We start from the raw sequence: 85,754 nt of genomic DNA, 5'->3' as shown, positions 1-85,754 counted from the left end.
TTATTAGCTCAGTTGGTAGAGCAGTTGACTTTTAATCAATTGGTCGATGGTTCAAATCCATCATAACCCACCATTCTATGAAAGTTTTAATCGGCGGATTTACGTAGCTTTTTTCAAAGCAGATTTACATTAGAGCGGGTCATTAGCTCAGTTGGTAGAGCAGTTGACTTTTAATCAATTGGTCGATGGTTCAAATCCATCATGACCCACCACCCTCTAATACTTTCCTTTATATTCTTTTTTAAATTCCCATTCTATTTTTTATAAACAGCTTTACTAGTTTGCTGTTATTTGTGTTTATATTCTCGTATAATTCGCCCTAATTAATGCACTGTAGATAAGTGGTCGAGAACATGAGTCTAGCTCAAACTATTATGCCTGAAGGTTATATTTTCCCCCCTAAGCCAGCACCGTTAACAAATGACGAGCAAGGCGAATATAAAGCGCGTATAAAACAATTACTAAAAGATAAAAATGCAGTACTTGTTGCACATTATTATACCGATCCTGAAATTCAAGCACTTGCTGAAGAAACTGGCGGCTGCGTTGCCGACTCGCTAGAAATGGCGCGTTTTGGTGCACGTCATGATGCAGATATGATCATCGTCGCGGGCGTGAAATTTATGGGCGAAACAGCCAAAATTTTAACGCCAAATAAAACGGTTGTAATGCCAACACTTGAAGCGACGTGTTCGCTAGATATTGGTTGTCCGATAGACGAGTTCTCAGCGTTTTGTGATGAGCACCCTGACCGTAAAGTGGTTGTGTATGCAAACACCTCTACCGCAGTTAAGGCGCGTGCAGATTGGATTGTAACTTCATCATGTGCACTTGAAATAGTAGAGCACCTTGATGAGCAAGGCGAAAAAATCATTTGGGGCCCAGATAAGCACCTTGGTAGCTATATTCAAAAAAATACCGGTGCTGATATGCTTATGTGGAATGGTGCATGTATCGTACATGACGAATTTAAAACTAAAGCCTTAAAAGATATGAAGGCGCTACACCCAGATGCAGGCGTATTAGTTCATCCTGAGTCACCAGCAGAAATTGTTGCACTTGCCGATTCGGTTGGATCTACGAGCCAATTAATTAAAGCTGCGCAAACAATGGACAATAAAAAGTTTATTGTAGCAACCGATCGCGGCATCTTTTATAAAATGCAGCAACTATGTCCAGATAAAGAGTTTTTTGCGGCTCCAACGGCAGGTGAGGGCGCTTCATGTAAAAGTTGCGCTCATTGCCCTTGGATGGCGATGAATGGCTTAAAAGCGATTGAGGAAGCCCTCATAAGCCCTAAAGGTAAAGAAGTATTCGTTGATATGGATTTACGCGAAGGCGCACTTAAGTCACTTAATCGCATGCTTGAATTTACTGCGAGCATGGCTAAGTAATTTTAAAAGTATAAATTAAAAACGGTTAAGTCTTAGATTTAGCCTTTTTTTGTGCCTATAGATAAGCTATTGCTTGATAAGTAAGCATTTAAAGGCTCATATTTAAAAATGCCTTGCACCTTAAGGGTCTATTTCATACTATAGCGCGCTGTTGCATTACATAATAGCAGCACTGTGGAGGGATGGCTGAGTGGCTGAAGGCGCACGCCTGGAAAGTGTGTTTAGGTTTATCCCTAACGAGGGTTCGAATCCCTCTCCCTCCACCATTATTCTTAGAACCCAGTTACTAATATTGAAAGGTATTAGTAACTGGGTTTTTTAATGCCTAAATTAGGTATTAACTAAATAGAGTGTTGATAACATGCCTATAAGCTCATGTTTTTCAATTGGCTTTGAAACGTAACCATCAAATAACTGCCTGTATATTTCTTTTTGTTCCGTAAAAACATTAGCGGTTAACGCGATAATAATTTGCTCGCTATCAAGCGCCTTAATTTGTTTACATGCCTGAAGGCCATCCATTTTTGGCATTTGAATGTCCATAAAAATAATGTCTGGCTTGTGTGACTCATATAACGAAACTGCTTCCAACCCATTATTTGCAATAATAATGGTGGCTTTAGTTGGTTCAAGCATTGCAGAAGCCACCAGTTGATTTATTTTGTTGTCTTCTGCTAATAAAATGGTTTTGCCAGTTAAATCAGGAAACTCAACATTTTTTGCTGTTAATATATTTTCATCAATCTGTGCTTGATCTAGTGGTAAGTAAACATAAAACTGGCTGCCTGAACCTAATTGACTTGTTACTTTTATTTCACCATTCATTAAGCCTATTAATGATTTAGTGATAGGTAAGCCTAGCCCTGTACCACCGTATTCACGCGTAGTTGATTGCTCAGCTTGTTCAAAGCGCTCAAACAATCGCTCTATTGCCTTCTCAGAAATTCCAATTCCGGTGTCTGATATACTGCAACATATTTTGTTTTCATCAGTTAGTCTAAACGTTACTGTAACGCCACCTTTCGATGTAAACTTAATCGCATTAGATATTAAGTTTAAAAACACCTGTCTGAGCCTAACAGGGTCGCCCACCCAATGCTTATGCTTAATATTAATAACAAATTTAAGGTATATGTTTTTATCGCTAGCTTGCAGACCAAGATCAGATTCTAGGTGATGAATAAGTTCAAAAAGATCAAAAGGTTTATGCTCTAATGAAAGCTTGCCGGCCTCAATTTTAGAAAAATCTAGAATATCATTAATAATAGTGGTGAGTGAGCGGGTCGAATAAAGTGATTTTTTTAAATACTCTTTTGACTTTTCATTGAGGGGCTGCTCTTGCAATAACTGTAATGTGCCAAGTATGCCATTCATTGGGGTTCGTATTTCGTGGCTCATATTTGCTAAAAACTCAGATTTAGCCTGAGATGCTTGTTCAGCTAGTTCTTTAGCGTGTCCTAGAGCTTGTTCGTGATTAATTTGCTCTGTTAAATCATAAGCAATACCTAAATAGCCAACGATTTCATTTTCATTATTTAATAAAGAGGTGACACTTATATTAACTTGTATGTGCTCGCCTGTAGAAGAAATGTATGTCCACTGATTGATATCAGGCTCTGTAGCCGTTGCTTTTAAAATCAAAACTTCAAAACTAGGCGGTACAGCTTTATTTAATTCAGTACTAAGCTGGTTCGCTTTTTTTATTATTTCTTCTTTTAAATGAAAAATTGCTGGGTTTTCAATTCCAATAACATCTTGCGCTTTATAACCTAATAACTTTTCAGAGGCGGGGTTAAATAAAGTAATTAAGCCGTTTATGTCGGTTGCGATAATTGAATAACTGGCACTATTTAAAATACTTCGTTGAAGCATACTAATATCGGCAATTTCCTTAGTGCGTAGTTTTACTTCTTTTTCTAATTTTAAATTTGTTTGCTGAAGCATATGCTTATTTTGTTTAGCTTTGACAATTCTTCGCTGCGTTCGTTGTGCCCTACGGTAAAAAAATAGCTGTAGTAATAAAATTATAAACATGCAAATAAGAGTATAAAAAATACCATTGACAATAGCTTGATATTTACCCGGCAAATGCAATGTTTCAATAAATGCGTCTGAAGCACTAAGCGTGAGTTCCCATGTTCTTCCCATCACTTTAATTATTTTAGTTAACTGGTAATTAGCTGAATTGCTTTGAATACCGTAGCTAAAAAAGTCAGTTTTAGCGTTGTTAGCTATATCGCTAATGACTAGCTTATTCTCATCAACTAGCGAGAGAGAGTCTAAAATTTTATTTATTAATAATGGAGCGTATGCCCAGCCTAAGATCTCATTAATGCGTTGCTCTTTATTATCCGCAATCGTAATGCTTTTATAAATTGGCAGTAAAATTAAAAACCCTTGCAATGATTGCTCATTAGCCTGTACTAAAGTTATAGGGCCCGTGAGTTGAGCCTTATTGTGAGAAGCTGCATTTAATGCTGCTTTTTTACGCATGCTCTCTGAGCCAATATCTAAACCTATTGCTTGTAAATTTTTATGTTCAGGAAAAATATACTGAATAATAAAATGTTCATTATTATCATTATTAAGCTGATTAAAGTTAAATGTTTGAGTGGGTCTATCATATTTTGCAGTATGTAAAAACTGGGTTAGATTCTTAGATGTTACCTTTCGAATGAAACCAATCCCGTTTGCACCGGGGAATTCTTGGCCATAGTTACGACTATTAGAGTAATTAGAAAATGTTTGGTAGTTTAAATTATTAACGCCTATACCGTGTATAAACCCTTTTAAACCGAAGAGCCCATATTTATATAAGTCGATTCTATTCGTTACGCCTGTTGAGAGCGTAGAGAGACGGTTGTTAAGTGCTTCGTTTATTTTATAGTTAAGTGCATTTTGGTGTTTAATGTGAGCGAAGAAAGTTAAGACAATACCGCTGATAAGAAAAATGGCATGAGCAAGTATAGAGACTAAAAGCCCTTTCCTAACCAGTCGTCCTGAGAACATTAACTCATCCTTTATTATTAATATGCTGAGTGCGTATCTACCTCTATCATCAAAATAAATATAGCACTTATTATTCAGGATACAACTTTGTTCATAATTAGAATATATATATTTTATAGAGGTTTAGAGCTCGAGAGTAAAAGGAAATTTAATTCTGAGTTTTAGGAGTAAATAGAGAGTGTATATAAAGCTAATGATTTATATACACTCTATTATTTTAGAACTACCGAAAAAAGTATTGGTTTAAGGTGTTAAACCTTCCATACCTTTTGAGCTTTTACTGATAATTGCGCTCCACATAACAATGTCGGTTAGCTTTTTATTACAGTGCAATAATATTTGAAGATTACACTGCCGATATATTACGATATTTAAATGACTTAAGTATGTATCTAATAAATATAGCTTTCTTCAGGGCCATAATAAAACCATAAACCATATATTTCTGTATGCACGCTTCAACCTAATAGCTTAAGCAGTTCTTTATAATATAAATTTGGTAAGTGTAAGCTGAGTCAGATGAAATCGTAGTCATGATATTCTGAAAGTAAATTGGTTATACAACTAGTAGGAGTTGTATAACCAATTTCTCTGTCATTTTTGTATTCATCCGACACAAAAAAATATTTAATATTTTATAATATGAAAATTAAATCATTAAAAACTCATATTGTTCTATATTTAGTGGCATGAAAGAAAAGTCATTGCGTGAAATTTAATTACCTTATTACATGTTTGCCGTGTAGGTCGCAAAATATACACGCTGTTAAGCACTACACAGTCAAAATTTAAACAAAACAAGGTAACGGAGACAACTATGGCTCAACGGTTCTCTAAATCACTTGTGGCAACAAGCGCAGTATTAATATGTTTTTCTATTCCTTCGTATGCCGCTGTTAATGGACTGACAGAACAAGATGTGTTTAATATAAAACTCAGGTCAATTTATTTTGATCGTGACTACGATAACGATGCAAGCGACGATTCAACCTTCGCTCAAGGTATAGAACTCAATTACACCTCTGGTTATATAAACGACTTAGTTACTGTGGGTGTATCGACCTACACCGTGATAAATATTAATTCTACAGGTTCAGCCGCAGGTAATATTTTACCAGCAGGTAATGAGAGCGGTGGAGTTGACGATAGCTTTTCTAAATTTGGTCAATATTTTTTAGATTTTAAATTGGGTAACAACGGTCACGTTAAAGTGGGCGGGCAAAAAACTAAAAGTATGTTGCTTAAAAGCTCTGGGAGTCGGGCTATTCCCAATACCTTTAGAGGTGTTTTTGGCGACTATAAAATTGGCAACACTAAGGTATATGGTTATGTATATGATAAATGGAGCCGACGACACGATGATAGATGGGAAGACTTTTCTACCGACCAATCGGCAACTGGCGCTATTAGTGTAATTTGGGGCGTAGGTGCTACGCACAAAAAAGACGATCTAACATTAGAGGCTGAATATTTAAAGTCCCAGAATTATCTAAGTAAAATGGGATTAAAAATCAGTTATGATATTAAACTTAAACAAAGTAAGTTAACACTTTCAAGTGGTATATTTACCTCACAAGATGATGGTGATTTATTTGTAACAGGCGCAGAGGGCGGCGATTTAGATGATGAAGATACACCAGGAGCATTAACAGGCTTAACTAAAAGTGAAAACGATGGATTTGCTTATTACTTAGATGCTGATTGGAAAAAAGATATTTGGAGCGCAGGTGCTGCATTTACGAAAGTAAGTGATGCTTGGATTGAAGATAACTTTAGTGGCGATCATGGAACAAATCCATTCCCGACGCGCTCCCTGATTGGTGCCGATTTAACAAACCAAAATGAAACATCATGGCAGGCACGCTTGGGTATTAACTTAAAAGCTGTATCGCCAGGGCTCAGTACTAAGTTTTATTACACTAGCGGTACGGGCGCCGAAAATTCAGCTTTAGGTCAAATAGGCGGTGAAGCCGAAGAAAAGTACTGGGCTTTAGATACACGTTATAAAGTTGAGGCAATAAAAGGTTTAAGCTTACGCTGGTTGTTTTTAGATTATATAACCGATAAAACAGGCAGTGTTGACGGTGTTAAAGGTGACAGAGCAGACCATCGAGTATATATGGATTACACTATTAAATTTTAAATGACTTTTAAAAACCAATGCTATTTTTATACACTGGTTTTTTTTCTGATTACTATGATAAAACTGACAAATAAATAATAAAAATTAAGTTAATACATGTTTTCTCTACAGCAGTGGCGTTCTCAGGGTTCATTTACCAAAATTAATGGCCATCAAATTTTTACTAAAACAGCCGGGGATGTAACAAACCCCGTGCTGCTTTTAATACATGGCTTTCCTAGCGCCAGTTGGGACTGGGAAGGTATGTGGCAAACGCTTAGCGATCATTATTTTGTGATCACACTCGATATGCTAGGTTTTGGTTTATCAGATAAACCAAAAAATGCAGACTATAAAATTACAGAACAAGCTGATTTATACACACAATTTTTAAAGCGTTTAAATATTAATGATGTGCATATACTAGCCCATGATTATGGCGATACAGTCGCTCAAGAGTTATTAGCAAGGCAAGTAGCTTCGCAAAGTGAAATACAAATTAACAGCGTGTGCTTTTTAAACGGTGGGTTATTTCCTGAGGTGCATAAACCCTTATTTATACAAAAATTATTATTATCTAAGTTTGGTTGGCTAGTGCCAAAATTAATGAATAAACAAAAATTTGCCAATAATCTAGTGACTATTTTTGGTAAAAATACACCGCCTACAACACAGGTAATAGACACACTTTGGGAACTGCTGATTTACAAAGATGGCTTAGCCGTTATGTCTAAACTCATTAGTTATATAATGCAGAGGCAGCAAAACCGAGAACGCTGGGTTGGTGCTATTGTAAATAGCCATATACCACTTACGTTTATAGCAGGCGCAGTAGATCCGATTTCTGGTAAGCACATGATTGAGCATTACAAAAAGTTGATACCAAACGCGAGTGTTAAAGAGTTCTCAGAGCTTGGCCATTATCCACAAGTAGAAGATGCAAATGCTATAACGCAGGCGTATTTGAGTTTTAGAAACGGGTAATAAAAACGCGGCTACTAAATTAAGTGCCGCGCTTATAAATTAAAGAACTCTGAGTATTTAGGCTTTACACCTTAGTACTTTTTCTTTGGCGCTTTTAACTGTTTTTCAAATTCATCTGAAAACAATATTGTACCGTCGTCTTCCTCAGTAGGAAATGCGGCAATAAGTAAATCATCTTCTTCAAGACCTGGCGTCCAGCGACTAAACCAATCTGCAAGTGGTATTGCTTTAGCGCTACAGCCAGCCCATTCGCCAGTAGCCCACGCTTCTGCAAATTCACGAGTTGGCCAAACAGGCACGCAATCGTCGTCTTCATTGGCAAGCATAACGCAGCCATCATCGTCGTTTAAAATCCATACTTGCTTAAATTCTTGCACGGTTTCGAACATGTAAGCTAAGCGTTTTTTTGCTCCAAGGCCTAAAATTACTGCTTGTTGTTCGGTTGCATTTTCGCTCGTCATGATTGGCTCACTCTCGTTGCTGTCGATATTTAATATATAGCGTACAAGTATATCGAGTTATATGACAGAGTGTTGAAAAGTTATTATTTAATTTCATTAATGCAGATCTAATTTACATATTGAGCAGTATAATTCCTCACTAATTTGAGCGATCATTCAAAATAAGCTTGAATGTTTGTAAAAAGGCCACATTGTAGTAAGCATATACTTAATGAAGGATTGAAAAATGACTACTGATTTACTTGCTCCGTTTAAACTAAATAACACAATTGAGCTTAAAAACCGTGTACTTATGGCGCCACTAACTCGTTGCATGGCTGACGATAACTTAGTGCCAACACAAGATATGGTTGAATATTATGCTCGCCGTGCCGAAACCGGTTTAATTATTAGTGAAGCAACTATTATTCGCCCAGACGCGCAAGGTTACCCAAATACTCCGGGTTTATTTACCAGTGAGCAAATTCAAGGTTGGAAAAAAGTAACAGATGCAGTACACGCTAACGGCGGTAAAATGTTTGCACAGCTTTGGCATGTTGGTCGTGTTGCACATCCTCACTTTTTTGATGGCGATGTACTGGCACCATCTGCAATTGGTGTTGAAGGTTCTGTACCACGCATGCGTGAGCTTACCTACATCACACCTAAAGCAGCTACTACGGATGACATTAAATCTCTAGTAGCCGATTACGCAAAAGCGGCAGAAAACGCAATTGAAGCAGGTTTTGATGGTGTAGAAATTCATGGTGCTAACGGTTATTTAATTGACCAATTTTTACATTATGCGGCAAATACACGCAGCGACGAATACGGTCAAACGCCTGAAAATATGTCGCGCTTTGCATTAGAAGTAACAGATGCGGTTATTGCAGCTGTTGGCAACGAGCGTACTGCACTTAGATTAACACCAGGTGCTTACTTTAATATGAGTGAAGATAACCGTGATAAAGCGGTATTTGATTACTTACTACCAGAACTAGAAAAAAGAGATTTAGCGTACTTACACGGCGGTATTTTTGACGACAGTACAGCGTTTGAGTCACTTGAGGGTAAAACTACATCTGAATTTTTACGTGCAGGCTACAAAGGTACATTAGTAGGTGTAGGCAGTTATAGTTTTGAGACAGCAAAAGAGGCCATTAACGACGCTAAGTTTGATTTAATCGCGATTGGTCGTCCACTTATTGCGAATCCTGATTACGTTAACAAAATTGCAAACGGTGAAGAGCTAGTGCCGTACAGCGATGAAATGCTTGCCGAACTAAAATAAAGTACTATTTGTAAAAAGTTTAGAAAATAACTAAGACACTCAAGATAAAACCTTTGAGTGTCTTTTTTTGTACATATCCCCGCCATAAATCTCCCATATTTGTTTAACCTTTATGTAAATAAAGTTCATCCTCGTTGTCATATTTAAAATTCATACTGTGTCCGTTTTCATATTTCATAATTAAAATCAAACGGGACAACAATGTACGCTTTAAAAAACAAATCACTTTTGAGCATTGCTATTGCCATGGCTGTATCAACATCCGCTTACGCAAACGATAACGAAATTGAAGAAATTACAGTAACGGCAAAACCAACAAGTTACGCAAACAATGTTATTGAGCCTGCAATGCTTGAGCAACAAAGTTCGGTATCGAGCATATTATCGGTTATTGATAACTTACCGGGTATTAGTATTAACGAAGGTGATGCATTTGGTGGCGATGATTGGTCAACGACTATTACAATGCGTGGTTTTAGTATTGACTCAAACCAACAACAATTAGGTATGACTGTTGATGGTATTCCCAATGGTGGTTCTAATTATGGTGGCGGTGCTAAAGCTAATCGTTACTTGGAGAGCGAAAATTTAGCAACGGTAGAGGTTGGTCAAGGGACGTCTGACATTAAATCGGCTTCACTTGAAGCGCTTGGCGGTACATTTAATTTTGTAAGTAAAGCACCAAGTTTAGATAAAAGCACCACTTTTGCTTATACCTCAGGCAGTCACGATGCCACACGCTATTACGTTAAGCACGAAACAGGTACGATTTTTGATAATACACAAGCGTATGTAAGTTACTCGCAAACCGATACAAGCCGTTGGATTGGCTCAGGTAGTAATGGCGGGAAAGATAACCAACACGCTGAGCTTAAATTTGTAACTACGCTTACGGATTTAACCATTACTGGTCGTTTATCTTATGATGATGTAAGCGAGACAAACTACAATAGTGTAAGTATTGAGCAGTTTGAGCAAACACCAGATTGGGATCAGCTGACTTGGAATTGGACTGGGGTCCCACATTTTGACCAAATGTTCGCAGAAGGCTGGGGTACGCTTCGCGAAAACACTCTAGCGTATTTAAAATTGGAATATGCACTTTCTCCAACATCACTTATTACCGTTAGCCCGTATTATCATAAAAATTCAGGGCGTGGGGATTGGATCCCACCGTATTTAACAACCCCTGTTGATGAAAATGGTAATCCAACAACTGAGGGCGGAACAAATGCTGGCTCTTACGGATTTGCTGATAGTGAAGGGAATCCGCTTGCACCAAACGAAGAATGTACGGCAAGTTTAAGCTGGCCATGGGAATCGGGTCCTGGTTTAAACCCTGCGTGTTACGACGATACAGCAACACCTGTTATGTCGTATCGCCATACGCATTACAAAAAAGACCGCCTTGGTTTAACGGCAAACTACCAAGCCACTTTTGGTATGCATGATATAGAAGCAGGTTTATGGTATGAACAAAGTGACCGTGAAGAATCTCGTGATTGGCACAAGGTAATTGATGCGCGTATTTATCATCACTTTGATAGCACTCCATACTGGACACAATACAAAAACACTTTTGAAACTGACACTCTAAAATGGTATGCGCAAGATTCAATGGCGCTTGGTGATTTTACACTTAACTTAGGTGTTAAAAAGTACCTTGTTGATATTGAAAAGTATGATCATTATCAAAATGCAACCACAGCAAAAATAAATAGTGATTCAGACATACTGTTCAGTGGCGGTATTTTGTATCAGTTAAATGACTCTACAGAGTTATTTACCAGTTACAGCGAAAATTTTGCGGCTATTAAAGACGGTGTACTAGAACGTGATAGCTCGGATTTATCAGCCATCGAGCCTGAAACCGCTGAGAATATTGACCTTGGTGTGCGCTATCAAAATAATGCGTTAAAACTAACAGCAACAGCGTATTCAATAGAGTTTGATAACCGTATTACCTTTATTGCACCTGGTAGCGATACAGGCGGTATTGATTACACAATAGGCACTAATGGCTCTTACTTAAATGTAGGTGGTATTGAGTCTAAAGGTTTAGAGCTTTCTGCAAGTTATATGCTTAATTCAGAGTGGAATATATATAGCTCGTATACAAATAACGACTCAGAGTACAAGGGCGACGCGCCAGGCTTTGAAGCAGGTGACAAAGTAATTGACTCAGTCGATGACTTATTCGTGCTATCGACAGACTACTACAGTGGGGATTTTCGTTTTGGGTTGTCGGCTAAATACACCGGCGAACGTGGTGAGGTTGACGGCTACACTGTGCTGGATTTAAATGCAGGTTACTCAGCAGAAGTAAATGCAGGCCCATTTAAAGCACTAGATATTGCATTTGTAGTTTATAACGTGACAGATAAAAGCTATCTAGCTGGCGGTACAGGCAATGGTACCACTTACTTTATAGGTGCTCCGCGTACAGCGGCAGTGACTTTAAGTGCTACTTTTTAATACTCAAAGTACGCAACTTATTATTCAATTATGTTAGTAAACTCTTAACCAGAGTTCAGGTTAAATAGTAAATATTTTAAAGTCCATCACTGATGGGCTTTTTTTAAAAGGTACACACATATTATGAACTCAGTAATAAAAGTAGTGGTATTTAGCTTAACTGTATTATTAAGCAATGCGGTTAATGCGGCGCAAAATGTAGTGCTGATAACGCTTGATGGAGTACGCTGGCAAGAAGTATTTAATGGGGCTGATAATAGCTTAATTAATAACACTGACTTTGTTAAAAAGCCTGAGCAATTAAAGACTCAATTTTGGGCAAAAACAGCGAATGAGCGCCAGCAATTATTAATGCCTTTTTTAACTCAAGTAGTGGCTAAAAAAGGGATTATAATTGGCGATAGAGCTAACGGCTCTACTATGTCGGTAAGTAACCCGTGGTATTTTTCATATCCTGGTTATAACGAAATACTCACCGGTGAAGTAGACGAAAATATAAATAGTAACAACAAAGTGCTCAACCCAAATAAAACTATTTTAGAGCGTTTAGATAAGTTACCTGAGTTTAAAGGTAGCACAGCCTTATTTGGCAGTTGGGATGTATTTCCATACATTGTAAATACTAAGCGCAGTAACGTGTATGTAAATGCAGGTTTTATGTCAATTGAAGAGAATTTATTCACTGATGCGCCATTGTTAAATGCACTACAAAATGAAATCCCCAGCCCTTGGTATAACGTACGACTAGACAGTTTTACATATCGCTTTGCTAAAGCGTATATGTTGGCTAAAAAGCCTAAGTTGTTAGTGATAAGTTTAGGCGAAACCGATGACTTTGCGCATGATGGTCATTACGACCAATACCTTAAATCGGCAAGGCAAAGTGACGCGTTTATAAAAGACTTATGGGCAACCATTCAAACTACAGTGGGTTATAAAAATAACACCACACTAATTATTACCACTGATCACGGGCGTGGCAATAATGCCAACGATTGGCAACATCACAGCTCTAAACGTGCACTTGCTGAGCTAAAGTTAGGTGAAAATACCTACCCAGAAGGAATTATTGGCTCTGAACATATTTGGCTTGCTGCCATTGGTCCTGCAATAAAAGGCAGTGGCTTAATTAAAACTAAAAATGAGCTTAAACAAGCGCAAATAGCAGCGACCGTTTTAAAGGCTCTTGGGCAGAACCCAAATGAAATAAATTCAAATATGGCACCTGCTATTAGCGAGATTTTAAAATGAAGAACCTATTTAAACCATTGACCCTATCAGCCTTGGCGTTGAGTTTGGTTATTAGCGCGAATGTTACTGCCGCGCCATCTAAAATCCTGTTTGGTTCGTGTGGGCATCAAGATAAAAACATTCCCATATTTAATGCAATTAATAAAGAGCAAGGGGATTTGTTTATATTTCTGGGTGACAATATTTACGGCGATACCAACGATATGGATGTACTTGCCAATAAGTATCAACGTTTAGGGGCAAAGCCTGGTTTTAAAACGTTAAAAGCGCAAACGCCTATTATTGCTATGTGGGATGACCACGATTTTGGTCAAAACGATGCAGGTAAAGAGTATCCGCATAAAGAGCAATCACGCCAAATTATGCTTAATTTTTGGGATGAACCTGCAAACTCAGCGCGTCGCACTCGCCCTGATGGAATTTATACCTCGTACATGTATGGGGAAAATGAGCAAACCATACAAGTAATAATGCCTGATTTACGTTGGAACCGTGATGCGCTCAACCATGTAGGTGAGCTTGAGTATTACACTAAGCGTAAGTTTAATAACCAAGGTCCGTATAGTCCCAGTGAAGTGAAGGGCGCATCAATGATAGGTGAAGCCCAGTGGCAATGGCTTGAACAAGAGCTTAAAAAGCCCGCTGCAATAAAATTGATTGCCTCAAGCTTACAGCTTTTACCCGATTTTACAGGTTGGGAGTCATGGGCAAACTTTCCTGAAGATAGAAACCGTTTATTTGCATTGATTAAAAAGCACAAGGTAAATGGGGTAGTGATTATAAGTGGTGACACACACTGGGGCGAAATATCAAAGTATCAGCAAAACCTTGATTACCCATTAATTGAGATGACTAGCTCTGGCTTAACTGAAAAGTGGAAAGACGTCAGCCCTAACAAACACCGAGTAGGGGACTTTACTCATAACGTAAATTATGGTGATTTAAGCGTAGACTGGCAACAAACAGATCCCGCTATTTCACTTAAATTAAAAGGCATTGATGGCGAAGTAATAATGCAAAGTGACTTTAGTTTATCAAGTATTAGCCCTTATAAATAAACTCACTACTACGCACAGTATATAAAATAGATGCTGTGCGTTTAAATTACTTGCTAACTCTCTGATTTATTAATACCAATTACCTGTTTGCGCTACCCCTAATATTGAAAATATCTTACACTGGTTTTATCTCAAGCAAGGTCAGTGTTATATGCTAAATATTATTCAATCAAACCGCATGGAAGCCCTGCAAGCGCAGTTCCACCAGCTGTTAAAAGTAAACCCATTGCAAAGCCCGTTCGACAAAGAAGTAGTGCTAGTGCAATCGCCGGGTATGTCGCAGTGGTTAAAAATAGGTTTGAGCGAAAACTTAGGGGTCGCAGCGCAGGTGGATTTTCCGCTGCCATCGAGCTTTATTTGGCAGTTGTATCAGCAATTACTGCCAAATGTCCCTAAAGAGTCGGCATTTAACAAGCCCAACCTTGCTTGGAAACTATTTGCAATTTTACCAAACTGTATTGATGAGCCATTGTATTTGCCGCTAAAAACCTATTTAGAGGGCGATATTGACGGGCAAAAAACCTTTGCGCTATGCGAAAAAATAGCCGATGTGTACGACCAATATTTAATGTACCGACCGCACTGGATAGCCACATGGGATAGCGGCAAAGATGAGCTTGATGATGTAGATGTAGCCATTGCACCATGGCAACCTGACTTATGGCGACGCATTGTAAAATTAAGCCAAGACCTTGGGCAAAGTCAATTTCATCGCGCTAATATGCAAGGGCAGTTACTTGCAGCGCTTGAGACTATGGATAATAGCTTACTGCCACAACGCATTAGCTTATTTGGTATATCGGCGATTGCCAGCTCCCAGCTAGACGTATTTGAAGCGCTGAGTAAAAAAACCGAGGTTATATTATTCTTTTTTAACCCGAGTGAGCATTACTGGGGCGATATTATAGATGAAAAAACAGCAGCTAAAATAAGCGCTAAATACGCTAAAATGCCGCTGGTGGAAGCACAACAAAAAAAACAAACCAATCCAGATGAAGAATACTACTTTATTGGTAATCCGTTATTATCGTCGTGGGGTAAATTAGGTCGCGATTACTTTGAACAACTCGTACAGTTAGATGCCCGTTGGATTGACGGTTTTATTGATGTGTTTGACGACACCTTACTAGGGCAAGTACAAAGTGAGATTTATCAGCTTGCGTTTAAAGGCGAATCACTGACCGATAACAAAGAGTGGTTTATAAACGACGAAGGTAAATTACCAATCAGCGCAACCGACACCAGTATTACGCTCAGCGATTGCCATACACCGCTCAGAGAAGTTGAGCGCTTGCACGACTACTTACTTAACTTATTTAATCAAAACCCAACGCTTACCCCCAAAGACATAATTGTCATGATGCCCGATGTAGGCACTTACAGCCCTTATATTGAAGCTGTATTTGGTGGGGCGCAAGGCAACCGCTTTATTCCGTACGCATTGGCCGATCTAGCCATAGAGCAAGAAAAGCCTGTCCTTAGCTCATTTGCGAGTTTAGCTAACTTGCCGTTTTCGCGCTTTGGTGTGTCGGATATTCTTGATTTATTACAAGTGACGCAAATAGCCGAAAAGTTTGGGCTTGAAGCGCACGAATACGAGCAAATTCAATATTGGCTTGAACGTGTTGGGGTTAAATGGGGTATAAACGCAGCGCATAAAAGCAGCTTTGATTTACCCGCTATTGATTTAAATACCTGGCAACATGGGCTCAACCGTTTATTGCTTGGCATAGCGCAGCGCGACGAGCAATGCCCGTTTAATGGTATTTACAGCGCCGATGAAGTAGAAGGCATGGCGCTTGATACACTCAACAAGCTCGTGCACTTTATTGATGTACTGCAAAGCTTTAAAGAGCAGCTAACGCCCGACGATACGCTCACTAATAAAGCGCATATTTTAAGTGAGCTATTAAACGCTATATACGAAAGTGAAAGCGACGACAGCTGGGATTTATTAGTGCTGCAAAATGTGCTCGAAGAGTTACAAAAGCACCACGACAACGGCGATTACAGTAAAGCGGTTTCGCAGCGTATTGTTAGTTACTTAATTAAACAAGGCATTCAAGAAAAAGGCGTGGGGCAGCGGTTTTTAGTAGGCCAAGTAAACTTTTGTACGCTTATGCCCATGCGCGCCGTGCCATTTAAAGTGGTGTGTATGCTGGGCTTAAATGATGCCGACTACCCGCGTAACGTACAGCCTATTGGTTTTGACTTAGTGCCTTATTCTAAAAAGCAAAAAGGTGACCGATCACGTAAATTAGATGACCGCTACTTATTTTTAGAAGCACTACTGAGTGCCCGCGACAACTTATACATGAGTTACATTGGTCGCTCGTGTTTTGATAACCAACCGCGCATGCCATCAACCCTTGTAAGCGAGCTGTTAGAATATATTGGGCGTAGTTTTGTATTAAGCGAGGAAAGCGAAAAGAGTGAAAAAACGCTGCCCGCATGTCTAATTAATCAGCAGCATTTACAGCCCTTTAATAGCCATTATTATTTAGCCGATGAGCAAGCCAATACTGTGCTGAGTAACCACAGTTACAATCCAATTTGGCTGCCAAGTGAGTCAATTAAACCACAGCCAGTTACCGCGCTTGATGTTGTTGTGCCAGAACAGTTAGATCTCGATGTGTTTATTAAAAGTGTGTGCAGCGCACAAGAGAGCTTTTATCAACAAACATTAGGTTTACGCCTGCCACAATTTAACGAAGTAGCAAAAGACGAAGAACCATTTAGCCTAGATGCACTGCGCCGTTATTTTTATCTTGATGAAATACTTAAAGCCAATATAAACGAGCAGCCACTAAGTACCGAGCAAATACTGCAGCGGGGTGAGTTACCTCAAGCCAATGTAGGCAGCCTTATATTTGAGAGTATGGAGCACCGAGTTGACGCGCTTGCAGGGCAAGTTAAAGAGCACATTAAAGGCGGGAAAAGTGAGCCGATAGAGGTTTTGCTTACCATTGAAGGTACCAAAATAGAAGGCTGGCTCAATCATGTTTATTTGCAAAAACAAGTGTTTTACCGCAGTGCGAGTATTAAAGCGAAAGATTTAATTAAAGGCTTTATTTATCACCTTGCAGCGCAAAGTATGGATCATAACGTAGAAACATTGTTACTTGGGCTCGATAAGCAAATTACCTTTGCGCCCATAAACAAAGCCGATGCGGATGCACTATTGGCCGATTGGTTTGAGTTATACAAAGCACTGCGCGCAGAGCCTGTGCCATTTTTTCCGGTAAGTGGTTATGAGTACGTTAAAAGTGGCGGCGATATAACAAAAGCGATGAGCAAATTTAGCCCGCAATACATAGGGCGAGGAGAGGGCGAAAACCCGTATATCCGCTTAACGGTGCAATCGCTAAACGACTGCCAAGACGAATTTATAAAATGGAGTGATAAATTGCTCACGCCTTTATTTGAACACGCAAAGGAGAGTGACCATGCAAGCGCTTAATCCTCTTACTATGCCGCTCATTGGTCAAAGTTTAATAGAAGCCAGTGCGGGTACCGGCAAAACTTATACAATTACGGGGCTGTATTTACGCTACTTGTTAGGTATGCAAATAGAAGGTGAGTTAAATACGCCGCTCAGTGTTGAGCAAATTTTGGTTGTAACCTTTACCGATGCCGCCACCCAAGAAATTAAAGACCGCGTACGCAGCCGAATTATTGCTGCGCGCGATGCACTACTTGGGCAAGACCCAAACGACGAACTCATTGAAGGCGTAATTGCCAAAATTGATGATAAACACCGCGCCTTTGATTTACTCGATGCAGCTGCTAAATCAATGGACGAAGCCGCTATTTTTACTATTCATGGCTTTTGTCAGCGGATGCTAAAACAACATGCGTTTGAATCGGGTGTGGCGTTTAACCTCGAATTTATTTTAGATGAGCGCGACATACTGCTCGAAACTATTAAAGATTTTTGGCGTGCGTTTGTATACCCACTTAACAAAGAACGCACCGATGCTATTTTAGATGTATTTGCCGCACCTGAGGCTTTATTCGCTCAAGTGGCGAGCATTTTAAACAAAGCTAATGCGCACATTACACCACAAATAAATTTAGATGATGTATGGAAAGCCCGTGACGAGTACATAACCCGTGTACCTGCATTTAAAAAAGCAGTATTAGAGCAAGAGTTTATAGGTGCTATTAAAGGCTCGGGTTTAAGCGGGTCTAAAACGCCAGCACGAAAAGGCAGCCTTGGTGCGCTTGAAGCATTTTGTTTAGGCGGCGATTTGTTTTTTGAATTTGGCACTAACAAGTATTCGTTTGAAGTGTGGAGTACAGAAAACTTAAGCGATGTGGGCAATTATAAAAAAAATCAGCCATTATTTGTGCATCCATTACTGAGTCAGTTTGACGAGCTTACCGCACTTAATAACACCATAAACCAAGGGCTCAAAATAGCGGTTGTACAACATGCAGCGCGCTGGGTAAAAGCCGCAATAGTTAAGCGCAAGCAAGAGCAAAACGTGATCACCCCAGATGATTTACTGACCAATTTACACAGTGCGCTTAATAACGAGCAAGGCGACGTACTAGCGCAAAAAATTGCGCAGTTGTTTCCGGTTGCCATGATTGATGAATTCCAAGATACCGACCCGATTCAGTACGGTATTTTTAGTAAAATTTATGGGCAACAAAATACCACGCTTGCCATGATAGGCGACCCCAAACAGGCTATTTATGGCTTTAGGGGCGCGGATATTTTTACGTATATTGGCGCAAAAGAAGCTGTACAGACTGATCAGCAATTTACGCTAGGTACTAACTTTCGCTCAAGCACCGATATAGTAAATAGCGTTAATAGTTTATTTGGCAAACACGCTAACAGCTTTATTTATAACGACGCCATACCGTTTAACGCAGTAGCTGCTAAAGGTAAAAAAGCGGAAGACTCTTTTTTAATTGATGGCAAACCCGCGACCGCATTCGAATTTAACGTATTTGTAGATGAAGCCGCAGACGAAAAAAACAAACCAACCAACAAAGGTGTAGGGCAAGCACATTTAGCCACTCATTTTGCTAATAAAATAGTGACCCTGCTTGAAAAAGCAAAACAAGGTAATGCCTGTATTGGCAGTACTCCTGTAAGCGCTGCCGATATTTGTATATTAGTGCGCGACCGTGTTGAAGCACAAATAATGAAAAAAGCGCTTAGCGAAGCCAAAATAGCCAGCGTGTATTTATCGCGCGAAAGTGTTTTTAGCCAAGAGCTTAGCCATCACCTACTTAACTTTTTAACGGCGCTGCATGGGCAATATGACGAGTCACTGCTGCGCGGTGTATTAGCTGGCCCGTTATTTTGTTTAAGCTATAACGAAATACACGCACTCGCCGATGATGAAAATAAATGGCAAGAGCATTTAAACTTTTTTGCACAGCTTAGCCACATTTGGAACAAGCAAGGCGCTATGGCTATGCTTGAGCGCTTAATGAGTCACAACCAACTTAGCGCTAAATGGCAAGGTTTAGGGTATAACGTAGAGCGTTGGCTGACGGACTTTAGGCATTTGGGCGAAATACTTCAACAAAAACAAATAGAGCTTGAAGGCACGCTACGTTTACTGCGCTGGTTTGCACAAAAGGTAAGCCAACAAGACGGTGAAACAGTACAAGTACGCCTAGAAAGTGACGCCAACTTAGTTAAAATTGTCACTATGCATGCCTCAAAAGGGCTTGAATACCCACTGGTATTTATGCCGTTTGCCAGTGGCTATCGCGAAACAAAAGAAGCGCTTTATCACGATAACGGCAAGCTAATTTACGATTTAAGTAAAGACGAAGATGCACTTCAAAAAGCAGAGCAAGAGCGCCTAGCTGAAGATTTACGCCTGCTTTATGTAGCTCTCACGCGGGCTGTGCATTTTTGTGCACTGGGTGTTTATAACATTGGGCAAGGGCAAAGTAGTCGCTTAGCTATACAAAGTAGTGCACTAGGACACGTTTTATTTGCAGGGCTTGAGCTTGCCAGTAGCCAAACATGGCGCACGCATTTAAGTGAGTTTTGCGATGCTAATAGCGCGATGGGCTATCAGCAATTTACCTCACACACATTATTAGAGCAGGGAACACTTAGTTTTAATAATAGTGAAAGTGCGCAGCAAACATTAACTGTTAATAGTGTAACGGCAACTATTGAGCGTAATTGGCGAGCAACCAGCTTTAGTGCGTTGAGCTTTAAAAAGCATAGCGACCAATTAGCCCCAGGGCGAAGTGATGAAGATCACGAAAAAGACGAGTTCGCAGTGCAAGAGGACGAACTACCATCACCTTATAGTTTTCCTAAAGGGGCAAAGCCCGGTAGCTGTCTGCACGAAATATTTGAACAAATAGATTTTACTAGCCCAGTAGTTCATCCAACTAATACCGAGCAAAACTTATCTGAGGTAGTTAAGCGCAGCCTTGAAAAATACCACATAGGTGAGCAATGGCGAGAAGTGGCTGAAAAATGGGTGCTTGATGTTCTTGCGTGCCCCCTAGATAACAGCTCTCTAGAAAACAGCCTTCTTTCATTGGGTGTGCTTGCACCCAATGATTGCCTAGTCGAAATGGAATTTAATTTACCACTTGAGAGCTTAAGTGCACCTAAGCTAAACGAAATGTTGGTTAAACATTTTGGTTTTACGCAAAGTAAGCTTGAGTTTTCGCAAGTAAAAGGCTTGTTAAAAGGCTTTGTCGATTTAATATTTTGCTACCAAGGTAAGTATTATATTTTAGATTATAAGTCTAATTATTTAGGCAGTACGCCAGCTGATTACGAAGGCGATATGCTTGAGCAAGCAATGAGCAGCCATCAATATCATTTACAGTATTTAATTTACACCGTAGCGCTGCATCGTTTATTAAAACAACGTATAGCTAATTACTCAATAGAGACCCATTTAGGCGGCGTGTATTACACTTTTTTACGTGGAATGCCAGCAGGGCAAGGCGTGTACTTTAAAAAGCTAACTGTAGAACAAGTGATTATTTTAGATGGCTTATTTAGCCAAGGAGCCATGCTATGAGCGATTTAAATGAACAACCTGGCTTGTTTGACGATATTGATCAAGCGCCTAGCGATGAGCCTCTAAATATTCTTAAATCACAAAATGAGGTGGCTGTAAAATATTCAATTACCGAAGTGCCGTTACTTGAGTATTTATTAGTTGAAAAACGATTACGTGTAGTTGATGTTAAGCTCGCTGAATTACTGAGTACTAATGGCATAGAGCAAACACATAATGAACTATTTTATATTGTTTTATTACTGTGCTTATCGCAGCAAAGTCAGCACAGTTGTTTAACCTTAAATGAAGTTGATTGGAGCAATCCTTTTAACTTGCGCAAAGGTGACTTTAATAAACTCGATGGCAATGTTCCCAGTACGCTAAGCCCGTTTAGTGATGACTTTGATGTACACACAGCGGTTAGTTATTTACAAAACCATGAAAGCGTTGGCGAGAGTAAGCCATTGCAATTATTTAACGAGCGACTTTATTTTTCGCGCCTTGCAGGTTATGAGCAAACACTTGCTGATAGACTATTAAGCATGAGCGAGCGAAAGCTCAATATAAATGATGAAGTATTAGCAGGGCTTTTAAATACTTATTTTCCTGCTGATTCAACAATTGAAACTGATTGGCAAAAAGTGGCGTGCGCGATTGCGGCCACCAAAGGCTTTAGTGTGATCACGGGTGGCCCAGGTACAGGTAAAACTACCACCGTGACTAAGTTACTGGCTATTTTGCAGTCACTTTATGAAACAGCACCCCTTAGTATTAAGCTGGTGGCCCCTACAGGTAAAGCAGCTGCACGTTTAAGTGAGTCTACTTTGGGCGCCAAAAATAAGCTCACAACGATTCCTGATGATATAAAAACGCTGATCCCGCAAAGCGCTCAAACGATTCATCGCTTACTGGGCGTAAAACCGTTTACTAATAAATTTAGACATAACAAAAGCAATCCGCTGCATTTAGATGTGCTGATTATTGACGAAGCCAGCATGGTCGATTTATCGCTGATGGCTAAATTAATAGAAGCACTGCCCGCGCACGCGCGGTTAATACTCTTAGGTGATAAAGATCAACTTGCCTCAGTAGATACCGGCAGCGTAATGAGCGATTTATGCCAAGGTTTAACACTTGGACAAACGCCACGCTATTCGCAAGCACGTTGTGATGAGTTAAATAATTTATGCTTTAATAACGAGGCTAAACTTGCAGCGCAAAGTGCGAGTGAATTTAAACTCGCAGATTGCATTGCCTTTTTACAACACAGTTATCGATTTGACGCACAAAGCGGTATTGGTCAACTTGCACTTGCGGTAAACACCAATAACACCGGTATTTTAAATTACGTAGAACAAGAAAGTACTGAAGGGCGCTTTAACGATGTAATTTTAGATTACGACTTTGTAGCAAAACCGATTGAAAAACTCGTTAAAAGTGCAGCAAGTCATTATGCAAAATACCTTAACTTAATTGCCCAAGGTGCAGGTGTTGCACAAGTGCATGCTGCTTTTGCTAGTTATCAGCTTTTAGCTGCGGTACGAGAGGGCGATTACGGCGTGCATAGCTTAAATCAACGAATAGAGCGCGTGTTGCAACAGCAAGGTTTAATTACCGTTAGTCCTAATACTCACCACTATACGGGTATGCCTATTATGGTGAGCCAAAACGATTATCAACTTAAGTTATTTAACGGTGATATTGGTATTTTAATGCCAGATGAAAGTAATCAACTCAAAGCCATATTTATTGACGAGCAAGGTAATCAACGAGCATTTTCGCCTGCACGACTCCCTGCACACGATAAAGTATACGTAATGACCATTCATAAATCACAAGGCTCAGAGTTTAACTACACCGCTATGGTATTGCCACCGCTAAAACAAGCGCGCATGGGTATAAACAGGCAATTAGTTTATACGGGTATAACCCGCGCTAAAAATACCTTTGAGCTGGTGGCTGATAAAAAAGTACTGCAATTAGCAATGAATAAAAGCGTATCAAGAGCATCTGGTTTATATGAAAGGCTAACTTTTTAAGCTGTTAGTAATAGCATAGCACCGAGACGGTTAGATAAATACATTCTCATTCATGTAGAAATTAATACGCGAAAGTGGTTAAAGTTCTTATTATTTATCGCGTTATGATAAATGTCTTCTATACTAAAATTAATTTTATATTGAATGTATTAGTAAGGATATTAATGTTTTTTTCTAAAAATAAACAAAATGAAATAGCCTCTTTAAAAGCAGAGCTCTATCCATTACAACAAGTGTGGGAAGGGCTTTACCGAGAGATGTTAGTACTGAACATTCTTTATGATGGCAGGATTTCGCACGCCAACGATAAATTTTTAGAAAACCTAGGCTATAGCGAAGATGAGCTAACTAATAACTCTTTTGATAATTTTATTACAGATTCGTCTCGACAATCTGTCGAATTTAAAAGCTTGCAACAAGCTATTAAAAAAGAAGGGCATTGGGGCGGTGCATTACAGGTTATGCGCAGCGATGGCAAAGCTGAATGGTTACGTTTAATAGTACATCCTGTAAAAGGTGAGCAAGATCAGTTGCTCTATTTTTCTATATTCGGGAGTGTACTTACAAAAACAATTACAGCTTCTCGCGAGCAAAGCGATACTATTAAAGCTATATATCGCTCTATGGCGGTAATTGAATTTGATTTAGAGGGCCATGTTTTAAAAGCAAATGAACAGTTTTTAGCTGCAATGGGTTATCAAGAAAGTGAATTAATAGGAAAACACCATCGTACATTTTGTGAGGCTTCAGAGTACAACTCCCAAGAATACCTGCAATTTTGGGATAAATTAAGAGATGGTCAATTTATTGCTGAGCGCTTTAAACGCGTAGATAAATACGGCAATATTGTTTGGCTAGAAGCGTCATATAACCCAATCTCAAATGACGCAGATGAGCTTTATAAAGTGATGAAATTTGCCACAGTTATTACTGAACAAGTAAATCAAGAAATCGCAATCTCACAAGCGGCCGAGATTGCTTATAGCACCTCAACCCAAACGGATAAAAAAGCAGAACAGGGCGCGAGCGTTATACAAGACACTGTTGCAGTAATGACTGAGCTGGCTATTAACATGGAGCAAGCTGCGAATGAGATTTCAGCGCTTGATCAGCAGTCGCAGCAAATATCAAGTATTGTACAAAGCATTAGTAGCATTGCTGAACAAACAAATTTATTAGCATTAAATGCCGCAATTGAAGCGGCTAGAGCTGGCGAGCAAGGTCGAGGCTTTGCCGTTGTTGCAGATGAAGTTAGGCTGCTTGCATCGCGTACATCAAAAGCAACAGAAGAAATTGTAGAAGTTGTGCAACGTAATCAATCACAAACACAAAATACGGTTGCTGTAATAGAAAAAGGTAAAGAAAAAGCAGAGCAAGGCTTGGCGTTATCTAAAGAATCTGGTGAAGTGATGCAAGAGATCCAACAAGGCGCGCAAGAAGTTGTAAATGCGATTGGGCAATTTACCAGTGAGCTTAAAGCCAACGGTTAGATTAGCTTTGTCCTTATTCTATAGCGGGCACTTTAATGGTGCTCGTTTTAATATTATACCTCAATATCCCCCTGAAACTCATTTAATAATTTCATATTTAACAACTATACCTTTGTTAACTCATTAATCAGTATGAAATAAATTCCCACCCTTCCTAAATGATAATAAGTTGTTGCATTTTTGTTCGTTGTTCCTAATACTAGTGAGCGCTTAGGCTGACAAGCTTACGCAGACCAACATGAATACCTTAAATGATAATAAAATATTAAGTACACAACATTAAGGAATTGTATGAACAACAAATACACACACAAATTAATTAAGCCAAGCCACCTAATCGTTGCGGGACTTGCTATGTTAATGAGCTTTTCTGCAGCGAGTAAAGACTACAAAATTATATTAATTCATGGTTTACAAACCTCGCAAATAACCAATAAATTGGGAAGTGATGTAATTAATGATGGTGAAACATATTGGCAATCGTACTGGAATAATCGTGCGGATGAGCGAATTGACTGGCCTGCTTATGAACGCGTTGAAGGTAAGATTGCTACCGATTGGGTATGGCCTAAATTAAAGCAAATTTCACGCTCTAATTTATGCAGTGATGGCTGTGTATTTGTAACACATTCAACAGGTGACTTAGTTGCACGCCATATTATTGATAATCAAGAAAACTGGTTAGAAAACGAAGGATTACAGCCGCTTAATATCGTGGCTACGTTTGATTTAGCAGGCGCGGGCGGTGGAAGTGAGCTTGCTGACGTCGCTGTTAGTGCTTTAACTGGCGCATCATGGAACTTTGCGGTCGATGCTGCACTCAAATGGTGGCTAGGAAGTGATGTAACCGAGGCCGTTGGCGTATTACACGATTTAAAAGTGAATAACGCCCGTAAAATATCACCATTTCCTGATGCACGTACACCTCGTTTACGCTTTGTGGCAGATGGTAATGCATACTTAGGATTAACAGGTGGATTTTTAAAAGGCAATGATGACTCGGTTGTTGCATCGCACTCTTCATGTGGTGCAAGTTCAGCTCGTTCATTTGGAAGTTGTAGCCAAAGTATTGATACTGATGGCCGTTTAAAATCGCAAGGTGATGCGGTAAATAGCTTTATGCCTAACCATTATCCAATGATGATGAGTGACAGTTATAGCCATAACGAAATACATAATGCCCAGCGCAAAGGTAATGTAACAATCGCCATGAATAACGTAAATGTTGAAGGTGACACGGTAGGGTTTAATACGTTTGATAAAACTACAGGTAGTTGGTTTTGGAAAAAACAATATCGTTATATTAAGGATTCAAATAATTTAAGCGCATCAGCACTTATTTATAATGTGATCCCATAACATGCAAGGCGTGTAGCTCAAAGCTATACGCCTTATAAAGGATTAAATTAACTAATGAAAAAATTTTATGTCGTTGCTTTAATTATTAGCGCTATTTTATTTTCGCTATGGTTTACAAGTAAAAATGACACTCATAAAGTTGTAGAGCCAGTGACAACGCAGGTTAAACAAGCCGCTAGCGTAGTTGATTTATCACCTGTAAAAGTGATTCCCATAGATGTACCTAAAAAAAACAAAACACAATCAAAAAAGCAAGTCGCGTTTAATGAAGACTTAACAAAAGCGGCGCAGCAAGTGGTTATGCAATACCAAAGCGCACTCAAATTTCCTCCTTATTCTCAACCATTAAGCCCACTAGATGAAGACCGATTAAAACCAAACCAGTTTTACCCTGTGTCGAGCCCTATTGACGAAAGTGGTGATGCTTTAACGTTAAGTATTAAGCAGTATCGTTTTGTATACCCAGAAGAAATAATAATAAGAGTAAGTGCTCAAGGACTTGGTAAAGTAGTCGTTGAGCTTGCAAATACAGATACAAAAGAAGTATTAAATACTCATATAGGTAATGCACGTGAAGGTGAGGCAACTATCACCTTTAAAGGAGAGGATGATTACCCTCGTAGTTTGCAAGTGTTTGTAGAGGGTGATGTTGCTGGTAAAAAAGTCCCTGTAGTTGCACAAATTCAATATATGGCGCCGAGTGCGACTTTAACAGGTTTTGAAACTGCATATGCACAAGATGAAAACATGGTCGTGCCAGCTAATTTAACAGTGATAAAAAGCGGTTTGTATCGAGTTAGGGCTAACTTATACAGTGGCGATACACCACTTGCTCATTTAGTATCTAAAGAGCGGTTAGCACAGGGAAGACAAACACTTAATTTGAAAGCTCACTGGTCGGTATTACCACAAGGTATTACAGATATGCGTTTAAGTGATTTTGTAATTGAGAAAATGTCCCCAAGCCCCGGTGAGCGTAACAGCTTTGGGAGTAGTGAAATAAGTCACTTTGATATTAACGATTTTTCGTACGATAGCTTGCAACAGTTGCCATACCAGGCTAATGCACAAGAAAAGTTAAGTTTAGAGTTTTTACAAGGTTTAGCTGAGAGTTAAAGTAAAGCTTAAGATTAAATTGGTAAATTAAAGGGTTTGTATATAAATACAAACCCTTAATTCTTTACTCTTAGCTAACTAAAAGTTAGCTAAGATTTATAGTAACTACACTTGGCACTTCTTGTTCATCAATTTCACTACTTACTGGTACTTTAGGTATGTCAGGTTTATCAAGGGCGATATCGCCACCATCAATTACTTCACCTGTTTGTAAGTTTTTAAAATCAAATAAGTCGGCATCAGCTAAATGTGAAGGCACTATGTTTTGCATTGCTGTAAAAATACTTTCAATACGGCCCGGGTGCTCCGCATCCCATTTTGCAAGCATTGCTTTTGTATGTTTACGCTGTAGGTTTTCTTGTGAGCCACAAAGATTACAAGGGATTATAGGGTAGCCTTGTGCAAATGCGTATTGGGCTATATCGGTTTCTTTGCAGTATGCAAGTGGGCGAATAACCATGTGCTCGCCATTATCACTCATTAATTTAGCCGGCATACTTTTTAGTTTACCGCCATAAAACATGTTCAAAAATAAGGTTTCAATCATGTCATCACGGTGATGCCCAAGGGCTATTTTAGTAGCGCCTATCTCATTTGCTGTGCGGTATAAAATACCACGACGTAAGCGTGAGCAAAGTGAACACGTTGTTTTACCTTCAGGGATAATATCGGTAACAATGCTGTAGGTATCTTCTTCTACAATTTTGTACTCAACATTTAGTTTATCAAGGTACTGGGGTAGTACATGTTCAGGGAAACCTGGTTGTTTTTGATCAAGATTTACAACAACTAGGTCAAACTTTATAGGTGCTACACGTTTTAAATGTTGAAGCATTTCAAGCATTGTGTAGCTATCTTTGCCGCCTGATAAACACACCATAATACGGTCGCCTTCTTCAATCATATTGAAGTCCATAACAGCTTGACCAGTTTGGCGACGTAAACGCTTTTGCAGCTTATTTAAGTTAAATTGAGCTTTAGCTTGATCTGAGTGTGACAATTACGCCCCCTAGTAAAACAATACAGCAAAGTTATTTGCTAAAAATAAAGGGGCGTATTATACCCAAACCACCTGAATATGCGAGTTTAGGATGTAATTAAAAGCAATTTAAACACGGTATTTTTAGCAAGTAGTATATGAGCTGTTACTTGCTAAAAATCTTTTGGTTAATCTAGTTTTTTTGCAAGTGGGCTCACGTAACCATCGGGTTTGAGTGCCAGTACATCACAGTCTAGGCTATCAATTACATGCTCTGCTGTATTACCTACAAGAGCAGCACTTAAGCCGGTACGCCCAACGGTACCAATAACAACTAATTCGCTATTTAACCGCTTCGCTACATCAGGGATTACATCCTCTGGCAGGCCTTCTTCAATAAAACATTGCTCTGGGTTTAAATTAAACTCTGCAGCAAGTGCATTGGTTGATTCATGATGATGTTTTTTAACTGATTCGTTATAAAGCCCCGGATTAAACTCAGGAATTTCGATTGCGATATTTATGGGCGTTGCAGGATAAGCATTAACTAAATTAAGTTTTGCGTTGGCAAGTTCACATAAAAATTGTGCGTCTTTAATAACGCGTTTATTAAGTGCTACATGCTCTTCATTTTCGCTAACTGCATTTACAGCAGCTAAAATATTACCGTTAGCAGGCCATGCCATTTCTTTTACAAATAAAACCGGAGCGGGGCATTTGCGTACTAAGTGCCAATCGGTCGGGGTAAAAATAACGGATTTAAGTGCACCATGTTGATGTGTGCCTTTAATTACTAAATCGTACTTTTCATCAATTACAGTATCGATTATGGCTTCGTAAGGGCGATTATGCCAAACCACTTGGGTTTCAATATTTATATCTTTGTAAGGAGAGACTAAATCGTTTAGCCATAGCTCACGATCTTTTAGTACAGCGTCACGCATTGCTTCGCGTTCATCACCTGATAGCATGGTTGTCATTTCGTAAGAGAAGTCGTAAACCGTCATAAAAGCGGTAATACTTGCGCCAGACTTTTTAGCTAAATCTATTGAACGTGCTAAGCCGTGTTGATCGTCTTTGGTAGGGTCAATAACCGCAATAATGCGTTTAATAGTGTTCATATGCTACTCCATTTACATAACGGGTGTACATTTAGTGTAACGTAAATATAAAACAGTTAAAGGGGTAGCATATAAATTGTTGTTCTAAATCAAACTATTTAATTTGACGAGGCTTAACAATCGCCGCTGTTTTAGCCAAGGCATCATTATCTAAAATTGTAATAAATTTACCTTCTACTTTAATTAAGCCTGCTTTTTGAAAACGACTTAATAAACGACTAATAGTTTCTACAGTTAGGCCTAGGTAGTTGCCTATTTCACCGCGAGTCATCGTAAATCTAAATTCCTTACGCGAAAAGCCACGCTCACCAAAGCGCTCAGATAAGTTATAAATAAAACTAGCTAGGCGCTCTTCTGCTGATTTTTTATTGAGTAGTAACAGCATTTCTTGGTCGTATGTAATTTCACTGCTCATTAAGCGCATTATTTGTTGGCGAAGTTTAGGTAATTTCCCTGATAGTTCGTCAAGAGTATCGAATGGGATTTCGCAAACCATTGACGTTTCAAGTGCTTGTGAAAAACTGGGATGAGTCATTTTATTTATCGCATCAAAACCAACTAGATCGCCAGCTAAATGAAAACCAGTAATTTGCTCATCACCTCGCTCTGATAATGTGTACGATTTAAATGAGCCTGAACGTACCGCATAAATAGCCTGTAAAGGTGCGCCTGATTCAAATAAGTAGTCGCCTTTATGGAGAGGTTTTTTTCGCTCAATAATTTCGTCTAGCTTGTCCATTTCTTGGCCATTAAGTGAAAATGGCAAACACAATTGACTAATACTGCAGTTATTACAGCTAATAGCACAATTACCTTTAGTACGGCTTTGAGAGAAATCCATAATTTAATCCGTTTAAATTTTTATTCACGACATTGTGTAGATTAATGTACCAACTTGTCGGTTGCAATAATCAATAAGTAGATACCATACCAAATTATAACACTGCCTAATACAATTCGGGTCCATGGATGGTTAATAATAGTATTTAGTTTTTGCGCTGCAACGCCTAACGTGATCATCGCGGGAAAAGTACCCAGAGCAAAGCAAAGCATAACTAAAGCACCATCTAAAGCACTAGGACTAGTCATCGCCCATGTAAGCGCTGAATATACTAAACCACAAGGCAGCCAGCCCCACAAAGCACCGTAACCTAAGGCTTTAAAAGGAGAGTTGATAGGCATTAAATATTTATTTAGTTTAACAATGTGTTGCCACACTAAAGTTTTGCCAATTCTTTCTAACCACTGCAAAGTAGGGCCCAAGCGCATTATATACACGCCAACGAGGAGCATAAAAATAGCAGCAATGAATGAAAGGGCTAAAGACAAGGACGTATTTTGCCTTGCAAATTGGCTACTAATTCCTGCAACAAGTGCGCCTGCTGCCATGTAGCTCAGGGCACGTCCAACATTATAGGCAAATGAATAGGTAAATGTTTTGCGTTTGTCACTAGCCAATTGTAATGAGCTTGCAATACCGCCACACATAGCAATGCAATGACCGCTACCGATTAGGCCCATTAAAAATGCGCTGGTATAAAGAGGGTCAATCATTACTTTTATTATGTTGCTCTTTGTCGTCTTCAAACAAAATACTATGACCTTGCTTGTTTAAATCCGAAAACTGCTCACTTTTTACGGCCCAAAAAAATACGCCAATAGCAATAATGACAAATAAAATGGCAATAGGGATCAAAATGTAAATTATGCTCATAACTTTAATAGCCTTAGTGAATTACTAATCACAATAATTGAGCTGGCAGACATGCCAATAACAGCCATCCATGGGGCTACTAAGCCCAGCGCTGCCAATGGTAATATGGAAGCATTATACAATAAAGACAGCGCAAGATTTTGTTTAATAATACGTCTGGTTTGTTTGGCAACATTAAGTAAATGACCAATGGAGGCTAAATCGCTATTAAGAAGCACTACATCAGCGCTATTTTTTGATATGTCAGCACCGGTTTCCATAGCAATTGATAAATGCGCGCTGGCAAATACTGGGCTGTCGTTTATGCCATCACCGACCATAGCAACCACTTCGCTTTGTGAAGACCATTGCTCAACTGCGGTTTGTTTATCCTGTGGGGAACATCCTGATTGTACGCTTTCAAGTTTAAGCTGTTTAGCTACTTTTTGCCCTGCATCTGACGCGTCACCGGTCAACATATGACACGTTAAGTTTTGCGATTGAAGAGACTCTATAAGCTTTTTCGCATCGCTTTTTACTTTATCAACAAAGTAAAAACGTGCAACAACTTGTTTATTTATATATAAGCTTGCTTGTGCATTCGATTTTTTGCTATCAAACCAGCCACTTTTACCAATTGCGTAATGATGAGTTGCATCTTGTGCGCTAATTCCTAGCCCTGGATGTACTTCAACGTTATCAAGAGTATTATGAACGGGCGTGATTTCATCAAAAGCGCTGGCAATAGGATGCTCAGAATAACGCTCTAGCATGGCTGCCATATCTAGCACTTGCGTTTTTGTATATTTTTTATCGATTATATCTACTTCATCAAGGCTAAATTTACCTTGCGTAAGTGTGCCTGTTTTATCAAATGCAAATAAAGTGATTTGTGAGAGTGTTTCGAGCACATGTGCTTGTTTTATTAATACGCCTTTTCGAGTAAGTGTTGCCACTGCACATGTAAGCGCGGTGGGTATCGCTAAACTCAGCGCACACGGGCAGGTAGCAACTAAAACCGAAATGGTGATCCAAAATGCGTGCTCAGGATCAATTTGGTACCAGCCGATCGCTGTAAGTGAAGCAAATACAAGCAAACAAGCTATGAACCACTGCGCAACTTTATCAGTAATTTCAACTAGTTTAGGGCGCTTGGTTAATGCGTTATGTTGCAGGCGTATTATTTGATTCAAAAGTGTATTTTGGCCAATTTTATTAATTTTTATTTCAATAACGCCGTCGTGGTTAACGCAACCAGCATAAACATTGTGTCCAATAAATTTAGTTACAGGTTGATGCTCCCCCGTCATCATTGACTCATCAACGGTGGTTTTACCTTTAATTAGTTCGCCATCGGCAGGAATCGTTTCACCCGCTTTAATAAGTACTACGTCATTAAGTTTTAGTTTTTTGGCTGCAATTATAAGCTCTTCGCCACTTTCGTTAATGGTGCGGGCTGTTAATGGCAATAGTTTTTGTAAGTTGGCAGTAAACTCACTCGCTTTTAAACGCGCTCTAAATTCAAGATATTTACCTAACAACAGTAAAAAGGTAAACATGCACACAGATTCAAAATACACTTCGCCGACTTGCATAAATGTGGCGTAACAACTTGCACCAAATGCGCCAAAAATGGCCAGTGATACAGGTAAATCCATATTGAGCTGTTTTGCTTTTAAGCCATTTATAGCATTGGTTAAAAAGGGCAGTGCACTATATAAAATAACTGGTGAGGCCAGTACTAAGCTGATCCATCTAAAATACTGCTCAAAATTACTGTCCATGCCTGAAAACATGCCAAAGTACATGGCAAATGCAAACATCATTACTTGCATGGTCATTAAACCGGCAACACCTAAACGGCGAATATAGGCTTTTGCTGTTTGTTGCTTTTGTTGGGATTCAGTATCGGCTTGAAACGGGTAGGCTTTATAACCAATCTTAGCAAGCGCAGTAATTATTTCGCTTAATGGGGTGCTGGTTTTATCCCATTGGATCATAGCGCGGTTAGTGGATGTGTTTACATCAACACGTTTTACTGAGGTTAAATTTAATAGTTGTTTTTCGATAAGCCACGCACAAGCGGCGCAGGTTATACCTTCGACACTCAGTAATACTTCTGAGATATTATCGTTAGTGGCTATAAATTCGTCTTGAATGTCTTCGTTGTCATAACTTTTTATAAATGCGAGTTGCTCGGGTACCAATTGTTCAACTTTACCTGCACGTACGGTCCGATATTTGTAGTAATCGGTCATACCTTGGTCAACGATGTTTTGTGCAACAGCTTGGCAGCCAATGCAACACATTGGCTGGGCTTTATCGTCAATTATAACGCTTGCACTAAATCCGTTTGGCACATTTTCAAGGCAATGAAAACAAGAGTTAGACATAGTTATACTACTTATAATTAGGAGTAACTAAAACAGTTTGTACAGTTGGTAACGTTATATTTTCTTTCATTTTCCAACTGCCATCTATAGGCTCAATAAATACTGAGTAGGCACCTGGTGTGTACATATCAAGTAGTGCTGTAAACTCTTGATTGGCATTAGGGGTTAGAGTAGCGGTAAAGTCATGTGCTTTAATTGTGCGGTGGTAAAAAGAGAGTTTTAATACATGCACATTGCTGCTGTCGCCTTTTGTAAATTTAAAGCTTACGCGCTCATTGGTTACATTTAATCCGCCATGCAGATAAAGCGCTTTTGCTTTTTCAAACTTAGTAAGTTCTAAGTTGATTGCTTTACCTTTTTTGTAGTAGTCGTCAACAACCATATCTGGACCGTTACCTATTGCCGTAATAAATAGGCTAATACAGCCAATAATGGCCACTAACGGAAAAAAGATTAAAAACCAAGGCCAAAAATTCTTATACCACGGAGTAGGTTGCATAGTTGCTCTAAATTAGTTTAGGGAGGTTTATTTTATAGGATTTATACGTAAAAGACTAAAAAAAAGCCTCACAGTGGAGGCTTTTTTGATCTGGATTAATCTATTGAATTAAATAAATTAATTTATAAACATTTTATTAACCGCATGCTTATTTATCTTGCGATAAACTGTAAACATAGGCTGTTAATAAGTGAATTTTTTCTTCACCTAAAATGTCTTTCCATGCAGGCATTACACCAGCACGACCATGGTTAAGTGTTTCTTCAACTGCACGTTGAGAACCACCATATAACCAAATGTTATCTGTCAGGTTAGGCGCGCCAAATGGTAGGTTATGTGCAACCGACCCTTTACCGTCAGCACCGTGACATGCGGCACACATTGCAAACTTAGCTGAACCTGCTGCTGCATCTTTTTGGTTAACAGTACGGCCAGAAAGGCTTAGCACATGTGCTGTCATTTCTTTAACGCCTTGCTCACCAAGAGCATCGCCCCAAGCTGGCATTGCAGCTATACGACCATTAAGGAGTGTTTCTCTAATTTTGTCTGGTGTTCCGCCATATAACCAATCTTTATCAGTTAGGTTAGGAAAGCCGGTACCACCACGCGCATCAGAGCCATGACATTGCGCACAGTTTTGTGAGAACAAACGCTGACCAATTTCGATGGCTAATTGACCATCTGTTTGCTCGTGTTTGTCGCCATTTTCTAGAGCAACTTGCTGCGCTGCATCACCTTCAAACTTAGAATTAACTAAATCTAAAACCGGTACCTGTGCCAACTTATTAAAAATAGGACCGAAGCGTTCTTCTGCAGCTTCATACTCTTTATCAAGTTTAACAAAGCGACCTTCTGCTTTGGCCTCTGCAACTGCTTTTTTAGATTCAGCTAAAGACGTAATACCTTGGTTAGAACTAGTCCATTTACCAAAACCTTCCCAGTTACCTAAACCTGGGAAAGCTGCAAGGTAATATACTGACCAAATAAAAGTTGCGAAAAACATGTAAGTCCACCATTTTGGTAGTGGATTATTTAGCTCTTCAATGCCGTCAAATTCATGTCCACAGCTTTCACCTTCTTTTACGCCAGCATAGTTTTTTAAGTTCCAAACTAATAGGCCAAAGATGATGCATAAGCATGCAAGGGTTAATACAATAACCCAAATACTCCAAAAGCTAGTCATTTTTCAGACTCCTTTTCCTCGTTAGAGAGTGTGTTGTTATGTTTTTTTTCATCTTCAAAAATGGCATTAGCAGCGCTATCAAAACGATTTTTGCTACGCTTGCTGTATGCCCATACAACAATCACAATAAACAATACTAAAATTACCAGAGTCAAAATGCCTCTGTATGTTCCGTAATCCATAATAATTTACTTCAAGTGGGTACCAAGTTGCTGTAAATACGCGATTAGAGCTTGGATTTCTGTTGCGCCTTCGCCGTTATTCATAGCGTTAACTTTTTCAACATCAGCTTTAAGTTCTTCGTCGCTGCCATAACCTAGGCCCGGGTGTTTAGGGTTTTCTGGATTAATAGCAAAAGTATCACGGAAAATTTGTAGTTTTTTCAGAGTCAGGCTTGTATCTACCTTATCCTCTGCTAACCAAGGAAAACCTGGCATATTCGACTCAGGAACCACAGCACGTGGGTCAACTAAGTGAGCATAATGCCAATCGTCCGAGTAACGTTTACCAACGCGAGCAAGGTCAGGACCAGTACGTTTAGAACCCCATTGGAAAGGGTGATCCCATACTGATTCGCCCGCTACAGAGTAATGACCGTAACGCTCAACTTCATCACGAAAAGGGCGGATCATTTGTGAGTGACAGTTATAACAACCTTCACGTACATATATGTCACGGCCTTCCATTTCTAAAGCATTAAGAGGGCGTAGGCCTTCTACTGGTTTAGTTGTGTCGTCTTGGAACATTAGCGGAGTAATTTCCACTAATGCACCAAAGCTGATAGCAAAAACAGTCAGAATAGCCATAAGGCCAACGTTCTTTTCTACTATTTCATGTTTGTTTTGTGAATTTTTATTGCTCATCATCTCACTCCGTTATGCTAATTGTGCTTGCGCGTCTAACTTCAGAGATTCTTTCTCAGCTGAAATTGTACGGAAAACGTTATAAGCCATAACTAACATGCCTGTTACGATGAATACACCGCCTACAAAACGCATAATGTAGAAAGGATGCGACGCTTCTAAAGACTGCACAAAGCTGTACATTAATGTACCGTCGGCATTTACCGCACGCCACATTAGACCTTGCATTACACCAGAGATCCACATTGCAACAATGTATAAAACAACACCTACAGTGTGTAACCAGAAGTGGGTGTTAACCAATTTAACGCTATACATACGACCTTGCGCAAATAACGCAGGAATTAAGTGGTAAATAGCACCAATTGAAATCATAGCAACCCAACCTAGTGCACCTGAGTGTACGTGGCCGATTGTCCAATCTGTGTAGTGAGATAACGCATTTACAGATTTAATTGCCATCATAGGACCTTCAAACGTAGACATACCGTAGAAAGATAATGAAACAACTAAGAAACGAAGTACTGGATCGGTACGTAGTTTATGCCACGCGCCAGATAGCGTCATAATACCGTTGATCATACCACCCCAAGACGGTACGAATAGGATAATAGACATAACCATACCTAAACTTTGCGTCCAATCAGGAAGCGCTGTGTAGTGAAGGTGATGAGGACCAGCCCAGATATATAATGAAATTAGAGCCCAAAAGTGAACTACCGATAGACGGTATGAGTAAACTGGGCGACCTGCTTGTTTTGGCACAAAGTAATACATCATACCCAAGAAACCAGCAGTTAATAGGAAACCTACAGCGTTATGACCGTACCACCACTGAACCATAGCATCTACCGCACCCGCATAGATTGAATATGATTTAGTTAACGACACAGGCACTGCCATACTGTTTACAATATGAAGCACTGCAACAGTGATAATAAAGCCAGCGTAGAACCAGTTAGCAACATAAATATGCGACACTTTACGCTTGATTAAAGTACCAAAGAATACAATAGCGTAAACAATCCAAACCACAGCGATTAAAATATCGATTGGCCATTCAAGTTCTGCGTATTCTTTTGAGCTAGTAATACCAAGTGGTAATGTAATTACTGCTAATACAATAACTAGCTGCCAGCCCCAAAATGAAAAGGCGGCGAGTTTGTCTGAGAAAAGACGCGTTTGACAAGTACGTTGTACGACGTAATAAGACGTCGCAAAAAGTGCACTGGTACCAAATGCGAAAATTACTGCGTTCGTGTGTAACGGACGTAGTCGAGAGTAAGTTAACCATGGTGTATCAAAGTTAAGTGCTGGCCAAGCTAATTGGGCAGCAATCAGAACCCCAATACTCATGCCAACGATGCCCCAAATCACTGTCATAATAGCGAATTGGCGTACAACCTTATAGTTATACTCAGTTTGTGATGCTACTGTTTGGCTCATTTTCTGGCTTCCGCTGCAATAAATGCGTTTAGAAATGAATTACCCACCTTTAAAAGTGGGGCCTACTATTTTCTCAAGCGTGTTATCTAAAACTTTCAATACATGAAAGCTTCAGAAAAAAAACTTGAGAAACCCTTATTTTTTGCGGGTGAAATGATAAATTTTTTGGCCTAAAAAAGATAGGTCAATTACATAAAATTATGACATCAATCAATGTTTGTGAGCTTGTTGTTTATTTTTTGATACAGTTTGTGCCTAATTTGGCTTAATAGTAACACTCACACTTGTTATTTGCAGTCGAGATTATTAGTATTTGCTTTTCTTTAGTGCGAAATTGTTATGCTTATATATAGGTTAAGTTTATTCACCGCGGTATTTTTTTTATTAACAGCGTGTGATTTTTCCAAAAATACAGATGAAAAATTTCTAAAAAATGCCACATGCACAGCCAATTTGCCTTGTACTTTTTCAAATGATGTTAAAGTATGGTTAAGCGAGAAAACTCTTTCTCCCGAAACCCCATTTACTATTTTTAGTGATTTACCAACAAATATTACAATTGAAGATGCCAAGCTCAAAGGCATTACTATGTATATGGGTTACATTCCTCAGCAATTTAAAAAACATAATGGACTGTGGCAGAGCAATACCATGGTTGGCATTTGTTCTGAGCAAAATATGCTCTGGAATTTAGAGCTAACAGTCAAAGATAATACAACCTCTTTAATACAAACACTTAATTACTCTTTTTATGTAACGTATTGAAGTAGCGACTGCAAGCTTCTGCATACAATGTACATTTTTGGTGTGAATTTGCTTTCTCATACATACGATTATTTGAGTGACTAGATCAATTAAATTATTTTTTTAGATTTTGAGACTTATAAACTTCAATGATAAATAAGTGCTCTCAAAAAGTTCAACTTTAATTGCGACTGAATAAAAAACCTAATCAAAAAACTTTCCAAAGTGGCTAAATAAGACTATTTAAGCACCAAGTATGCATAAATATGGTTATTAATTAACATTTAGTTTTGCGGTTTTAATAATGTGCTGTGATTAAGTTGTTAATTTGTCTGTTTTTGGTACACAGCTCAGTTAATTACATTTGATTACAAAGTGAATCACTTTGGTTTCAGATGTATTTCTAATGTTTCTGTATTTTCTCATGCTTTTGTTTTTAAAGTATATTTATTAATTAACACTGAAACATAATGTAACCTATGTACCTAAAATGGTTTATCCACATTATTGCTTGATATAAATTGAGCTGTCGTTAAGTTTTCGTTCAGTTAAGAGCGCCTAAGTTGCTCACCTGACTCACTATTCTAATAAAAAGTGAGCATTACCAATAAAGGTAAATTTCCAACAAGTAGGGTTCTTTCATGAAAAAATCAACTCTTGGCTTAGCTGTAATTACAGCAATCCCAATGTTTTCAAGTGTGCAAGTTTTAGCGGCTGACGAAGCAGTAAAATCAATCGAAAAAATTCAAGTAACGGGTTCTCGTATTAAGCGTTCTGACATGGAAACCGCTAGCCCAGTTACACTTATTGGGGCTGATGAGATCAGAGCTTCTGGCGCTACATCAGTTGATAGTGTGCTTCAGCAAATGACTGCTACTGGCGGCGCTATGACTAACCCAGGCGTAAATAACGGTTCTGGTGGTAATGCATCAATCGATCTACGTGGTTTAGGCTCGCAACGTACATTAGTACTTGTAAACGGTCGTCGTATGATTAATTCAGGTACTGGTGCAGCTTCTACAGTTGATTTAAACACTATCCCAGTTTCTATGATTAAACAGATTGAAGTACTTAAAGATGGTGCGTCTGCTGTATATGGTACCGATGCTGTTGCCGGTGTTGTGAATATCATTCTAAAAAATGATTTTGAAGGTTTAGATTTAAACGTTAACTCAGCAATGACATCAAAACATGATGCATCTGAGACATCTATCGACTTTACAGTTGGTACTTCATTTGATAAAGGTAATATTGTATTTGGCGCCCAGTACACGAATCGTGGCGAAGCTAGCCAAGGCGATCGTGGATTTTCAAATTGTCCTTTATTTGAAGGTGAAAACGGCCTTTTCTGTGGTGGTTCATCTTTTAGTGAAGGCGGCCATATCTATAATGTAAACACCGCAGGTATTACTAATAGTGATGGTGAAGTTGAACAACAAGGTGTAGCAAATGACAGCGGTTTAAGTAACCGTGGTGGTAGTTTACATCGTTTTACTGATGAAGCTGATGCTTATAACTACGCAGAACAAAGCTATTTATACACGCCAATGGAACGTTTGAACCTTACTGGTATGGGTACTTATGAGTTAAGCGACGATACTAGTCTTTTCAGTGAGTTTACTTACACTAAACGTTGGTCAGAGCAGCAATTAGCACCGCAACCAATTAACTTTGGTTTTAACTATAATGAAAGCATGGGCAATAGCTTATTAAGCCAAACTTATGATAAACGCCAAGTTGTCGATGGTGCATTTGTAGAAGATGCTAATGGTAATTATGTTACAACACCAACTAACTATGGTTACGGTGATGAAATTAGTTACCGTCGTCGAATGACAGAAAGTGGTGCACGTGGTTTATCTCAGACAGTAGATACAGTCCGTATTGTTGTTGGTGCAGAAGGTGTGATCAGTGATTACTCTTGGGATTTCTCTGCTAACTTTGGTCGTAATGACTCAGTAGATAAACTAAGTAACCTTCATAATGTTTCTGCTATTAATACAGCAATTGCAGCGGGAACATTTAACCCATTGGATGAAGCTGATTGGGCTTTATCTAATGTACAAGATTACATTTACACAGAGCAAAACTCAGGTGGTAGTCAGTTATTCATTTTAGCAGCATCACTTTCAGGTGAAATGTTTGAGATGCCAGCTGGCTATGCTGCGTTTGCGGCAGGTGTTGAGCACCGTCAAGAAAAAGCATGGTACACACCAGATTCAATAGCAGCACAAGGTTTAGGTAATGATCCTCGCGTTGATGCTACTAGCGGTGGATTTGATGTAAATGAAGCCTATGTTGAATTTGCAATCCCATTACTTGCCGATGCACCCTTTGCAGATGCAGTTGAGCTAAGTGCAGCTGTTCGTGCATTCGATTACAGTACGTTCGGTTCAGACGAAACTTGGAAGCTAGGTCTAACTTGGCGTGTAAATGACGAACTAATGCTACGTGGTGTTCGTTCAACAGCATTTCGTGCTCCAACAGTTGATGAGCTTTACTCTGGTAATGCGCCATCGTACGAGCAAGTTAGTTACCCAGGTGCAGACAGCCAAGCTGAAGTAACAGTTGGTGGTAACAGCAACTTAACTCCAGAAGAAGCAGATACGCTTACTGTTGGTGTCGTTTACGAGCCAGAATGGTTTGAAGGCTTTTCAATGACGTTAGATTACTACGACATTGAAATTGAAAATGCTATTTCTACTTACAACAACCAATATGTAGTTGACCAATGTATTGGTAATGCAAATAGCAGCACTAATGCAATTTGTACAAGTACTTCAGCTGTATTCCAAGCTGATGGTCGTATAGTGTTTAACAACCAATTACGTAACATTGGTTCTGAGAAAACATCAGGTATCGATTTAAACCTTACTTATGCATTTGAAGCATTAGGTTTAAGTTGGAAAACAGGCTTAGATACAACTTATTTAGATGAGTATGTTGTTGATACTGGTGCAGTAGTAGATTACTCAGGCTTTATTACTGGTGGTGCTGGCGGTTACGCAGATATTAAATCTAACTTTAACTTAAATGTTAAAGGTGACAACTGGGATGCTACATACGAAGCTCGCTATATTGCTGGGATGGATAGCTTTGCATGTATCGGCGATGACACGTGTTTAGCTCCTACAACACCTTCTATCGTATATCATGATATTAGTGCTTCTTACATGATCAATGACGTGTTAACTGTTTCTGCAGGCGTTAATAACATGTTTGATAAAGAGCCACCGTACTACTCAGGTAATAACGATTCAAATACTGACCCGTACACTTATGACACATTAGGTCGTCGTTTATTTGCTGGTATTAATATTAAACTTTAACTAGCACATTAATCCTATTAAGGCTCAGTATTTACTGAGCCTTTTTTATTGAACAAAACAAAGGAGACAAGTACACTAAAACGATATTTTAGAAGGAGAACTGATTGTTAAAACAAGATGAAAACTTATCTTTTGTCATTGAACCAGAGCTTACTCCTCGTTCTGAACAGCGCATAGATCTGTATTTTTCTATCCCTAATGAAATGGGGATTAATCCGCAAACGCTCACCGAAGAATCTTACTTTAATAACCACTTTAAATCACATTTAGCCTACAACGCTAACAACATACACTTGCCTTTAGTACGAAGCCGTTTTGTGAGTAAAAACAAAGGTGAGCAGCAAGATTATCGTCAAAACCTTAATTTATTTTGTTACCAAGTACGTTTAGCCCTTGATGCCGATATTAAAGATGCGTTAAAAATTGATGAAGCAGAAGACTTTTATAAACGCGCTAACGAAGTATATGAACAAAGTGAAGGACTTCTAAAAAAGCTGCGTCGCTATACGCCAGATGATGAAAAACTACTGCCATTTTTTACCAATGCTGATAACTATTTAAGTTGGCATGTTGAGCAATCATTTTTAAAGCTTTTAGATGAAGGCCCACGTAGTAGCGATTATGCAAAAGAGCGTAACGATTTAATGCAGTTTTGTAAAAACGAAAATGCGTACCGGGCTGACAAAAACTATAATTCTGAAACCACAATGCAAGACGCTAATCGAATAACAAATAAAATGCGCTTGCTGCAACGCTTGATTGAGCATGGCGTTATATTACAGCGCCAAACACGGTTTCTTAATAGCTACCTTAAGCGATTAGTTAAGGGTACTGTAACGGCAGTTATCATGGCATTCGTGATGGTTGTTATACTTAATGCCCGCTCAACGTTTACTGAAGTCACCGCGACGCTTATTTTAATTTTAGGGGTTATTTACGGGCTACGTGAAATATTTAAAGAAGATATTACGCGTATGATTTGGCGAGCTATTGTACAAGGGCGACCTAAGTGGAGATTTAGTTTTAAAAATAGTATTACTAAAGACAAAATAGCGAGTCAGCTAATTTGGCTTGAATACACACGCTTTAAAAAAATCCCTAAAGAAGTAAAATCTATATTTTCAAAACGTCGTCAACAAAATAAACAAGCTGCGCAGTGGTTACACTTTGCAAGTGAGACACGGGTAAGCGCGAAAGAATTTTTACCTGGGTACGATACACTTCAGCAAACGCTACAATTTAGTCTTGCGCCATTTGCGCGTTATTTAAAACGTGGTGAAGGGAAGTTATATCATTTAGACAGTAATAAAATATCTAAACAGGCGGTTGAACGGCGCTACCAACTTAACATGGTGCTTGTGCTAACTGAGGAAGATAGAACACTTTATCAACGCTATAAAATAACGTTAAATCGAAGTAAAATCGTTAATATTGAACTTATCTACTCCAAAAAGTGAATTTTAGTAATTAAAAAAGGGACTGATAAAATCAGTCCCTTTTTTAAATTTATTTATTAGCTAAACCATGTTTGCTATATAAAGTTACTTTGTTTGATACTAGCGTGATCTCGATATTTTTTGCTTCGTCGCCCCATACACAATTAGTATGCAGTGTTTTTTCAACACAGTTATCCGCAGAGCCTAAGATGGTTTCAACTTCAGTCTTATCCATACCTACTTTGATTTTCTCGTAACTCTCAAGACTTACCTTAGAACAAGCCGCAAGGCTTAATGTAGCTGCGATGATAAGGAGTTTTTTCATTGTTATATCCTACTTAGTATTAATGTTTGAATTTTCTGATTTGGACAATCATGCCCATTCGTGGGTGGTCAAAGTAATGTACTTCACCACTTATTACACGTCTAAACTGAGAAAAGCGGGCTGACTCTATATCGCCATTTTCTAGCTTTTGGCTAATATCAAAATTAGCTGTAATGTATAAATAATGTCGTAAGTGTATTTTAAATAAACCGTCTAGTTCCCATTCTGCCTTTGATTGCTCCGGGTCGTTAAATAGTTCAGGTTGTGAATTTAATAAACTTACAAAATCAGGGTTTGAATAGCTAGGGGTTACGTTAGAGTCACTTTTAAGGTGTTTACCTGCGATTAAATGCATGCTTGGTGCACGCGACTTACTTGCGCCTTCAAAGCGCCAGCCTGTATGTAGAATAGGTGTTAATCCTTTGCGATCTAGCTGTCGGTACTGCGCTTTAAATTGCAGCTGTTCTGGCGCTAATAAATAAGTTTGCTGCATATCATCTTTAGCGGGCGCTAGAGGTGTAACAGGTAGCTCATCATAGCTTTGTAGGTAGTTTGTACTGTCACCACATACACCCGATTGCGGGTTTGAATTAACTAATGAATCTGTAAAAGAGCGTTTTTGAAAACGCTCATCACCATCTATACAGGCTTGCATTGCTTGCTCTGTATAAAGAGGGGTCATTAAATCTAGAGAGTTTTTATCCTCAATAGCTTTGTGCTTAAGTGTAAAATCTTCTTGCAAATACGGAGCTGGGCGCTGTTTAAATACAAGCACCTCAACCTCAAACCAGCGTTCTGCAAATGCAGTGCTGCTAAACAAGCAGCATAAAATAACCAGCGATTTTTTTAGCAACATTAATGGCTAACCTTTTTTTCGAAATCTGCAATCATTGCAGTGACCATTTTTAAGCGTTCGCGAGCGTTAGCTTCACTAATTGCAAAGCGCAATTTATTTGCGCCATCCATTTTGTACACCTTAGGCGCACTTTGTATCAAACCAATGATGAAGCTAGGGTTAACCTTGGTATCTTGGCTAAATTCAAAATAACCACCTTTTGGGTTTGCCTCAATTTTTGTTATACCCAAATTACTGGCCTGCATTTTAAGCTGCTGCAAGCTGAACAAGTTTTTGGCTGCATCTGGCAGTAAACCAAAACGGTCTATAAGTTCTACCTGTAATTCGTCCATGTCGTCAAGGTTAGCACAACTTGCAACGCGCTTGTACATGCCTAAACGTGCATTTACATCGTGTATGTAGTCATCAGGTAATAGGGCAGCTAGTTTTAAATCTACTTCGGTTTGTTTTTGAAGTAGGTTTTCAAGCGTTGGCTCTTTACCTTCACGTAGTGCATTTACGGCCTGCTCGAGCATTTCCATATACAAACTAAAGCCTATAGTTTGCATTTGACCTGATTGATCGTCGCCAAGTAACTCACCGGCGCCACGAATTTCTAAATCGTGTGTAGCGAGGGCAAAACCCGCGCCTAAATCTTCCAATGATTCGATTGCTTGTAAGCGTTTACTCGCATCTTTAGAAAGTGCTTTGGGGTCACCTGTGAGTAAATAGGCATACGCTTGGTGATGGCTTCGGCCAACTCGCCCACGTAATTGGTGTAATTGCGCAAGGCCAAGTTTATCAGCTCTATCCATAATAATGGTGTTGGCTGTAGGTACATCGATACCGGTCTCGATAATCGTAGTACATACAAGCACGTTGTATTTTTGATGATAAAAGTCAGTCATTATTTGCTCAAGCTCTTGCTCGCGCATTTGGCCATGGGCTGAGGTTACGCTTGCTTCCGGCACCCATTCACTAATTTCTTGTGCAACACGCTCAATAGTTTCTACATTGTTATGCAAAAAGTACACTTGGCCACCGCGTTTAATTTCTCGCAGTACGGCTTCGCGTATTAGTTCTACATCGCGTTGCCGTACAAAGGTTTTAACCGCTAAACGTTTAGCCGGTGGCGTTGCAATAATTGATAAATCGCGCATGCCGCTCATGGCCATGTTAAGTGTACGCGGTATTGGCGTTGCAGTTAGTGTGAGTATGTCTACATCTGCACGCAGAGCTTTAATTTTCTCTTTTTGGCGAACACCAAAGCGATGCTCTTCATCAACAATGAGTAAGCCTAAATCGTTAAACTTAATATCTTGCTGAATAAGTTTATGTGTACCAATAACTATATCGAGCTTACCGTTTGCCATTTTTTCAAGCGTATCTTTTTGCTCTTTAGTGGAGTTAAAGCGCGAAAGTACACCTACTTCAATAGGAAAATCAGCAAAGCGGTCTTTAAAGTTTTCATAGTGCTGCTGAGCCAGCAAAGTGGTAGGCACTAAAATTGCCACTTGTTTATCATCGTTAACCGCTACAAAAGCAGCGCGCATGGCCACTTCTGTTTTACCAAAGCCTACATCACCACATACTAAGCGGTCCATGGCTTGCTTTGATTGCATATCACCTAATACCGCTTCTATGGCGTTGCGCTGATCGTCAGTTTCTTCAAACGGGAAGCTATCGCTAAATTGGCGATATGCAGGGGCGTCTAGCGTAAACTTATTACCGGGTTTTGCTTGGCGCTGTGCATAAATGTCGAGTAATTCTGCTGCTACGTCGCGAACTTTTTCAGCCGCACGTTTTTTTGCTTTTTCCCATGCATCTGAGCCAAGCTTATGCAGCGGGGCGCTAGCTTCTTCACCACCAGAGTAACGACTCAGCATATGCAATGCAGACACTGGCACGTATAGTTTAGCTTCACTTGCGTAAGTAATCGTAACAAACTCAGTAATTACACCTGCAGCATCAATTGTTTGCAAACCTTGGTAACGCCCAACACCGTGATCGAGATGCACAACAGGTTGGCCCTCTTTAAGCTCGGCTAAGTTACGTATTAGTGCATCTTGGCTGGCTTCGTACTTGTGCTTACGGCGTCTGCGCTGAGATACTTTTATACCAAGCAGTTCTTGCTCGGTAATAATAGAAAGGCTGGGCTTAGTGCCAAGTACGACACTTTGTTCAAGCGGGCTTACTATTAAACCTACATCACTCGCGCTTTTTGTAAATTGTTCGAGTGTTTCAAATTCTTTAAATTTTAAACCGCTTGGTTTTAGAATGCTCAGTAATGATTCGCGACGACCATCGGATTCAACACTGAGTAATATGCGGCCTTTTTTCTTTTTTTGTTCTGCTACATAATCTATAAACGCGCCATAAGGTTCATGCTGTTTATGGTCAATTCGAATAGCAGGCAGCTCGCTAACGCTTAAGTTTTTATTGCCCGCTTTAGTACCAAGCTTTGCAAGAGATAAACGAATACGTGCAAAATTGCCTAAATTAGAAAACAGCTCTTCAATAGGCTGATAAAGCGCATTGGGTTCAAGTAATGGACGAAGTGGGTCAACTCTGCGGTTCTCATAGCGTACATTTACATCGTGCCAAAAGTTATCTGCCGCGTGCTCTAAATCGCCCAGTTGCATAACGGTAGTTGTTTCTGGCAGGTAGTCAAAAATAGTCGCGAGCTTTTCAAAAAACAACGGCATGTAGTATTCAATACCCGCAGGCCAATTACCTTTGCTTACTTGCATGTATACAGAGTCTTGCTGCGAGCTTGCACCAAATTTTTCACGGTAGCTTATTCTAAAACGTTCAATATCAGCGTCGTTAGTAGGAAATTCATGCGCTGGAAGTAACTCAATTTTATCTACTTTTTCATCAGAACGCTGCGTTTCTACATCAAATAAGCGAATTGTATCGAGTTCGTCATCAAAAAAATCGAGTCTAAATGGATGCGGGCTGCCCATTGGATATAAGTCAACGATAGAGCCGCGTATAGCGTATTCGCCGTGCTCCATTACTTGTTGAACATTTAAATAACCAGCTTGTTCTAAGTTGTCACGAAAGTTATGTGTGTCTAGCTTGTCGCCCACTTTAAAGTTTATTGTTGAACCGTAAATAAATGAGGCCGGGGCTGTGCGCAACATTAAGGTAGATACAGGCACAATTAACACACTTTGTTGTTCTTTTTTTAAGGTGTTTAAAGTGGCTAAACGGGCTGAAATAATATCTTGATGGGGAGAAAAGTGATCGTATGGCAGAGTTTCCCAGTCAGGAAATACCATTACTGGGTTATCGGGTAATAAATATTCTAGCTCTGTTTCAAGGCGCAGTGCACTTGGTGTATCAGGCGTAACAATCAAGACTAAGTTGTCTTGTTGCTTAACGCCTTCAGCGATGGCAATACTTAAACCACTTCCGCTTAGCTGGCCCCATTGAATTTTATCTTTATGAGATTTTACCCAAGGCAAGGCTGCCCATTGCTCAAACGCCATTTATTACTCCATTTATAGTTGGCTCTTAGCAAGTAAGAGCCATCTTGAGTTAAGGTTACTTAGTCTCGGTATATTTTTGTTAGGTCTTTATAGTGATCAATTCGTCGATCACGCAAGAACGGCCAAATACGTCTTACGTTTTCTGAGCGTTTTTGATCAATTTCAACCACTAAAATTTGCTCATCAGTATTATTAGCCTCTGCTAATAATTCACCTTGTGGGCCTGCAATGAACGAATTACCCCAAAACGCAATACCATCGCTTTGCGCACTTGGGTCACTTTCATGGCCGACACGGTTACAGCTAATTACCGGTACACCATTGGCAACAGCATGGGCACGTTGGCTAATAACCCACGCGTCTTTTTGACGAGTTTGCTCAGCAATGTCGTCGTTAGGATCCCAACCGATAGCGGTAGGGTAAATTAATATCTCAGCGCCAGCCATTGCCATTAAGCGAGCAGCTTCAGGAAACCATTGATCCCAACATACTAGCACGCCTAACTTACCCACAGAGGTTTGAATAGGCTCAAACCCGATATCACCTGGGGTAAAGTAAAATTTTTCGTAAAAACCAGGATCATCAGGAATATGCATTTTGCGGTATTTACCCGCAATACTGCCATCTTGTTCTAATACAACCGCGGTGTTGTGATAAAGGCCCGTAGCGCGTTTTTCAAATAAAGAAGCGACAATTACAATACTTAGCTCTTTAGCAAGTTCACCTAAGGCATTACTGCTAGGGCCTGGAATGGTTTCGGCTAAATCAAATACGTCAACATCTTCGGTTTGACAAAAATAGAGGCTTCGGTGTAGCTCTTGAAGTACGACCAGTTTTGCACCTTTTTGAACGGCTTCACGAATGGCACTTATTGATTTTGCCATATTGTGCTGAGCGTTATCGGTATTGCTTTGTTGCACTAATGCAACGGTTAATTTTGCAGGGCTTGTCATTGTGTTGCTCCAGCTAAAAATCCACGAGGTAATTGCATTGTAATACAGTGCAGGCTGCCAAATTGTTCAATTATTGGTTGGCAATTAACGCCAATAATAGTGTGTTGTGGGTATGCTTTTTGAACTTGAGCAAGAGCACGTTCATCATTGGCATCATTATACGTTGGCACAAGCACAGCATTATTAATAATTAAGTAGTTAGCGTAGGTAGCCGGTAGGCGTGTTTGCTCATCGTCATAAGCGGCTTTTGGCCACGGTAACTCAATTAGGGTATATGGGGTGTTATCGGCAGTTTTAAAGGTTTTTAGTTGTTTTTCCATTGCATCAAGTGCGCTAAAGTGCTCATCAGTTTTATCGTCACACTGCACATATACAAGGGTATTATTTGGAGCAAAGCGCACTAAAGTATCAATGTGGCTATCGGTGTCATCGCCCGCTAAATAGCCATGTTCAACCCATAAAAAACGTGTTGCGCCCAAGTGCTCTTTTAAAAGTACTTCTATGTCAGCAGGGTTTAAATCAGGGTTACGGTTTTTATTAAGCAAACACTCACTGGTTGTTAGCAACACACCGTGCTCGTTTATTTCAATACCGCCACCTTCAAGTACCATATCGAGCGCTTGATAGTGGTTGTTTGTACTACTTAGTTCTTTTACCAAAGTACGATTAATTTGATTGTCTAATGCGCTTTCAAATTTATTGCCCCAACCATTAAAAGTAAAATCATATACTTTTAGTTGATCTGGTGAATCAATAGCGGCGCAAGTAAGCGGACCATGATCGCGAGCCCAGGTATCGTTGGTAGGTGTTACTACAAAATGAACACGATAAAGAGAGACGTTAGCGCTATTTAGCAATGCTGTAATATGCATTTTTAGGGCACTGTTGTGCGCCACAATAACAAGCTGCTGTTGCGCTGTTATATGCTTAGCAAGCTCAATATATACAGGTTCTACACGTGCTAAATTATCAGCCCAATCGGTGTCTTTGTGAGGCCATGTAAGCATAACAGCGTCTTGCTCGGCCCATTCTGGTAAAAGTCTAAAGTTCATGAATTTTATATACTAATTAAGATGACGCTAGTTTAGCATTTTACATAAAGATGTCAGCTAATTATCACTGTTTAGGTCGGCCTGGTTTTGATCAAGTTCTTGACGTTTTTTAAGTTGGCGGGTTTGAGCATGTAAACTCGCTCTAACAATCAGTTCTTGGTCAGTGGTTCTAATTGCGGTAAAGAGCATGGTGTATTGATAATGTTCGCTATCTTGTTTTTCTACTGCCACAACTTCGGTGTAACAATAAACCGCAGAGGCTTCGTGGTGCAAAAATAGTTTTGTTCTAAACGCTTGGCCAATTGAGTGTACTTCGGGTGATGTAAAGCGAATACCGCCACCGCCGTAGCTATCACATTGAATTGCATTATCTTGCGCTTGTTCTGAGGCCAAAATATGGCTCATTATTAAATCTATTTTACGTGACTGGGCTTGTAAAAATGTAGCAAGCTCTTGTGCTATATCGCCCAAGTTACGCAGTGGGCGTAACGAGCTTTGCTCAAGTTCACTTACTTCATTTGCTAATCTAAATAGTGGGGGAATGTCGTCTTCTAGCTCAAGCTGCGATTTAGGCACTTGTCCGTTCGATACAGCGAATAAATTCACTCTTATACTTTCATTAATTTGAAAGTACTGCTCAAACTCACCTAATCTTTCACTATTCATTATGTTCTCCACCACGTATTTATTCAATAGTAGCGTTGTGAGTACTAAATTGCTAGCAGATAAAATAACTCATACTGGGCTAAATGCTTTGTTTACATTCAATTTCTAACATACTGATTATGAAAATAATTACACTAAGACATATTTAGGGGTAGTTATAAAAAAGCGGCCAATGTCATCCTAACATTGGCCGCTTGGGTATTGATTCATCAGCGCATACTTATTTAAGTAGAGCGGCTAATTCATGTAAATCTTTCACAACGTGATCTGGTTTTTTAGCTAATGGGTAAAGTGCTTTACCTGGGCGTGCAATGAAAGTGGTTTGTAAGCCTGCTTCTTTTGCGCCAGCAACATCCCAGCCATGGGCTGCAACCATCATTGCTTCATTTGGTGCTACGTTTAGCTTTTTAAGTACCCATTCATAAGCACGTAAGTCTGGTTTGTAAATTTTAATATCTTCAATGCTGTAACGAGCATCAAAGTAAGACATTAAACCAGCGCTTTCAAACTGTGCCTTTACACCTTTGTTTGAAGAATTTGTAAGGCTTACTAATTTATAGCCCTGAGCTCTAAGTTTTGCCAGTCCTTCTTTAACATCGCTGTGTGGAGGAAGCGTTAAAAGAGGCGTAACAATAGCTGTTTTAGCTTGTTCACTAGTAATATCAATATTGTTATTTTGAGCAACCATAAGAAGTGACGCCACCCCAATTTGCCCAAAGTCGTGATAGCTACCGCTTACTGTATCTACTAATGAATGGTGCAGCATAGTCGAAAACCAAAGTGGTAATAAATCTTCACGTCCGCCTAGTGCTTTACCAATAGAGGTACGCATTGACGTTAAATCAAGTAGGGTTTCGTTTACATCAAAAATAAGCACTTTGGGCTTTGCTTGTTCTTTTGGTTCATCAGCGACTGCATAACCAGATACAAGGCTTGTGCCTACAAGTAGTGAAAGAGTAAGTGTTTTTAACGATTTTAAAATAGACATTAGTTATTCTCCGATTCAAGTGCTGCCATAATATCAGTAGGTTCTGCGCGTAGGGTGTAGTCTTCGTTTAAAAATGCATATGTAATAACACCTTCTTGGTTTATCACATAGGTAGCCGGTAGCGGCAATTTAAAGCTTTTATCGCCGTAGTAGTGTTCAAAATCAATACCAAATTGTGTGTATAACGCTTGAATACGTTCATCAAGTGTAAACAATAGACCAAATTGATCAGCTACTTTATTACTAACATCTGACAGCACATCAAATTCAAGATCGTTTTTTTGTGCAGTTGAGAGAGTTTCATCGGGCAGTTGTGGTGATATTGCCACTAACTGAGCACTTTGAGTTTTAAATTGCGGTAAGTAGTCATTAAGTGCTTTTAGCTCTAAATTACAATATGGACACCAGCCACCACGATAAAAGCTAATAATTACCGGACCTTTTTTTAATAAATCCGCAAGCTCAATTTTTTCGCCGTTATGGTTGGCTAGGCTGAAGTTTTCTACCTTTTGACCAATTTGCAACGCATTGTCTTTAATATGCTGTGCAATAAGCTCTTCGTTTGTAGTGTTCATTAATGCTAAAACGTCAGCCGGTAACTTGGCATCTTTTTGTACGTTATAGGCATCTATTTGCGCTTTTAAACTCATGATTGAACCTCAATAATTAGACTATTTGCAATTATAGTGTTTTACATATTTAAATAAACATTGCAAAACTGAAAGCTTCATTCGAAAATGTTAAACATTGAAAAGTGCACAATGGCATCTTTATGTATAATTTAAGCGACCTAGAAACATTTATAGCAGTAGTTGAAAATAAAGGAGTGCTTGCTGCTGCTCGCGAGCAGCGTTTATCGCCTGCAACGGTAAGCCATCGCTTAAGTAAATTGGAGCGTGAGCTTGCAACAGTACTTGTTTTTAGAGATAGCCGACGAGTACGGTTATCTCCCGCAGGTGAAATATTTTATACGCGAGTTGGCGCTATAATTGAGGCATTGCACGACGCTGAGCATAGTATTGGTGCACGTAGCTCATCGGTAAGTGGTTTATTACGCGTGACTATGCCCCCTTGGATTTTTTCGAAATACGTAATGCCAAGGCTTAACGAGTTAGAGCAGGCCTATCCTGAACTAAAACTTGATTTTTTAATTACGGATCATTTTGTAAATGTGGTTGATGACGCACAAGATGTGGCAATTCGTGTAGGGCAATTAAATGATTCCGGTTTACTGTCGCGAAAAATAGTAAACAACAAACGTATACTTTGCGCAGCTCCTAGCTACATAAAAAAATATGGTATGCCTAAAAGCTTAGCTCAATTAAGCGAACACTATTGGGTTTGCCTGCCGTGGCAGCGCCAATTAAAGCTTTTTGATGAGCAGGGTAAAATACATACTTTTAATGCGAGAACACGCTTTACCATTTCTAATTCCGATAATATGACTCAAGCAGCTATTGCGGGTCGTGGCATTGCAATTAAATCAATGATAGCTATTCATGAAGATATTAAAAATGGCATTTTAGTTGAAGTTATGCCCGGTGTAATGGCACAAGATGATGCTCCAGTTTGGTTTTTGCGTCCGCAAAATAGCTTAACTACCCGTAAAACCGATGTATTTTATGATTTTATGAAATCACTATTTTTGAGCTGCGAATAAGCGCTTGAATGAGCGTTTTACTCCAGTTAACAACAAATAACCAGTAAGCTCGGCAAGCAAGGCAATTATAATGGCTGCAATAATAGCGGCTATTATAGAGTCTTTTTTTAAAATGATTTGACCTTCAAAGCGTTGCCACACTTGTTGCTTTACATCGCTCATGCCACTGATCAATGTAAAAATATATGGAGATTGCGCAAACCTGTTTACAGCGATTTGTAAATCTTGTTGTCGCGTGTAAAGTGTACTAATATTGCTTGCACCTTTATTCACAATCCCATCATCAATATTTTTATAGTGTTTTATTAGCTTATCTAAATCATTATTAAAATACTTAGCGGCATCGTTTTTAAATGGTGCAATGGCATTTTTAGCTTCAATTAATTGGGCTGATAATGCTTGGCCAAAATCGCTTACAAATGCAGGAATTTGCACTCCAAGTAGTAAACCGAATGCAAAGAAGCTAAGTCGGATGTAATCTAAAAATTTACTCATTTATCTTCCTATCCATTTAAATAACCCAGAATTAACATTTGAGCTTGTTTTTATATCAAAAACTCGTAACCTGTCGGTAATAAAAATAACAACAGGTGTATGTTAAGGATGACGAAAAAAGTAAAGTTCACGTCAACATTTGTTGATATTTCTAAACAGCTCAAACGTTTTGTATCGCGCATAGTTCAACCCGACGATGTAGAAGATATTGTGCAAGAAACCTTTGTAAAAAGCTATGAAGCTGATTTAAAGCAAGACATTCAGTTTACCCGCAGTTATATGCTTAAAACAGCAAAACACCTAGCACTAAACCATATAGCAAAGTGGGACAACAAATTTAATGATTCGTTAGAAAATGATAACGAATTACCCGTACTACTCAAATCAATGAAGCTTGAAGATGAATACACATCTAAAGAGCGCTTCTTACTTTTTTGTAGAGCTACTGAGCAACTAAACTCATCAATTCGTAAATGCTTTATATTAAAAAAAGTTTATGGCATGAGCCAAAAAGAGATCGCAGATCAAATGCAGTTAAGCCAAAGCACTGTTGAAAAACACATTGCAAAAGGATTATTACAAACCATGTTGTACATGCGTGAACATGAGCAAAGCTCTCAAATACATCCTAAAGCTCAAGCACACCCTATATCAGTTAAGAGGGTCGCAGAATGAGTAATGTTCATCAATTTAATTCAAAAGATTTAATTTTAGAAAAGTCATGTGAATGGATAAGCGCAATTGATCGTGGTTTAACTGATGATGAAAAAGAGCAATTTAAATTATGGATGATGCAAAGCACCGCCCATCAAGACTCTATATATGAGCTTGCTCAGCTTTGGGATGAACTTTCGGTATTAAATGAATTAAGTCATTTATTTCCTCAGCGTAACAATACTAAAGCATCAAAAAATAAGTGGATGTTTTCTTACTCAATTGCAGCGAGTTTGTTTGCAGCGTTAATGGTGTGCAGCTACTTATTAATTAATTTAGAAAATGGCTATAACCAAGAGCTTGCAAAAGTTAATTACACTAAAATTTACAAAACAAAAGTAGGCGAGCAAGCAACGTATGTGTTGCCAGATGGCACCATAGTGCAGCTTAATACTAATAGCTTGCTAGAAGTTGCTTATAGCAAAGGCCGCAGGCAGTTATTACTTAGTCGTGGAGAAGGGCGCTTTAATGTAGCAAAAGATGCCACGCGTCCGTTTAGTGTTATGGCTGGCGACAAAAGCTTTACCGCACTCGGTACCGTATTCAATGTACAGCGTAATACCTCATCAGATTTAGAGCTTGTTGTTACCGAAGGCAAAGTGATGATCACCGACCCTAGTGTAGCGGTTGATGCAAATGACTTTAAAGATTATCAACTTGCAGATAACAGCACGCAAAAAATTCGTCAAATTAATGCCAACATTGTTACCTCAGGCGAAAAGGTAGTTATAGAGCAGAGTGTTACAAAGCCAATTACCCAACTATCAATGAACGACGTACAACGCGATTTGGCATGGCAAAATGGCATGCTTATTTTTAACGGAGAAGAGCTCAGCGATGCTTTAAATGAAGTAAGTCGTTATACCGCGACACGTTTTGAGCTTTCTTCAGCCGAGCTTGCCAGTATTAAAGTAGCTGGGGTATTTAAAGCGGGTGACGTTGAAGGTTTACTAGAAAGTTTACAAACTAATTTTTCGATTGATCATGAGCGTTTAGGTGAGCATGTAGTAACGCTAAAACACCATACAGAATCATAAGTAGACGTTATGCAAATCAGACTAATGTTAGATAAAGTTGCATCAATAAAGATTGAACGTAAAAAAAACATTAAAAAAAAGAGACAAAGCCATAGAGGATTTTTGTTTGTCAGCTGTTTATATAAGTTGCGCAGTAACCAAACGCATTTATTGAGTGGATTTAGTGTGCTTGCACCGGCTATTTTTAGCTTGAGTGTACAAGCAGCAACTCAAACCACTGGGCAAATGGTGCAATTTGATATAAAAGCGCAGCGAGCAGACAAAGCCTTAATTGAATATGCTAAACAAACAGAGCAAACCGTGGTGTTTTCTTATGAGTTGGCAAAGCAGTATGACGCAAATTCAGTTTATGGATTTTACACTCAACTAGATGCCCTAGAGGCATTACTAGGTGGGACAGAGCTCGATGCGGTTGTTGATCAAAATGGTTTACTGAGTATAAAACTCAAACAAATCAACAGGAATGATAACAACATGATGAAGCTTTCAGCGGTCAGTGCAGCAGTATTACCAGCCTTACTTGCAGTTAATTCGCAAGGTGTAAACGCAGCAGAAGAAGTCGCTCAAGAAAAAATTGAAAAAATTGCTATTGTCGGTAGCCGTGTAGCAGGACGTTCAGTTGAAGATTTACCCGTTCCAGTAGATATCTTAAGTGCAGAAGCGCTTGAAAATACAGGCCAAACAGAAGTTGGTCGTATGCTACAGTCTATCGCTCCTTCATTTAACTTTTCAAGCTCTGCAATTAGTGACGGTACTGATGCTTTAAGACCTGCAACACTTCGCGGTTTAGGCCCCGACCAAACATTGGTGTTAATTAACGGCAAACGTCGTCACCAAGCAAGTATTATTCATATTAATGGCTCTGTTGGGCGTGGTACTGCAGGTACTGATATGAATGCAATTCCAGCCTCTGCAATTAAACGCATTGAAGTATTACGTGATGGCGCTGCTGCTCAGTATGGTTCTGATGCGATTGCTGGTGTTATTAATATTGTACTTAAAGATGGTAGCGAAGGCGGTAAAGCGGCTATTAACTACGGCCAATATTCAGAAGGTGATGGCGAAACCATCAACCTTGATTTTAATAAAGGCTTTGCGCTAGGCGATGACGGTTATTTAAATACAACTATCAATTACCGTGACCGTGCACCGACTAACCGTGCAGGTTTACATGGCTCTTGTCAGTTTTATGGTTGTACAGAGTTAAGTGACGGTACTTTACTTGCTGGCGATCCGCGTGAACTGACAGCCGATCGTGATACTTTTAGAATTGGTGATGCTGATTCTCAGCAGTTTGGTTTAACAATTAATACCGGTTACGAGTTAGGTGATGGCGAGCTTTACGGCTTTATTACTTACTCAACACGTGAAAACGAGTCGGCTGCATTTTTCCGTCATAATGCAAATGCAGGTGGTAACCCAGTACTGCAAGATAACGATGCGACAATTCCGCTAGGTTTCTTACCAAAAATTAATACAACTATCGACGATATCTCATACAACTTTGGTTATAAAACTGAGTTTGATAACGATGCAAGTCTTGATTTGTCTTACACCTACGGTGAAAACAGCATTGATTACACGACAAGTGACACTATTAATGCCTCATACGCTAACTTTTTACGTTATGACCAAGGTTTAAGTGCAGCTGATATTCGAACAACTATCCCACGTGAAGCGTACGCTTACGGCATGGAATTATCACTGCAAACGATCAACATTGATTTTACGCAAAACTTTGATGATTATTCGTTAGCGATGGGTGCTGAAATTCGTACTGATGAATACCGTATCTTAGAAGGTAGTGAATATGCATACCGCGATTACGATACGACCAACGGTGTAAGTATTTATAACGGCTTAAGTGGTGGTGTTGGCTCTGAAGATGCATCAGGTGGTTCACAAGGTTTTGGTGGTTCGTCTCCTGCGTCATCAGTTGATGAATCGCGTGATGTAATCTCATTTTATGTAGATGCAGAAGCTTATGTGATTGAAGATGTAATTTTATCGGGTGCACTTCGCTACGATAACTACAAAGGCTTTGGTGATACAGTAAACTTTAAGCTTGCTGGTAACTGGTCTGTAACCGACGATATTTCACTACGTGGTGCATTAAGCTCAGGTTTTAGAGCACCTTCAATGCAACAGCTTTACTTTAATAATGTAAGTACGCAATTTGTTGTTGATACTAATGGTAACTTAGTTGCAGAAGAGGTTGGTACATTTAGAAATGATTCAACACTTGCGCAAAGCTTAGGTATTCCAAAGCTTAAAGAAGAAAAATCACAAAACCGTAGTTTAGGTATTGTGTATAACGTTACAGATAATATTAATGTAACCGTTGATTACTATTCAATTGATATTGACGACCGTATTGTAATTAGTGACCGCTTAGGTAAAGGTTTATCTACAAGCCTTGATGCTGCATTAAATAGTGCGGGGGCTGGCGTAGGGCAGTTTTTCTTAAATGGTGCTGATACTGAAACTCGTGGTGTTGATTTTGTAGCAACGTGGAACACTGAAGGTTTAGGCGGTACGCTTGATTTTACACTTGCAGCTAACTTCACTAAAACAGATGTTGTATCGTTATTTTCTCCTGCTGGCTCAAGCCTTGAGACAGTAAGTGTAGACGATATATTTTCAGCGGAAGATATCTCTATTATAGAAGAGTGGCAACCTGAGGATCGCATTAACTTAAGTGCACTTTATCAACGTGATGATTGGACAGTTAACCTGTCACTTAATCGCTTTGGTGAGTACACAGTAGAAGATGGTGGTCGTCAAACGTATGGCGCAGAAATTTTAACTGACGTTAAAGTTAACTACTTCGTTACTGAAGATTTGTCGGTAAACATTGGTGCAAATAACTTATTTGACGTTTACCCAGATAAAAACGAAATAGGTAACTCTCGCTCAGGTACTATTGTGGATGCTAGTGGCAACACAGTAATAAGTAGCTCAGGTGTGTTTGACTACTCACGTCGCTCGGCTCCATTTGGATTTAACGGTGCTTACTACTACGTAGGTGCAGAATACCGTTTTTAATTAATAACCTCCCTTTCGTTATTTAACTCAAAGGGCCGTAAGGCCCTTTTTTTGTTTTAGCTTGGGCTGATTTTATTTAGAAATCAAACTTATTGAATAATCATCGTATTGCTTAATATTATTCATTACACTCATTAAAGTATTATGTGTACTGTTTTCGTCTGCGGTTATAAGTACCGAACTTATTTCATATTTAGCCGCGAACATCGCTAAATTAGACGTAACTTGCTCTAAACCAATTAACCTCCCTGAAAAATATACTCCGTTACTTTCATCAATTCTAAATAAAGCATTTTTAACAGGCTTATCTATTTGAGGGCTGTCGAGTGGTCGGTTTAATTCAATAGCCACAGGTTTTACAAAAGATGTAGTTACAATAAAGAAAATTAGTAATATGAACACTATGTCTAACATCGGGGTCATATCTACATCAGCATTATTTTGCAGTTTACTTAGTTTACTTTTCATATTGGACCTTATTTTTAATTAAATGCTGCGGCGCCACAGCAAGGTTTTAGGTACCTAATAACAAAATTAGCACAGCAAAAATAAAGCGTGGTTAAATAAACATTCTAATAACATTAAATTTTTGTATTTATTATGTATTTAAAATGTGGAGAAATAAGGTGGTGTTTATAGCAATCTGCTTATATATGGGGTCTATTTAGCATCGTTATAGAGTAATTTAATTCGTTAAATTGCTTAAGGATTTATACAGATTGGTATTAGAGGTAATAAAAAACCCAGCGCTAGGCTGGGTTGTATTTATGCGTTATGTAAGCTTACTGCTTTTGCATACGGCTCATTTCTGCATGGCAGCTTTGCATCGTTAATAATGTTTTAGCCAGTGCTGCTTCGCAATCAGCTGGTTGCGGTTTATCCATAGCGGCTTTAATTTCTTCAAGCGTTTTATCTTCTACTTCTTCAAGCTCTTTAACATACGTGCTGTCGTTATGTGAAGTGAAAGTAGTCAATAGGGCTGTATATGCACGTCGTGCTTCAACTGCGAAAGATGAACCATCTTCGCGTTCGCCTTTTTCATTAATTGCATATGGCTGCAGACGCTCGACACTCACTTTTCGGGCATCTATCATACGCTGAAAAAGTGCGCCAATAGCAGGGTCTTCAACTTTTTCCTGTGCTTTTTGATAAAAATCGATGCCGCTGTTCATAACTTGAATGATGTCAGTAATATGATTTACTTCTGATCCTTGATGGGTGTTCATAATGACCTCTTTTATTAAATGAATGTATAGTTCAATTTAATAAAAGCAATGTACGTTCCACGTTTTTATTTTTATGTAGTCATTTGATTTTATTGATTTAATTTTATTACAGGAAGGGGCTAAGTTAATGAGGAAAGTATTAACCTAGCAATTTTTACATTATATTGTGTAATAAAGTTATTTTAGCTCTTCAGCTACCTCAGCTACTTTTTGGCGTAACCAGATGTGGCTCGCATCGCGATGCAGCAGTGGGCTCCAAATCATATCAAGTTCAAAAGGTGGAATCGGAAACGGTGGCTCTAAAATTTTAAGCCCCGGATCATCTAAGTATATATTTGCGGCTTTTGAAGGAAGGGTCGCAATCAAGTTTTTCTCTTTAGCTAAATGAATCGCTACATGATAGTTACGCGTGAAAGTGGCAATGTTACGATGTTTACCAAAGTGGGCAAGTGCTTCGTCAACCCAGCCGAGTTTTTGCACATCTTTAGGGTCCATGCCCACACCTACACCAAAACCTGTTTTACTCACCCATATATGGCGTGCTTTTAAGTAGCTGTCGAGGCTAAAGCTTTCAATAATAGGGTTGTCGGCCTTAACTAAGCAGCAAAAACTGTCTTTCCAAATACGTTTATGATGAAAAGACTGAGGTAAGTTTTCAAAGCGGTTGATTGCCATATCTACTTTACCGTTTTCTACGTCATGAAAGGTTACGTCACTTGGTGTGAGTATATCTAAAGTAGTATCGGGGGCTTCTTCGTGTAGTTTACTTAAAAGCTTTGGCGCTAACGTACTTGCAGCGTAATCACTGGCCATTATTCTAAATACACGTTTACTCTGGCTTGCCTCAAATTCTCTATTAGGTGCTAGAGTTTCTTCAAGCGTCATTAATATGCCACGAATAACAGGTTGTAACTCTAAAGCGCGCTCTGTCGGGACCATACCATCGCTGGTACGAACTAAAATAGGGTCGTTAAATAGGTTACGAAGTCGTTTAAGGCCATTACTCATTGCGGGTTGCGTAATACTCAATTGATTAGCAGCTCGTGTTACGTTGCATTCTCGAAGCAATGTATCGAGATAAACGAGTAAATTTAAATCTATTTTACTTATATTCATTGTGTGTCCTTTAGCGCTTACCAGTGGTGAATAAATCGCTGTGCTGTCGGGTATGGGTAAATATGACTTACCTGACCATTTTTTATATTTTGTTGTGCCTGCTTCCAAAAGCTAACATCTATTAGCTCTGGATGAGTGCTGAGGAAAAACTTTTTATACATAGGATTAGGCATTACAAAGGTACATAACTGCTCTGGAAATACGTCTTGTGGTGCAACAGAGTAACTTTGCTCATCCATTAAATAATCATCGTAACTCTTTGCTTTTGGTAATGCTCTAAAGTTCATATCGGTTAGGTATTGAACTTCATCGTAATCGTAAAAAATAATACGTTTGTGCTTACTTACACCAAAGTTTTTTAAGAGCATATCGCCAGGAAATATATTAACGGCAATCATTTCTTTTAGGGCTTGCCCGTACTCTTCAATTGCGTCAGCGGCACTTTCTTCATCAGCATTCTCTAAAAATAAATTGAGTGGTGTCATGCGCCGTTCAATATACAAATGCTTGATGATCAACCATTCGCCTTCAATTACCATTGATGAGCCAATTGTTTTATGCAATTGCGCAAGTAAATTACTATCAAAACGTGCCAAAGGAAATACGACGTTAGAATACTCTATGGTGTCGGCCATTCTGCCAACGCGATCATGGTTTTTTACTAGTTGATAGCGCTTTAATACGGTATCACGGCCAAAGGGCTTACTTTCACCAAATTTGTCTTTTATTATTTTAAAAACATAACCAAATGAGGGGAGGGTAAATACCATCATCACCATACCTGGTGTACCCGGAGCAATTGTAAACTCATCACTTGAGTGAGATAAGTGATTTAAAAACTCTCGATAAAACTCAGTTTTCCCCTGCTTATGAAAACCCACTGCATTATAGAGCTCAGCAAGTGTTTTGTTTGGCATAAGCTGATTCAAAAACCGGACAAGTGCTGAAGGCGCATGAGTCTCTACCATAAAGTAGGCACGGGCAAAGCCAAAAATAACACGCATTTGAGATGACTTAGTTAAAAGTGCATCTAAATACAATCCGTTATCTTCATCGTGTAATACGGCGATTATAAAAGGCTGAACACCACTTTTTGAAACAACACGACCTACTATATAAGCTGCTTTATTACGATAAAAAGGCGTGTGCAAAATATCAAAGCGCATTTGCCAAGGCTGGTGATGTGTATCGGGTGCTTGTTTATAAAATGCTTTAACAAGAAGGCGAATATCACGCTCTAAATTTACAAATGGGGCTTTAAAATCAAAATGATTAATAATGCGCTTTATTGTTGGCTTTAGGCCATCAACTACTGGAAAGTATGTCCTATATTCGGCCTCAACAGGTACTGAAGGAGCATCTTTCAAAGTTGCTTCTACAAATATAAAGTCATTATGAAAATAGCGCCTATGGTACAGCCGGCAAAATACAGAGTTATAAAAGGTTTCGGCTAGTTCAGCTTGGGGATGAAAACATAAAAAATGCTGGTATATCTTTTTAACTTCAAGCCATAGGCTTTCATCAAGTTGCTCTGTTGGGGTTTCTTTTTTTAGCGCTTGCGTAGTTTCGTTAACACGATCATCATAATAGCTGATACGCAAACGGCTTATATCATTAATTGCTTGCCAATCTTTTTTTGCAAAGGCGAGGGGAGCTTTGGCCGTTGTTTTTTGAAATAGTTGATAGTGCCTTTTAAAACCCGTTAAAATTAATTCAGCAATATGGCGAGGCTGCATTTGCACTCCTTAATAGTCCCTAGAGCTTATACTCTATTGTGTTAAGGGTATGTTATTTTAAGTTTAAAACCAAGATAAATATTGCTCATTAATTTGGAGTGATTTATTGGTATTGATCTATCTTTTTTTCGAGTATTTTAATTTGTTTAGTAATAACAGATACATCTTTTTTATACTCTTTATTAATTACTTTTAGTTTTTTAGTAATGTCTTTGGTAATACGGTTTTTGTCTTCAACGGCTAGAATATGATTTAACCGTTCTTGTTGTTTATATTCAGCACGCTGCTTATTACGATCAAGTATAGTTAGTTTGTGGTTATTACTACGTAACTCAGCCTGTAAACCTGACAGGAGTTTTTCACGCTCAAGTTCGTTTAGTTGTTTAGTGTAATCAACTTTGGGGCCTGAATACTGATTACCTGTTGTGTTAACTTTATAAGCTGTTGCTTCGTCGTCACAGGGCAGTTGAGAAAAGATTGTGCCTTTCTCTGTTACACATTTATAGTAAGTGGTATCGCTAAAGCTAAAAAAACTAATAAGTAAAAAGCTAGAGTGGAGAATATAACGAGAAGTTTTAAACATACATGTCATCCTTGATTTTTATATCTAACAACAATATAAAACTATAACCTAGCTTGGTGGTATAGCAAGCTAGGTTAGGATAACGGCTATTGGGTGAAGGTTTTAAGCTTTTTAATACTCTGCACTAAAAATGGTATATCTAAACCTTGTTCAATAGAAAACCCCTCAGCGGCAGAGATATTTTTAAAGTTACCATCTGAATCTATTAAGGTAATCCTATCTTTTTTATAGGCTATAACGACACCTTGAGAGTAGTTAACGCCCATATCATCTTTTTTCTTGTATAAATTAACGCCCAGCATTGTTTGCTTGGCAATGGCTTTACAATTTAAATATTGGCCAACACTTGTGGCAATTAAATCGCTAGGTTGAATAAGTCCATCTACTTTAGAAATACGTTTGTCGGAGCTATATAAAGTTGATGTTGTTACTACTTCTTGCTTGTTATTGGCAAGACTAAAAGCAAAAACCTGGGTTTTATCATCTCGTACAACGGCGTTAACGTTACTTTTAATAACTCTAATTGCGCTAGAGCTGTGGGCTTGATCATTTATAAAACTAAGTTCTTCCACACCCGTTACTTCAATGCTGCGGCGCTGACTTTGCCAAGCAGGAAGAGTTTGCTCTCTTAAAATTGCTGCTTTATAAAAAGCTGGCAAACCATACACTAAGCTAAATAGCATATCGTCATGATTAGTTGGCTGTAAAAACTGCTCTGTTTTGTGCAAATTTTTATTATCGGCAACAAATTTAGCGAGTTGTTGCTGGGTTTCAAATACAAAAATATCTACATTGGCTTGTGTGTAGTCTTCACACTTATCAAGCGGGCTTGGCATTTGATAACTAATATTTTGGTTATTAATTTTTACGTTATGTGCCTGCTTATAGCTTTCTATATCAAGCAAGTCATTTTTAGCTAATAAACTTTTAGCGGTAGTAGGGTATGAAAGTGGTAGTACATTATCTTGCTTCGTTACATCAAAGTTTAAATTTGCGTCAGCCCAGATATGAATGCTGTGGCTAAGTGAAAAACACACTATTAAAAATGAAATTGCGTAACGTGCAAATTTATATTGTTTTAAGCGCTCAAGGTGTTGCCATGTGTAATTACTCACAAGTAGCTGAAAGCCTAAAATAAGTAATACAATCCCACTAGCTAAAATGGTTGTTAAAGCAGGTGAACTGGTTAAACGATGCCACAGTAGAGAAATAATCTCAGGTAAGGCAGATATACTTAGGTGATAACCCAAATTAACGTAAACATAAGCATCAAGGGTAAGCAGTGATGCGCCTAGTGTGGCTATTACAGCCGCCATGCCTCGTATATGTCGTGGGTAGGGGAATATTAAACTAAGCGGAAATACCGTCAGCACAAACGCTAAAAAGGCGATAAAACTAGTGTGGCTTAACCACGTTACTAGCATATAAGTAATGCCCATAAAGCTTGTTGGTGGCGAGTCGGCAAATAAGTAGCTTAAGCTAATAAATAGCGCCAAGCCAATATTGGCAAAAGTAAACCAATGGCCCCAGCTTAATAGCTGACTCGCTTTTGATGAAAACTGATTGTGCTGCGATAAATTCATAGAGTTTATTTAACCGACTGTGATAGAGCTTTTGCAAAGTTCTCAGTTACGGCTTGTCTTTTCCCTGTTGGTACATGCTCTTTTAAGATATGCGTGATAGAATTTCCTAAACACATAAGGCTTAAATCTACTGGCGCATTGTGTTTAGTTAGCACATCAATAAGCTGATCGACGATTTGTTCTACTTCTTCATTAGAGTATTTTGATAAGATTGGCATCAGTTGGTTCAATAAAATAGTTATATTCTCGTATTTTAACACTAGAGGCGTGAAAAACAAAGATGACAACAGACGTTAAAAAATTAGTCGTTCATTATGTAGACAAAAAAGACGACGATACGCAAATTCACCTTCGAAATGATGAGATGGTAATTAACGATAAAGTAGCCGTTTTTATCGAACAATTACATCATGCATATAATGGTAAACCTGGTAAAGGTTACTGTGCTTTCAGTGGTGATAAAAACAGTGTTGTAGCCTCTGCAATGCAAAGCTACCGTAACGATGAGCTAGGCTTTTGGCATATGACAGAGCAAGCTTCAACGGTTTTAAAAGAAGAACTTGATAAGTACGCTTTTAGTGAAACAGGTTATTTAGTATTTTGTCATTATCAGTATGTTGCTACCGATTACATGTTAATTGCGATGATTAACATTAAAGAGCATTACTCTATGACCTCAGAGCTTGATTTAGCGGCTTCTCGCCATTTAGACATATCTCGTATGCAACTCGCTGCTCGTATCGATTTAACAGCGTGGGATACGCAAGCAGAAGATAATCGTTATATTTCATTTATTAAAGGACGTGCGGGTCGTAAAGTTGCTGACTTTTTCTTAGACTTTTTAGGCTGTGAAGAAGGTATTGATTCAAAACAGCAAAGCCAAGTAATGCTTAGCGCAGTAGAGGATTATTTATCAGAGCAACAGTTTGATAAATCAGAAAAAGACGATTTACGTAAGCAAGTATTTGATTACTGTAATGATTGCGTAACCACAGGCGAAGATGCAAGTGTGAGCGATCTATCTGCAACGCTTACAAAAGGCGATGACAGCCCGTTTGATAGTTTTTGCAAAGAGCAAAGCTATGACTTGGAAGAAACTTTCCCCGTTGATAAAAAAACAGTAACCAGTATGGTTAAGTTTTCAGGTCTTGGCGGTGGAGTTAGTGTAAGCTTTGAACGTAAGCATTTAGGTGAGCGTGTTACCTATAACGAAGCAACCGATACGTTAGTTATTAAAGGTATTCCGCCAAACTTAAAAGATCAGTTACAACGTTTTATGGAAAGTGAAAGCGAGTCGTAAAGCATTTTAAATATGCGACACGTTGAAATGAGTTTGAAAGCTATAAAAGCGCAGTAATTAAAACTGCGCTTTTTTGAATTTTGTTAGCAGGATGAATATTTTTGAAATTGATTATAATTAAATTATAAGGAGCATAATTTTAACTCAAAGTTATCCTACGTTTAAAAAGAATCGTTTGTGAAAGTGATTAGCTTTTAGTTGATCCAGGAAATCTATTTTTTAGATTATCAGAAAGAACAAATTTAATATTTGAAGAGACTATTAACAGAGAATATACCTTTTTGATATTGAAAGTGATTGTATTGATAGTTCACTTCTTTTGAATATACCACTTCCAACTAATTCATTATTTGAATTGTTTATAAACAATGAATCTAAAGTTTCAATTTAGATTAATAATAGGGTCAGATGGCAGTTGAACATTACAAACCTAAGTATAACTATTATAAAAAATTACTTTTTTAAAATGTTTATTTTAATATAGGGAAATTATTATGGAAATAAATAATATATTACTTCCTAAAGAGATTAGTGAGTTAATAAATGCATTTAGTAAATTCACGATTGAAGATCCTAAATGCACGGATAAAAAATTTAAACTATCACTAAATGATCCTCATGCGATGGTTCCAATTAAAAATATGTTATTGGAGGTTTTATCGCAAGATTATATAACCACGACTTGTGGCAAAGATGTGTTTTTATTAAAAAGACTGGATGATGTTATCGTTATTTCTCAACAGGATGGTGATCTATTATTTATAGATCCAGAAGATGCTTTTTCAGTTTGGTTATGGTGGCACGATGGTGGAGATTGCCAGAGATTATCGAATAATATTTTTGATTGGCTTGATAGCTGTAAACAGTATAAAGAAATAAAACCTATTGCAACAGCCGATGAATATTTACATATTCAACATGAAATGAGCGGTAATTGGATTGGTGATTACAATACATACTATTGCTTAGAGAATGATGGCACAGTTACTAAGTATTTTAGTGATGGGATCATCTCAGATGGTCATTGGCGAATAATTGAAGAAAATAAGATTAGCTTCTTAATGAAGCATGAGCTGGTTTTTTCAATTGTAAGAAGAGAAAAAAATGAGATCCTGATCGAATTAGACCAGAGTGTCAGAAAACACCAGATCGTGCTTAAACGAATTGATGAAGATAAAGATTTTAGCTTATATCATTTTTTATACGAATTTTTGAAAGAAGAGATGAATCGTTCATCTATGGTATTAACAAGGCACCGCATTATTGAAACTAAAAAAATGGAAAATGGCGATACACAAATAACCTTATGGCGTTTTGCTGAAAAAGCAAAGGGGCAATATTCTAACCCTCATGATGTATATCGTTATGTATTCAGAAAGAAAGAAAATCTTTGGGAAGTTATAAGTAAGCTAGAAATCGAACCGATGAGTGCCTAGCGGTTCATATTATATAGATATAGTTGATACATTTAAATAATACTTAAATCTCGTAATCTAAGCTTTGTTCGGCAATAAACACAAAAAAGCCCCGCTATTTATTAAATAGCGGGGCTTTTTAATGAATGTTAGTTATTAATCAACACTCATTGTTTTAGTCATTGCAGAGCTTGCACGACCAGCAGGTTTGATTGAACCTGCACGTAAACCACTGTCTGGAACTAGTTCACGTTTATCGTGAGCCATTGCTACAGACGTATGTTTCACTTCGCTATCAGCTACAGGAGTAGGTTGTGCCATTGGCGCACTTGCTGACCCTTGAGTAACCGCTGTTTTAACATGCGGTGCTGATTTTTCAGTTTTCACTTTTGCTTCAACTTTAGCTGGCTCTTCAGTGGCTACTCGTGTTTCAACTTTAGCTGGCTCTTCAGTTGCTACTGGCGTTTCAACTTTAGCAGGTTCTTCAGTTACTACTGGCGTTTCAGCTTTAGCAGGCTCTTCAGTTACTACTGGCGCTTCAACTTTAGCTGGCTCTTCAGTTGCTACTGGAGTTTCAACTTTAGCTTGCTCTTCAGTTACTACTGGAGTTTCAACTTTAGCTGGCTCTTCAGTTACTACTGGAGTTTCAACTTTAGCTGGCTCTTCAGTTGCTACTGGAGTTTCAACTTTAGCAGGCTCTTCTACAGCTTCAACTTTTGCTAAGTCTTCAACCGCGACGGCTTGTTCAATTTGCTGCGCTGCATCCACAGGTGTTTCTTCAGATTTAGCTTTAAGCTCTGCTTCATATTCTGCAGCAGCTTGATCAGCAACTGGAACAAATGCAGGGGCTTCGTCAGATTTAACTTCTGCTTCACCTTCAGGACGACGACGACGTTGACCTGATGCACGAAGATGACGAGGAGAACGGCGTGAACGTGTACGTGTTTGCTCTTGCTCGTCTTCAGTAGTTGCTGTTTCATCGTTAGAATCAACAGTGTCAACTTTCTCTTCTTTAATGTGCGCTGTTTTTTCTGCCGGAGCTTGTGTTTGCTTTTCTGCAACAGGTGCTTGCTCTTGAACTTGTGGAGTGTCAGTCACTACCGCTTGTTCAGGTGTTTGCTCTGTTGAGTTAGCTTGCTCAGCGTTTTCATCTTGCAGACGTACTTTTTTACGTATGTTACGACGTTGACGGCGAACTTTAGGCTTTTGCTCTTTAGGCTCTGCAGCTTGAGCTGGCTTAGAATCAGTTTCTACTTCTACTGTTGCTTTTGCAGGAGCTTCAGTTTTAACTTGATCTTTTTCTTCGCTTTTATGCTCTGGGCGCTTACGAGAGTTAGGGTTACGACGACGCTTATTACGGTTCTCGTTTCTCTCTTGAGTCTCGGTGCTTGCTGCTGGTGAGTCTGTTTTAACTTCCTCTTCAGCTGCAGGGCGTTCGTTGCGTGGTTTATTAGTGCGCGGGTTATTATTACGACGACGTTGATTGTTATTACGACGACGATTATCGTTACCACGACGAGCGTTATTACGCGCTTCTTGCTGCTCTTTTTCTACAGCTTCTTTTTTATCTTCTTCAGATTCACTTGCAAATAACGACTTAAACCAATTACCAATAGCAGCTAGTAAGCCACCTTCAGTTTTAGTTTGTACAACAGCCGCTGGTGCTACTGCTTTAGCTGGAGCTGCTTGTGGAGCTGGAGTAGAAGGCATTACCACGCCTTTTAACATTGGCTCTTCACGTACTGGAGTACTTGGTGATTTTGACATCTCAAATACTTCAGGCTCTGGTGCAACAACTTGTCCGTAGCTTACTGTTTCAAGTGTTTCGTCTTTACGTAAACGCATAACTTCGTAATGTGGTGTTTCCATATGTTGATTTGGAATAATCACTACGTCACATTTGTGATGCTTTTCAATACGGTGAACACTACGACGTTGCTCATTTAACAAATAAGCGGCAACGGCAACAGGCACTTGTGCATTTACTTGTGCTGTGTTGTCTTTAATTGCTTCTTCTTCAATTAAACGAAGAATAGAAAGAGCAATTGATTCGTTTGAACGAATAGTACCTTGACCACTACAACGTGGGCATGGACCTTGGCTTGCTTCACCTAATGAAGGACGCAAACGCTGACGCGACATTTCAAGTAAACCAAAGCGTGAAATTTTACCAATTTGAACACGAGCACGATCTGGGCGAGCAGCATCTTTTAAACGATTTTCTACTTCACGCTGATGGCGTGGAGGCGTCATATCGATAAAGTCGATTACAATTAAACCGCCTAAGTCACGCAGACGTAATTGACGTGCAATCTCATCGGCCGCTTCTAAGTTAGTATTAAGTGCAGTCTCTTCAATATCGCCGCCTTTAGTTGCTTTAGACGAGTTGATATCGATAGATGTAAGTGCTTCAGTTGGGTCAATTACAATTGAACCACCAGAAGGAAGACGTACTTCACGCTGGAACGCAGACTCAATTTGGCTTTCAATTTGGTAATGCGTAAATAAAGGAGTGTCGCCTTGATAAAGCTTAACACGGCTCATAAAGTCAGGACGAAAACGCTCAATGTGCGCTTTAGCTTCTTCAAAAACACGTGGTTTATCAATTAAAATTTCGCCAATATCGCGACGTAAATAATCGCGTATTGCGCGGAAAATCACGTTGCTTTCTTGGTGAATTAAAAACGGTGCTTTAGCACTGTCAGCTGCTTGTTTAATTGCATCCCAATGTACTAATAATGCTTTTAAGTCGTAGTTAAGTTCTTCAAATGACTTACCAACACCCGCTGTACGAACAATTAAGCCCATACCTTTAGGAAGTTCTAAACGACCTAATGCTTCTTTTAGTTCAGTACGCTCATCACCTTCAATACGACGAGAAATACCGCCAGCACGAGGATTGTTAGGCATAAGAACTAAATAGCTACCAGCAACACTGATAAAAGTAGTTAACGCTGCGCCTTTTTGGCCACGTTCTTCTTTATCAACTTGTACTATAACTTCTTGACCTTCTTTTATTACGTCGCGGATGTTTGGGCGACCATGAAAAGTGTAACCTGCAGGGAAGTAAGTACGTGCAATTTCTTTTAAAGGAAGGAAACCATGACGGTCAGCACCGTAATCAACAAATGCTGCTTCAAGAGATGGTTCAATGCGAGTGATTTTGCCTTTATAAATATTGGCTTTTTTCTGTTCGTGACCTGGGCTTTCGATATCTAAATCATAAAGGCGCTGGCCATCAACCAGTGCTACGCGCATTTCTTCTTGCTGCGTTGCATTGATTAGCATACGTTTCATATTGTTACTCTACTTATTTATGTCGCTGACATGACGATGTTTTTCTCGCCTGTTCAGTTGTCCCTATTTTTAGAATGTGCAGCCTCACGACTGGGTCTTTAACGGAACGGCTCTGTTTCCCGTATGCAGTATTTTAAATGCTGGCAAACAATAGCGATTATTATCGCTATTAAATTCTTAATGGTGCTAAAACTGTCGGCTTTTCAGCTACGTTTACAAGTTTTACCCAGAAGTCGGCCTGTCATATTAATCTTACTAAATATCATTCATATTAGGCGCGTAGGGCTCATTAAGTTGGTGAGCAATACATACTGATGTATCGCTAATATCCGTTTTAAGAGCAAAAATCGCTGCCGATGTTAATGAACGCTTATTTATTAGATTTTTTTAGTTCTAAATAAGCTGCTATACGGTACTACAATAATTGAGCTAGTGCTGAACGACGTTTTTTACGTCGTCACTATCAGACAAATTATCTGTTCATTGCTTTCTCTAGCACGTTAAAAATCGCTTCATGTTCAAACTTAACCAGCAATATATTACGCGCATTGCCGTTAATTGATCGCACGTGTTAACTGAGGAGGCATAAAAGCTTTGGAAAACTTAACTCGGATCTGTATGATCGGCTACCCAGAATGTGCATCACGAATGTTTTAATGTGTTAAAAAGCACCGTTGTTATTTGCAAATACTAAATATTTGCGCTGCTGATTATCCCACTATTATTACAGTGTTAGCAACTAAATTATTTTACTTAAATTAGTGATTAGGCAATGTCAGAAAAAAACGACTTACAAGTAACTTATGTCACGATCAACGAAGACCATTTAGGTCAGCGTATTGATAACTTTCTTATTACCCATTTAAAAGGGGTGCCTAAAAGCGCTATTTATAAACTTTTGCGCAAAGGTGAGGTACGCGTTAATAAAAAGCGTATTAAGCCTGTATATAAACTGCAGCTTGACGATGTACTGCGTATTGCACCTATCAGAGTTGCTGAGCGTGAAGAGTTTGTACCATCAAAGTTAGACAAAGTAACTCGCCTAGAAAACGATATTTTATTTGAAGATAAATACCTTATCGTCATAAATAAACCTTCAGGTATGGCTGTTCATGGTGGCAGTGGTTTAAGTTATGGTTTAATTGAAGCACTACGCGCACTTCGCCCAGAAGAGCGCAGCCTTGAGCTAGTTCATAGGCTTGACCGTGATACATCGGGTTGTTTACTTATAGCGAAGCGCCGTTCGGTGTTAACAGCATTGCATGAACAACTTCGTGAAAAAACAATGGAAAAAAATTACTGGGCACTTGTAGAAGGGCAGTGGGACTCTAAAACTAAAAACGTAACCGAAGGGCTACGTAAAAATACACTTAAGTCGGGCGAGCGCGTAGTACGTGTAGATAACACTGAGGGAAAACCTTCACATACTCGTTTTAAAGTACTTGAACGTTTTAACGATTGCTCACTTGTACAAGCATCGCCTGTTACAGGGCGCACGCACCAAATTCGTGTGCATACGCAGTGTAAAGGTCACCCAATAGCATGCGATGATAAATACGGCGATCAGGGTTTTGATGAATCTATGCGTAAAGTTGGTTTAAATCGATTATTTTTACACGCACACGATTTAACTTTCTATCACCCTAAAAACGAAACAACCATGCGTATTGAAGCACCGCTAGATAAAACGCTTAAAAATACACTACTAAAACTACGAGATGCGAAACTGTGATAAAAGTAGCCCCAATTAAAAAATATAAGCTCGTCATTTTTGATTGGGACGGCACTGTTATGGATTCAGTGACTAAAATAGTTAACTGTATTCGTAGTAGCGCAGAGTCACTTAATATAGTGCCACCTAGTGATGAAGCCATTAAAAACATTATTGGTATGTCGCTTGAAAAAGCAATTGACGTTTTATTTCCTGATAATGTAGCGCAGCACCAAGCGTTAATTTCAGGTTATAAATATCAATACAGTGTGGATACTACTCCCACGCCTGTATTTGCTAATGTTATCGGCGTTTTAAATGCCTTAAAAGAGCAGGGCATTGTTTTAGCGGTTGCAACAGGTAAAGGTAGAGGTGGGTTAGAGCGTTTGCTTGATCAAAGCCAACTTAGACATTTTTTTAGTGCAACACGTACAAGCGATGAGGCACTGTCTAAACCGTCTCCAGATATGTTGTATCAATTGCTTGAAGAACTTGGCATAAGCGCTCAAGACGCTGTAATGATTGGTGACACTCAAATAGACATGACCATGGCAAAAGCTGCTGGCATGGATAGAATTGGTGTAACAATGGGTGTACATAACGCACAGCAGCTAAATAAGCTTAGCCCTGTTGTAACAGTAGATAACTATCTGCAGCTGCAACAGGTTTTGCTTGGCTAATTTATTTAACTAAAACTTGTTTTGAGCAGTAAGTACATCAATACCAAACTCAGTCAGTAGCTGGCTGAGTTTAATTAATGGTAATCCAATTAAGCTATTAGGATCGTCTCCGCTTAGTTTTTCAAATAAACAGATGCCTAACCCTTCACTTTTAAAGCTGCCAGCACAATTATAAGGCTGCTCAGCATCGCAATAAGCACTAATTTGTACATCACTAAGGATTTTAAAAGTAACATCAAAGGGTTCAACACACGTTTTTTTAGTGCCAGTTACAATATCGTAAACACAAAGCCCAGTTAAAAATGTTACAGTATTACCGCTAAATAAATTTAGTTGTTTTACGGCATTTTGTTTATTATGTGGTTTACCTAAAATTTGATTATTAAACACAGCGACTTGGTCTGATCCAATAGCTAACCCTTTGTTAAAGTGTTTATTAGCCGCTGAGGCTTTTAATTCACTTAAACGCTTAACCAGTTCGGTAGGTGTTTCGCATTCAAGTGCTGATTCGTCAATGTCTGGTGAAAACGTATCAAATGGTAAATTAAATTTTTGTAATAAAGACTGCCTAAAAGGCGAGCTTGACGCTAAAATGAGTGGATGCTTCACGGACTGTTTTCCTACGATAATTCAGATTGAGTTAGGATAAATCAGATCCGAGAGTAAAACACGTTAAAAACAAAGTAAAAATGGTTTTTTACTTTGACTAACAAACTAACTATCTATATGATGCAGCCCCTATGCAAAAGGTGAAAATTCCCATCACTCTTCATCCAGGCAAAGCAGCGCAGCACCGTTTAAAGTATGACGGAATTGTACCGCTTGAAAAACTTACTCGTTTAGAGAAAGTTGTGCAGGAAGAAGTAGGTGAAATAGCGGTAAAAATACATTGCAAAAACGATGATCAAGGTTTCGCTGTGATTAGAGGCAATTTGTCCACACACGTTACTGTCATTTGTCAACGTTGTAATGGTGATTTAGGGTTGGATTTGGTTCAAGACTTTGCATACTCACCAGTAGGTGAAGATACAGAGTTAGATATTTTTCCAGAAGACTACGATGAAGTAGCGCTTGATGAAAATGGTGAAGTTAACGTTTTTGATTTAATTGAAGACGAGCTAATTTTAGCAATTCCATTAGTGGCTACCCACAACGAAGCTTCATGCAGTTATTCAGCAAAGCCTGCCAGCTTTGGTGTATTAAAGGCGGAAGATGATAAACCTAATCCATTTGATATTTTGAAACAACTTAAGAAAGATTCTTAGGAGAAGACTATGGCTGTACAAAAAAGCAAAAAGTCTCGTGCAAGACGCGGCATGCGCCGTTCACACGATGCGATCAGTGGTCCAACTTTAACTGTAGATCAAACATCTGGTGAGACTCATCGTCGTCACCATGTGACTGCAGATGGTTACTACAAAGGCGTTCAAGTAATTTCTAAATAAGAGATTACTTATATGCTGAAAGATCTAACCATAGCGTTAGATATGATGGGGGGCGATTACGGCCCCCGTTCATCTATTCCTGCTGCCGTTTGTGCGGTAAATGCTCATGCCAATTTAACTCTCATTTTGTGTGGCAATGAACACGTTATATCTAAAGAACTCGAATCCCTCGATTCTCTACCTCATCCTAGACTCATAATTCGTCACTGTAGTGAAATAGTCACTAATGCCTGCGAACCTGCAATTGCTGTGCGTTCAAAAAAAGACTCATCTATGCGTGTTGCCCTAGATTTAGTCAAATCGGGCGAGGCTCAAGCATGTGTTAGCTCAGGCAATACCGGTGCTCTATTTTTTATGGCTCACTATGTATTAAAAATGCTGCCAGGTGTTAAACGTGCCGCACTTATTTCAGCTGTTCCTACAGAAAGCCAAAACCCAGTATATTTACTCGACTTAGGTGCCAATGTGCATTGTGATGCGCAAATGCTCTATCAGTTTGGCATTATGGGCTCTATTGTTGCCGGACAAGCACTTGGTTTGGACAATCCTCGCGTTAGTTTATTAAACATTGGTGCTGAGGACATTAAAGGCCACGACGACATTAAACAAGCTGCACAACTAATGCAGCAAAGCCCACATATAAATTATATTGGTTACAGCGAAGGTAGTGATATTTTTTCGGGTAAAGCTGATGTTATTGTATGCGAAGGATTTGTTGGCAACGTGGCACTTAAAACATGCGAAGGCATTGCCAAGCTTATTATGAATAAGTTTACAACCGCACTCGAAAAGCATCTTTTATATAAATGTATGGCGTTTATGTTGCGTCCAATAATAAAAAAACTCTATAAAAGGGTGAACCCCGACCAGTATAACGGTGCTTCTCTGGTAGGATTGCGCGGTATTGTCGTTAAAAGTCATGGAAATGCGTCAGCTAAAGCATTTCAAGCAGCTATTGATGAAGCGGTAAAAGAGGTTGAACGTCAACTTCCTGATAAAATAGCCGCTATTTTCGAAAACACACATTCTAAAGACACGGCGGTTAATCAATAATTGATGTGCCGTGTATTTCATTATTTATTTGTTTAATTAAAAAGAGCAAAGTATGGCACAAAAAATTGCACTTCTATTCCCAGGTCAAGGTTCGCAAAGCGTTGGTATGTTACAAGAACTACTAGAGAGTTCTGACATTGTTAAAGCAACATTTGCAGAAGCGTCAAATGCACTGGGTTACGACTTAGCAGAGCTAGTTCTTAATGGCCCAGAAGAAAAATTAAATCAAACCCACCGCACACAACCTGCATTACTAACTGCAAGTGTTGCTATTTACCGTGATTGGTTAGCAGCTAACCCAGATGCCGACGTTGTTATGGCGGGTCACAGCTTAGGTGAATACTCAGCGCTAGTATGTAGCGACGTATTAAGCTTGAGCGAAGCCGTAAAGCTTGTTGAAAACCGTGGTTTATACATGCAAGAAGCCGTGCCAGCAGGCGTAGGTTCAATGGCCGCTATTATTGGCCTAGGCGATGAAGAAATTAAAGCGGCTTGTGCTGCCTCAGCGCAAGGTGAGGTTGTATCGCCAGTTAACTACAACTCTCCTGGTCAAGTTGTTATTGCAGGGCATAAAGCGGCAGTAGATAGAGCATCGCAAGCATGTAAAGATGCCGGTGCTAAACGTGCATTACCACTTTCGGTTAGCGTACCTTCACATTGTGAGTTAATGAAGCCAGCAGCTGAAAAGCTTGCAGCAGATTTAGCCGCTTTAACATTTAATACACCTAAATGTGATGTAATTAATAATGTTGATGTAAAAGCTGAAACGTCAGCTGATACAATTAAAGATGCATTAGTGCGCCAGCTTTACAGCCCAGTTCGCTGGACAGAAACAGTACAAGCCCTGGTTGCGCAAGATGTAACACAAAGCTACGAATTTGGTCCTGGTAAAGTATTAACAGGACTTGCTAAACGAATTGATAAAGCAATGATCTGTGGCTCAGTAAACGACGCCGCTTCAATTGATGCAGCTAAATAAGAGTATATAAAATGTCTAATTTATTTTCATTAGAGGGCAAAGTTGTCCTAATTACTGGCGCCAGCCGTGGTATTGGTAAAGCAATTGCAACAACATTAGTTGCACAAGGTGCAAAAGTTGCAGGTACTGCGACAAGTGAGTCAGGCGCTGCTAAAATCAGTGAGTACCTAGGTGACAGTGGTAAAGGTTATGCATTAAACGTAACCGATCCTGCATCTATTGAAGCAACACTTGCTGCAATAAAAGCTGATTTAGGCGATATTGACGTACTTGTAAATAACGCAGGTATTACACGTGATAACTTATTAATGCGTATGAAAGAGACTGAGTGGGACGATATTATCGACACTAATTTAAGCTCAGTTTTCCGTTTATCTAAAGCGGTACTTCGTCCAATGATGAAGAAAAAGAAAGGCCGTATTATTAACATTGGCTCAGTAGTGGGTACTATGGGTAATGCAGGTCAGGCTAATTATGCAGCGGCTAAAGCGGGTGTAATTGGTTTTTCTAAGTCACTAGCGCGCGAAGTTGCATCACGTGGTATTACCGTTAACGTAATTGCACCTGGTTTTATTCAAACAGACATGACTGATAATTTAACTGACGAGCAAAAAGCAGCAACACTTGCAAATGTTCCAGCAGGGCGTTTAGGTCAACCTGACGAAATTGCGGCTGCAGTATGTTATTTAGCATCTGACGCGGCTGCGTATGTATCAGGCGAAACTTTGCATGTAAATGGCGCGATGTACATGGTTTAATAACCATAGTACCTAAATTACTGCTTGATAAAGTTAAGTAAGTTACCTCAAAAACATTGAATTATTTGTGAACTTGCTTTAAACATACTTGAAATCGCTGCGAAAATAAGCGATAAAAGACAAAACACACACTCAGAGGTTTGACCAGACAATTATTTATGGTCAAATCATTGAATCAGAGAATTATGCCGCGTAAACTACGCGGCAATCTGAAAATAACGCATCGGCGTTTTTAATAAAGGAAAGAAGAATGAGCGATATCCAAGAACGCGTAAAGAAAATTATCATTGAACAACTAGGTGTTAAAGAAGAAGAAGTTAAAAATGAATCTTCTTTCGTAGATGACCTAGGTGCAGATTCTCTTGATACTGTTGAACTAGTAATGGCTCTTGAAGAAGAGTTTGATACTGAGATCCCAGATGAAGAAGCTGAGAAGATCACTACAGTACAAACTGCTATCGATTACGTTACAGCACACGCTGAGTAATTAATCGCACGTTAAAGGCAGCATCCGCTGCCTTTAATTTTTTATATCCAAACCACCTCAAAGTTCATGATTCAAAACTTAAATCTCGATGCTCAATTTTAGCTAAAAATTAATTTTGATTGTGTTATGCGTTTTTAATCTATTTTGGGACTAGCACTTTGAGGTAGCTTGGGTATGATCACCCCCTTGTAAAATATCCCTTATTGGAGGCAAACCGTGGCTAAACGTCGAGTCGTCGTAACTGGCTTAGGAATGTTGACGCCGCTAGGTAATGATGTTCAATCAACCTGGCAAGGCTTATTAGATGGTAAAAGTGGCATTCAAACAATAACGCACTTTGATACATCAAAATTTGGTACTAAGTTCGCGGGTTTAATAAATGACTTTGATGCAACTGCATACATGTCAGCGAAAGATACTAAAAAAATGGACTTGTTTATTCAGTACGGCATTGCAGCGGGTGTTCAAGCCTTTAAAGATTCAGGCCTTGAAATCACCGAGCAAAATGCAGCACGCATTGGTGTAGCTGTAGGTTCAGGTATTGGTGGGCTTACGTTAATTGAAGAAAACCACATTAAGCTATTAAATAGTGGTCCGCGCAAGTTATCGCCATTTTATGTGCCGTCTACCATTATTAATATGATCTCAGGTCATTTATCAATGATGCATGGGCTTCGTGGTCCAAATATTTCAATTGTAACTGCCTGTACTACTGGTTTGCATAATATTGGCCATGCAGCGCGCATGATTGCCTACGGTGATGCAGATGCAATGGTTGCTGGCGGTGCAGAAAAAGCGTGTACCCCAATTGGTATGGGTGGCTTTAATGCTGCACGTGCACTTTCAACACGTAACGACGATCCACAAGCGGCTTCTCGCCCTTGGGATAAAGACCGCGATGGCTTTGTGCTTTCTGACGGTGCTGGTGTTGTTGTAGTTGAAGAGTACGAACATGCTAAAGCACGTGGAGCTAAGATTTATGCTGAGCTTGTAGGCTTTGGTATGAGCGGCGATGCGTACCACATGACATCCCCTCCAGAAGATGGTGCGGGCGCTGCACTTGCAATGCAAAACGCACTAAACGATGCGCAAGTGAACGCTGAGCAAATTGGTTACATTAACGCACACGGCACATCTACAAATGCAGGCGATAAAGCAGAAACAGCCGCTGTTAAGTCTATATTTGGTAATTCAGCTAAAGATGTAATGGTAGGCTCGTCTAAATCTATGATGGGTCACTTGTTAGGTGCTGCCGGTTCGGTTGAATCTATTATTTCGATTTTATCACTGACAGATCAAAAAGTGTCGCCAACTATCAACCTTGATAACCCAGACGAAGGGTGTGATTTAGATTATATTGCGCACACTGCACGTGATGCAAAGTTAGACTTTGCACTGTGTAACTCGTTCGGTTTTGGTGGTACTAATGGCTCGTTGCTATTTAAAAAGGTATAATCTTTTTTAACAACGAATCAAATTATAAGAGCTCAGTTGTTTAACTGGGCTTTTTTTATATGCCAAACAAAATGCAAACAATAATAGCAGTAGATCAAAACAGCACTTTAAGCACGCGTGACAGGGGCTTAAATTACGGTGACGGCTTTTTTACAACGGCTAAGGTTGTTAATGGGGAAGTACAGTATTGGGCTCATCATAAAGCACGTTTGATTGAATGCGCACAGCGCTTGGGGTTTCCTGAGCTAGACTTTAATAGCCTTGAAAATCAAATTGCTTGGCATATTAAAGCTGCACCACTGAATGTGCTTAAAATACTTGTAACGCGAGGCGAAGGCGGACGTGGTTATGGGTTGCCAAGTGAGTGCAATGTTACTATTTTATTGAGTGTATTAGATTACCCTAGTAATTACGAAGCGCTTGCTAAAAAGGGTGTAACTCTCGAAATAAGCCCCATTAAATTAGCAGCACAGCCATATTTAGCGGGTCTTAAAACATTAAACCGACTTGAACAAGTGCTAATTAAAAAAGCGATGCAAACGCAAAACTGCGACGATGTGTTAGTGCTTGATTACAGTAACAATGTAATTGAAGCTTCAGCAGCTAATATTTTTGCGATTAAAAATAAGTGTGTGTATACGCCATTGCTTGATGAGTGCGGAATAAAGGGCGTTTATCTACAATCGTTATGTGATAAATTGCCTGTTGAATTTAAACGCGTAAAAGTAGAAGATTTAACCCAAGCAGACGCCGTATTTGTGTGTAATAGCTTAATGGGAGCAGTACCTGTTAAAAGTATTGAGCAACAGGTATTTAATACAGATAACAGCCACGCATTATTAACTAAATTATTAGCCAAGGAGGCTGAGTGTTAAAAGTTATTTTATCGGTACTTTTTTTAGCTGTTATAACCACTGCTATTGGTTACCAGCAATTACAAGCAACAATAAATAGCCCGCTAAAAGTAGCCCAAAACACACAATTTGAAGTTAAGCATGGCACTGGCTTTAATAAGTTATGTCAGCAATGGCAAGCTAATAACTGGGTAGAAAGTTGCTGGCGTTATCAAGTCATTGCAAAATTAGATCCTACACTTACCGACTTAAAAGCGGGGCTTTACGAGCTAACGGCCGATAGCGTTATTAATAACGTAAAAAAAATTAACCAAGGCCAGCAAATCAATTTTAGTTTTACAATAATTGAAGGGCAAAACTTACGTGAAGTACTAAGTGCTATTAATAAAGCCGATAAGTTACAAAACGATTTAAAAACTGATGAACTAAGTACACAAATACTGGGTAATAATACGCACCTAGAGGGCTGGTTATTCCCCGACACTTACCATTACCATAATAACGATACTGCGAGCAGTTTATTAAAACGTGCAGCGCAAAAAATGCAGCAAACGTTAGACGACGCTTGGCAGCAGCGCGCTGTTAATTTGCCCTACAAAACAGCATACGAAGCACTTATAATGGCTTCAATCATTGAAAAAGAAACAGGCCTTGCCAGCGAGCGTCCGTTAATTGCATCGGCGTTTGTTAACCGATTAAACACCAATATGCGCCTGCAAACCGATCCTACCGTAATATACGGGCTAGGCGCCGATTTTGATGGCGATATTAAATACAAAGATTTACGCGATTATACGCCTTACAATACGTATCGTATTAATGGCTTACCGCCAACACCGATTGCTATGCCATCTAAAGCCGCTATTTTAGCTGCAGTTAATCCGCCGCAAAGTGAATACGTTTACTTTGTATCAAAAGGCGATGGTAGCCACCAATTTTCAACCACGTTAAAGCAGCATAACGCGGCAGTTAAAACGTATATATTAAATAAAAAGAATTAAGTTTTTATGAAATCAAAATTTATAGTAATAGAAGGGCTAGAAGGCGCGGGTAAATCAACCGCTATTTCATTATGCCAAGACTTTTTAAACAAACAAAAAATAGACTTTATTAATGTCCGCGAACCTGGCGGCACGCCACTGGCTGAATCGCTTCGTACGCTTGTAAAAGCAGAGCATGAAGAAGAAATTGCCTTTGAAACCGAGTTGCTTATTATGTACGCAGCTCGCTCGCAGCTAATGCACAATGTTATTACCCCAGCGCTTGATAAAGGCCAATGGGTACTTGCCGATCGTCATGACTTATCGTCCCAGGCGTATCAAGGTGGCGGGCGTGGTATTAGCTCAAATACATTAGCTTCACTTTCGTCAATGGTATTAAAGGGCTTAAAGCCTGATTTAACTATTTACCTTGATATTGACCCAGTGATAGGCCTTGAACGTGCAAAAGGGCGTGGTGAGCTAGACCGTATTGAGCAAGAAGCCATTGAATTTTTTCAACGTACACGTATGCGTTATGTTGAACTAGCTAATGACGACAACACCATTAAAACGGTCGATGCAAACCAAAGTATTGATAAAGTACATCGCGATATAACCAATGTACTGCATTCATTTTTTGAAGGCCTAAAATAATATGCCATTGCCTTGGCTACATGATACTCAAGCACGTTTAGCGCAAAGTTATCGTGCAGAGCGTTTTCATCATGCGCAATTATTTTGTGGGCCTGTTGGCGTAGGTAAATTTGAGTTAAGTGATGAGCTTGGCAATGCTTTGTTATGCCAAAATATAGCTAAGCAAGTAGCTGCGAAAAACAGTATGCTAACACCTTGCGGACAGTGTAAAAGCTGCTTACTTACTCTTGCGGGTACTCATCCCGACAAGCGCTTAACGCAAGTTGATGGACAAAGTATTGGTGTAGACGATATACGTGGTATTAGTGATTTTATGAATCACTCTGCAGCGCAAAATGGCAATAAAGTAGCAATAATCGAAAATTGCGAAAAAATGACCACAGCAGCAGCTAACGCATTATTAAAAACACTTGAAGAGCCAACTAATAGCCGCTTTTTAATATTAACTACAAGCCAACCAGAACAGCTCCCTGCAACTATTTTAAGTAGATGCGCTAAAAGTGACGTAAAAATAACTAATACAGCACTTGCCCAGCAATGGTTAGAAACATTAGATATACCTAACTATAGTTGGCTGGCACTTTTTTATAACCAACCGCTGCAAGTAAAGCATTGGCAACAGCAAGACCAGCTAAAAAATATTGATACACTTTATAAGTTTGCAACTGAGTTTAAACAAAGCCATAATTTCAAAGCGTTAGTCGATATAATAAATAAACAGCCTGAGCTTGTTCGTATATTTACTTTGTTTTTAAGCGTGCAACTAAAGCAGCAATTACTGCAAGGTATGAGTTTTGACGCTTATCAAAGTGCGCAAAATGCATTAGGCGAATTTTTACAAAATAACACACAAGTACTTGGCCTTAATTTACCGCTTGCTGTATCACGATTAGCATACACATTGCGAAATTCTTAAAAGGATTAATCATGCAAGAATTACTAGTAGACATAGACGATTTAGACGAGTTATACCGTTGTTATATGCCTTACTTAAAAAAAGGTGGCTTATTTGTACGTACTAATATGCGTTACGAAGCAGGGCATTCATTAGCACTTAGAGTTACCTTGCCCGATGCCTTAGAAGATGATGTAGTAACAGGTAAAGTGTCGTGGATCACGCCACAAGGGGCACAAAGCTCTAACCCTCCAGGTATTGGTATTAGCTTTTTAGACGATAAAACAAACCTAAACGCTAAAATCGAAAAGCTACTTGGGACTATGTTAAACTCAGGCGATCAAACATATACCATGTAGTTATAGGGTCGGTTTTTCATTGAGATTAACACCGCCCTATATTGGGTTCTTTTAATTGCTAACATAATAAATTAAACGAACAAATTTAAACCCTGAACATAATACAGGCCTTATAGTGATTGTAGATTCTCATTGCCATTTAGACCGTCTTGATTTTGATAAACTAGACTTAAACCTTGACCAAGTTCTTGATAAAGCGCGTGCAAAGCAAATAGAGCACTTTTTATGTGTAAGCGTAACGCTTGATCAGTTCCCAAGCATGCTTGATAAAATTAAGCATTACGACGATGTATCAGCCTCATGCGGTGTACATCCACTTGATCAAAAAGACGCCCTTAATAAACAGCAACTAATCGACTTAGCCTCACACGAAAAAGTTGTTGCCATTGGCGAAACGGGTCTTGATTACTATTATTCAAAAGATACTCACGCAGTGCAGCAAGCCAGCTTTGTTGGGCATATTGAAGTGGCTAACGAATTACAAAAACCGTTAATTATTCATACTCGTGATGCCCGCGCCGACACAATTAACTTAATGCGTGAGCACAAGGCCGAAAACTGCGGTGGTGTATTACATTGCTTTACCGAAGACTGGGATATGGCAAAAAAAGCCATAGACATGGGCTTTTATATATCTATATCGGGTATTGTTACCTTTAAAAATGCTATTGAATTAAAAGAAGTAGTAAAACAAATACCGCTAGATAGATTATTAATAGAAACCGACTCGCCTTATTTAGCGCCGGTACCGCATCGTGGGCAAACAAATCAGCCAGCGTACGTAGAAGATGTTGCTTATTACATTAGCGAACTTAAAGGCATTAGCTTTAATGAACTTGCTAAAGCGACTACCGAGAACTTTTATTCTTTATTTAAATTAGCAGCTAAAGGCTAAATACATGATTACTTACACGGCAAACCTTCCTATTTTACTAATGGGGCCAATGGTGCGCCGTGCAGAGCAAACTGGAGTCTGCATTCAGTTTGCTACCTCCAAGCCTGCAAACTGCCAAATAAACTTATTAAATGTTGAGTGTTATAGCGATCAACACACTGTTTCTTTAGGGGAACATTTGTACCTGCATTTCGTGATTATAAAGCCAGTAGATAATAAACTTCCTGTAGATAGCTTATTAAGCTATGAACTCATAATTGACGATACAGCAATCGATTTATCGCCGTGGTGCTATAGCAATCAAACAACGCCTGCATTTGTAATTCCCAATAAACTCAGTGATATTTTGCATGGCTCGTGCCGTAATGCACATCATCCAGCAAAAGACAGCTTAGTGTCTGCAAGCCATTGGCAAAATACTCAGCGTGGTAATAATAATCAAGGCGCGCAATTGCTATTACTCAGTGGTGATCAGGTTTATGCCGACGACGTAGCTGGCCCCATGTTATTAGCTGTTCATCAGTTAATTAAAGCCCTAGGTATTTATAAAGAGCAACCACTTGCCATTGAGCTACCCGACGATATAAATGAGCAACTTTATAATCGCCATTTGTTTTTACCAAAAACGCCGTGGCAAAAACGCTCAAAGTTAGGTGTAGGTTATTGGCTAAAAAAAGACGAACCTCACTTTTCAAGTGTAAAAGCGTATAACCACCTTATCCACTTTGAAGAATATATAGCGCTTTATTTATTAAACTTTAGCGCCGCTGCTTGGCAATGCGTTGATATACAAAACGCAACGTATTTAGGTCAAAGCGAGCAAAACAAAACTATTTTTAACGCTGAAAAAACAGCATTAATTGATTATGCAAAAGGCTTGAGTGAAGTAGAGCGGTTGTTTGCCAATGTATCGACATTAATGATGTTTGACGATCACGATGTCACCGACGATTGGAACCTAACCGCTGGGTGGGAGCAAGCTATAAATGAAAACCCAAGTAGTAAACGAATCATTAATAACGGCTTAATTAGTTATTGGCTATTCCAAGGAATGGGGAACGATGCACTAAATAAAACGGGCGAGCTACTAACACCTTTTAAGCAAAGCCGTACTGCTAATAATTTATGGCAGTTTAAAGCATTTGATAAACCACTAAACGATTTTAGCTTTTGGCATTACGAACTTACTACAATACCCAAAGTAGTGGTGCTAGATACACGTACGCACCGCTGGCGAAATGAGCAAAACTTTAATGAGCCTTCAGGTCTACTTGATTGGGAACGCCTCACAGAGCTTGAAGAAAGCCTATTAAGCCACGACCAGGTTATTATTGTATCGCCAGCCCCCGTGTTTGGTGTTAAATCAATAGAAGCCATTCAAGCCATGTTTAACATATGTGGCCAACCACTCATGGTAGACGTAGAAAACTGGATGGCGCACGAAGGCTCAGCCAAAAAGCTACTCGATACTTTTAGACGAACCGACACCCCAAACGAAACGCTTATTTTATCGGGAGACGTGCACTACTCATTTTGCTTTTCGGTGCAAAAGCGTTTTGGCGATCATCCCAATCGAATTTGGCAACTTACCGCCAGTGGTATTAAAAACGAGTTCCCGCGTAAGTTAATAAACATACTCGATAAGCTCGACTCAATTTTATACGGCCCAAAAAGTCCCTTAAACTTTTTTACCAAACGTTGGCATATGGAAGTAGATAAGCACCAAACCATAGGTAAAGGGCAAAAATACTTAGTGAGCGACTCAGCTATTAGTTTAATAACACTAGAGCAAGGAAATTTAGCCCGCTATCAACTTATACATGGTGAAGGTCATTTAACTGAGTTTGATTTAGAAGAACCGTAATTCTTAATCAATAATTAAATAAATTAAAGGCCTATTTGCACAAAGAGAAGCGAAAGAGGAGTAAATGAGAAGACACAATGCCAATCAGAATACAGTTTCGGTGTTTATTTTCTTCTCTAAAAGCGCAGCGCCTCATACTCTCTTAGTGAATAAATTACTAATTACGGAGTAAGGTTGTTACGAAAGCAATGCTTGAAATTATTTAATCTATTCACCAATAAATCAATTAAAGATCTATTTGCACAAAGAGAAGCTAAAGAGGAGTAAATGAGAAAACATAATACTAATAAAAAACGCGTTTGGTGTTTATTTCCTTCTCTAAAAGCGCAGCGCCTCTTAAGCTCTTAGTGCATAAATCACTTATAACGGTACGCTTGTTACGAAAGTCACGCTTAAATTATTTAATCCATTCACCAATAAATCAATTAAAGATCTATTTGCACA

The 85,754-nt window shown here is 39.1% G+C and carries 69 protein-coding genes and 2 tRNA genes; 40 read left to right on the top strand and 31 right to left on the bottom strand.

All coding sequences use genetic code 11. The features are described 5' to 3' along the window. The first annotated feature begins 136 nt into the window (after nt 1–136). From WNY79_RS16815 to WNY79_RS16805, 3 genes are all read left to right on the top strand, one after another. A tRNA-Lys gene (locus WNY79_RS16815) sits at nt 137–212 on the top strand. Nucleotides 213–353: 141 nt separating this feature from the next. Further along, nucleotides 354–1,394, top strand: coding sequence for a quinolinate synthase NadA (nadA, locus tag WNY79_RS16810; RefSeq protein ID WP_007580396.1), 1,041 nt, complete (start codon nt 354–356; stop codon nt 1,392–1,394). 176 nt (nt 1,395–1,570) lie between these two features. After that, nucleotides 1,571–1,660 (top strand) — tRNA-Ser (locus WNY79_RS16805). A gap of 64 nt (nt 1,661–1,724) precedes the next feature. Here WNY79_RS16805 and WNY79_RS16800 read toward each other — a convergent pair. Beyond that, nucleotides 1,725–4,403 carry a CHASE domain-containing protein gene (locus tag WNY79_RS16800; RefSeq protein WP_342876442.1) on the bottom strand — a complete coding sequence of 893 codons (2,679 nt, stop codon included), beginning with the start codon at nt 4,401–4,403 and terminating at the stop codon, nt 1,725–1,727. Nucleotides 4,404–5,220: 817 nt separating this feature from the next. Between WNY79_RS16800 and WNY79_RS16795 the strand changes: the two genes are divergently transcribed. Next, nucleotides 5,221–6,546, top strand: coding sequence for an OprD family outer membrane porin (locus WNY79_RS16795; protein ID WP_342876441.1), 1,326 nt, complete (start codon nt 5,221–5,223; stop codon nt 6,544–6,546). A gap of 96 nt (nt 6,547–6,642) precedes the next feature. Next, complete coding sequence (locus tag WNY79_RS16790) at nt 6,643–7,509, top strand: alpha/beta hydrolase (RefSeq protein WP_342876440.1); 867 nt, start codon at nt 6,643–6,645, stop codon at nt 7,507–7,509. A 71-nt stretch (nt 7,510–7,580) separates the two neighbouring features. On the opposite strand, the gene WNY79_RS16785 is transcribed toward WNY79_RS16790, so the two are convergent. Continuing rightward, a complete protein-coding gene (locus WNY79_RS16785) occupies nt 7,581–7,970 on the bottom strand; it encodes a DUF2750 domain-containing protein (RefSeq protein WP_024599157.1) in 390 nt (129 codons plus the stop codon). Between the two features lie 226 nt (nt 7,971–8,196). On the opposite strand from WNY79_RS16785, the gene WNY79_RS16780 reads away from it, so the two are divergent. From WNY79_RS16780 to WNY79_RS16735, 10 genes are all read left to right on the top strand, one after another. Beyond that, the gene (locus tag WNY79_RS16780; RefSeq protein WP_076923808.1) at nt 8,197–9,240 is read left to right on the top strand and encodes an alkene reductase; all 1,044 of its coding nucleotides are present in this window, start codon (nt 8,197–8,199) and stop codon (nt 9,238–9,240) included. 201 nt (nt 9,241–9,441) lie between these two features. Continuing rightward, on the top strand, nt 9,442–11,715 hold the full coding sequence (locus tag WNY79_RS16775) for a TonB-dependent receptor (RefSeq protein ID WP_076923809.1): 2,274 nt from the start codon (nt 9,442–9,444) through the stop codon (nt 11,713–11,715). A 123-nt stretch (nt 11,716–11,838) separates the two neighbouring features. Next, complete coding sequence (locus tag WNY79_RS16770; RefSeq protein ID WP_342876439.1) at nt 11,839–12,966, top strand: alkaline phosphatase family protein; 1,128 nt, start codon at nt 11,839–11,841, stop codon at nt 12,964–12,966. Beyond that, a complete protein-coding gene (locus tag WNY79_RS16765) occupies nt 12,963–14,024 on the top strand; it encodes an alkaline phosphatase D family protein (RefSeq protein WP_342876438.1) in 1,062 nt (353 codons plus the stop codon). The genes WNY79_RS16770 and WNY79_RS16765 overlap by 4 nt, the downstream gene beginning before the upstream one ends. Nucleotides 14,025–14,175: 151 nt before the next feature. Beyond that, complete coding sequence (gene recC, locus WNY79_RS16760) at nt 14,176–17,484, top strand: exodeoxyribonuclease V subunit gamma (RefSeq protein WP_342876437.1); 3,309 nt, start codon at nt 14,176–14,178, stop codon at nt 17,482–17,484. Continuing rightward, nucleotides 17,471–21,049 carry an exodeoxyribonuclease V subunit beta gene (gene recB, locus WNY79_RS16755; RefSeq protein ID WP_342876436.1) on the top strand — a complete coding sequence of 1,193 codons (3,579 nt, stop codon included), beginning with the start codon at nt 17,471–17,473 and terminating at the stop codon, nt 21,047–21,049. The genes recC and recB overlap by 14 nt, the downstream gene beginning before the upstream one ends. Next, a complete protein-coding gene (recD, locus tag WNY79_RS16750) occupies nt 21,046–23,070 on the top strand; it encodes an exodeoxyribonuclease V subunit alpha (protein WP_342876435.1) in 2,025 nt (674 codons plus the stop codon). The genes recB and recD overlap by 4 nt, the downstream gene beginning before the upstream one ends. A gap of 164 nt (nt 23,071–23,234) precedes the next feature. After that, on the top strand, nt 23,235–24,560 hold the full coding sequence (locus WNY79_RS16745) for a PAS domain-containing methyl-accepting chemotaxis protein (RefSeq protein ID WP_342876434.1): 1,326 nt from the start codon (nt 23,235–23,237) through the stop codon (nt 24,558–24,560). Nucleotides 24,561–24,851: 291 nt separating this feature from the next. After that, nucleotides 24,852–25,919 (top strand): hypothetical protein, encoded by a 1,068-nt coding sequence (locus WNY79_RS16740; RefSeq protein ID WP_342876433.1) that lies wholly within the window; start codon nt 24,852–24,854, stop codon nt 25,917–25,919. Between the two features lie 54 nt (nt 25,920–25,973). Next, nucleotides 25,974–27,035, top strand: coding sequence for a hypothetical protein (locus tag WNY79_RS16735; protein ID WP_342876432.1), 1,062 nt, complete (start codon nt 25,974–25,976; stop codon nt 27,033–27,035). Between the two features lie 85 nt (nt 27,036–27,120). Here WNY79_RS16735 and ttcA read toward each other — a convergent pair whose 3' ends face one another. The 11 genes from ttcA to ccoN form a co-directional block, all read right to left on the bottom strand. Then, nucleotides 27,121–28,035, bottom strand: a complete 915-nt coding sequence (ttcA, locus tag WNY79_RS16730) for a tRNA 2-thiocytidine(32) synthetase TtcA (protein ID WP_024599147.1) — start codon at nt 28,033–28,035, stop codon at nt 27,121–27,123. 167 nt (nt 28,036–28,202) lie between these two features. Continuing rightward, the gene (uspE, locus tag WNY79_RS16725; RefSeq protein WP_024596436.1) at nt 28,203–29,135 is read right to left on the bottom strand and encodes a universal stress protein UspE; all 933 of its coding nucleotides are present in this window, start codon (nt 29,133–29,135) and stop codon (nt 28,203–28,205) included. Nucleotides 29,136–29,229: 94 nt separating this feature from the next. Continuing rightward, nucleotides 29,230–29,976: an FNR family transcription factor gene (locus WNY79_RS16720; RefSeq protein WP_342876431.1), complete on the bottom strand. Its 747-nt coding sequence runs from the start codon at nt 29,974–29,976 to the stop codon at nt 29,230–29,232. A 41-nt stretch (nt 29,977–30,017) separates the two neighbouring features. Next, complete coding sequence (locus WNY79_RS16715) at nt 30,018–30,689, bottom strand: sulfite exporter TauE/SafE family protein (RefSeq protein WP_342876430.1); 672 nt, start codon at nt 30,687–30,689, stop codon at nt 30,018–30,020. Continuing rightward, on the bottom strand, nt 30,682–30,849 hold the full coding sequence (gene ccoS / locus WNY79_RS16710; RefSeq protein ID WP_002963071.1) for a cbb3-type cytochrome oxidase assembly protein CcoS: 168 nt from the start codon (nt 30,847–30,849) through the stop codon (nt 30,682–30,684). Before ccoS ends, WNY79_RS16715 begins: the two co-directional genes overlap by 8 nt. Further along, a complete protein-coding gene (locus WNY79_RS16705; protein WP_342876429.1) occupies nt 30,846–33,221 on the bottom strand; it encodes a heavy metal translocating P-type ATPase in 2,376 nt (791 codons plus the stop codon). The genes ccoS and WNY79_RS16705 overlap by 4 nt, the downstream gene beginning before the upstream one ends. Nucleotides 33,222–33,228: 7 nt before the next feature. Continuing rightward, the gene (locus tag WNY79_RS16700) at nt 33,229–33,720 is read right to left on the bottom strand and encodes a FixH family protein (RefSeq protein WP_076923819.1); all 492 of its coding nucleotides are present in this window, start codon (nt 33,718–33,720) and stop codon (nt 33,229–33,231) included. Between the two features lie 148 nt (nt 33,721–33,868). Further along, entirely contained in the window at nt 33,869–34,903 is a 1,035-nt protein-coding gene (gene ccoP, locus WNY79_RS16695) for a cytochrome-c oxidase, cbb3-type subunit III (protein ID WP_342876428.1), read from the bottom strand. After that, a complete protein-coding gene (locus WNY79_RS16690) occupies nt 34,900–35,085 on the bottom strand; it encodes a CcoQ/FixQ family Cbb3-type cytochrome c oxidase assembly chaperone (RefSeq protein WP_024597380.1) in 186 nt (61 codons plus the stop codon). Before WNY79_RS16690 ends, ccoP begins: the two co-directional genes overlap by 4 nt. Nucleotides 35,086–35,091: 6 nt before the next feature. Next, the gene (gene ccoO, locus WNY79_RS16685; RefSeq protein ID WP_024597379.1) at nt 35,092–35,766 is read right to left on the bottom strand and encodes a cytochrome-c oxidase, cbb3-type subunit II; all 675 of its coding nucleotides are present in this window, start codon (nt 35,764–35,766) and stop codon (nt 35,092–35,094) included. A 12-nt stretch (nt 35,767–35,778) separates the two neighbouring features. Further along, nucleotides 35,779–37,212 (bottom strand): cytochrome-c oxidase, cbb3-type subunit I, encoded by a 1,434-nt coding sequence (gene ccoN / locus WNY79_RS16680; RefSeq protein WP_002961515.1) that lies wholly within the window; start codon nt 37,210–37,212, stop codon nt 35,779–35,781. Nucleotides 37,213–37,551: 339 nt separating this feature from the next. Here ccoN and WNY79_RS16675 point away from each other — a divergent pair, with 339 nt between their 5' ends. The 3 genes from WNY79_RS16675 (at nt 37,552) to WNY79_RS16665 (ending at nt 42,742) form a co-directional block, all read left to right on the top strand. Next, nucleotides 37,552–37,977, top strand: a complete 426-nt coding sequence (locus tag WNY79_RS16675) for a hypothetical protein (RefSeq protein WP_342876427.1) — start codon at nt 37,552–37,554, stop codon at nt 37,975–37,977. A 620-nt stretch (nt 37,978–38,597) separates the two neighbouring features. Beyond that, the gene (locus WNY79_RS16670) at nt 38,598–41,285 is read left to right on the top strand and encodes a TonB-dependent receptor (RefSeq protein ID WP_342876426.1); all 2,688 of its coding nucleotides are present in this window, start codon (nt 38,598–38,600) and stop codon (nt 41,283–41,285) included. Nucleotides 41,286–41,389: 104 nt separating this feature from the next. Continuing rightward, on the top strand, nt 41,390–42,742 hold the full coding sequence (locus WNY79_RS16665; RefSeq protein ID WP_024599138.1) for a hypothetical protein: 1,353 nt from the start codon (nt 41,390–41,392) through the stop codon (nt 42,740–42,742). Between the two features lie 49 nt (nt 42,743–42,791). Here the strand turns inward: WNY79_RS16665 and WNY79_RS16660 are convergent, their stop codons facing one another. The 8 genes from WNY79_RS16660 to WNY79_RS16625 form a co-directional block, all read right to left on the bottom strand. Continuing rightward, nucleotides 42,792–43,046 carry a hypothetical protein gene (locus WNY79_RS16660; protein ID WP_007585664.1) on the bottom strand — a complete coding sequence of 85 codons (255 nt, stop codon included), beginning with the start codon at nt 43,044–43,046 and terminating at the stop codon, nt 42,792–42,794. Between the two features lie 19 nt (nt 43,047–43,065). Beyond that, nucleotides 43,066–43,902 (bottom strand): peptidoglycan binding protein CsiV, encoded by an 837-nt coding sequence (locus WNY79_RS16655; RefSeq protein ID WP_342876425.1) that lies wholly within the window; start codon nt 43,900–43,902, stop codon nt 43,066–43,068. Next, a complete protein-coding gene (gene mfd, locus WNY79_RS16650) occupies nt 43,902–47,375 on the bottom strand; it encodes a transcription-repair coupling factor (RefSeq protein WP_342876424.1) in 3,474 nt (1,157 codons plus the stop codon). The genes WNY79_RS16655 and mfd overlap by 1 nt, the downstream gene beginning before the upstream one ends. Nucleotides 47,376–47,434: 59 nt before the next feature. Further along, a complete protein-coding gene (locus WNY79_RS16645; RefSeq protein ID WP_342876423.1) occupies nt 47,435–48,328 on the bottom strand; it encodes a carbon-nitrogen hydrolase in 894 nt (297 codons plus the stop codon). Then, complete coding sequence (locus WNY79_RS16640) at nt 48,325–49,380, bottom strand: agmatine deiminase family protein (RefSeq protein WP_342876422.1); 1,056 nt, start codon at nt 49,378–49,380, stop codon at nt 48,325–48,327. Before WNY79_RS16640 ends, WNY79_RS16645 begins: the two co-directional genes overlap by 4 nt. Nucleotides 49,381–49,437: 57 nt before the next feature. Then, the gene (locus WNY79_RS16635) at nt 49,438–50,046 is read right to left on the bottom strand and encodes a PilZ domain-containing protein (RefSeq protein ID WP_007585675.1); all 609 of its coding nucleotides are present in this window, start codon (nt 50,044–50,046) and stop codon (nt 49,438–49,440) included. 220 nt (nt 50,047–50,266) lie between these two features. Then, entirely contained in the window at nt 50,267–51,034 is a 768-nt protein-coding gene (locus tag WNY79_RS16630; protein ID WP_024599132.1) for a haloacid dehalogenase type II, read from the bottom strand. Continuing rightward, a complete protein-coding gene (locus WNY79_RS16625; protein ID WP_342876421.1) occupies nt 51,034–51,684 on the bottom strand; it encodes a peroxiredoxin-like family protein in 651 nt (216 codons plus the stop codon). The genes WNY79_RS16630 and WNY79_RS16625 overlap by 1 nt, the downstream gene beginning before the upstream one ends. 122 nt (nt 51,685–51,806) lie before the next feature. Between WNY79_RS16625 and WNY79_RS16620 the strand changes: the two genes are divergently transcribed. Next, complete coding sequence (locus WNY79_RS16620; protein WP_342876420.1) at nt 51,807–52,694, top strand: LysR family transcriptional regulator; 888 nt, start codon at nt 51,807–51,809, stop codon at nt 52,692–52,694. Here WNY79_RS16620 and WNY79_RS16615 read toward each other — a convergent pair. Beyond that, nucleotides 52,674–53,189, bottom strand: a complete 516-nt coding sequence (locus WNY79_RS16615; protein ID WP_024599129.1) for a DUF2937 family protein — start codon at nt 53,187–53,189, stop codon at nt 52,674–52,676. The genes WNY79_RS16620 and WNY79_RS16615 overlap by 21 nt on opposite strands. Before the next feature lie 108 nt (nt 53,190–53,297). On the opposite strand from WNY79_RS16615, the gene WNY79_RS16610 reads away from it, so the two are divergent. From WNY79_RS16610 to WNY79_RS16600, 3 genes are read left to right on the top strand one after another with little or no spacing between them, the layout of a single operon-like run. After that, nucleotides 53,298–53,864, top strand: a complete 567-nt coding sequence (locus tag WNY79_RS16610) for an RNA polymerase sigma factor (protein ID WP_024599128.1) — start codon at nt 53,298–53,300, stop codon at nt 53,862–53,864. Continuing rightward, on the top strand, nt 53,861–54,940 hold the full coding sequence (locus tag WNY79_RS16605; protein ID WP_024599127.1) for a FecR domain-containing protein: 1,080 nt from the start codon (nt 53,861–53,863) through the stop codon (nt 54,938–54,940). Before WNY79_RS16610 ends, WNY79_RS16605 begins: the two co-directional genes overlap by 4 nt. A 9-nt stretch (nt 54,941–54,949) precedes the next feature. Further along, the gene (locus WNY79_RS16600) at nt 54,950–57,985 is read left to right on the top strand and encodes a TonB-dependent receptor (protein ID WP_024599126.1); all 3,036 of its coding nucleotides are present in this window, start codon (nt 54,950–54,952) and stop codon (nt 57,983–57,985) included. A gap of 72 nt (nt 57,986–58,057) precedes the next feature. Here WNY79_RS16600 and WNY79_RS16595 read toward each other — a convergent pair whose 3' ends face one another. The 7 genes from WNY79_RS16595 to WNY79_RS16565 all read right to left on the bottom strand — a co-directional run bounded on the left by WNY79_RS16595 (nt 58,058) and on the right by WNY79_RS16565 (nt 64,447). Next, nucleotides 58,058–58,453 carry a biopolymer transporter ExbD gene (locus WNY79_RS16595; protein WP_342876419.1) on the bottom strand — a complete coding sequence of 132 codons (396 nt, stop codon included), beginning with the start codon at nt 58,451–58,453 and terminating at the stop codon, nt 58,058–58,060. 314 nt (nt 58,454–58,767) lie between these two features. Beyond that, nucleotides 58,768–59,211, bottom strand: coding sequence for a PA2169 family four-helix-bundle protein (locus WNY79_RS16590; RefSeq protein WP_024604016.1), 444 nt, complete (start codon nt 59,209–59,211; stop codon nt 58,768–58,770). Between the two features lie 177 nt (nt 59,212–59,388). Beyond that, on the bottom strand, nt 59,389–60,327 hold the full coding sequence (locus tag WNY79_RS16585) for a LysR family transcriptional regulator (RefSeq protein WP_076923831.1): 939 nt from the start codon (nt 60,325–60,327) through the stop codon (nt 59,389–59,391). A gap of 17 nt (nt 60,328–60,344) precedes the next feature. Then, complete coding sequence (aceK, locus tag WNY79_RS16580; RefSeq protein ID WP_197185088.1) at nt 60,345–62,063, bottom strand: bifunctional isocitrate dehydrogenase kinase/phosphatase; 1,719 nt, start codon at nt 62,061–62,063, stop codon at nt 60,345–60,347. Nucleotides 62,064–62,166: 103 nt separating this feature from the next. Further along, a complete protein-coding gene (locus tag WNY79_RS16575; protein WP_342876418.1) occupies nt 62,167–62,646 on the bottom strand; it encodes a DUF4124 domain-containing protein in 480 nt (159 codons plus the stop codon). 86 nt (nt 62,647–62,732) lie between these two features. Then, nucleotides 62,733–64,229, bottom strand: coding sequence for a DUF3413 domain-containing protein (locus tag WNY79_RS16570; protein ID WP_342876417.1), 1,497 nt, complete (start codon nt 64,227–64,229; stop codon nt 62,733–62,735). A 5-nt stretch (nt 64,230–64,234) separates the two neighbouring features. Then, nucleotides 64,235–64,447: a DUF1414 domain-containing protein gene (locus WNY79_RS16565; RefSeq protein ID WP_007375276.1), complete on the bottom strand. Its 213-nt coding sequence runs from the start codon at nt 64,445–64,447 to the stop codon at nt 64,235–64,237. A 62-nt stretch (nt 64,448–64,509) separates the two neighbouring features. Between WNY79_RS16565 and yejK the strand changes: the two genes are divergently transcribed. Next, on the top strand, nt 64,510–65,529 hold the full coding sequence (gene yejK / locus WNY79_RS16560) for a nucleoid-associated protein YejK (RefSeq protein WP_342876416.1): 1,020 nt from the start codon (nt 64,510–64,512) through the stop codon (nt 65,527–65,529). A 494-nt stretch (nt 65,530–66,023) separates the two neighbouring features. Further along, nucleotides 66,024–66,965, top strand: a complete 942-nt coding sequence (locus tag WNY79_RS16555; RefSeq protein ID WP_342876415.1) for a hypothetical protein — start codon at nt 66,024–66,026, stop codon at nt 66,963–66,965. Between the two features lie 135 nt (nt 66,966–67,100). On the opposite strand, the gene rne is transcribed toward WNY79_RS16555, so the two are convergent. Continuing rightward, a complete protein-coding gene (gene rne, locus WNY79_RS16550; RefSeq protein ID WP_342876414.1) occupies nt 67,101–70,241 on the bottom strand; it encodes a ribonuclease E in 3,141 nt (1,046 codons plus the stop codon). A 772-nt stretch (nt 70,242–71,013) separates the two neighbouring features. Here rne and rluC point away from each other — a divergent pair. Both rluC and WNY79_RS16540 read left to right on the top strand, forming a co-directional pair. Then, nucleotides 71,014–71,973: a 23S rRNA pseudouridine(955/2504/2580) synthase RluC gene (gene rluC / locus WNY79_RS16545; RefSeq protein WP_076923837.1), complete on the top strand. Its 960-nt coding sequence runs from the start codon at nt 71,014–71,016 to the stop codon at nt 71,971–71,973. Further along, complete coding sequence (locus WNY79_RS16540) at nt 71,970–72,632, top strand: HAD-IA family hydrolase (protein WP_342876413.1); 663 nt, start codon at nt 71,970–71,972, stop codon at nt 72,630–72,632. The genes rluC and WNY79_RS16540 overlap by 4 nt, the downstream gene beginning before the upstream one ends. A 9-nt stretch (nt 72,633–72,641) precedes the next feature. Here WNY79_RS16540 and WNY79_RS16535 read toward each other — a convergent pair whose 3' ends face one another. Further along, complete coding sequence (locus tag WNY79_RS16535; RefSeq protein WP_170071095.1) at nt 72,642–73,241, bottom strand: Maf family protein; 600 nt, start codon at nt 73,239–73,241, stop codon at nt 72,642–72,644. A 131-nt stretch (nt 73,242–73,372) separates the two neighbouring features. On the opposite strand from WNY79_RS16535, the gene yceD reads away from it, so the two are divergent. From yceD to WNY79_RS16465, 14 genes are all read left to right on the top strand, one after another. Next, on the top strand, nt 73,373–73,897 hold the full coding sequence (gene yceD, locus WNY79_RS16530; protein ID WP_007375269.1) for a 23S rRNA accumulation protein YceD: 525 nt from the start codon (nt 73,373–73,375) through the stop codon (nt 73,895–73,897). Between the two features lie 9 nt (nt 73,898–73,906). Continuing rightward, on the top strand, nt 73,907–74,077 hold the full coding sequence (gene rpmF / locus WNY79_RS16525; protein ID WP_002962381.1) for a 50S ribosomal protein L32: 171 nt from the start codon (nt 73,907–73,909) through the stop codon (nt 74,075–74,077). Between the two features lie 12 nt (nt 74,078–74,089). Continuing rightward, nucleotides 74,090–75,130 carry a phosphate acyltransferase PlsX gene (gene plsX, locus WNY79_RS16520; RefSeq protein WP_342876412.1) on the top strand — a complete coding sequence of 347 codons (1,041 nt, stop codon included), beginning with the start codon at nt 74,090–74,092 and terminating at the stop codon, nt 75,128–75,130. A gap of 52 nt (nt 75,131–75,182) precedes the next feature. Continuing rightward, nucleotides 75,183–76,109 (top strand): ACP S-malonyltransferase, encoded by a 927-nt coding sequence (fabD, locus tag WNY79_RS16515; RefSeq protein WP_342876411.1) that lies wholly within the window; start codon nt 75,183–75,185, stop codon nt 76,107–76,109. An 11-nt stretch (nt 76,110–76,120) separates the two neighbouring features. Beyond that, nucleotides 76,121–76,867 (top strand): 3-oxoacyl-ACP reductase FabG, encoded by a 747-nt coding sequence (gene fabG / locus WNY79_RS16510; RefSeq protein ID WP_076923841.1) that lies wholly within the window; start codon nt 76,121–76,123, stop codon nt 76,865–76,867. A gap of 250 nt (nt 76,868–77,117) precedes the next feature. Continuing rightward, complete coding sequence (gene acpP, locus WNY79_RS16505) at nt 77,118–77,354, top strand: acyl carrier protein (protein WP_002962377.1); 237 nt, start codon at nt 77,118–77,120, stop codon at nt 77,352–77,354. A 216-nt stretch (nt 77,355–77,570) separates the two neighbouring features. Next, nucleotides 77,571–78,809: a beta-ketoacyl-ACP synthase II gene (fabF, locus tag WNY79_RS16500; RefSeq protein WP_076923842.1), complete on the top strand. Its 1,239-nt coding sequence runs from the start codon at nt 77,571–77,573 to the stop codon at nt 78,807–78,809. A 59-nt stretch (nt 78,810–78,868) separates the two neighbouring features. Beyond that, nucleotides 78,869–79,684, top strand: a complete 816-nt coding sequence (gene pabC, locus WNY79_RS16495; RefSeq protein ID WP_342876410.1) for an aminodeoxychorismate lyase — start codon at nt 78,869–78,871, stop codon at nt 79,682–79,684. Next, the gene (mltG, locus tag WNY79_RS16490; RefSeq protein WP_342876409.1) at nt 79,678–80,664 is read left to right on the top strand and encodes an endolytic transglycosylase MltG; all 987 of its coding nucleotides are present in this window, start codon (nt 79,678–79,680) and stop codon (nt 80,662–80,664) included. The genes pabC and mltG overlap by 7 nt, the downstream gene beginning before the upstream one ends. 6 nt (nt 80,665–80,670) lie before the next feature. Further along, the gene (gene tmk / locus WNY79_RS16485; RefSeq protein WP_007585737.1) at nt 80,671–81,297 is read left to right on the top strand and encodes a dTMP kinase; all 627 of its coding nucleotides are present in this window, start codon (nt 80,671–80,673) and stop codon (nt 81,295–81,297) included. A gap of 1 nt (nt 81,298) precedes the next feature. Beyond that, nucleotides 81,299–82,213, top strand: coding sequence for a DNA polymerase III subunit delta' (locus WNY79_RS16480; RefSeq protein WP_154903349.1), 915 nt, complete (start codon nt 81,299–81,301; stop codon nt 82,211–82,213). A gap of 11 nt (nt 82,214–82,224) precedes the next feature. Then, nucleotides 82,225–82,551, top strand: a complete 327-nt coding sequence (locus tag WNY79_RS16475) for a PilZ domain-containing protein (protein WP_002962367.1) — start codon at nt 82,225–82,227, stop codon at nt 82,549–82,551. A 115-nt stretch (nt 82,552–82,666) separates the two neighbouring features. Next, nucleotides 82,667–83,446 (top strand): YchF/TatD family DNA exonuclease, encoded by a 780-nt coding sequence (locus WNY79_RS16470; RefSeq protein WP_197118215.1) that lies wholly within the window; start codon nt 82,667–82,669, stop codon nt 83,444–83,446. Between the two features lie 4 nt (nt 83,447–83,450). After that, nucleotides 83,451–85,310, top strand: coding sequence for an alkaline phosphatase D family protein (locus WNY79_RS16465; protein WP_342876408.1), 1,860 nt, complete (start codon nt 83,451–83,453; stop codon nt 85,308–85,310). Nucleotides 85,311–85,754 lie beyond the last annotated feature (444 nt).

Origin of the sequence: Pseudoalteromonas sp. AS84 (assembly GCF_038900255.1) — a bacterium.
Classification (GTDB): domain Bacteria; phylum Pseudomonadota; class Gammaproteobacteria; order Enterobacterales; family Alteromonadaceae; genus Pseudoalteromonas.
The sequence above is the reverse complement of the archived record's forward strand: the minus strand, read 5'-3'. Positions and strand labels throughout refer to the sequence as shown.

What these genes read in the sequence shown, in the direction of transcription:
- WNY79_RS16720 (WP_342876431.1), bottom strand. Translation starts at nt 29,976, where the DNA reads ATGGATTTCTCTCAAAGCCGTACTAAAGGTAATTGTGCTATTAGCTGT.
- WNY79_RS16635 (WP_007585675.1), bottom strand. Translation starts at nt 50,046, where the DNA reads ATGAATAGTGAAAGATTAGGTGAGTTTGAGCAGTACTTTCAAATTAAT.
- tmk (WP_007585737.1), top strand. Translation starts at nt 80,671, where the DNA reads ATGAAATCAAAATTTATAGTAATAGAAGGGCTAGAAGGCGCGGGTAAA.
- pabC (WP_342876410.1), top strand. Translation starts at nt 78,869, where the DNA reads ATGCCAAACAAAATGCAAACAATAATAGCAGTAGATCAAAACAGCACT.
- yceD (WP_007375269.1), top strand. Translation starts at nt 73,373, where the DNA reads ATGCAAAAGGTGAAAATTCCCATCACTCTTCATCCAGGCAAAGCAGCG.
- WNY79_RS16475 (WP_002962367.1), top strand. Translation starts at nt 82,225, where the DNA reads ATGCAAGAATTACTAGTAGACATAGACGATTTAGACGAGTTATACCGT.
- WNY79_RS16740 (WP_342876433.1), top strand. Translation starts at nt 24,852, where the DNA reads ATGAACAACAAATACACACACAAATTAATTAAGCCAAGCCACCTAATC.
- WNY79_RS16655 (WP_342876425.1), bottom strand. Translation starts at nt 43,902, where the DNA reads ATGTTGCTAAAAAAATCGCTGGTTATTTTATGCTGCTTGTTTAGCAGC.
- fabD (WP_342876411.1), top strand. Translation starts at nt 75,183, where the DNA reads ATGGCACAAAAAATTGCACTTCTATTCCCAGGTCAAGGTTCGCAAAGC.
- WNY79_RS16790 (WP_342876440.1), top strand. Translation starts at nt 6,643, where the DNA reads ATGTTTTCTCTACAGCAGTGGCGTTCTCAGGGTTCATTTACCAAAATT.
- WNY79_RS16705 (WP_342876429.1), bottom strand. Translation starts at nt 33,221, where the DNA reads ATGTCTAACTCTTGTTTTCATTGCCTTGAAAATGTGCCAAACGGATTT.
- mfd (WP_342876424.1), bottom strand. Translation starts at nt 47,375, where the DNA reads ATGGCGTTTGAGCAATGGGCAGCCTTGCCTTGGGTAAAATCTCATAAA.
- fabG (WP_076923841.1), top strand. Translation starts at nt 76,121, where the DNA reads ATGTCTAATTTATTTTCATTAGAGGGCAAAGTTGTCCTAATTACTGGC.
- ccoP (WP_342876428.1), bottom strand. Translation starts at nt 34,903, where the DNA reads ATGACTAGCTTTTGGAGTATTTGGGTTATTGTATTAACCCTTGCATGC.
- WNY79_RS16590 (WP_024604016.1), bottom strand. Translation starts at nt 59,211, where the DNA reads ATGAACACCCATCAAGGATCAGAAGTAAATCATATTACTGACATCATT.
- recC (WP_342876437.1), top strand. Translation starts at nt 14,176, where the DNA reads ATGCTAAATATTATTCAATCAAACCGCATGGAAGCCCTGCAAGCGCAG.
- WNY79_RS16745 (WP_342876434.1), top strand. Translation starts at nt 23,235, where the DNA reads ATGTTTTTTTCTAAAAATAAACAAAATGAAATAGCCTCTTTAAAAGCA.
- WNY79_RS16780 (WP_076923808.1), top strand. Translation starts at nt 8,197, where the DNA reads ATGACTACTGATTTACTTGCTCCGTTTAAACTAAATAACACAATTGAG.
- plsX (WP_342876412.1), top strand. Translation starts at nt 74,090, where the DNA reads ATGCTGAAAGATCTAACCATAGCGTTAGATATGATGGGGGGCGATTAC.
- rluC (WP_076923837.1), top strand. Translation starts at nt 71,014, where the DNA reads ATGTCAGAAAAAAACGACTTACAAGTAACTTATGTCACGATCAACGAA.
- WNY79_RS16715 (WP_342876430.1), bottom strand. Translation starts at nt 30,689, where the DNA reads ATGATTGACCCTCTTTATACCAGCGCATTTTTAATGGGCCTAATCGGT.
- WNY79_RS16770 (WP_342876439.1), top strand. Translation starts at nt 11,839, where the DNA reads ATGAACTCAGTAATAAAAGTAGTGGTATTTAGCTTAACTGTATTATTA.
- aceK (WP_197185088.1), bottom strand. Translation starts at nt 62,063, where the DNA reads ATGCAGCCTCGCCATATTGCTGAATTAATTTTAACGGGTTTTAAAAGG.
- ccoO (WP_024597379.1), bottom strand. Translation starts at nt 35,766, where the DNA reads ATGAGCAATAAAAATTCACAAAACAAACATGAAATAGTAGAAAAGAAC.
- yejK (WP_342876416.1), top strand. Translation starts at nt 64,510, where the DNA reads ATGACAACAGACGTTAAAAAATTAGTCGTTCATTATGTAGACAAAAAA.
- WNY79_RS16625 (WP_342876421.1), bottom strand. Translation starts at nt 51,684, where the DNA reads ATGAGTTTAAAAGCGCAAATAGATGCCTATAACGTACAAAAAGATGCC.
- WNY79_RS16555 (WP_342876415.1), top strand. Translation starts at nt 66,024, where the DNA reads ATGGAAATAAATAATATATTACTTCCTAAAGAGATTAGTGAGTTAATA.
- WNY79_RS16615 (WP_024599129.1), bottom strand. Translation starts at nt 53,189, where the DNA reads ATGAGTAAATTTTTAGATTACATCCGACTTAGCTTCTTTGCATTCGGT.
- WNY79_RS16570 (WP_342876417.1), bottom strand. Translation starts at nt 64,229, where the DNA reads ATGAATTTATCGCAGCACAATCAGTTTTCATCAAAAGCGAGTCAGCTA.
- WNY79_RS16795 (WP_342876441.1), top strand. Translation starts at nt 5,221, where the DNA reads ATGGCTCAACGGTTCTCTAAATCACTTGTGGCAACAAGCGCAGTATTA.
- WNY79_RS16610 (WP_024599128.1), top strand. Translation starts at nt 53,298, where the DNA reads ATGACGAAAAAAGTAAAGTTCACGTCAACATTTGTTGATATTTCTAAA.
- acpP (WP_002962377.1), top strand. Translation starts at nt 77,118, where the DNA reads ATGAGCGATATCCAAGAACGCGTAAAGAAAATTATCATTGAACAACTA.
- WNY79_RS16565 (WP_007375276.1), bottom strand. Translation starts at nt 64,447, where the DNA reads ATGCCAATCTTATCAAAATACTCTAATGAAGAAGTAGAACAAATCGTC.
- WNY79_RS16600 (WP_024599126.1), top strand. Translation starts at nt 54,950, where the DNA reads ATGCAAATCAGACTAATGTTAGATAAAGTTGCATCAATAAAGATTGAA.
- WNY79_RS16575 (WP_342876418.1), bottom strand. Translation starts at nt 62,646, where the DNA reads ATGTTTAAAACTTCTCGTTATATTCTCCACTCTAGCTTTTTACTTATT.
- WNY79_RS16585 (WP_076923831.1), bottom strand. Translation starts at nt 60,327, where the DNA reads ATGAATATAAGTAAAATAGATTTAAATTTACTCGTTTATCTCGATACA.
- WNY79_RS16595 (WP_342876419.1), bottom strand. Translation starts at nt 58,453, where the DNA reads ATGAAAAGTAAACTAAGTAAACTGCAAAATAATGCTGATGTAGATATG.
- WNY79_RS16640 (WP_342876422.1), bottom strand. Translation starts at nt 49,380, where the DNA reads ATGAACTTTAGACTTTTACCAGAATGGGCCGAGCAAGACGCTGTTATG.
- ccoN (WP_002961515.1), bottom strand. Translation starts at nt 37,212, where the DNA reads ATGAGCCAAACAGTAGCATCACAAACTGAGTATAACTATAAGGTTGTA.
- WNY79_RS16660 (WP_007585664.1), bottom strand. Translation starts at nt 43,046, where the DNA reads ATGAAAAAACTCCTTATCATCGCAGCTACATTAAGCCTTGCGGCTTGT.
- nadA (WP_007580396.1), top strand. Translation starts at nt 354, where the DNA reads ATGAGTCTAGCTCAAACTATTATGCCTGAAGGTTATATTTTCCCCCCT.
- WNY79_RS16620 (WP_342876420.1), top strand. Translation starts at nt 51,807, where the DNA reads ATGTATAATTTAAGCGACCTAGAAACATTTATAGCAGTAGTTGAAAAT.
- WNY79_RS16480 (WP_154903349.1), top strand. Translation starts at nt 81,299, where the DNA reads ATGCCATTGCCTTGGCTACATGATACTCAAGCACGTTTAGCGCAAAGT.
- WNY79_RS16465 (WP_342876408.1), top strand. Translation starts at nt 83,451, where the DNA reads ATGATTACTTACACGGCAAACCTTCCTATTTTACTAATGGGGCCAATG.
- WNY79_RS16645 (WP_342876423.1), bottom strand. Translation starts at nt 48,328, where the DNA reads ATGACAAGCCCTGCAAAATTAACCGTTGCATTAGTGCAACAAAGCAAT.
- WNY79_RS16765 (WP_342876438.1), top strand. Translation starts at nt 12,963, where the DNA reads ATGAAGAACCTATTTAAACCATTGACCCTATCAGCCTTGGCGTTGAGT.
- WNY79_RS16800 (WP_342876442.1), bottom strand. Translation starts at nt 4,403, where the DNA reads ATGTTCTCAGGACGACTGGTTAGGAAAGGGCTTTTAGTCTCTATACTT.
- WNY79_RS16605 (WP_024599127.1), top strand. Translation starts at nt 53,861, where the DNA reads ATGAGTAATGTTCATCAATTTAATTCAAAAGATTTAATTTTAGAAAAG.
- recB (WP_342876436.1), top strand. Translation starts at nt 17,471, where the DNA reads ATGCAAGCGCTTAATCCTCTTACTATGCCGCTCATTGGTCAAAGTTTA.
- WNY79_RS16670 (WP_342876426.1), top strand. Translation starts at nt 38,598, where the DNA reads ATGAAAAAATCAACTCTTGGCTTAGCTGTAATTACAGCAATCCCAATG.
- WNY79_RS16690 (WP_024597380.1), bottom strand. Translation starts at nt 35,085, where the DNA reads ATGGATTACGGAACATACAGAGGCATTTTGACTCTGGTAATTTTAGTA.
- WNY79_RS16630 (WP_024599132.1), bottom strand. Translation starts at nt 51,034, where the DNA reads ATGTCTATTTTAAAATCGTTAAAAACACTTACTCTTTCACTACTTGTA.
- rne (WP_342876414.1), bottom strand. Translation starts at nt 70,241, where the DNA reads ATGAAACGTATGCTAATCAATGCAACGCAGCAAGAAGAAATGCGCGTA.
- recD (WP_342876435.1), top strand. Translation starts at nt 21,046, where the DNA reads ATGAGCGATTTAAATGAACAACCTGGCTTGTTTGACGATATTGATCAA.
- WNY79_RS16775 (WP_076923809.1), top strand. Translation starts at nt 9,442, where the DNA reads ATGTACGCTTTAAAAAACAAATCACTTTTGAGCATTGCTATTGCCATG.
- uspE (WP_024596436.1), bottom strand. Translation starts at nt 29,135, where the DNA reads ATGAACACTATTAAACGCATTATTGCGGTTATTGACCCTACCAAAGAC.
- rpmF (WP_002962381.1), top strand. Translation starts at nt 73,907, where the DNA reads ATGGCTGTACAAAAAAGCAAAAAGTCTCGTGCAAGACGCGGCATGCGC.
- WNY79_RS16700 (WP_076923819.1), bottom strand. Translation starts at nt 33,720, where the DNA reads ATGCAACCTACTCCGTGGTATAAGAATTTTTGGCCTTGGTTTTTAATC.
- ccoS (WP_002963071.1), bottom strand. Translation starts at nt 30,849, where the DNA reads ATGAGCATAATTTACATTTTGATCCCTATTGCCATTTTATTTGTCATT.
- WNY79_RS16735 (WP_342876432.1), top strand. Translation starts at nt 25,974, where the DNA reads ATGAAAAAATTTTATGTCGTTGCTTTAATTATTAGCGCTATTTTATTT.
- WNY79_RS16785 (WP_024599157.1), bottom strand. Translation starts at nt 7,970, where the DNA reads ATGACGAGCGAAAATGCAACCGAACAACAAGCAGTAATTTTAGGCCTT.
- WNY79_RS16675 (WP_342876427.1), top strand. Translation starts at nt 37,552, where the DNA reads ATGCTTATATATAGGTTAAGTTTATTCACCGCGGTATTTTTTTTATTA.